Origin of the sequence: Janthinobacterium paucivorans (assembly GCF_051380805.1) — a bacterium.
Taxonomy (GTDB): Bacteria; Pseudomonadota; Gammaproteobacteria; order Burkholderiales; family Burkholderiaceae_D; genus Janthinobacterium; species Janthinobacterium lividum_D.
Map to the genome: position 1 here is coordinate 512,051 of NZ_JBNYXR010000001.1, position 111,376 is coordinate 623,426.

112 protein-coding genes and 5 tRNA genes (1 of these 117 only partly in view) are annotated in these 111,376 nt (G+C 61.0%); 98 read left to right on the forward strand and 19 right to left on the reverse strand.

Going from position 1 to position 111,376, the window contains the following annotated elements:
* Both ACQ4V8_RS02220 and ACQ4V8_RS02225 read left to right on the forward strand, forming a co-directional pair.
* On the forward strand, positions 1–1,578 hold a 1,578-nt coding region (locus ACQ4V8_RS02220), incomplete at its 5' end, for a glycosyl hydrolase family 18 protein (RefSeq protein ID WP_436570813.1).
* Between the two features lie 78 nt (positions 1,579–1,656).
* Positions 1,657–2,691 (forward strand): cupin-like domain-containing protein, encoded by a 1,035-nt coding sequence (locus tag ACQ4V8_RS02225; RefSeq protein WP_010399885.1) that lies wholly within the window; start codon positions 1,657–1,659, stop codon positions 2,689–2,691.
* A 106-nt stretch (positions 2,692–2,797) separates the two neighbouring features.
* On the opposite strand, the gene ACQ4V8_RS02230 is transcribed toward ACQ4V8_RS02225, so the two are convergent.
* Positions 2,798–3,484 carry a Bax inhibitor-1/YccA family protein gene (locus tag ACQ4V8_RS02230; RefSeq protein ID WP_010399884.1) on the reverse strand — a complete coding sequence of 229 codons (687 nt, stop codon included), beginning with the start codon at positions 3,482–3,484 and terminating at the stop codon, positions 2,798–2,800.
* 219 nt (positions 3,485–3,703) lie between these two features.
* Here ACQ4V8_RS02230 and ndk point away from each other — a divergent pair, with 219 nt between their 5' ends.
* The 17 genes from ndk to ACQ4V8_RS02315 all read left to right on the forward strand — a co-directional run bounded on the left by ndk (position 3,704) and on the right by ACQ4V8_RS02315 (position 21,199).
* Complete coding sequence (gene ndk / locus ACQ4V8_RS02235; RefSeq protein WP_436570868.1) at positions 3,704–4,120, forward strand: nucleoside-diphosphate kinase; 417 nt, start codon at positions 3,704–3,706, stop codon at positions 4,118–4,120.
* Between the two features lie 126 nt (positions 4,121–4,246).
* Positions 4,247–5,422: a dual-specificity RNA methyltransferase RlmN gene (rlmN, locus tag ACQ4V8_RS02240; protein ID WP_010399882.1), complete on the forward strand. Its 1,176-nt coding sequence runs from the start codon at positions 4,247–4,249 to the stop codon at positions 5,420–5,422.
* 11 nt (positions 5,423–5,433) lie between these two features.
* Positions 5,434–6,225, forward strand: coding sequence for a type IV pilus biogenesis/stability protein PilW (gene pilW, locus ACQ4V8_RS02245; protein WP_436570814.1), 792 nt, complete (start codon positions 5,434–5,436; stop codon positions 6,223–6,225).
* A gap of 13 nt (positions 6,226–6,238) precedes the next feature.
* Positions 6,239–7,186, forward strand: a complete 948-nt coding sequence (locus tag ACQ4V8_RS02250; RefSeq protein ID WP_070346497.1) for a RodZ domain-containing protein — start codon at positions 6,239–6,241, stop codon at positions 7,184–7,186.
* Between the two features lie 80 nt (positions 7,187–7,266).
* Positions 7,267–8,565, forward strand: a complete 1,299-nt coding sequence (gene ispG, locus ACQ4V8_RS02255; RefSeq protein ID WP_436570815.1) for a flavodoxin-dependent (E)-4-hydroxy-3-methylbut-2-enyl-diphosphate synthase — start codon at positions 7,267–7,269, stop codon at positions 8,563–8,565.
* Positions 8,566–8,618: 53 nt separating this feature from the next.
* Positions 8,619–9,980: a histidine--tRNA ligase gene (hisS, locus tag ACQ4V8_RS02260; protein WP_010399877.1), complete on the forward strand. Its 1,362-nt coding sequence runs from the start codon at positions 8,619–8,621 to the stop codon at positions 9,978–9,980.
* A 54-nt stretch (positions 9,981–10,034) separates the two neighbouring features.
* The gene (locus ACQ4V8_RS02265) at positions 10,035–10,703 is read left to right on the forward strand and encodes a YfgM family protein (RefSeq protein ID WP_010399876.1); all 669 of its coding nucleotides are present in this window, start codon (positions 10,035–10,037) and stop codon (positions 10,701–10,703) included.
* A gap of 85 nt (positions 10,704–10,788) precedes the next feature.
* Positions 10,789–11,934 (forward strand): outer membrane protein assembly factor BamB, encoded by a 1,146-nt coding sequence (gene bamB, locus ACQ4V8_RS02270; protein ID WP_196855874.1) that lies wholly within the window; start codon positions 10,789–10,791, stop codon positions 11,932–11,934.
* Between the two features lie 4 nt (positions 11,935–11,938).
* Positions 11,939–13,285, forward strand: a complete 1,347-nt coding sequence (der, locus tag ACQ4V8_RS02275) for a ribosome biogenesis GTPase Der (RefSeq protein ID WP_010399874.1) — start codon at positions 11,939–11,941, stop codon at positions 13,283–13,285.
* Positions 13,286–13,514: 229 nt separating this feature from the next.
* Complete coding sequence (gene hfq / locus ACQ4V8_RS02280) at positions 13,515–13,751, forward strand: RNA chaperone Hfq (protein WP_010399872.1); 237 nt, start codon at positions 13,515–13,517, stop codon at positions 13,749–13,751.
* A 114-nt stretch (positions 13,752–13,865) separates the two neighbouring features.
* Entirely contained in the window at positions 13,866–15,089 is a 1,224-nt protein-coding gene (gene hflX, locus ACQ4V8_RS02285) for a GTPase HflX (protein WP_010399871.1), read from the forward strand.
* A 2-nt stretch (positions 15,090–15,091) separates the two neighbouring features.
* Positions 15,092–16,375 carry an FtsH protease activity modulator HflK gene (gene hflK, locus ACQ4V8_RS02290; RefSeq protein WP_029496555.1) on the forward strand — a complete coding sequence of 428 codons (1,284 nt, stop codon included), beginning with the start codon at positions 15,092–15,094 and terminating at the stop codon, positions 16,373–16,375.
* Positions 16,375–17,262: a protease modulator HflC gene (gene hflC, locus ACQ4V8_RS02295; protein WP_010399869.1), complete on the forward strand. Its 888-nt coding sequence runs from the start codon at positions 16,375–16,377 to the stop codon at positions 17,260–17,262. Before hflK ends, hflC begins: the two co-directional genes overlap by 1 nt.
* Positions 17,263–17,533: 271 nt before the next feature.
* Positions 17,534–18,694: an ATP phosphoribosyltransferase regulatory subunit gene (locus ACQ4V8_RS02300; protein WP_010399868.1), complete on the forward strand. Its 1,161-nt coding sequence runs from the start codon at positions 17,534–17,536 to the stop codon at positions 18,692–18,694.
* A 3-nt stretch (positions 18,695–18,697) separates the two neighbouring features.
* Positions 18,698–20,011 carry an adenylosuccinate synthase gene (locus ACQ4V8_RS02305; RefSeq protein WP_029496554.1) on the forward strand — a complete coding sequence of 438 codons (1,314 nt, stop codon included), beginning with the start codon at positions 18,698–18,700 and terminating at the stop codon, positions 20,009–20,011.
* A gap of 66 nt (positions 20,012–20,077) precedes the next feature.
* Positions 20,078–20,623, forward strand: a complete 546-nt coding sequence (locus ACQ4V8_RS02310; RefSeq protein WP_010399866.1) for a phosphoribosyltransferase — start codon at positions 20,078–20,080, stop codon at positions 20,621–20,623.
* A 66-nt stretch (positions 20,624–20,689) separates the two neighbouring features.
* Positions 20,690–21,199, forward strand: a complete 510-nt coding sequence (locus ACQ4V8_RS02315; protein ID WP_436570816.1) for a GNAT family N-acetyltransferase — start codon at positions 20,690–20,692, stop codon at positions 21,197–21,199.
* 10 nt (positions 21,200–21,209) lie between these two features.
* On the opposite strand, the gene ACQ4V8_RS02320 is transcribed toward ACQ4V8_RS02315, so the two are convergent.
* Positions 21,210–21,347 carry a hypothetical protein gene (locus ACQ4V8_RS02320; RefSeq protein ID WP_208760731.1) on the reverse strand — a complete coding sequence of 46 codons (138 nt, stop codon included), beginning with the start codon at positions 21,345–21,347 and terminating at the stop codon, positions 21,210–21,212.
* A 143-nt stretch (positions 21,348–21,490) separates the two neighbouring features.
* Between ACQ4V8_RS02320 and ACQ4V8_RS02325 the strand changes: the two genes are divergently transcribed.
* Positions 21,491–22,117 carry a flavin reductase family protein gene (locus ACQ4V8_RS02325; protein ID WP_010399862.1) on the forward strand — a complete coding sequence of 209 codons (627 nt, stop codon included), beginning with the start codon at positions 21,491–21,493 and terminating at the stop codon, positions 22,115–22,117.
* Between the two features lie 11 nt (positions 22,118–22,128).
* Here ACQ4V8_RS02325 and ACQ4V8_RS02330 read toward each other — a convergent pair whose 3' ends face one another.
* Positions 22,129–22,941: a FadR/GntR family transcriptional regulator gene (locus ACQ4V8_RS02330; protein ID WP_010399861.1), complete on the reverse strand. Its 813-nt coding sequence runs from the start codon at positions 22,939–22,941 to the stop codon at positions 22,129–22,131.
* 187 nt (positions 22,942–23,128) lie between these two features.
* On the opposite strand from ACQ4V8_RS02330, the gene ACQ4V8_RS02335 reads away from it, so the two are divergent.
* Genes ACQ4V8_RS02335 through denD form a run of 6 tightly spaced genes read left to right on the forward strand, consistent with a single transcriptional unit; the run spans position 23,129 to position 29,153 of the window.
* A complete protein-coding gene (locus tag ACQ4V8_RS02335; protein ID WP_082261006.1) occupies positions 23,129–24,457 on the forward strand; it encodes an MFS transporter in 1,329 nt (442 codons plus the stop codon).
* 21 nt (positions 24,458–24,478) lie between these two features.
* Complete coding sequence (gene ltnD / locus ACQ4V8_RS02340) at positions 24,479–25,369, forward strand: L-threonate dehydrogenase (RefSeq protein ID WP_085940398.1); 891 nt, start codon at positions 24,479–24,481, stop codon at positions 25,367–25,369.
* 21 nt (positions 25,370–25,390) lie between these two features.
* Positions 25,391–26,692 (forward strand): 3-oxo-tetronate kinase, encoded by a 1,302-nt coding sequence (otnK, locus tag ACQ4V8_RS02345; protein WP_010399858.1) that lies wholly within the window; start codon positions 25,391–25,393, stop codon positions 26,690–26,692.
* A complete protein-coding gene (otnC, locus tag ACQ4V8_RS02350) occupies positions 26,689–27,354 on the forward strand; it encodes a 3-oxo-tetronate 4-phosphate decarboxylase (RefSeq protein ID WP_029496552.1) in 666 nt (221 codons plus the stop codon). The genes otnK and otnC overlap by 4 nt, the downstream gene beginning before the upstream one ends.
* A gap of 18 nt (positions 27,355–27,372) precedes the next feature.
* Positions 27,373–28,164, forward strand: a complete 792-nt coding sequence (gene otnI / locus ACQ4V8_RS02355) for a 2-oxo-tetronate isomerase (RefSeq protein ID WP_010399856.1) — start codon at positions 27,373–27,375, stop codon at positions 28,162–28,164.
* 11 nt (positions 28,165–28,175) lie between these two features.
* Entirely contained in the window at positions 28,176–29,153 is a 978-nt protein-coding gene (gene denD / locus ACQ4V8_RS02360) for a D-erythronate dehydrogenase (RefSeq protein WP_436570817.1), read from the forward strand.
* A 5-nt stretch (positions 29,154–29,158) separates the two neighbouring features.
* On the opposite strand, the gene ACQ4V8_RS02365 is transcribed toward denD, so the two are convergent.
* Positions 29,159–30,001 (reverse strand): DUF6597 domain-containing transcriptional factor, encoded by an 843-nt coding sequence (locus ACQ4V8_RS02365; RefSeq protein WP_010399853.1) that lies wholly within the window; start codon positions 29,999–30,001, stop codon positions 29,159–29,161.
* Positions 30,002–30,057: 56 nt separating this feature from the next.
* Between ACQ4V8_RS02365 and ACQ4V8_RS02370 the strand changes: the two genes are divergently transcribed.
* The 3 genes from ACQ4V8_RS02370 to ACQ4V8_RS02380 all read left to right on the forward strand — a co-directional run bounded on the left by ACQ4V8_RS02370 (position 30,058) and on the right by ACQ4V8_RS02380 (position 31,637).
* Positions 30,058–30,555: a DUF3224 domain-containing protein gene (locus ACQ4V8_RS02370; RefSeq protein WP_436570818.1), complete on the forward strand. Its 498-nt coding sequence runs from the start codon at positions 30,058–30,060 to the stop codon at positions 30,553–30,555.
* A 144-nt stretch (positions 30,556–30,699) separates the two neighbouring features.
* Complete coding sequence (locus ACQ4V8_RS02375) at positions 30,700–30,984, forward strand: autorepressor SdpR family transcription factor (RefSeq protein ID WP_010399851.1); 285 nt, start codon at positions 30,700–30,702, stop codon at positions 30,982–30,984.
* Positions 30,981–31,637 carry an SdpI family protein gene (locus ACQ4V8_RS02380; protein ID WP_436570819.1) on the forward strand — a complete coding sequence of 219 codons (657 nt, stop codon included), beginning with the start codon at positions 30,981–30,983 and terminating at the stop codon, positions 31,635–31,637. Before ACQ4V8_RS02375 ends, ACQ4V8_RS02380 begins: the two co-directional genes overlap by 4 nt.
* A gap of 308 nt (positions 31,638–31,945) precedes the next feature.
* On the opposite strand, the gene uvrB is transcribed toward ACQ4V8_RS02380, so the two are convergent.
* A complete protein-coding gene (gene uvrB / locus ACQ4V8_RS02385; protein WP_010399849.1) occupies positions 31,946–34,033 on the reverse strand; it encodes an excinuclease ABC subunit UvrB in 2,088 nt (695 codons plus the stop codon).
* Between the two features lie 111 nt (positions 34,034–34,144).
* On the opposite strand from uvrB, the gene ACQ4V8_RS02390 reads away from it, so the two are divergent.
* From ACQ4V8_RS02390 to ACQ4V8_RS02420, 7 genes are all read left to right on the forward strand, one after another.
* Positions 34,145–35,359 carry an amino acid aminotransferase gene (locus ACQ4V8_RS02390; RefSeq protein WP_193365537.1) on the forward strand — a complete coding sequence of 405 codons (1,215 nt, stop codon included), beginning with the start codon at positions 34,145–34,147 and terminating at the stop codon, positions 35,357–35,359.
* Between the two features lie 130 nt (positions 35,360–35,489).
* A tRNA-Asn gene (locus ACQ4V8_RS02395) sits at positions 35,490–35,565 on the forward strand.
* A gap of 134 nt (positions 35,566–35,699) precedes the next feature.
* Positions 35,700–35,775, forward strand: a tRNA-Asn gene (locus tag ACQ4V8_RS02400).
* 123 nt (positions 35,776–35,898) lie between these two features.
* Complete coding sequence (locus ACQ4V8_RS02405; protein ID WP_010399846.1) at positions 35,899–36,225, forward strand: Dabb family protein; 327 nt, start codon at positions 35,899–35,901, stop codon at positions 36,223–36,225.
* Positions 36,226–36,328: 103 nt separating this feature from the next.
* Positions 36,329–36,404: transfer RNA gene (locus tag ACQ4V8_RS02410), tRNA-Asn, on the forward strand.
* A 316-nt stretch (positions 36,405–36,720) separates the two neighbouring features.
* Positions 36,721–37,122, forward strand: coding sequence for a GtrA family protein (locus ACQ4V8_RS02415; protein ID WP_010399844.1), 402 nt, complete (start codon positions 36,721–36,723; stop codon positions 37,120–37,122).
* Positions 37,123–37,197: 75 nt separating this feature from the next.
* Positions 37,198–38,496 (forward strand): NCS2 family permease, encoded by a 1,299-nt coding sequence (locus ACQ4V8_RS02420; RefSeq protein ID WP_070346505.1) that lies wholly within the window; start codon positions 37,198–37,200, stop codon positions 38,494–38,496.
* An 85-nt stretch (positions 38,497–38,581) separates the two neighbouring features.
* Here the strand turns inward: ACQ4V8_RS02420 and ACQ4V8_RS02425 are convergent, their stop codons facing one another.
* Positions 38,582–39,289, reverse strand: coding sequence for a GntR family transcriptional regulator (locus tag ACQ4V8_RS02425; protein WP_043462374.1), 708 nt, complete (start codon positions 39,287–39,289; stop codon positions 38,582–38,584).
* A gap of 408 nt (positions 39,290–39,697) precedes the next feature.
* Here ACQ4V8_RS02425 and ACQ4V8_RS02430 point away from each other — a divergent pair.
* Positions 39,698–39,773: transfer RNA gene (locus tag ACQ4V8_RS02430), tRNA-Asn, on the forward strand.
* Between the two features lie 104 nt (positions 39,774–39,877).
* Here the strand turns inward: ACQ4V8_RS02430 and ACQ4V8_RS02435 are convergent.
* Positions 39,878–40,261, reverse strand: a complete 384-nt coding sequence (locus ACQ4V8_RS02435) for a hypothetical protein (RefSeq protein WP_261980935.1) — start codon at positions 40,259–40,261, stop codon at positions 39,878–39,880.
* Between the two features lie 338 nt (positions 40,262–40,599).
* Between ACQ4V8_RS02435 and ACQ4V8_RS02440 the strand changes: the two genes are divergently transcribed.
* Entirely contained in the window at positions 40,600–41,391 is a 792-nt protein-coding gene (locus ACQ4V8_RS02440) for an alpha/beta fold hydrolase (protein WP_010399839.1), read from the forward strand.
* Between the two features lie 265 nt (positions 41,392–41,656).
* Here the strand turns inward: ACQ4V8_RS02440 and ACQ4V8_RS02445 are convergent, their stop codons facing one another.
* Positions 41,657–42,373, reverse strand: a complete 717-nt coding sequence (locus ACQ4V8_RS02445) for a hypothetical protein (protein WP_436570820.1) — start codon at positions 42,371–42,373, stop codon at positions 41,657–41,659.
* 136 nt (positions 42,374–42,509) lie between these two features.
* Here ACQ4V8_RS02445 and ACQ4V8_RS02450 point away from each other — a divergent pair, with 136 nt between their 5' ends.
* The 4 genes from ACQ4V8_RS02450 (at position 42,510) to ACQ4V8_RS02465 (ending at position 49,174) form a co-directional block, all read left to right on the forward strand.
* The gene (locus ACQ4V8_RS02450) at positions 42,510–43,349 is read left to right on the forward strand and encodes a M15 family metallopeptidase (protein ID WP_436570821.1); all 840 of its coding nucleotides are present in this window, start codon (positions 42,510–42,512) and stop codon (positions 43,347–43,349) included.
* Positions 43,350–43,565: 216 nt separating this feature from the next.
* Positions 43,566–47,399, forward strand: coding sequence for a type VI secretion system membrane subunit TssM (tssM, locus tag ACQ4V8_RS02455; protein ID WP_436570822.1), 3,834 nt, complete (start codon positions 43,566–43,568; stop codon positions 47,397–47,399).
* A complete protein-coding gene (tagF, locus tag ACQ4V8_RS02460) occupies positions 47,396–48,376 on the forward strand; it encodes a type VI secretion system-associated protein TagF (protein WP_436570823.1) in 981 nt (326 codons plus the stop codon). Before tssM ends, tagF begins: the two co-directional genes overlap by 4 nt.
* A 9-nt stretch (positions 48,377–48,385) precedes the next feature.
* Positions 48,386–49,174 carry an OmpA family protein gene (locus ACQ4V8_RS02465; RefSeq protein ID WP_436570824.1) on the forward strand — a complete coding sequence of 263 codons (789 nt, stop codon included), beginning with the start codon at positions 48,386–48,388 and terminating at the stop codon, positions 49,172–49,174.
* Positions 49,175–49,188: 14 nt separating this feature from the next.
* On the opposite strand, the gene icmH is transcribed toward ACQ4V8_RS02465, so the two are convergent.
* From icmH to tssJ, 3 genes are read right to left on the reverse strand one after another with little or no spacing between them, the layout of a single operon-like run.
* Positions 49,189–49,977 (reverse strand): type IVB secretion system protein IcmH/DotU, encoded by a 789-nt coding sequence (icmH, locus tag ACQ4V8_RS02470; RefSeq protein ID WP_010399828.1) that lies wholly within the window; start codon positions 49,975–49,977, stop codon positions 49,189–49,191.
* Positions 49,974–51,344, reverse strand: coding sequence for a type VI secretion system baseplate subunit TssK (tssK, locus tag ACQ4V8_RS02475; RefSeq protein WP_010399827.1), 1,371 nt, complete (start codon positions 51,342–51,344; stop codon positions 49,974–49,976). Before tssK ends, icmH begins: the two co-directional genes overlap by 4 nt.
* Positions 51,345–51,391: 47 nt before the next feature.
* Positions 51,392–52,000 (reverse strand): type VI secretion system lipoprotein TssJ, encoded by a 609-nt coding sequence (tssJ, locus tag ACQ4V8_RS02480; RefSeq protein ID WP_010399826.1) that lies wholly within the window; start codon positions 51,998–52,000, stop codon positions 51,392–51,394.
* 213 nt (positions 52,001–52,213) lie between these two features.
* On the opposite strand from tssJ, the gene ACQ4V8_RS02485 reads away from it, so the two are divergent.
* The 12 genes from ACQ4V8_RS02485 to ACQ4V8_RS02540 all read left to right on the forward strand — a co-directional run bounded on the left by ACQ4V8_RS02485 (position 52,214) and on the right by ACQ4V8_RS02540 (position 65,413).
* The gene (locus ACQ4V8_RS02485) at positions 52,214–52,876 is read left to right on the forward strand and encodes a tetratricopeptide repeat protein (RefSeq protein ID WP_436570825.1); all 663 of its coding nucleotides are present in this window, start codon (positions 52,214–52,216) and stop codon (positions 52,874–52,876) included.
* Positions 52,877–52,913: 37 nt separating this feature from the next.
* Positions 52,914–53,423: a type VI secretion system contractile sheath small subunit gene (gene tssB, locus ACQ4V8_RS02490; RefSeq protein ID WP_436570826.1), complete on the forward strand. Its 510-nt coding sequence runs from the start codon at positions 52,914–52,916 to the stop codon at positions 53,421–53,423.
* A 1-nt stretch (position 53,424) separates the two neighbouring features.
* Complete coding sequence (gene tssC / locus ACQ4V8_RS02495) at positions 53,425–54,924, forward strand: type VI secretion system contractile sheath large subunit (protein ID WP_010399823.1); 1,500 nt, start codon at positions 53,425–53,427, stop codon at positions 54,922–54,924.
* Positions 54,925–54,955: 31 nt separating this feature from the next.
* Complete coding sequence (locus ACQ4V8_RS02500) at positions 54,956–55,447, forward strand: Hcp family type VI secretion system effector (protein ID WP_010399822.1); 492 nt, start codon at positions 54,956–54,958, stop codon at positions 55,445–55,447.
* A 66-nt stretch (positions 55,448–55,513) separates the two neighbouring features.
* Positions 55,514–55,990 carry a type VI secretion system baseplate subunit TssE gene (gene tssE, locus ACQ4V8_RS02505; protein WP_010399820.1) on the forward strand — a complete coding sequence of 159 codons (477 nt, stop codon included), beginning with the start codon at positions 55,514–55,516 and terminating at the stop codon, positions 55,988–55,990.
* Positions 55,987–58,626: a type VI secretion system ATPase TssH gene (gene tssH, locus ACQ4V8_RS02510; protein ID WP_436570827.1), complete on the forward strand. Its 2,640-nt coding sequence runs from the start codon at positions 55,987–55,989 to the stop codon at positions 58,624–58,626. Before tssE ends, tssH begins: the two co-directional genes overlap by 4 nt.
* 21 nt (positions 58,627–58,647) lie before the next feature.
* Entirely contained in the window at positions 58,648–59,676 is a 1,029-nt protein-coding gene (gene tssA, locus ACQ4V8_RS02515) for a type VI secretion system protein TssA (RefSeq protein WP_436570828.1), read from the forward strand.
* A gap of 33 nt (positions 59,677–59,709) precedes the next feature.
* The gene (locus tag ACQ4V8_RS02520) at positions 59,710–60,510 is read left to right on the forward strand and encodes a substrate-binding periplasmic protein (RefSeq protein ID WP_010399814.1); all 801 of its coding nucleotides are present in this window, start codon (positions 59,710–59,712) and stop codon (positions 60,508–60,510) included.
* A gap of 35 nt (positions 60,511–60,545) precedes the next feature.
* Entirely contained in the window at positions 60,546–61,058 is a 513-nt protein-coding gene (locus ACQ4V8_RS02525; protein ID WP_010399813.1) for a lipocalin family protein, read from the forward strand.
* A 262-nt stretch (positions 61,059–61,320) separates the two neighbouring features.
* Positions 61,321–63,084 (forward strand): methyl-accepting chemotaxis protein, encoded by a 1,764-nt coding sequence (locus tag ACQ4V8_RS02530; RefSeq protein ID WP_436570829.1) that lies wholly within the window; start codon positions 61,321–61,323, stop codon positions 63,082–63,084.
* A gap of 389 nt (positions 63,085–63,473) precedes the next feature.
* Positions 63,474–64,145 carry a tRNA-uridine aminocarboxypropyltransferase gene (locus ACQ4V8_RS02535; RefSeq protein WP_070346849.1) on the forward strand — a complete coding sequence of 224 codons (672 nt, stop codon included), beginning with the start codon at positions 63,474–63,476 and terminating at the stop codon, positions 64,143–64,145.
* Between the two features lie 80 nt (positions 64,146–64,225).
* Complete coding sequence (locus ACQ4V8_RS02540; RefSeq protein WP_436570830.1) at positions 64,226–65,413, forward strand: PA0069 family radical SAM protein; 1,188 nt, start codon at positions 64,226–64,228, stop codon at positions 65,411–65,413.
* Positions 65,414–65,588: 175 nt separating this feature from the next.
* Here ACQ4V8_RS02540 and ACQ4V8_RS02545 read toward each other — a convergent pair whose 3' ends face one another.
* Both ACQ4V8_RS02545 and ACQ4V8_RS02550 read right to left on the reverse strand, forming a co-directional pair.
* A complete protein-coding gene (locus tag ACQ4V8_RS02545; RefSeq protein WP_436570869.1) occupies positions 65,589–66,179 on the reverse strand; it encodes a gamma-glutamylcyclotransferase in 591 nt (196 codons plus the stop codon).
* A gap of 62 nt (positions 66,180–66,241) precedes the next feature.
* A complete protein-coding gene (locus ACQ4V8_RS02550; RefSeq protein WP_436570831.1) occupies positions 66,242–67,186 on the reverse strand; it encodes a LysR family transcriptional regulator in 945 nt (314 codons plus the stop codon).
* Between the two features lie 125 nt (positions 67,187–67,311).
* Between ACQ4V8_RS02550 and ACQ4V8_RS02555 the strand changes: the two genes are divergently transcribed.
* From ACQ4V8_RS02555 to ACQ4V8_RS02625, 15 genes are all read left to right on the forward strand, one after another.
* Positions 67,312–67,845 carry a VOC family protein gene (locus ACQ4V8_RS02555; protein ID WP_010399784.1) on the forward strand — a complete coding sequence of 178 codons (534 nt, stop codon included), beginning with the start codon at positions 67,312–67,314 and terminating at the stop codon, positions 67,843–67,845.
* Positions 67,846–67,906: 61 nt separating this feature from the next.
* Positions 67,907–68,941: a fumarylacetoacetate hydrolase family protein gene (locus ACQ4V8_RS02560; protein WP_010399783.1), complete on the forward strand. Its 1,035-nt coding sequence runs from the start codon at positions 67,907–67,909 to the stop codon at positions 68,939–68,941.
* Positions 68,942–68,955: 14 nt separating this feature from the next.
* The gene (gene maiA / locus ACQ4V8_RS02565; RefSeq protein WP_010399782.1) at positions 68,956–69,606 is read left to right on the forward strand and encodes a maleylacetoacetate isomerase; all 651 of its coding nucleotides are present in this window, start codon (positions 68,956–68,958) and stop codon (positions 69,604–69,606) included.
* A gap of 147 nt (positions 69,607–69,753) precedes the next feature.
* Entirely contained in the window at positions 69,754–70,533 is a 780-nt protein-coding gene (locus ACQ4V8_RS02570) for a uracil-DNA glycosylase family protein (protein WP_010399781.1), read from the forward strand.
* A 38-nt stretch (positions 70,534–70,571) separates the two neighbouring features.
* Positions 70,572–71,123, forward strand: a complete 552-nt coding sequence (ybiA, locus tag ACQ4V8_RS02575) for a riboflavin biosynthesis intermediates N-glycosidase (RefSeq protein WP_010399780.1) — start codon at positions 70,572–70,574, stop codon at positions 71,121–71,123.
* A 227-nt stretch (positions 71,124–71,350) separates the two neighbouring features.
* On the forward strand, positions 71,351–71,827 hold the full coding sequence (iscR, locus tag ACQ4V8_RS02580) for a Fe-S cluster assembly transcriptional regulator IscR (RefSeq protein ID WP_010399779.1): 477 nt from the start codon (positions 71,351–71,353) through the stop codon (positions 71,825–71,827).
* A gap of 42 nt (positions 71,828–71,869) precedes the next feature.
* Positions 71,870–73,126, forward strand: a complete 1,257-nt coding sequence (locus ACQ4V8_RS02585; RefSeq protein WP_010399777.1) for an IscS subfamily cysteine desulfurase — start codon at positions 71,870–71,872, stop codon at positions 73,124–73,126.
* Between the two features lie 170 nt (positions 73,127–73,296).
* Positions 73,297–73,686, forward strand: coding sequence for a Fe-S cluster assembly scaffold IscU (gene iscU / locus ACQ4V8_RS02590; RefSeq protein WP_010399775.1), 390 nt, complete (start codon positions 73,297–73,299; stop codon positions 73,684–73,686).
* Positions 73,687–73,737: 51 nt separating this feature from the next.
* Positions 73,738–74,058: an iron-sulfur cluster assembly protein IscA gene (gene iscA, locus ACQ4V8_RS02595; RefSeq protein ID WP_010399774.1), complete on the forward strand. Its 321-nt coding sequence runs from the start codon at positions 73,738–73,740 to the stop codon at positions 74,056–74,058.
* Positions 74,059–74,124: 66 nt separating this feature from the next.
* A complete protein-coding gene (gene hscB, locus ACQ4V8_RS02600; protein ID WP_010399773.1) occupies positions 74,125–74,640 on the forward strand; it encodes a Fe-S protein assembly co-chaperone HscB in 516 nt (171 codons plus the stop codon).
* Positions 74,641–74,749: 109 nt separating this feature from the next.
* A complete protein-coding gene (gene hscA / locus ACQ4V8_RS02605; RefSeq protein WP_436570832.1) occupies positions 74,750–76,630 on the forward strand; it encodes a Fe-S protein assembly chaperone HscA in 1,881 nt (626 codons plus the stop codon).
* Between the two features lie 71 nt (positions 76,631–76,701).
* On the forward strand, positions 76,702–77,043 hold the full coding sequence (fdx, locus tag ACQ4V8_RS02610; RefSeq protein ID WP_010399771.1) for an ISC system 2Fe-2S type ferredoxin: 342 nt from the start codon (positions 76,702–76,704) through the stop codon (positions 77,041–77,043).
* A 1-nt stretch (position 77,044) separates the two neighbouring features.
* The gene (iscX, locus tag ACQ4V8_RS02615; RefSeq protein WP_010399770.1) at positions 77,045–77,239 is read left to right on the forward strand and encodes a Fe-S cluster assembly protein IscX; all 195 of its coding nucleotides are present in this window, start codon (positions 77,045–77,047) and stop codon (positions 77,237–77,239) included.
* Positions 77,226–78,143, forward strand: coding sequence for a class I SAM-dependent methyltransferase (locus ACQ4V8_RS02620; RefSeq protein ID WP_010399768.1), 918 nt, complete (start codon positions 77,226–77,228; stop codon positions 78,141–78,143). The genes iscX and ACQ4V8_RS02620 overlap by 14 nt, the downstream gene beginning before the upstream one ends.
* 177 nt (positions 78,144–78,320) lie before the next feature.
* Positions 78,321–79,079: an rRNA pseudouridine synthase gene (locus tag ACQ4V8_RS02625; protein ID WP_436570833.1), complete on the forward strand. Its 759-nt coding sequence runs from the start codon at positions 78,321–78,323 to the stop codon at positions 79,077–79,079.
* Here the strand turns inward: ACQ4V8_RS02625 and ACQ4V8_RS02630 are convergent.
* The 5 genes from ACQ4V8_RS02630 to ACQ4V8_RS02650 form a co-directional block, all read right to left on the reverse strand.
* Positions 79,076–79,504 carry a group III truncated hemoglobin gene (locus tag ACQ4V8_RS02630; RefSeq protein ID WP_070346847.1) on the reverse strand — a complete coding sequence of 143 codons (429 nt, stop codon included), beginning with the start codon at positions 79,502–79,504 and terminating at the stop codon, positions 79,076–79,078. The two genes, ACQ4V8_RS02625 and ACQ4V8_RS02630, sit on opposite strands and share 4 nt — an antisense overlap.
* Before the next feature lie 62 nt (positions 79,505–79,566).
* Positions 79,567–80,103 carry an RDD family protein gene (locus ACQ4V8_RS02635; protein WP_010399762.1) on the reverse strand — a complete coding sequence of 179 codons (537 nt, stop codon included), beginning with the start codon at positions 80,101–80,103 and terminating at the stop codon, positions 79,567–79,569.
* Positions 80,093–80,848, reverse strand: coding sequence for a DUF3106 domain-containing protein (locus ACQ4V8_RS02640; RefSeq protein ID WP_010399760.1), 756 nt, complete (start codon positions 80,846–80,848; stop codon positions 80,093–80,095). Before ACQ4V8_RS02640 ends, ACQ4V8_RS02635 begins: the two co-directional genes overlap by 11 nt.
* A gap of 2 nt (positions 80,849–80,850) precedes the next feature.
* Positions 80,851–81,255, reverse strand: a complete 405-nt coding sequence (locus ACQ4V8_RS02645) for a DUF3619 family protein (RefSeq protein WP_010399758.1) — start codon at positions 81,253–81,255, stop codon at positions 80,851–80,853.
* Entirely contained in the window at positions 81,252–81,821 is a 570-nt protein-coding gene (locus ACQ4V8_RS02650) for an RNA polymerase sigma factor (RefSeq protein ID WP_010399757.1), read from the reverse strand. Before ACQ4V8_RS02650 ends, ACQ4V8_RS02645 begins: the two co-directional genes overlap by 4 nt.
* 495 nt (positions 81,822–82,316) lie before the next feature.
* On the opposite strand from ACQ4V8_RS02650, the gene ACQ4V8_RS02655 reads away from it, so the two are divergent.
* The 9 genes from ACQ4V8_RS02655 (at position 82,317) to ACQ4V8_RS02695 (ending at position 92,048) form a co-directional block, all read left to right on the forward strand.
* Positions 82,317–84,047: an acetolactate synthase 3 catalytic subunit gene (locus ACQ4V8_RS02655; protein WP_010399755.1), complete on the forward strand. Its 1,731-nt coding sequence runs from the start codon at positions 82,317–82,319 to the stop codon at positions 84,045–84,047.
* Positions 84,048–84,049: 2 nt separating this feature from the next.
* Positions 84,050–84,541: an acetolactate synthase small subunit gene (gene ilvN, locus ACQ4V8_RS02660; protein WP_010399754.1), complete on the forward strand. Its 492-nt coding sequence runs from the start codon at positions 84,050–84,052 to the stop codon at positions 84,539–84,541.
* Between the two features lie 75 nt (positions 84,542–84,616).
* Positions 84,617–85,633, forward strand: a complete 1,017-nt coding sequence (gene ilvC, locus ACQ4V8_RS02665) for a ketol-acid reductoisomerase (protein ID WP_010399753.1) — start codon at positions 84,617–84,619, stop codon at positions 85,631–85,633.
* Between the two features lie 60 nt (positions 85,634–85,693).
* On the forward strand, positions 85,694–86,140 hold the full coding sequence (locus tag ACQ4V8_RS02670; protein WP_128089286.1) for a hypothetical protein: 447 nt from the start codon (positions 85,694–85,696) through the stop codon (positions 86,138–86,140).
* A gap of 236 nt (positions 86,141–86,376) precedes the next feature.
* Entirely contained in the window at positions 86,377–87,603 is a 1,227-nt protein-coding gene (locus ACQ4V8_RS02675) for an MFS transporter (protein ID WP_010399751.1), read from the forward strand.
* Between the two features lie 229 nt (positions 87,604–87,832).
* Positions 87,833–88,588 carry an SIMPL domain-containing protein gene (locus tag ACQ4V8_RS02680; RefSeq protein WP_010399749.1) on the forward strand — a complete coding sequence of 252 codons (756 nt, stop codon included), beginning with the start codon at positions 87,833–87,835 and terminating at the stop codon, positions 88,586–88,588.
* Positions 88,589–88,691: 103 nt separating this feature from the next.
* Entirely contained in the window at positions 88,692–89,447 is a 756-nt protein-coding gene (locus tag ACQ4V8_RS02685; RefSeq protein ID WP_010399748.1) for an SIMPL domain-containing protein, read from the forward strand.
* A 156-nt stretch (positions 89,448–89,603) separates the two neighbouring features.
* Complete coding sequence (pssA, locus tag ACQ4V8_RS02690) at positions 89,604–90,455, forward strand: CDP-diacylglycerol--serine O-phosphatidyltransferase (RefSeq protein WP_029496543.1); 852 nt, start codon at positions 89,604–89,606, stop codon at positions 90,453–90,455.
* A 48-nt stretch (positions 90,456–90,503) separates the two neighbouring features.
* Positions 90,504–92,048 (forward strand): 2-isopropylmalate synthase, encoded by a 1,545-nt coding sequence (locus tag ACQ4V8_RS02695; RefSeq protein WP_010399745.1) that lies wholly within the window; start codon positions 90,504–90,506, stop codon positions 92,046–92,048.
* A gap of 115 nt (positions 92,049–92,163) precedes the next feature.
* On the opposite strand, the gene ACQ4V8_RS02700 is transcribed toward ACQ4V8_RS02695, so the two are convergent.
* Complete coding sequence (locus ACQ4V8_RS02700) at positions 92,164–92,661, reverse strand: hypothetical protein (protein ID WP_436570834.1); 498 nt, start codon at positions 92,659–92,661, stop codon at positions 92,164–92,166.
* A gap of 185 nt (positions 92,662–92,846) precedes the next feature.
* Between ACQ4V8_RS02700 and rpsO the strand changes: the two genes are divergently transcribed.
* From rpsO to ACQ4V8_RS02800, 20 genes are all read left to right on the forward strand, one after another.
* The gene (rpsO, locus tag ACQ4V8_RS02705; protein ID WP_010399743.1) at positions 92,847–93,116 is read left to right on the forward strand and encodes a 30S ribosomal protein S15; all 270 of its coding nucleotides are present in this window, start codon (positions 92,847–92,849) and stop codon (positions 93,114–93,116) included.
* Between the two features lie 219 nt (positions 93,117–93,335).
* Positions 93,336–95,453 (forward strand): polyribonucleotide nucleotidyltransferase, encoded by a 2,118-nt coding sequence (gene pnp, locus ACQ4V8_RS02710; protein WP_010399742.1) that lies wholly within the window; start codon positions 93,336–93,338, stop codon positions 95,451–95,453.
* Between the two features lie 418 nt (positions 95,454–95,871).
* Positions 95,872–97,836, forward strand: coding sequence for a methyl-accepting chemotaxis protein (locus ACQ4V8_RS02715; RefSeq protein ID WP_196855835.1), 1,965 nt, complete (start codon positions 95,872–95,874; stop codon positions 97,834–97,836).
* Positions 97,837–98,024: 188 nt separating this feature from the next.
* Entirely contained in the window at positions 98,025–98,234 is a 210-nt protein-coding gene (locus tag ACQ4V8_RS02720) for a hypothetical protein (protein ID WP_010399740.1), read from the forward strand.
* Positions 98,235–98,498: 264 nt separating this feature from the next.
* Complete coding sequence (locus tag ACQ4V8_RS02725; protein WP_010399739.1) at positions 98,499–99,260, forward strand: GIN domain-containing protein; 762 nt, start codon at positions 98,499–98,501, stop codon at positions 99,258–99,260.
* 77 nt (positions 99,261–99,337) lie between these two features.
* A complete protein-coding gene (locus ACQ4V8_RS02730; protein WP_010399738.1) occupies positions 99,338–99,946 on the forward strand; it encodes a tetratricopeptide repeat protein in 609 nt (202 codons plus the stop codon).
* Between the two features lie 94 nt (positions 99,947–100,040).
* A complete protein-coding gene (locus tag ACQ4V8_RS02735) occupies positions 100,041–101,021 on the forward strand; it encodes an NAD(P)H-quinone oxidoreductase (RefSeq protein WP_436570835.1) in 981 nt (326 codons plus the stop codon).
* Positions 101,022–101,093: 72 nt separating this feature from the next.
* On the forward strand, positions 101,094–101,843 hold the full coding sequence (gene tpiA / locus ACQ4V8_RS02740; protein WP_082261078.1) for a triose-phosphate isomerase: 750 nt from the start codon (positions 101,094–101,096) through the stop codon (positions 101,841–101,843).
* Between the two features lie 28 nt (positions 101,844–101,871).
* Complete coding sequence (gene secG / locus ACQ4V8_RS02745; RefSeq protein WP_010399735.1) at positions 101,872–102,273, forward strand: preprotein translocase subunit SecG; 402 nt, start codon at positions 101,872–101,874, stop codon at positions 102,271–102,273.
* Between the two features lie 224 nt (positions 102,274–102,497).
* A tRNA-Leu gene (locus ACQ4V8_RS02750) sits at positions 102,498–102,582 on the forward strand.
* 177 nt (positions 102,583–102,759) lie between these two features.
* Positions 102,760–103,119 carry an NADH-quinone oxidoreductase subunit A gene (locus tag ACQ4V8_RS02755; protein WP_010399734.1) on the forward strand — a complete coding sequence of 120 codons (360 nt, stop codon included), beginning with the start codon at positions 102,760–102,762 and terminating at the stop codon, positions 103,117–103,119.
* Between the two features lie 3 nt (positions 103,120–103,122).
* A complete protein-coding gene (locus ACQ4V8_RS02760; RefSeq protein ID WP_436570836.1) occupies positions 103,123–103,599 on the forward strand; it encodes a NuoB/complex I 20 kDa subunit family protein in 477 nt (158 codons plus the stop codon).
* 17 nt (positions 103,600–103,616) lie between these two features.
* The gene (locus ACQ4V8_RS02765; protein ID WP_010399732.1) at positions 103,617–104,210 is read left to right on the forward strand and encodes an NADH-quinone oxidoreductase subunit C; all 594 of its coding nucleotides are present in this window, start codon (positions 103,617–103,619) and stop codon (positions 104,208–104,210) included.
* Positions 104,210–105,463, forward strand: a complete 1,254-nt coding sequence (locus ACQ4V8_RS02770) for an NADH-quinone oxidoreductase subunit D (protein ID WP_010399731.1) — start codon at positions 104,210–104,212, stop codon at positions 105,461–105,463. Before ACQ4V8_RS02765 ends, ACQ4V8_RS02770 begins: the two co-directional genes overlap by 1 nt.
* Before the next feature lie 12 nt (positions 105,464–105,475).
* Positions 105,476–105,955, forward strand: coding sequence for an NADH-quinone oxidoreductase subunit NuoE (nuoE, locus tag ACQ4V8_RS02775; RefSeq protein ID WP_436570837.1), 480 nt, complete (start codon positions 105,476–105,478; stop codon positions 105,953–105,955).
* The gene (gene nuoF, locus ACQ4V8_RS02780) at positions 105,952–107,247 is read left to right on the forward strand and encodes an NADH-quinone oxidoreductase subunit NuoF (RefSeq protein WP_010399729.1); all 1,296 of its coding nucleotides are present in this window, start codon (positions 105,952–105,954) and stop codon (positions 107,245–107,247) included. Before nuoE ends, nuoF begins: the two co-directional genes overlap by 4 nt.
* 22 nt (positions 107,248–107,269) lie before the next feature.
* A complete protein-coding gene (nuoG, locus tag ACQ4V8_RS02785) occupies positions 107,270–109,603 on the forward strand; it encodes an NADH-quinone oxidoreductase subunit NuoG (RefSeq protein WP_436570838.1) in 2,334 nt (777 codons plus the stop codon).
* Entirely contained in the window at positions 109,603–110,685 is a 1,083-nt protein-coding gene (gene nuoH, locus ACQ4V8_RS02790) for an NADH-quinone oxidoreductase subunit NuoH (RefSeq protein ID WP_436570839.1), read from the forward strand. The genes nuoG and nuoH overlap by 1 nt, the downstream gene beginning before the upstream one ends.
* A gap of 14 nt (positions 110,686–110,699) precedes the next feature.
* Positions 110,700–111,188 carry an NADH-quinone oxidoreductase subunit NuoI gene (gene nuoI, locus ACQ4V8_RS02795; protein WP_010399726.1) on the forward strand — a complete coding sequence of 163 codons (489 nt, stop codon included), beginning with the start codon at positions 110,700–110,702 and terminating at the stop codon, positions 111,186–111,188.
* A gap of 66 nt (positions 111,189–111,254) precedes the next feature.
* Positions 111,255–111,376: the start of an NADH-quinone oxidoreductase subunit J gene (locus ACQ4V8_RS02800; RefSeq protein WP_196856308.1), read on the forward strand. The gene runs 511 nt beyond the window's last position; 122 of the gene's 633 nt are visible here — the first part of the coding sequence; the start codon lies at positions 111,255–111,257; its stop codon lies beyond the right edge, outside the window.

A 111,376-nucleotide genomic window follows, 5' to 3' on the forward strand; every position in this document is an offset into this window, starting at 1 on the left:
CCCACGCCAACACCATCACCCACGCCAACGCCAACGCCCACCGGCGGCACCTGCGCGCTGCCGTGGGCGGCTGGCACGGCTTACAGCGCGGGTGCCATCGTCAGCTATGCAGGTACGAATTACCGCGCCAACTACTGGACGCAGGGCAACAATCCGTCCACCAGCAGCGGCGCCGCCGGTACGGGCAAGCCATGGATCAGCCAAGAGATCTGCAGCGCCACGCCGACACCAACCCCGACGCCGACGCCGACGCCAACCCCGACCCCAACCCCAACCCCGACCCCAACCCCAACCCCAACCCCGACCCCAACCGGGCGCGAAGTGGGTTCCTACTTCGCGCAGTGGGGCGTGTATGGCCGTGACTATGAAGTGGCGAACGTGCATACGAGCGGCGTGGCCGACAAGCTGACCTTCATCAACTACGCTTTCGGCAATATCTATCCGAAAAACGGCGGTTATGAATGCGCCATGATCACCAAGACGGAGCCGGGCGCGACGAATCCGAATTCGCCGGACGCGGGCACGGGCGGCGATGCCGAGGCCGACTACATCCGCACGCCCAAGCGCACCGTCGATGGCCAGGCGATTCCCTGGGACGCTCCCTTGTCGGGCAACTTCCTGCAGCTGAAGAAACTCAAGGCGGCGCACCCGAACCTCAAGTTGTTCATTTCCTTGGGTGGCTGGAGCTGGTCGAAGAACTTCTCCGTCGGTTCCGCCACCGATGCGCTGCGCAAGCAGATGGTGCGTTCCTGCATCGATATCTACATCAAGGGCAATCTGCCGCTGCAGGGCGGGCGCGGTGGCGTGGGTGCGGCGGCCAATATCTTTGACGGCATCGACATCGATTGGGAATACCCGGTGGGCGGCGGCCAGCCGTATAACACGGTCAGCCCCAACGACAAGCGCAACTTTACCTTGCTGATGGCGGAATTTCGCAGCCAGCTCGATGCGCTCGGCGCCGCCAATGGCAAGCGCTACCTGTTGACCGCCGCTGTCGGTGCGGGCAAGGACAAGATCGACAACACCGAGCCGGCCCTGTACTCGCAGTATATGGACTGGATCAACCTGATGACTTACGACTTCCACGGCGGCTGGGAAACGAGCACCAACTTCAATGCCCAGCTGTTTGCCGATCCTGCCGATCCGTCGACCGGCATGGCGCGCGAATACGTGGGCGACAAGGCGGTGCAGTACATGATTGCTGCCGGTGTGCCGCGCGACAAATTGCTGCTCGGCATACCTTTCTATGGCCGTGGCTGGAAGGGCGTCGCACCGGGGCCGAACGGCGATGGCTTGTACCAGGCGGCCACCGGCATGGCGCCGGGCACGTACGAGTCGGGTATCGAGGACTACAAAATCCTCGTCGCCAAGAGCGGCACGCGTTACTACCACCCTGTGACCAAGCAGCTGTACCTGTACACGGGGGTGGGCGGCCAGTGGTGGAGCTATGATGATCCGACCGTCATCGGCACCAAGGTGAAATACGTGAAGGACCAGGGCTTGCGCGGCGCGTTCTCGTGGGAACTCGATGGCGATGCGAATGGCGTGCTGGCCACCGAGGTGTGGAAGGTGCGGTAATGCTGAGCTAGCCTAAGACGCGGCCGGATAGCCATGCTGTCCGGCCGTTTATTCTTATATACAGACAGGAGGCAGGCGATGGCGGCGGTATCGACATTGGGAGTGAACAAGCAGTCGGAGGAGCTGAGTCGCGAGTGGCGCAGCTGGATCGCGGAAAACCTTATGCTGGGCAGTCATCCATCGGCCCTGTTGCCGGTGCTGCAACAGGCCGGCATCGGGGAAGGCTTGGCGCGTCGCGAAGTGGCGCTGGCACTGCACAGCCCCTATCTGGCGGGCGCCGTGCGTTTGTCGAATCGGCTGGCCAAGCGCGACTGGGTGCTCGACATCCAGCGCAAGCTGAATCAGCTGCGCCCGACCGAGATTGCCCGCCGCGACAAGTTGTCCGCACAGGCATTTTTGGATGAATACTATGCCACCAACCAGCCCGTGATCATCACCGGCATGATGGACGACTGGCCCGCCATGGACAAATGGACTCCGGCCTATTTTCTCGAGCACTACGCGCAGCGCGAGGTGGAAGTGCAGTTCGGGCGTGAAGCGGACGCCCAGTACGAAATGAATAGCGTGGCGCACAAGCGCAAGATGGCGTTTGGCGAATACGTCAGCCTGGTCGAGGGCAGCGGCAGGAGTAATGATTTCTACATGACGGCCAACAATAATTCGCAGAACCGGCAAGCCTTGCGCGAGTTGTGGGACGATATCGGCCAGTTGCCTCAATACCTGAAGCGCGATGGCGAACCCGAGGGCTTTTTATGGTTCGGTCCTGCCGGCACGGTGACGCCATTCCACCACGACCTGACGAACAATTTCATGGCACAGGTAAAAGGGCGCAAGCGGTTGCGCATCATGGCTGCCTGCGAGGCGGCGCGCGTGTACAACCAGCGTCACTGCTTTACGCCCGTCGATGGGCGCGACATCGACCTGCAGCGCTATCCGCTGATGGCCGAGGTTCAGGTGCGCGAATGCGTGCTGGCGCCGGGCGAGATCCTGTTCTTGCCCGTCGGTTGCTGGCATTTTGTCGAAGCGCTCGATATTTCCCTCACCGTGGCGTTTACCAATTTCAAATGGAATAACGATTTTTACAGCGCGTATCCGGCCAAGCACGACTTTTGAGCGTGGTCCCGATGCTCGATGGGGAGATCGAGCGATGTTGCAGGCGTAAAAAAGCCGACCCGCAGGTCGGCTTTTTGCTGTGTCAATGCTGTGTCAATCTCAGTGCTTAGTCGCGGCTACCGCCGGCCAAGCCCAGCAGGGACAGCAGGCTGGTGAAGATGTTGTACACGTCCAGGTAGATGCGCAGGGTGGCCGAGATGTAATTGGTCTCGCCGCCGTTGATGATTTGCTGCACGTCATACAGGATGTAAGCCGAGAAGATGGCGATGGCGACCACGGAGATCACGATCGACAGTGCCGACAGGCCCAGGAAAATGTTCGCCACCGATGCCAGGATCAGCACGATCACGCCGGCGAACAACCATTTGCCCATGGCCGAGAAGTCGCGCTTCGATACCGTGGCGATGGTCGCCATGACGGCCAGGATAGTGGCCGTGCCGCCGAACGCCGTCATAATGAGCATGCCGCCGTTCGAGTAGCCGAGCGTGCGCGTCAGGATGGGCGTGAGCATCAAGCCCATGAAGAAGGTAAAGCCCAGCAGGACGGCGACGCCAAGGCCCGAGTTCTTGGTCTTTTCAATCGCGTACATGAAGCCGAATGCGACGGCCATGAAGATGATGAAGCCCATGCCGCCGGTCAGCATCGGCAAATGCATTTGTACGCCGATGAAGGCGCCCAGCACGGTCGGTATCATGGACAGTGCCAGCAGCCAGTAAGTGTTGCGCAAGACCTGGTGGCGGACTTGCTGCATGCTGCCCGACAGGTCAAAGGTGCGTTGCATGTTCTGATTCATAGTGCCTCCGTGTTGTCAATTCAAATTACTTCTTTGGCTAAGGATAGCATGGCGTCCGATTTTTGCAAAAAAACCAGCTTAAGATTGCATTAAACTCAGCCAGGGCGGAAGATGATGGCCCGCCTGTCTGGGTGATATGGGGTGGAGTATGGTAAAATCAAAGGTTGATTGAGTTATCAATTTATCGTTTTAACCCTACTTTTATTGGAGTTTTCACACATGGCAATCGAACGCACCCTGTCGATCATCAAACCAGACGCAGTTGCAAAAAACGTCATCGGTCAAATCTATACTCGTTTTGAAAACGCTGGCCTGAAAATCGTTGCAGCACGCATGGCCCAATTGTCGCGCGAACAAGCTGAAGGCTTCTACGCAGCGCACAAAGAGCGCGGCTTCTTCAAGGATCTGGTCGACTTCATGGTTTCCGGTCCAGTCATGATCCAAGCTCTGGAAGGCGAAAACGCCGTTCTGGCCCACCGTGACCTGATGGGCGCGACCGATCCGAAGAAAGCAGAAAAAGGCACGATCCGCGCCGATTTCGCCGATTCGATCGACGCTAACGCCGTGCACGGTTCCGACGCTGTCGAAGCTGGTCAAGTGGAAATCGCTTACTTCTTCCCAGAACTGAAGGCTTAATTGCCTTAGATAACGTTATTTCCTGGCGTTATCTGTGAAATAACTTATCACCCCCTGTTCCCGCTGCGCTGTGGTGCTGTTGGCTCCTGATGCGCGCGGGGACGGATTTTTAGAATAGACCTGATCATGCATACGACGACCCTCACCAACTTGCTGGATTTTGATCCCGCGCAACTCATCGCCTACTGCGCCGAGTTGGGAGAGAAACCGTTTCGTGCAAAACAATTGCAGCGCTGGATACATCAGTTCGGCGCTTCCGATTTCGACGCCATGACGGACTTGGCCAAGTCGCTGCGCGACAAGCTGGCCACGCGCGCCGAAGTGCGCGCCCCGGCCATCATTAGCGACCACACGTCGACGGACGGTACGCGCAAATGGCTGGTCGACGTGGGTAATGGCAATGCCGTGGAAACCGTGTTTATTCCGGAAGAAAATCGCGGCACCCTGTGCATCTCGACCCAGGCCGGCTGCGCCGTGAACTGCCGTTTCTGCTCGACGGGCAAGCAAGGCTTCAACCGCAACCTCAGTGTCGGCGAAATCATAGGCCAGCTGTGGATGGCGGAATTCGAATTGCGCCGCACCAAGGGTATCGAGCCGGGCCCGAAAGGCGAGCGCCAGATTACCAACGTGGTGATGATGGGCATGGGCGAGCCCCTGCTCAATTTTGAGCCGACCGTCACAGCCCTGAAATTGATGCTCGACGACAACGCCTACGGCCTGTCGCGCCGCCGCGTGACCCTCTCGACCTCGGGCGTGGTGCCGATGATGGACAAGCTGTCGCAGGAAGTGCCGGTGGCCTTGGCCGTCTCGCTGCACGCCTCGAATGATGTGCTGCGCGATGGCTTGATTCCACTCAATAAGAAATACCCGCTGAAGGAATTGATGGCAGCTTGCAAGCGCTACCTGGAATTTGCTCCGCGCGATTTCATCACCTTCGAGTACTGCATGCTCGACGGCGTCAATGACAGCGATGAGCACGCGCGCGAATTGCTGGCGCTGGTGCAAGACCGCGAGTTCGGCGTGAACTGCAAGTTCAACCTGATTCCCTTCAATCCCTTCCCCGAGTCGGGTCTGTTCCGTTCGAAAAACCCGCGCATCAAGGCGTTTGCCCAAGTGCTGATGGATGGCGGCATCATCACCACCGTGCGCAAGACGCGCGGCGACGATATCGATGCCGCTTGCGGCCAGTTGGCGGGCGAAGTGAAAGACCGTACGCGGGTCCAGGAGCGCATGGAAAAAATGACTGAGTATCAGCAGAAATTTGGCGCCAACTTTGGCAAGATCGTGGAGATCCGCTCCTGATGCGGGGAGGCATGGCTTATCCTGGCGTACTTGCCGTGGCTGTTGTCAGCCTGGGCGTGCTGCTGCTGGCCGGCTGTGCTTCCACCGCAGACACGGGGCAAGCCGCATCTGCATCTGCATCTACCTCGCAGCGCGCCGACTTGCGCTTGCAGTTGGCCAGCGCCTATTATGGGCAAGCGCAGTATGGGGTGGCTTTGGCCGAAGCGGAGCAGGCGGTGCAGCTGCTGCCGGGCAATGCCCAAGCGCTCGGCATGCGTGCGCTGGTTCTTGCTGCCCTGCACCAAGCTGATGCGGCTGAAAAAGATTTTCTTTACGCAATGCGCCTTGCGCCCCACAATCCCGAGTTGAGCAATAATTATGGCCAGTTTTTGTGCCAGACCGGGCGCGCGGCGCAGTCGTTGGCGTATTTCGATGCCGCATTGCGAGATGTCGCCTATGGCACGCCTGAGCTGGCGCTGCATAATGCGGCGACGTGCAGCTTGCGCATCAACGATTACCGGCGCGCCGCTGATTATTGGCGCAAGGCGGAGCGCATCGCACCTGCCGCGGCAATGACGTATGTCGGCCTGGTGCGCGTGTATTACCAACAGCAAGACTACCGACAAGCGGCGCATTATCTTGAGCGGCTCGGTAAAGTAGCGACAATGGAGAGCCAGACGGCCGATGTGCTGTGGCTCGGGATCAAGGTGCAGCATAAGCTCGGGGATGCGGGTGCGGAAGCTGGCCTGGCGGCGCATTTGCGCCACCACCATTCCGGCTCCCCCGAATATGCTGCTTATCAAAATGGGGCGTTTGATGAGTGAGACAGGGATACCAATGAATTCAGAGCGGGCAGAAACGCCTCAGCAGCAGCCCCAGGGCAATCTCGCGCTGGCAGGCGCACAGTTGAAAGCGCAGCGCGAAGCGCTGGGCTGGCCTGTGGAGCAGGTGGCCGACCAGCTCAAACTGGCGCCACGCCAAGTGATCGCGCTGGAAGCGGGCGACATGGCAGCCTTGCCGAACGTGGCCGTGGTGCGCGGTTTCGTGCGCGCCTACGCCAAGGTGGTGCGTCTCGACGCAGCGCCGCTGGTCGCGATGATCGAAGTCCATCCGGCGCCGGTGCAAGAGTCCGCCACGCCCGTGCGGCGTGAAATTTCCGCCACGTTTTCCGAATCGCGCTTCCCGTCTATGACGCAGCGCTCGTCGAGCCAGGCGTCCCTCTGGATCGCCGGCGCCGTGGCCGTGGTCGTCGCCGCCGCCTTTGGTGCCTACAAGTTTGGCTATGTGCCGACCAACGTGCTGCCCTCGCATGCCGGGAAAGAAGTCGCGCAGGCGGACGTGGTCCCTGTGGAAACGACCTTGATCAAGCCGGGCCAGGACTTGACACCGGTGCAAGCGCCATCGGTACCGCTGATTTCCGTGCCGCCACCGCCGGGCAACGATACGCAGACGGGCGCCCCCGCCGCCAGCGTCGCTTCGGCGCCTGTACCGGCATCTGCTGTTGTGATGCCTGCGGCGCTGCCTGCCGATGCTGGCGCTGCCGTGGGCGCGAATGCGCTGGTGTTGAAGGTGGAGCAGGATTCCTGGGTCGAGATCCGCCGCCCTGGCAGTACGCCGCTGATTGCGCGCATGGTCAAGGCTGGCAGCACGGAAACGTTCGATATCACCGGCCCGGCCACCCTGGTAGTGGGTAAGCCAGGTGTTGTGCAGGCAACGTTGCGCGGCGCCAAGCTCGATTTGCCGACCGTGGCCGGTGGCACCATTTCGCGCGTGAGCATTAAGTAATGCTTAAAAAACATCGGCCAAGTGTTGATATTAGTCGTTCAAGCAAGTAGTTTAAATAAGCAAACTCACAAGATAATATTATGGCTACCTCGAAAACAGCGATCGGCTCCGGTCCTTCTGTCCGGCGCGACAGCCGCAAGGTGTTGATCGCACACGGCCAGCGTCAGATCTGGGTGGGCGGCGATGCCCCCGTGGTGGTGCAGTCGATGACGAACACGGATACGGCCGATGCCATCGGCACGGCGATACAGATCAAGGAACTGGCGCGTGCCGGCTCGGAGCTGGTGCGCCTGACGGTGGACCGTCCGGAAGCGGCTGCCGCCGTGCCGTACATTCGCGAGCAGCTCGACAAGATGGGCGTCGACGTGCCGTTGGTGGGCGACTTCCATTACAACGGCCACACCCTGTTGAACGATTACCCCGATTGTGCGCGCGCGCTGTCGAAGTATCGCATCAATCCGGGCAACGTGGGCAAGGGCGCCAAGCGCGATACGCAATTTGCGCAAATGATTGAAGCGGCGTGCAAGTACGACAAGCCGGTGCGTATCGGCGTGAACTGGGGCAGCCTGGATCAAGCCTTGCTGGCGCGCATCATGGATGAAAACGCGGGCCGCAGCGAGCCTTGGCCGGCGCAAGCGGTCATGTATGAAGCACTGATAACGTCGGCGATTGAAAACGCCGTGCGTGCCGAGGAGCTGGGCCTGGGACGCGACAAGATTATTTTGTCGTGTAAAGTGTCCGGCGTACAAGATTTGATCGCCGTGTATCGCGAACTGTCGCAGCGCTGCGACTATCCGCTGCACTTGGGCCTGACAGAAGCGGGCATGGGCAGCAAGGGTATCGTCGCCTCGACGGCGGCCTTGTCCGTGCTGCTGCAAGAGGGCATCGGCGACACCATCCGTATTTCGCTCACGCCAGAGCCTGGCGGCGACCGCACGCGCGAAGTGATCGTCGGCCAGGAAATTTTGCAAACCATGGGCTTGCGCAAGTTCGCGCCCATGGTCATCGCCTGCCCGGGCTGTGGCCGCACGACGTCGACCACGTTCCAGGAATTGGCCGACAACATCCAGACGTATCTGCGCGAGCAGATGCCGGAATGGAAAAAGTTGTATCCGGGCGTGGAAGCGATGAACGTGGCCGTCATGGGCTGCATAGTCAACGGTCCCGGCGAATCGAAGCATGCAAACATCGGCATCAGCTTGCCCGGCACCGGAGAATCACCGGCCGCGCCGGTCTTTGTCGATGGCGAAAAAGTCGTCACCCTGCGCGGCGAACGCATCGTCGAAGAATTCCAGGACATCGTCCTCAATTATGTTAAAACCCATTACGGCGTAGCTGGGGTTTCGAGCGACATGTCGCTCGCCAGCGTAGCGGTCTAGGCTTGCAAGCCTGGACTCCTTACGCGAAAAAATGAAAAGCAAAGAAGAACACCATGTCCGAAAATAAAAAAGCAGAGAAAATTACAGGCGTGAAAGGCATGAATGATGTGCTGCCCGCCGATGCCCCGTTGTGGGAATTGTTTGAAAATACGGCGCAATCCGTGCTGCAAAGCTATGGCTTCCAGCAGATCCGCACGCCGATCGTGGAAGAAACGAAGTTGTTCGCGCGCGCCATCGGCGCCGTGACCGACATCGTGGAAAAGGAAATGTACTCGTTCACCGATTCGATGAACGGCGACAACCTGACCCTGCGTCCGGAAGGCACGGCTGGCGTGGTGCGCGCCGTGGTCGAGCACAACCTCGTCTACGAAGGCCCGAAACGCCTGTGGTACAAGGGTCAGATGTTCCGTCACGAGCGCCCGCAAAAAGGTCGTTACCGCCAGTTCCACCAGTTCGGCGTGGAAGCCATCGGTTTCACGGGCCCGGATATCGATGCCGAGATCATCATGATGTCGCGCCGCCTGTGGGATGACCTGGGTCTGGAAGGCATTCGCCTGGAACTGAACTCGATCGGCGACGCCGCCGAGCGCCTGCGCCACCGCGCCGACCTGATCGCCTATCTGGAAAGCCATAGCGAACTGCTCGACGAAGAAGCCAAGCGCCGCCTGCACAGCAATCCGCTGCGCATTTTGGACACCAAAAATCCTGCCATGCAGGATCTGGTCAATGGCGCGCCTCAGCTTTTGGATTACCTGGGCGAGGAATCGCTGGCGCACTTCCATGGCGTGCAGAAGATCTTGAACCACAACAATATCCCCTTCACCATCAATCCTCGCCTGGTGCGCGGCCTCGATTACTACAACCGCACGGTGTTCGAGTGGGTCAGCGACAAGCTGGGCGCGCAAGGCACGGTGTGCGCCGGTGGCCGCTATGACGGCATGGTGGAAATGTTCGGTGGCAAATCGACGCCAGCCGTCGGCTTTGGCATGGGCGTCGAGCGCCTGGTGCTGCTGATGAAGGATGCGGCGGAACCGGAAGCGCCGGCGCAGTGCGACGTGTATCTGGTGCACCAGGGCGAGCAGGCAGGCTTGCAAGCGTTCGTACTGGCCGAGCGGATTCGCGATGCGGGCCTCGACGTTGTGCTACATTGCGCAGCGAGCAATGGCGGCGGCAGCTTCAAGACGCAAATGAAAAAGGCCGATGCCAGCGGTGCGGCGTTTGCGGTGATCATGGGCGACGATGAAATCGCCAACAATGTTGCCACGGTAAAAGCCATGCGCGAAGCCGATGCGGGCGCGCAGCAAAACACGGTGCCGTTCGACGATGTCGTCGATTACGTGGTCGACCAGATCATCGGCGACCACGATTGCGGCCACGATCACGGCCCTGACGGCCATGTGCATCACCACCATTAATTTGAAGCAAGACCGTACTATCCTCGATCAACTACTCATTAAAACTGACGACCCATGGCATACGATCACGAAGAACAAGAACAACTGGCAACCCTCAAAGCCTGGTGGCAGCGCAATGGCAATCTGACCTCCTGGGTCCTGATCGTGGCGCTTGCTGGCTACAGCGGCTGGGCTGGCTGGCAGTACTACCAGCGCACGCAGGCTGCGCAAGCCGGTCAGTTGTACGACGAGCTGCAAAATGCCATCGCCGCCAAGGACACCGCCAAGGTGATGCGCGCGGCCAGCGACATGCAATCGCGTTTCAGCGGCACGGCGTATGCGCAGATGAGCGCGCTGGGCGCGGCCAAGGTGGCGTTCGACGCGAATGACCTGAAAACGGCCAAGACCCAGTTGCAATGGGTTGCCGAGCATGGCACGGAAGAGTACAAGGCCATCGCCAAGCTGCGCTTGGCCGGTGTCTTGCTGGACGACAAAGCCTACGATGAAGCGCTGAAAGTGCTGGCCACGGCCAGCGTGGTGCAATTTGCCGGCGCCGTGGCGGACCGCAAGGGCGATATCCTGGTGGCGCAAAACAAGCTCGACGATGCACGTACGGCCTACCTTGCCGCGCTGGCCGCGACGGACAAGAACAATCCAGGGCGTCAATTGATCCAGGTGAAACTGGAGGCGATAGGCGGCACGGTACCGGAAGACAAGGCCAAGGCTGACAAGGCTGGCGCCTGACAGGAACACTGATGGCACGGCCATGCGGCGTTTTGCGCCGCCTGCCTCGCCCTTACAAGTACAAGAAAAAGGTTGGATAACACTTATGCGTGTCACTGAAAAGCTGGTAGCTGCAAGTCTGTTGGCCCTGATGGCCGGTTGCTCGTCCTGGAATCCGTTTGCCTCGAAAGACCCGAAAGTCGAACCGGCCAAACTGGTGGAGATAACATCGAGCATCGCCGTGCGCGACGCCTGGAAGTATTCGATCGGCAAGGCTGGCGTGTACGCCTTCCGGCCCGCACTGGCCGGTAACAGCCTGTACGTGGTCAATGCCGATGGCGCGCTGGCGCGCCTGGATGCGGCCAGCGGGCGTGAAACGTGGCGCATCAAGGTCGGCAGCGACATCACCTCCAGCGCCGGCAGCGACGGCGCACTGGTGGTCGTGGGCGCGGCCAAGGGCGCCGTGCTGGCGTTTGATGCCGATGGCAAGCAACTGTGGACGGCGCAGGCGTCGAGTGAAGTGCTGACCGCGCCTGTGGTCGGGCAGGGTGTGGTGGTGGTGCGCAGCGTGGACAACCGCATCGTCGGCTTTGATGCCAAGACGGGCGAGCGCAAGTGGACGGTGCAGCGCGCCACGCCGGCACTGACCTTGCGCAATGCACCGGGCATGGTGTTGGGCGGCGCGAATGTCTACGTGGCTCAGCCAGGCGGCAAGCTGCTGGCACTGACGGTTGCCACCGGTGTGGTACGCTGGGAGACTGTGGTCAGCGAACCGCGCGGCGCTACCGAACTGGAGCGCGTCTCCGACATCGCCGGCACGCCGGTGGTGTTCGAGGGCGAAGTGTGCGCTGTCACTTACCAGGGCAAGGCAGGCTGCTTCGATGCTGCCACGGGCGTGCCGCGCTGGAGTAAGCCGATCTCGTCCGATGTGGGCGTGGCCGTCGATCAGCGTTTCGTGTTTGCTGCCGACGCCCAGGGCGCCGTCGTGGCGTTCGGCCGCGACGGCGGCCAGAGCGCCTGGAAGAATGAGGCGCTGGCGCGCCGCCGCCTGTCGACGCCGGCCTCTTTTGGCCGCAGCGTCGCCGTCGGTGACTATCAAGGTTATATCCACTTCCTGTCACGGGAAGATGGCGCATTAATAGGTCGTGTCAGCAGCGATGGTAGTCCGATTGTTTCGGCTCCCGTCGTCGCCGGTTCGAATTTGATTTTTCAAACCCAATCAGGGACAGTGATCGCTCTCGCGGTCGAGTAATACAATGAAGCCGGTAATTGCACTAGTAGGTCGACCCAATGTTGGGAAATCGACTTTATTCAATCGTCTGACCCGCTCGCGCGATGCGCTGGTGGCGGATTTGCCTGGGTTGACGCGCGATCGTCACTATGGCGAAGGCCGTGTCGGCGAACGTCCCTTCCTGGTCATCGATACGGGTGGTTTCGAACCCGTCGCCAAGGAAGGCATCATGCACCAGATGGCACTGCAGACCAAGCAGGCCGTGGCCGAGGCCGACGTGGTCGTGTTCATCGTGGACGGCCGTCAAGGCCTGACCCCGCATGACAAGACTATCGTCGACTTCCTGCGCAAGAGCGGACGGCCAGTCTTGCTGGTGGTCAACAAAAGCGAAGGCATGCGCTATACGGCCGTGGTGTCCGAATTCTATGAATTGGGCATGGGCGATCCGTATGCGATCTCGTCGGCGCACGGCGACGGCGTCAACGACTTGGTCGAAGTGATGCTGGACCTGGCGTTCGCGCAGCGTCCGGACGAGCCTGAAGAGCTGGAAAAGACCGACCGCGGCATCAAGATTGCCCTCGTCGGCCGACCGAACGTGGGCAAGTCGACTCTCATCAACACCCTGCTCGGTGAAGAGCGCGTGATCGCCTTCGACATGCCGGGCACGACGCGCGATTCGATCGAGATTCCGTTCGAGCGTGATGGTCAGCAATATACGCTGATCGACACGGCCGGTATCCGTCGTCGCGGCAAGGTATTTGAAGCGATCGAGAAATTCTCGGTGGTGAAAACCCTGCAGTCGATTTCCGAAGCCAACGTCGTGGTCCTGATGCTCGATGCGCAGCAGGATATTTCAGAGCAAGACGCGCATATCGCCGGCTTTATTCTGGAATCGGGCCGCGCGCTGGTGGTGGCCGTGAATAAATGGGATGGCTTGCAATCGCATGAACGCGACGAGATCAAGATCGATATCGATCGCAAGCTCGACTTCCTGTCGTTCGCGCAGATGCATTTCATTTCGGCACTGAAGGGCACCAACATCGCTCCATTGATGAAGTCGCTCAACGCCGCGTACGCGGCCGCCATGTGCGACCTGTCGACGCCGAAGCTGACGCGCGCCCTGATCGAGGCCGTGGAGAAGCAGGAGCCGCGGCGCAAGGGTTCGATTCGTCCGAAGCTGCGCTATGCCCACCAGGGTGGCATGAATCCGCCTGTGATCGTGATTCACGGTAACGCGCTCGATGCCGTTGGCGATCCGTACAAACGCTATTTGGAAAAACATTTCCGCGATACGTTTGCCCTGGTTGGTACGCCGCTGCGCATCGAACTGCGCACGGGCAAAAACCCGTTTGCGCGCACGCCGAGCAAGTAAGCAGTTAGCCACTGAATTAAGTGCGGATTAAGGCGCCGCTGAGATAATGCGGCGCCGATAGTCAATGCGACGGCTATCTGCACGACATGCTAAAGTGTCATGCGCGATGCGCGACAGCGATCGTGAAAACAGGTTACAGTAGCTATGACGCATCTTTCTATGTTTGAGTACTTGAAATCAAGCTAGTCGCCTCCAATTCTTACACAACAACATAAACAACGGAGCTGTTATGAGCAACAAAGGGCAACTGTTACAAGACCCATTCCTCAATGCATTACGCAAAGAGCATGTTCCTGTCTCGATCTACTTGGTCAATGGCATTAAATTGCAGGGCCATATCGAATCCTTCGATCAATATGTCGTATTGCTGCGCAATACGGTGACACAGATGGTGTACAAGCATGCCATCTCGACAGTGGTGCCGGCCCGTGCCGTCAACCTCAATATTGAACCTGAAGCGGAGTAAAGCGTTGAGCTTGATGGCCCAGCGCCTTTTGCCTACCATCGACCCCGTCCGCGCCAGCGGCGCTGATGCGTTTGCATCGGCGTCGGCGTCCGCCGCAACCCATCTGATGCCATCATGCGCGCCGTATTAGTCGGGGTTGACTTCGGTCACAGCGACTTCGCTGCCAGCATGGAGGAACTCATGCTGTTGTCGCGTTCGGCTGGTGCGGACCCGATTTCCACCATCACGGCCAAGCGCTCCAGTCCCGATTCGGCGTATTTTGTCGGCAGCGGCAAGGCCGATGAAATTGGCGACATCGTAGTCAACGATGGTCTGGAAATCGTCATCTTCAATCACGCCCTGTCACCTGCCCAGCAGCGCAATCTGGAAAAGCGCCTGAATGTGCGCGTGCTCGACCGTACCAGCCTGATTCTCGATATCTTTGCGCAACGCGCCAAGAGCCACGAAGGCAAGCTGCAAGTCGAGTTGGCGCAGTTGCAGCATCTGGCTACACGCCTGATTCGCGGCTGGACCCACCTTGAGCGGCAAAAGGGCGGTATCGGCTTGCGCGGTCCCGGCGAGACGCAGCTCGAGACCGATCGCCGGCTGATCGGCGACCGCGTCAAGGCCTTGCGCGCGCGTCTGGAAAAGCTGCACAAGCAGCGCGAAACGCAGCGCCGTGCGCGCGGCCGCAATCACACATTCTCGGTCTCCCTGGTCGGCTATACCAATGCCGGCAAGTCGACCCTGTTCAATGCCGTGACCAAGGCCGGCGTGTATGTCGCCGACCAGTTGTTCGCCACCCTCGACACCACCTCGCGCCGGGTTTATCTGGGCCAGGAGGTGGGTAATGTGGTGATCTCCGACACGGTGGGTTTCGTGCGCGAATTGCCGCATCAACTGGTGGCCGCTTTCCGCGCCACGCTTGAAGAAACCATCCATGCCGATCTGCTGCTGCATGTCGTCGACGCTGCGTCGCCGGTACGCATGGAGCAGATCGAGCAGGTCAACCTGGTCTTGAAAGAGATTGGTGCCGATCATATTCCGCAAATCCTCGTGTGGAACAAGATCGATGCGGCAGGGCTGGAGCCTTCGGTGGAGCGCGACGAATATGCTACGATCAGTCGCGTCTTCGTCAGTGCGCAAAAGGGCAGCGGTCTCGACTTGCTGCGCGATGCGATTGTCGAGATGGCCAGGAAGGCGCCCCGTTCGGCGCACCTTTATCGTAACGATGAAGCACAGCAGGAAGATCAGTTGGACGGTCAGTACGACCAGCACGATGGCGCCGCCCCGGACCAGGACGAAGAACCTGGTGAGGACGATAGCAATTCCACCCACTCCCAAGTCGGAACACGATAGTTATGCTTGTCTCTCTACTCAAAAAAACAGGCTTGAAGTTGTCCCTGAATGATCCCCGCTGGGGCAATCGCAAGGACGACGGCAAGAAAGCCCAAGAAGGCAAAAAGCCCGGCGAAGGTCCGCCGGACCTCGATCAGTTGTGGCGCGATTTCAATCAGCGCCTGAACGCCTTTTTCGGACAGAAGAACCGTCCCGACAACGGCGGCAATAACAACGGTGGCGGCAGCGGCCCACGCCCCGACATGAAGGGCGCCGGCATTACCGCCGGCGTGGTCGGCGTGATCGCCGTCTTCATCTGGCTCGCCAGCGGCGCCTTCATCGTGCAAGAGGGCCAGAGCGGCATCGTGCTGACATTTGGCCAATACACGCGCACGGCGCCGGCCGGTCTCAACTGGCGCTGGCCGTATCCGTTCCAGACCGATGAAACCGTTAATGTGTCGCAGGTGCGTACCGTGGAAGTCGGTTATCGCACGTCGCTGCGCAACAAGCAGGCCAGCGAGTCGCTGATGCTGACGGACGATGAAAATATCATCGACATCCAGTTCGCGGTGCAATACACGCTGAAAGATCCCGTGGAATGGCTGTTCAGCCTGCGCGACCAGGAAGACACATTGCGCCAGGTCGCCGAGACGACGATACGCGAAGTGGTCGGCCGCAGCAAGATGGACTTCGTGCTGTATGAAGGCCGCGAAAAAGTGGCCTTTGACACGCAGAAATTGATGCAGCAGATTCTGGATGATTACAAGGTTGGTGTGTTGATTAACAACGTGACGATGCAGGCCGTGCAGCCGCCAGAGCAGGTGCAAGCCGCTTTCGACGATGCTGTCAAGGCAGGCCAGGACCGTGAGCGCCAGAAGAATGAAGGCCAGGCCTACGCCAATGACGTCATTCCAAAAGCACGCGGCGCAGCATTTCGCCTGCTGCAGGAAGCCGAGGCTTATCGGGCCATGGTGACCGAGAACTCGGAAGGTAATGCGTCGCGCTTCAAGCAGGTGCTGGTCGAGTACCAGAAGGCACCAGCCGTTACGCGTGACCGCATGTACCTGGAAACCATGCAGCAGGTCTTCAGCAGTGCCAGCAAGGTGATGGTTGACGCGAAAACGGGCAGTAATCTGCTGTATCTGCCGCTCGACAAGTTGATCGCCCAGACGGCTGCCACCGACGCTGCCGCCCGTGCTGCAGGGACACCCGCAGCCAACACTGTTTTGCCACAGGAAGCCATGCCAACAGTAGAAGTCAATCAGCGCCGCGACAGCCGCTCTTCGCGTGAACGGGAGAGCCGCTAATGAACCGTATCGTTGCCGCCCTGATCGCGGGCTTTATCGCGATCATGCTCTTGTCCTCGACCGTGTTTGTCGTCGATCAGCGTAAATACGCCATCGTCTTCGCCCTCGGTGAAGTCAAGGACGAGATCAGTGAGCCAGGCTTGTACTTCAAGCTGCCACCGCCGTTCCAGAACGTCATCTACCTGGACAAGCGGATCCTGACGCTCGATACGCCGGAACCGGAACGCTTCATCACGGCCGAGAAGAAGAACATCCTCGTCGACGCGTATGTGAAGTGGCGCATCGTCAATCCGAAGAAATATTTCCGCAGCTTCGGCGGCGATGAAAGCCGCGCCCGCAACCGCATGTCGCAAATCGTCAAGGCCGCCCTGAACGATGAAATCACCAAGCGTACCGTGCGCGAAGTGATCTCGGGCGAACGCGGCAAGGTGATGCAGGCGATCAAGGCCAAGGTGGCGGCCGAAGCCGAGGCCATCGGCGTGGGCATCGTCGATGTACGCCTGAAACGCGTCGATTACGTCGAGCAGATCAACAACTCCGTGTACGAACGCATGAAGTCCGAGCGCGTGCGCGTGGCCAATGAGCTGCGTTCGACCGGTTCGGCCGACTCCGAGAAAATCCGCGCCGACGCCGACAAGCAGCGCACGGTGATCTTGGCCGAAGCGTATCGTGAAGCCGAAAAGATCCGCGGCGAAGGCGATGCGAAGGCGTCGCAGATCTATGCGGAAGCGTTTGGCAAGAATCCGGAGTTCTACAAGTTTTACCGTAGCCTGGAAGCTTATCGCGCCACCTTCAAGGACAAGGGCGATGTGATGGTAGTCGATCCGAGTTCGGAATTCTTCAAGTACTTCAAGGGCGGCGGCGCAGCCGCTGCTGGCAAAAAGTAAGGCAGTATCCAGACTGCATCTGGCCGCAAGGGCGGGTGGCAGCAGGAGCGGGGCCGGCATCGCTGCCGGCCCCGTTTTTTGTGGTGCGCCAGCTTGTTGCGGTAAGGCGTAAAATGCGGTGTTTTTAGGGCTGTGCGGCAGTGAGTCGGACAACTTATCCCTAAAGGCCCGTGTTTTCGCGTAAAATATCAGGTTCGGCCTATTGCCTGGCGCGCTTGCCGCTGCCTCGCACTATGCATTTTTTCAACTTTCTTCCGTATCTCGCTCCCTCATGCCGAATTGGCTTTTGCCCGAAAATATTGCCGATGTTCTGCCGTCGGAAGCGCGTAAGATCGAAGAGCTGCGCCGCCGCATGCTGGATAATTTCCGTCTGTACGGATATGAACTGGTCATGCCGCCGCTGCTTGAGTATCTCGAATCGCTGATGACCGGCGCTGGCAAGGATACCGACCTGCGCACCTTTAAACTGGTCGACCAGTTGTCGGGCCGCATGCTCGGCCTGCGTGCCGACATGACGACGCAAGTGGCGCGCATCGACGCGCACCTGCTCAACCGTGCCACCGTGACCCGGTTGTGCTATGCCGGCAGCGTGCTCCACACCCGTCCGTCGGGTCTGCACGCCACCCGCGAACCGCTGCAGATCGGCGCCGAAATCTATGGCCATGCCGGCCTGGAAGCGGACGCCGAGATCCAGGAATTGGCGCTCGCTTCGCTGGCATTGGCCGGTTTTGATGCTGTGCGCCTGGATTTGTCGCATGTCGGCCTGTTGCGCGCTATCATTGCGCAAGACGGCGCTGCCGTGCGCGACGAGGCTGCGCTGTACACCTTGCTGCGCGCGAAAGATGCGCCGGGCTTGCGTGCGCTGACCGCCGCCTACGATCCTGTTACGCGCGATGCGCTGCTGGCCTTGCCCAATCTGTACGGCGACATCGACGTGCTGGCGCGTGCGCGCGAAGTGCTGCCGCCGCTGCCAGGCGTGCTGAAGGCGCTGGCCGAACTGGCCGCGCTGGCCGGATCTGCCCTGGGCCGCGCCGAAGTGGCGATCGACTTGGCCGACCTGCGCGGCTATCAATATGAAAGCGGCGCGATGTTTGCGCTGTATGTACCTGGCTTGCCGAACGCGGTTGCGCGCGGCGGCCGTTATGACCACGTCGGCGAAGCGTTCGGCCGGGCTCGTCCCGCGACCGGCTTCTCGCTCGATTTGCGCGAACTGGCGCGCCTGTTGCCGACCGCGGAACGGAAGCATTCGATCCGTGCGCCATGGGGCAGCGCGCCAGAATTGAAGGAAAAAATCGCCGAGTTGCGCAAGGCGGGCGAGGTCGTGATCCAGAGTATGCCGGGTCACAGTAATGAACAAGACGAGTTCGAGTGCGATCGCGTGCTGGTACTTGCCGATAATGGTAGTAGCTGGATTCTTAAAAACTTAGGTTGAGTGATGTCAAAGAAAATTATGGCAAAGAACGTCGTTGTCATCGGCACCCAATGGGGCGATGAAGGTAAAGGCAAGATCGTCGATTGGTTGACCGATCACGCCCAGGGTGTGGTGCGCTTTCAGGGCGGCCACAATGCAGGCCACACGCTGGTCATCGGCGGCGTCAAGACCGCGTTGCAACTGATCCCTTCGGGCATCATGCGCGCCGGCGTCGCTTGCTACATCGGTAACGGTGTCGTCGTCTCGGTACCGGACGTGCTGCGCGAAATCGACAAGCTCGAAGCTGTCGGCGTCGAAGTCGCTTCGCGTCTGAAAATCTCCGAAGCCTCGCCAGTCATCCTGCCTTACCACTCGGCACTCGACGCGGCCCGCGAAGCGGCACGCGGCGCGGCCAAGATCGGCACGACCGGCAAGGGCATCGGCCCTGCCTACGAAGACAAGGTGGCACGCCGCGCGATCCGTATCGCCGACTTGCTCAACGAGACGCGCTTCGCTGAAAAGCTGGCGGAAAATCTCGATTACCATAACTTCGTGCTGGAAAACTACCTGAAGGCGCCGAAAGTCGACTATCAGAAGACCCTCGACGACGCGCTGGCCTACGTACCGCGCCTGCGTCCGATGGTCGCCGACGTGTCGAGCGCGCTGTACGCAGCGCACAAGGCCGGCGCCAACCTGCTGTTCGAAGGCGCGCAGGGTTCCCTGCTCGACGTCGACCACGGCACCTATCCGTTCGTTACTTCGTCGAACTGCGTGGCAGGCAATGCCTCCGCCGGTTCGGGCGTCGGTCCTGGCATGCTGCACTACATCTTGGGCATCACCAAGGCTTACACGACGCGTGTCGGCTCCGGCCCGTTCCCGTCGGAATTGCCAACGGATGCGGGCGTTGGCTTGCACCTGGCCCAAGTCGGTCATGAATTCGGTACCGTGACGGGCCGTGCCCGCCGTTGCGGCTGGTTCGACGCCGCCTTGCTGCGCCGCTCCGTGCAGATCAACGGCGTGTCGGGCATGTGCCTGACCAAGCTTGATGTGTTGGATGGCCTGGAAACGTTGCAGCTGTGCACCGGCTACAAGCTCGACGGCAAGATCGTCGACATCTTCCCGGTCGGCGCCGAAGACGCAGCGCGTTGCGAGCCGATCTACGAAGAAATGCCAGGCTGGACGGAAAGCACTGTCGGCGCGAAATCGCTGGCGGCCTTGCCGGCGACGGCGCGCGCTTACATCAAGCGCATCGAAGAACTGGTCGGCGTGCCAGTGGACATGGTTTCGACTGGTCCCGATCGTGAAGAAACGATCGTGCTGCGCCATCCATTCGAGTAAGCTGCTGGACACAATCCGCCGCAAGGCGGATTTTTTTAATCACGCTAATAATAAGAGTTCACTATCATGACTACCCCACAATCGAACGATCAACATCTCTGGGTCAACTGGGAAGAGTATCACCGCCTGATCGAGCGCCTGGCGCTCAAGGTCTATGAATCGGGCTGGAAATTTGACCAGGTGCTTTGCCTGGCGCGCGGCGGTGTGCGTCCTGGTGACGTGTTTTCGCGCATTTTTGATTTGCCGCTGGCGATCCTGTCGACCAGCTCCTACCGCGAAGACGCTGGCACCGTGCGCGGCGACCTCGATATCGCCAAGTACATGACCATGACCAAGGGCCCGCTGGCTGGCCGCATCTTGCTGGTCGACGACCTGGCCGATTCGGGCGTCACGCTGGACAAAGTCACGCGTCACCTGAAGGATAACTTCCCTGACGTGACGGAAGTCAAATCGGCCGTAATCTGGCTCAAAGGCTGTTCCGTCGTGCGTCCTGACTATTTCCTCGAAGAGCTGCCGCATAATCCATGGATACATCAGCCGTTCGAAGACTACGACGGCCTGCGTCCGCACCAGCTGGCGGCGTGGATCAAGAAGGGCGAAGCAGGCAAGTAATTGCGTGCGCGCTTGCAAAAAAAAGACGATCGTGTATCGTCTTTTTTTTTCGTCCAGGGAAATGCGATGACCATACTGACGACGGCGCGCCTGCGCCTGGAGCCGATCAACGAGAGCCATTACGAGCGCATGCGCACGCTCAACACCGATCCCGAGGTCATGACCTATCTGAACGCGGGTCAGCCGGAGACAGAGGAGACGACGCGCGCGGCCATCGTCCGCACCATGGGTCGCTGGGCCGAATGGGGTTATTCATGGTGGGCGTTGATCCGCCTCGACGATGGTGCGCTGGTGGGCATGGCCTGCCTGCAGCATCTAGGCGGCGAGAGAGGCAGTCGGCTTGAAATCGGCTGGCGCCTGGCGCGCACCAGCTGGGGCCAGGGTTACGCCAGCGAGGCCGCCGCCGCCATCGTCGCGCATGCGTTCGACGTCGTTGGTGCACCTGAAGTGGTGGCCGTGGCGCACCCGGACAACGCCGCCTCGATCAAGGTCATGACGCGCCTGGGCATGCAATACGTGGGCATGCAACGCCATTACGACATCGATAGCGTGGTGTACCGGCTGGCGCGCCCATGACGGCAGGGTGTTAGCCCTTGATCTTGAGCAAGGACGATGAGCAGGGCAGCGGCCATCTTTTGCTGCCAGCTGTTGCTGCCAGCTGCTGCGCCAGGTCGATGCGCATCTGTTTCAGGCTTTCCGTGCCGACGGTGGCAGCAGTATGCAAATTTGCAACGGCGCGGTAAACAGCTTTCGGTGAGAGCGCAGCTTTCGCTCCTAGAGGGTAGTGAAAAACGCGCCTGGGCGATTATTTTGTTAAGCTGGCACTCCAGGCGCGCTTCTGTGAGCGCCACGATGACAGGAACACGCATGGCCGACGATATGCATTTTTATGAACCTGCGCAGGGCCACGGCCTGCCGCACGATCCCTTCAACGCCATCGTGGGGCCGCGTCCTATCGGTTGGATCGCCACGCGCAGCGGCGAAGGCGTGCTCAACCTGGCGCCCTACAGTTTTTTCAACGCCTTCAATTACACACCGCCGCTGATCGGTTTTTCCAGCATCGGCCGCAAGGACACCTTGCGCAATATCGAACAGACGGGCGAATTTGTCTGGAATCTGGCGACCCGTCCGCTGGCCGAGGCCATGAACGTCAGTTGCGCAGCGGCGCCGGCCGAAGTCGACGAGTTCGCGTTGGCAGGCTTGAACCCGCTTGCTTCGCGCGTCGTCAAGGTGCCGCGCGTGGCCGAAAGCCCGGTAGCGTTCGAATGCCGCTGCACGCAGATCATCGAGCTGCAAGGATTGAACGGCGATGGCGTCGGTAGCTGGCTGGTGCTGGGGGAAGTGGTGGGCGTGCATATCGCGCGCCATCTGCTCAAGGCCGGTGTGTACGACACGGCGGCCGCAGCGCCGATATTGCGCGGCGGCGGGCCGGCTGACTATTTTGAGATCGGCCCGGAGAGCTTGTTCCAGATGCGTCGGCCAAGCTATCCCTGAACGGCAGCAGGCTATTTCTGCATGATGGGATCGCGTCCCAGGGTGCGCGCCAGCGCGCCGCCGTCGCCGCGCCAGAATTCGCGGTCGGCCAGGCGCACACGCTCGGCGGCGTGCTGCATGTGTTCCATGGCCGCCTGGCGCGCACCTTGCGGGTCGCCGTCGGCAATCGCTTGCACGATCTTTTCATGTTCGCGGCGCACCTCGATGGAAAAGTCCGCGCGCCGCGCTTCGTTGGCGCGCGTTACTTTGACGGCAGAGCGGATCGGGTCGGCAAACATGGCCACGAATTTGGGCCAATAAGGGTTGCCGGTCGCTTCGGCGATGCACAGGTGCAGGCGCACGTCTTCTTCCACGCCATCGACGCCGGCCGCCACCGCTTCCTCGATGCGCCGTAGCGCGTGTTCGATATCGGCCAGTTGGCCCGGCGTGCGCCGCACGGCTGCCAGTGCGGCGATTTCCGCTTCCAGTCCCTGGCGTACTTCGATCAGGTTTAACAGCGATTGCACGGATTGCTGCGTCAGCTCGTCGCCCAGTTCGCCGGTCTTCGCGCCATCTTGGGCGCACACGAACGTACCGCTGCCCTTGCGCGTGGCGACGATGCCGTCTGCCTGCAGCAGGGCGATGGCTTCGCGCAGCACCGTGCGGCTGACGCCGAAGTGCGTCGCCATGGCTTGCTCCGAGGGCAGGCGCGTGCCGCTGGCCAAGCCATCGTTGTAGATTTGCTGGTGTAGCCTTGCTGCCACCCTCGCGCCCAGGGTGCCGGTGGTGAAACTGCCCGCAGCGGGCTCCGGCGCGGGAAGGGTAAAGCTATACGTGCGGTCCATCGGGTGCATCCTTGCGCTAACGATTTTGTGGGGCTTGCTTGCCCACCATTATATGGAATATACAGCTTGACACACACAAAACACACACATAATATACACCCATACAAATTCTAGACAAGTTGCCAGCCACCATCGGTGGACCATAAAAACCCGGCACGGTCGATTCCTCAGTGATCAGGAGACTAGCATGGAAGTATCGCAAGCATTGCCAGGGCAGCCGGCAGGCGCGCCCGCAAGCCAGAAACGCATCGACGACGCCGTCTACCGCAAGGTGACCTGGCGCATCATTCCCTTCCTCATGCTGTGCTACATCGTCGCTTACCTCGACCGCGTTAACGTGGGCTTCGCCAAGCTGCAAATGCTGGCCGACCTGCAGTTTTCCGAAACCGTGTATGGCCTGGGCGCGGGTGTGTTTTTCCTTGGCTACTTCCTGTTCGAAGTTCCCAGCAACGTCATGCTGCACAAGATCGGCGCGCGCGTGTGGATCGCGCGCATCATGATCACCTGGGCCGTCATCTCTGGCGCCTTCATGTTCGTCACCACGCCGACACAGTTCTACGTCATGCGCTTCTTGCTCGGCATCGCTGAGGCGGGCTTCTTTCCCGGCATCATTCTGTATTTGACCTACTGGTATCCGTCCGAGCGCCGCGCGCGCATGGTGTGCACCTTCATGGCCGCCATTCCCGTGGCCGGCTTGATCGGCGGCCCGCTGTCGGGCTGGATCATGGAAGCCTTCGCCGGCTGGCACGGCTATGCGGGCTGGCAGTGGATGTTCGTGCTCGAAGCGATTCCCGCCGCACTGATGGGCGTGGCCGTGCTGCTGTACCTGGACAACAGCATCCGCGCCGCGAAGTGGCTGACGGAAGAGGAAAAAGTCATCCTTGAGCAGCGCATCGCCACGGAAGCGCAAGGCAAGGTAGCGCACCCGTCGATCCGCGCCATGTTCTCGGACCCGCGTATCTGGGTCATGGCCCTGATTTACTTCTGCTGCGTGATGGGCCAGTATTCGCTGACCTTCTGGCTGCCCAGCCTGATCAAGGCGGCCGGCGTGACGGGCGTGCTCAATATCGGCTTGTTTACGGCGATTCCGTATTCGGTGGCCGTGGCGTCGATGATACTGCTGGGCCGCAGCTCGGATAAATACCGCGAACGGCGCTGGCACATGGCCATCCCGCTGGTGGTGGGCGCCGCTGCCATCGTCTGCAGCGCGCTCGCTGGCGCCAACAATACGGGCTGGGCCATCTTCTTCCTGGCGATCGCCGCCGGTGGCATCCTGGCTGCCTCGCCCATGTTCTGGAGCTTGCCGACGGCCTTCCTCGGTGGCGTTTCAGCCGCTGCCGGCATCGCCGCCATCAATTCAGTGGGTAATCTGGCCGGTTTCGCAGCGCCCTACATGATCGGTTCGATCAAGGACTTGACGCAGTCGACCGATATCGCCATCTACCTGCTGGCCGGCATCCTCGTGTTTGGCGCCTTCATCATCATGCGGGTGCCGGCCAAGCTCGTCAATAAATAAGTGGAGCAAATAATGACTGCAATAATCGAAAAAGTGGGTGTGATCGGCCTGGGCGCCATGGGCATGGGCATCGCGCAATCGCTGCTGCGCGCCGGTTTTGCAGTGCAAGTTTGCGACGTGCGCCCTGAGGCCGTGCAAAAGCTGGTGGATTTGGGCGCCCATGCTGCCGCCTCGCCGGCTGCACTCGCGGCGCAGGTGCAGGCACTGCTGATCGTCGTCGTCAATGCGCAGCAGACCGAGAACGTGCTGTTTGGCGAGCACGGTGCGGCCATTGCCCTGGCGCCGGGCAGCGTGGTGATCGCTTGCGCTACCGTGGCGCCGGAATTTGCCGAAGCGCTCGGCGCGCGTCTGGCGGCGATGGGGCTGCGCTTCATCGATGCGCCCATTTCCGGTGGTGCGGCAAAGGCAGCCTCGGGCGAAATGTCGGTGATGGCGGCTGGCGCGCCGGACGCGTTTGACGCATGCAGCGGTGTTTTCGATGCCATTTGCGCCAAGCTGTATCGCCTGGGTGAGCAGCCGGGGCAGGGCTCGAAGGTGAAGATGATCAACCAGCTGCTGGCCGGCGTGCACATCGCCGCCGCCGCCGAAGCGATGGCGCTGGGCCTGCGTGCCGGCTGCGATCCGGACGCCCTGTACGAAGTCATTTCGAACAGCGCCGGCAGTTCCTGGATGTTCCAGAACCGCGTGCCGCATATCCTCAAGGGCGACTACACGCCGCTATCGGCCGTGAACATCTTCGTGAAAGACCTGGGCATCGTGCTCGATTTCGCAAAAAAAAGCGTCTTCCCATTACCGTTGTCGGCTACCGCGCACCAGATGTTCATGCAGGCGTCGGCCGCCGGTTTTGGCGGCGAGGACGATTGCGCCGTCATCAAGCTTTTCCCTGGAATTACATTGCCAGCGAAAGCTTAACTGAATCAAGAAGGAACAATCATGACTGTACTACTGGGTTGTATCGCCGATGACTTCACGGGTGGCACCGACCTGGCCGGCATGCTGGTCAAGGCCGGCATGCGCACGGTGCAGTTGATTGGCGTGCCGCAAGGGCCACCACCTGACGATGTCGATGCGGTCGTCATCGCCCTCAAGTCGCGCACGAATGCGCCTGAAGAAGCGGTGGCCGAATCGCTGGCCGCGCTGGCCTGGCTGCAGCAGGCGGGCTGCCGCCAGTTTTACTTCAAGTACTGCTCCACGTTCGACTCCACGCCGCGCGGCAATATCGGTCCCGTGGCCGAGGCCTTGATGCGGGCGCTTGACACGGACTTCACGATTGCCTGCCCGGCGTTCCCGGCGAATGGCCGCACCATCTACAAGGGCAATCTGTTCGTCGGTGAGGTGCCGCTGGCCGAGTCGAGCATGCGCGACCATCCCTTGACGCCGATGACCGATTCGAACCTGGTGCGCGTGCTGCAGCAGCAGGTGGCATCAAAAGTGGGCTTGGCCAACTTCTCCGTCGTGGAGAAGGGCGCCGCCGCCATTGCCCAGCGCTTTACGGAATTGCGCGGCCAGGGCTGCCACTTTGCCGTCGTCGATGCCGTCTCGAACCGCGACCTGGAAGCCATCGGCGCGGCCTGCGCCGACTTGAAACTGATTACGGGCGGCTCCGGCATCGCGCTGGGACTGCCGCAAAATTTCCGCCAGCGGGGTCAGTTGTCGCCGTCGCCTGCGGGCCAGGCCGGGCGCTTGCCGCCGGCCTGCGGTTTTCGCGCCGTGATTTCGGGCAGCTGCTCGGTGGCCACGCAGCAGCAGGTGGCACACTTGCGCGAGCGCGCACCGTCATTCCACATCGATCCCTTGCAGTTGGCGGCAGGTGGCGAGGTAGCCGCTGGCGTGGTGGAACAGGCTTTGGCGTGGGCTGGCGCGCACCTGGCGCAAGGCCCTGTCCTGGTCTATGCCACGGCCACGCCGGACGCCGTGCGCGCCGTGCAGGCACAGCTCGGTGTCGAGCGCGCCGGCGCCCTCGTCGAGGAAACCCTGGCCGCCATTGCGCAAGGGCTGGTGCGCCTCGGCGTGGGCCAGTTGATCGTCGCTGGTGGTGAAACCTCGGGCGCCGTCGTCAAGGCCTTGGGCGTGGCGGGCTTGCGCATCGGCCCCGAGATCGACCCTGGCGTGCCCTGGACGCAAGCCTTGCCTGCGCCGTGCGGCGATGACAGGGCGCCTTTGCTGCTGGCCCTCAAGTCCGGCAATTTTGGCACGGTCGATTTCTTCAGCAAAGCCTGGCAGGTGCTGGCATGAGTGTCGCTGCGATTCATACTTCTGCAGAAGAAATGCGCCAGCGCGAGCAGATCGTCGATTTTGGCAAGTCGCTGTTCGAGCGGGGCTTGACGGCGGGCAGCAGCGGCAACCTGAGCGTGCGTCTGTCCGATGGCTGGCTGCTCACGCCGACGAACGCCAGCCTGGGGCGGCTCGATCCCGCTCAACTGTCAAAGCTGGACTGGGACGGCAAGTTGCTGAGCGGCGCGCCGCCCTCGAAGGAGGCATTTTTGCACCGCGCCATGTACCAGGAGCGCGCCGGCGCGGGCGCCATCGTGCATTTGCATTCGACCCATTCGGCGGCCGTGTCGTGCATGTGTGGCCTGAATCATGACGATTGCATCCCGCCGCTCACGCCCTACTTTGTGATGAAAGTGGGGCGTTTGCCGCTGCTACCTTACCACCGTCCGGGTGACCCGGCGCTGGCGGGCGCGATTGGCGCCATGGCCCGCAAGCATTCGGCCGTGCTGTTGGCCAACCACGGTCCTGTGGTCTCGGGTAGCAGCCTGGAAGCGGCCGTGTATGCGGCCGAGGAACTGGAAGAGACGGCCAAGCTATTCCTGCTGCTGCGCGACGTGCCCACGCGCCCGCTCGACGCGCAACAGATCGCGGACCTGAAACACACCTTCAAACTCGACATATAAGAAATCCAGGAGATACGCATGCCCCGTTTTGCCGCCAATCTGACCATGATGTTCAACGAAGTGCCTTTCCCGCAGCGCTTCGCCGCCGCCGCGCAAGCGGGTTTCCAGGCCGTCGAATTCCTGTTTCCTTACGATTACGCGCCGCAGGAAGTGGCCGGCTGGTTGCGCCAGCATGGTTTGCAGAACGTGCTGTTCAACCTGCCTCCGGGCGACTGGGCGGCCGGTGAGCGTGGCATTGCCTCGCTGCCGGGCCGCGAAGCGGAGTTTCGCGCCGGCGTGGCGCGTGGCATCGAGTATGCGCTGGCGCTGGGCACGCCACGCGTGCACATGATGGCCGGCCTGCTGCCCGTCGGTGCCGACCTCGCGCTGCACCGCGCCACCTATTTGGCCAATTTGAAGTACGCGGCCAAGGCCGTGGGCGAGCATGGCATTGAACTCTTGATCGAGCCCATCAACGGGCGCGACATGCCTGGCTATTTCCTCGTCAGGCAGGCGCAGGGCCATGCACTGCGCCTGGAGTCGGGCGCGCCCAACGTCAAGGTGCAGATGGATTTTTACCACGCGCAGATTGTCGAGGGCGATATCGCCATGACGTTCCAGAACAATGTCGATGGTATCGGCCACGTGCAGATCGCCAGCGTTCCGGCACGCCATGAGCCGGACGATGGCGAAGTCAATTACGCGTATTTATTCAGGCTGCTCGATGAGCTGGGCTACGAAGGCTGGATTGGCTGCGAGTACCGTCCGCGCGGGCGCACCGAAGATGGCCTGGGCTGGCTCGCGCCCTACTTGAATAATTCGAACAGATAAGGAGATATCACATGAGAGTATTGATCACCGGCGGTGCCGGTTTCCTGGGGCAGCGCCTGGCGCGCCAGTTGCTGGCCCAGGGCCAGCTGACGGACAGTCAGGGCCAATTGCAAACGATCAGCGAGCTGGTGCTGGTCGATGTGGTGGCCGCGCATGATTTCAATGACGCCCGCGTGAAAGTCGTCACGGGAGATATCGCCGACGGCGCCCTGATGCGCGCCACCATCGACACGCAGACCAGCTCGATCTTCCACCTGGCGGCCATCGTCAGCGGCCAGGCCGAAGCCGATTTCGAGCTGGGCATGCGCATCAACCTTGATGCCTCGCGTTTGCTGCTCGATATCTGCCGCGAACTGGGGCACAAACCGAAGGTCGTGTTTACCAGCTCCGTGGCCGTGTATGGCGGCCAGCTGCCCGAGGTGGTGCAAGATACGACGGCCCTGAATCCCCAGTCGTCATATGGCGCGCAAAAGGCCATCGGCGAATTGCTGCTCAACGACTATAGCCGCCGCGGCTTTGTCGATGGCCGCGTGCTGCGCCTGCCAACCATCAGCGTGCGTCCGGGCAAGCCGAACAAGGCAGCATCGTCGTTCGCCAGCGGCATCATCCGTGAACCGTTGAACGGCGACGCTTGCGTCTGCCCCGTGGCCACCGATCTGCGTCTGTGGCTGCTGTCGCCGCGCGGCGCCATCGCCTCCCTGATCGCCGGGCACGAATTGGCGGGCGCATCCTTCGGCGCCAGCCGCACGGTGAACTTGCCGGGGCTGTCGGTCAGCGTGGGCGCAATGATCGCCGCGCTGGAGCAAGTCGCTGGCGCTGATGTCGTGGCCCGCATCAGCTACGCGCCCGATCCCGCCATCGAGCGCATCGTCAAGAGCTGGCCCGGCGCCTGGGATACGGCCCGCGCCGAAGCGCTGGGTTTGACGGCGGACGCCGATTTCGCCAGCATCATCGGCGCCTATATGGACGACGTCAAGGCGGCCAGCTAGGCCAGCTAGGCAGGCTTGGGCAGCTGCGAACGGCGATAGTCGAGCGGCGTGCTGCCCACCAGCTGTGCAAAACTGCGGCTGAAATGGGCTTGGTCAAAAAAACCCAGTGCATGCGCCAGGCTGGCCAGGTCGGGTGCATCGGGCTGCGCCAGGCGCCAGATCGCCTCTTGCAGGCGGTAGCGCTGGATGACCCATTTCGGCGGCACGCCTACGTAGTCGGCGAACAGGCGCTGCAGCCTGCGTTCGCCAATGGCCATTTTTTCACACAGTTGCGCCACACTCGCCGGACCGTTGTGGGCCGCTGCCGCGGCAGTCAGGCGGGCGGCCAGCAGTGCAGCAGCATCGACTTGCGGCAGTTTTGCCAGCAGCAGTTCCTGTGCCTGCGCCACCATCGCCAGATCGTCGGACTTGCCTAGTACCCGCGCCTCGGCTTGCGCTGCCGGCATGCCCAGCAGCGCATCGGCTGCGATGGTCGTGTCGGTGAAGCTTGACAGTGGCTGCGTGATGAACGGGCGCAGGCCGCCCGGCGCGAAACGCACGCCCAATACCTTACCCGCACCGATCAAAGGCCTGTCAAAGGCGCCGCGCACCACGCCATGAATGGCGCTGTGCCCTGCATCGAAAACCAGGTGGGCGTTCGGATATGGCAGCACGCGTTGCGTCTCCGGTGCGCAGCCCCGCCTGTCCCATTCGACCACCCAGCAATACTCGACGAACGGCGCCAGTGCGGCAGGCGGCGGATAGGTCGCCAGGCGTATCCGGCGCGCCGCCGCCTGTGGATCGACGATGCCTTTCGGTGCCTGCGCCCGCACATCGAGCAGATTGGCCGCGCTGTCGGCTTTATCCAATATTTTTCTCCGGCACGGCCTTAAGCTGGCCCTCTCGCATTGACCGGAAGGCAATCATGAAATCACGCAGTTGGTCGGGCCTGATGCTGGCCGCATATTGTCTATCATCGGTGGCGCCAGCCGGCGCCGCCTCGTCTACAGAGAAAGATCATCGCATGCACGCGCACGCCACGGGAAACTTTAGCATCAGCATGACGCCGGCGACGACGCCGCAACGCGCGGGGCGCACGAGCTTGGGAAGGGTGCTGCTTGACAAGGTGTATGCGGGCGACCTGGTCGCCACTGCCACGGGGCAGATGCTCAACGCCGTGAGCGATACCGAAGGCGCGGCAGGCTATGTCGCCATGGAAGCCATCACGGGTGTCCTGCAGGGCAAAGAGGGCAGCTTCGTGGTACAGCATTTCGGCACCATGGCCGACGGCAGGCAGGAGCTGAGTATCGTCATCGTGCCGTATTCCGGCAGCGGGCAACTGACGGGCATCAGCGGCACCCTGGCCATGCGCATTGAAAACGGCCAGCGTGTCTACGACATCGACTATTCGCTGCCAGAGTAGGGCGCTGCCGGACTGGGTCCGAGAGCAGGGCCGGGAATCGTGCCCCGGCCGTCTTATGCCCGGCGCTGCTGCTGAAAATCGCTTGACCCATGCCGCAGTTGCTTCTATATTTAGATAACTATCTAATTAGACATTTATCTTAATATGAATGCCGCCAACAGTGCCTTCAAGGCGATTGCCGACCCTGCAAGGCGCGAAATCCTGCGGCTGCTGCGGGCCGGCGAAATGACGGCCGGCGACCTGGCCGCCCGTTTTGACATGAGCAAGCCGACCATGTCGCACCATTTTTCGGTGCTGGCCGATGCCGACCTGATCACGCGCCGGCGCGAAGGCCAGACCATCTGGTATGGCCTCAACACCACCGTACTGCAAGATGTGCTGGCGTGGATGCTGGACCTGACCGATACCGACCACAAGGAGAGAAAATGATGAAAGCGCGCTTTATCGCCCTGAGCCTGTTGATGATCGCGGCCGTCTGTGCGGCCACTGTGTACGCCTGGCCGCAGTTGCCCGATGTGGTGGCGATACACTGGAATTACCGGGGCGAGGTGGACGACTACGCGCCGCGCGCGGTGCTGTGGCTGCTGGGGCCGGGCCTGATGGCCTTCATCCTGCTGCTGGCTTTGCTGCTGCCATCGCTGTCGCCGCAGCGCTTCGAAGTGCAGCCGTTCGCCCCCACCTTTTATTACAACTTCGTCGTCGTGCTGGGCCTGCTCGCGTACGTGCATGGCCTGGTGTTGGCCAGCGCCATGGGCATGGCGGTGCCGATATCGAGCGCGGTGCCGGCCGGGCTGTTGCTGATGCTGGTACTGATGGGCAATCCGATGGGCAAGGTGCGCCGCAATTTCTTTTTCGGTATCCGTACGCCGTGGACGCTGGCCAGCGAGCGCGTCTGGTATGCCACGCACCGGCTGGCGGCGCGGCTGATGGTCGGTAGCGGTCTGCTGGGGCTCGGTGCACTCGCACTGGGCGCCCCGGGCTGGCTGTTGCTGGTGCTGGCGCTGGCCTGGGTGCCGCTGGTCATCCTGTACTCATTGCTGCACTACAAGCGGCTCGACAAAGACCAACTGGACATTCACTGAAGGGAAAGAACAATGTGGCGATGCACGCTGGGAATGTTGTTCTTGATGCTGGGCTTGTCGGCACGCGCCGCAGTCAGTGACGATCAGTAGGCGACGCTAGCGGTCACTGGCGGCGTATTGCAGGGCCCTGCTGGCGCTGTACCGGCCTTCCGTGCAGCCGTACCTGATTTCGTCACTGAAGTATTCGTCGCGCGCTGCGCGCTGCGGTAGCCGTGCTGTGCATGCCGCAGCTGACCGTGCAGGGGACGACTGATCTGCAGGTGTCGGATTCGACGCGAAGCGCCGTTATCCGACACCATTGCTGGCGCTTACTTGCCCAGTATCGACGCCACGTTGTCGGTACCCGGCGCGCCGAACAGTTGCTGCTTGAGGATGTGCAACTGGTCGCGCACTTGCGCCGCTTTTTCGAACTCCAGGTTCTTGGCGTGGTCGAGCATGAGTTTTTCCAGGCGCTTGATTTCCTTGCTCACCTGTTTCTCGCTCATGGCTTCGAACTTTGCCGCTTCCTGCGCCACTTGCAGGGTTTCGCGCGCTTCCTGCGGGCTGTAGACGCCGTCGATCATTTCGCGGATCGATTTTTTGACGCCGATCGGGATGATGTTGTTCGCCGTGTTGAAGGCGATCTGCTTGGCGCGGCGGCGTTCCGTCTCGTCGATGGCGCGGCGCATGGAGTCGGTGATGCGGTCGCCGTACAAAATGGCCGTACCGTTCAGGTTACGCGCGGCGCGCCCGATGGTCTGGATCAGGCTGCGCTCGGAGCGCAAGAAGCCTTCCTTGTCCGCGTCGAGGATGGCGACCAGCGACACTTCCGGCAAGTCCAGGCCTTCGCGCAGCAGGTTGATCCCCACCAGCACGTCGAAGGTGCCCAGGCGCAGGTCGCGCAGGATTTCCACGCGCTCCACCGTTTCGATATCGCTGTGCAGGTAGCGCACCTTGATGCCATGGTCGCTCAGGTATTCCGTCAATTGCTCCGACATGCGCTTGGTCAGGGTGGTGACCAGCACGCGTTCGTCCTTCTTGATGCGCTCGACGATTTCCGACATCAGGTCGTCCACCTGGCTGCTGGCCGGACGCACGATGATCTGCGGGTCGACCAGGCCCGTGGGGCGCACCACTTGTTCGACTACCTGGTCCGAATGGTTCTTTTCGTAGTCGCCCGGGGTCGCCGAGACGAACACCGTCTGGCGCATCTTTTGCTCGAACTCCTCGAATTTCAAGGGCCGGTTATCGAGCGCCGACGGCAGGCGGAAGCCATAGTCGACCAGGTTGGTCTTGCGCGAGCGGTCGCCGTTGTACATGGCGCTCAGCTGGCCCGTCAGTACGTGCGACTCGTCGAGGAACATCAGGGCGTCGGCTGGCAGATAGTCGACCAGGGTCGGTGGCGGTTCGCCCGGCAGCGCGCCGGACAGGTGGCGCGAATAGTTTTCGATGCCCTTGGTGAAGCCGATTTCGGCCATCATTTCCAGGTCGAAGCGCGTGCGCTGTTCCAGCCGTTGCTCTTCGATCAGCTTATTTTCCTTGCGGAAGAACTCCAGGCGTTCGCGCAGCTCGTCCTTGATGGTTTCCACGGCGCGCAACACGGTAGAGCGCGGCGTCACATAGTGCGAACCCGGGTACACGGTAAAGCGCGGGATTTTTTGCCGCACGCGGCCCGTCAAGGGGTCGAACAGCTGGATCGATTCGATTTCGTCGCCGAACATTTCCAGGCGCACCGCCAGTTCCGCATGCTCGGCGGGGAAAATGTCGATGGTATCGCCGCGCACGCGGAAGGTGCCGCGGCCGAAATCGACCTCGTTGCGTGTGTACTGCATCTGAATCAGGCGCGCGATGACGTCGCGCTGGCTGACTTTGTCTTTTACGCGCAACGTCAGAATCATCTGGTGGTATTCGTTGGGGTTACCGATACCGTAGATGGCCGAGACGGTGGCGACGATGATGACGTCGCGCCGTTCCATCAGCGATTTGGTGCACGATAAACGCATTTGCTCGATATGCTCGTTGATCGAGGAGTCCTTCTCGATGAACAGGTCGCGCTGTGGCACGTACGCTTCGGGCTGGTAGTAATCGTAGTAGCTGACGAAGTATTCGACCGCATTTTGCGGGAAAAAGTCGCGAAACTCACTGTACAGCTGCGCCGCCAGCGTCTTGTTGGGCGCGAAGACGATGGCCGGCCTGCCCATGCGCGCGATGACGTTGGCCATGGTGTAAGTCTTGCCCGAACCGGTCACGCCCAGCAGCGTCTGGAAGGCCAGGCCATCGGCGATTCCCTCGGACAATTGGGTGATTGCCGCCGGCTGATCGCCGGCCGGGGAGAAGGGCTGGTGCAGCTTGAAGGGGGATTCCGGGAAAGAGATAATTGCGCTTTCCGCCTCGCTGGCGGTAGATAATTCGGGCATGTGAATCAGACCTTTGTTAGAATAGTGCTCTGCTGGCGGCCCTGGCGTTGTATTTGGGGCGCTGTCTACAACTCCGCTGTGAACCTGCTTCCAATCGAATCCAATCTTATCATGACGAACCCAACTGTTTCTGCCAGTCTGTTTAGCGCCATCGAGATGGCCCCACGCGACCCGATCCTGGGCATCACCGAAGCATTTAACGCGGACCAGAATCCCGCCAAAATCAATCTGGGCGTCGGCGTGTATTATGACGACAACGGTAAAGTGCCTCTGTTAGCTTGCGTACGCAAGGCAGAAGCCATCCTGATCGAACAGGCTTCGCCACGCACCTACCTGCCGATCGAAGGCCTGGCTGCCTACGACAAGGCGGTGCAGGAGCTTGTATTTGGTGCCGATAGCGCCGTTATTCAAGAGCGCCGCGCCATTACCGTGCAAGCCATCGGCGGCACGGGCGCACTGAAGATCGGTGCCGACTTCCTGCAGCGCTTCGCGCCGGGTGCCCAGGTCTACATCAGCGACCCAAGCTGGGAAAATCACCGCGCCCTGTTCGAGAGCGCCGGTTTCGTCGTGAATAACTACACGTACTATGATGCAGCGACCCATGGCGTCAATTTCGACGGCATGCTGGCCAGCCTGAACGCCATGCCAGCCGGCTCCATCGTCTTGCTGCACGCCTGCTGCCATAACCCGACCGGCGCCGACCTGAGCGTCGCCCAGTGGGAGCAGATCATCAGCGTGGTCACCTCGCGCGCCCTGGTGCCGTTCCTGGACATGGCTTACCAGGGCTTTGCCAGCGGCATCGCCGAAGATGGTGCCGTGGTGCGCCGCTTCGCCGACGCGGGCGGCCCGCTGCTGGTGTCGAACTCGTTCTCGAAATCGTTCTCGCTGTACGGCGAGCGCGTCGGCGCGCTGAGCGTCGTCGCTGCCAGTGCCGAGGAAGCAGCCCGTCTGCTGTCGCAATTGAAGCGCGTCGTGCGCACCAACTACTCGAACCCGCCTACGCATGGCGGCAAGGTCGTTGCCACCGTCCTGGCCACGCCAGAACTGCGCCAACTGTGGGAAGAGGAACTGGCCGGCATGCGCGTGCGCATCCGTGAAATGCGCAACGCCTTCGTGGAAAAGCTGAAGGTCAAGGCGCCAGCGCACGACTTCGAATTCGTGCGCGAGCAAATCGGCATGTTCTCATACTCGGGCCTGAGCAAAGAGCAAGTGGCGTCCTTGCGCGCGCAATCGATCTACGCCGTCGACACGGGCCGCATCTGCGTGGCAGCATTGAATTCGCGCAATATCGACATCGTCATTGACGCAATCGCCAAAGTGCTTTAAGATCTTGCTTCTTCGGCGCTGCATGTAATGTTGCGCTGATGGCAGTGGAAAGTCGGCAACAGCCGCATTGCTCGAGGTGCAGTATCAATCTTGCAAATGCGGAAAAGTCGACATATAATATTGCCTCTTTTCCCTGATAGCTCAGTTGGTAGAGCGACGGACTGTTAATCCGCAGGTCCCTGGTTCGAGTCCAGGTCGGGGAGCCAGAATTCGGAAGGCCACGTTGAAAAACGTGGCCTTTTTTGTTTTCCGCCGCAAGGGCGAGTCCGCTGGAAAACGAAGAATTTCCCTATGGGAATCTGGACAGGTGCATACTTGCCCTATATAATATGGCCTCTTTTCCCTGATAGCTCAGTTGGTAGAGCGACGGACTGTTAATCCGCAGGTCCCTGGTTCGAGTCCAGGTCGGGGAGCCAGAATTCGGAAGGCCATGTTGAAAAACATGGCCTTTTTTGTTGTTCAGCGCAGACAGCAGCGCTTGTCTGTGCATGATCGCGTTTTGCGCTATCCTGAATGCATCATCTCAGGAGCTCCCAATCATGACTTGTACTTCCGCCTTGCGCCACATCGTTCTGTGCGACTTCCTCGACGCGATTACTCCCGCCAAGCATGCCGAACTCGTTGATGCGTTTTCGCAGCTCCAGCACAGCATTCCCGGCGTGCGGCAATTTGAATGGGGGGCGAATGTCAGCCCGGAAGGCCTCGATGATGGCTTTACCGATTGCTTTACCCTGACCTTTGATGACGCCGGCGCGCGCGACGTGTATTTGTCCCATGCTGCCCATCTCGCCTTTGTTCAGCAGCTCAAGCCATGGCTGGGGCGGGTGCTGGTCGTTGACTACTATCCGCAAGCGCATCCGGGCTGATTGCGGCTGAGCGTCGCCGGATACCTTGAGACAGGGAAAATACACATTTTTCACGCGGTAATCTGGACATCGCAAAATTTACCCTATAAAATGCGGCCTCTTTTCCCTGATAGCTCAGTTGGTAGAGCGACGGACTGTTAATCCGCAGGTCCCTGGTTCGAGTCCAGGTCGGGGAGCCAGAACATGTAGTAGCAAAAAGCCCAGCCTTTACCGGTTGGGCTTTTTGCGTTTCAGGGCCTGCGTGTAGCGTCCATATCGCCCGCTGGATGTGCCATGGGGACCGCCAGGCACCCAGCAATAAGCTCGAAGGGCAATGCGTAGGTCAGCGGCAAGCGCAGCGCTTGAGGGGCAAAGCGGGGGATCCGCGGCGGAGAATATGAACGTTGGGCGCAACTTGCAGTAAAATGCAGGCTGAAAAATGGTTACGAGCAATCGTAGCCATTTTTTATTCTGGCCCGAGCCTGTTTATTCTTTCGTCTCATTTGAAAATTGACCATGTCCCATTCCCTGTATCAGCAATTTTTGCGTTTCGCCGCCGTCGGCGCTTCCGGTACGGCCGTGCAATACAGCGTGCTGTGGGGCGGCGTGGAATGGGCTGGCATCAGCGCCGCCGCCGCTTCCGGCATCGGCTACATCATGGGTTCTGTCGTCAACTACCTGCTCAATTACTTCTTCACGTTTAAAAGCGAGAAGGGGCATGGCGAGGCGGCCAGCAAGTATTTCACCTTGCTGGGCATAGGCTGGTGCATCAATACTGGCCTGATGTGGTTGCTGGTGCACCAGTTGGGCTGGTATTACTGGCTGGCGCAGGTGCTGGCGACGGGAATCGGGCTGGTCTGGAATTTTGCGGGTAGCCGCTGGTGGGCCTTCAAGCCGGCCAGCGCGCCGAGCAAGTAATGAGCTGTTGCAAGAAAAAAAGATGCGCATAGTCCAAGACCAGGCGCGCGGTTTTACCAAAACAAGGGGTTAATTATGCAGTTCCTGGAACGCTATTTCAAATTGAAGGACAACGGGACCAATGTGCGCACTGAGCTGTTGGCCGGCCTGACCACATTCCTGACGATGGCTTACATCATCTTCGTCAACCCATCCATCCTTGGCGACGCGGGCATGCCGAAGGACGCCGTCTTCGTTGCGACCTGTCTGGCGGCCGCCATCGGCACCCTGATCATGGGCCTGTACGCGAACTATCCGATCGCGCTGGCGCCGGGCATGGGCTTGAATGCATATTTCTCGTACACGGTGGTCAAGGGCATGGGCATGAGCTGGGAAGTGGCGCTGGGTGCCGTCTTCATTTCCGGCTGCCTGTTCATCCTGGTCAGCCTGTTCAAGGTGCGCGAGTTGATCATCAACAGCATCCCGCCCGCGCTGCGCACGGCCATTACTGTCGGTATCGGCCTGTTCCTGGCGATCATTTCCTTGAAAAGCGCGGGCGTGGTGGTGTCCAACCCGGCCACCATCATCGCCCTCGGTGACTTGCACCAGGCGGCGCCTATCTTGGCCATCCTCGGTTTCTTCATCATCGTCGCGCTGGACCGGCTGAAAGTGCCGGGCGCCATCCTGATCGGCATCCTCGCCATTACCATCGCCAGCTTTTTCGTTGGCGGCAATCAGTTCAACGGCATCGTCTCGGTGCCGCCCGCCATTGAGCCGACCCTGTTCAAGCTCGACATCATGGGCGCGCTGTCGATCGGCATCGTCAACGTGGTGCTGGTATTTTTCCTGGTCGAATTGTTCGATGCGACAGGCACCCTGATGGGTGTGGCCAACCGCGCCGGCTTGCTGAAAGACGGCAAGATGGAGCGCATGAACAAGGCCTTGCTGGCTGACAGCACGGCGATTGCTGCCGGCGCCTGCCTGGGCACGTCCAGTACCACGGCCTTCGTGGAAAGCGCGGCCGGCGTGCAAGCGGGTGGCCGCACGGGCTTGACCGCCGTGGCCGTCGCGCTGCTGTTCCTGGGCAGCCTGTTCTTTGCGCCGTTGGCGCACACGGTCCCGCCTTATGCGACGGCGCCAGCGCTGTTGTACGTGGCCTGCTTGATGCTGCGCGAACTGACCTATATCGACTGGGACGACAGCACGGAAAGCATCCCGGCCGCCATCACCGCGCTGATGATGCCATTCACGTATTCGGTCGCCAGCGGCGTCGCGTTCGGCTTCATCACCTACGCCGTATTGAAACTGTTGACGGGCAAGGGCAAGCAAGTGTCGGTCGTCGCCTACATCATTGCCGCCATTTTCCTGTTCAAGTTTATTTATCTGAGCGAATAAGCCGCTTGCTGGCAAGCAGTTGCCGCCGCATCAGACAGGTCGCCTTCGCATCCGCAGGGGCGGCCTTTTTTGATGCTGGCGTTGTTCACATCAGCAGCGCCGCCACCAGGTTTTTTTTGTCGTCACTGGCGCTGCCGTCGAAGCGCAAGGCCGCTTCCACATGCGTCAAGTGCTCGACCATCAGGCGCGCCGCCAGGTCCGCGTCGCCGCTGCGCGCGGCCTCGAGAAAGCGGCCGTGTTCGTCGTACGAGCAGGCGGCAGCGTGGCCGCATTGGTACAACATGGTGATTAGCGAACTGCGGCCCACCAGTTCGCGCACGATGTCGCGCAGCACGGCGTTGCCGGCGATGTCGGCCAGCAAGACGTGGAAGTCACCCAGCAGTTGCGAGCGCATCGGCGTCGCCTTCGCCAGCGCAAGGCGCTCCGCTTTCAGGTGCCGTTCCAGCAGCCGGTAGTCGGCAGGCTTGGCCCGGGCGACGAATTCGCGCGCCAGGGCCGCCTCGACGATGCGCCGCGCAGCAAAGATGTCGCGTGCTTCCGCTTCGCTTGGTTGGCTGACGAAGGCGCCCTTGTCGGGCACCATGCGTATCAGTTTGTCTTTCGACAGGATCAGCAGAGCGGCGCGGATCTTGGTGCGGCTGACGCCATACAGTCGACACAGCGCCTCTTCGCGCAGTCGCGTGCCAGGCGGTAATTGGCGCGCCACGATGGCTGCCGCCATATGCTCGGCAATTGTCGCCGAACTGTCGCCGCTGCTGTGCTTGTCAACCAGGGGTGCGCTTGATTCTGTCATGTCGGGCGAGAGCAGTAAACCACGGGCAAGGTGAACCTTGCAAGCGCATGTCCGCTCGGCGACGTGATTGACGCCCCGTTGCCGGCATGCCGTTGAGCGCCTTGCATATAGGCAAGGCATGCCTATTCTACTATCTTGCGTGGCGCTGCGCAGACGGACGCGGCCGCTACCTGTGGGCTCGCCCTGTCTGGCGTCAGCGCCTCGTCCTGCCGATGCGCGTCTGCCATCAGCTGCGTCATTACTTAGTTGCGCAGCAAGTCCTTGCTCGTCATCTTGATCAATATCCTATCCTCCGCTTGGACACATGCCAGCGGACATCTGTACTTGGCGCAGAGGGAACATCGCTACTTTGCGCTGACAGCGAGCACTGGACATGAGAAATATTGACGTATATAATTCGGCCTCAATTCCCTGATAGCTCAGTTGGTAGAGCGACGGACTGTTAATCCGCAGGTCCCTGGTTCGAGTCCAGGTCGGGGAGCCAGAACAAGCAGCAAGCAGAAAAAGGGCCACGTGGCAACACGCGGCCCTTTTTGCTATGCGCGTGCTTTCCCGCTGGTGGCCGGCGCACGCTGGGTGCTGCGTGGATCAGGGATCGACAAACACGTCGAAACGCACTTTGAGCGGGCTGCCCCAGGCTATATCGACCCAGGCACGGAAGCCGCCGTTGTACGGGGCGATGTTGTACACGGCCATGCGCGCCGCGCCAATGAAGCGATCCTGGGCATTCGCGCCATATTCGCTGATGTTAATTAATACGCGCGAATTGGCTTTCACGTTGGCATTGGCGAAGTTGACCGAAGGATGCACGCCATTGGCGCTCCACGTGTAATAGGTGGTGAAGGCCGCTGAGCTTAGGTTTAAGTTCTGTGCGGCAGCGCCCTTGGCGCTTTTTCCTTCCTGTTCCATCGGCAAATCGGTGGTTTCCGGGGCCAGGTTGCTACCGGTGCGATGTTCTACTTTCATTTCCATGATGTACTCCTGATCGATAGTTTGGACGCCGCGCCTGACGTCGCGCGGCAAGACGCCCGATCTGTTGTCGTGACGGCCAGTGTCACGTCCAGGCTGATAGGGTAAACGCCTGCTCCATGCTGTTGGAGTAAGTCATTCTAGGTAAACGCGCGGTCAAAAAGCGCGCAAGGCCAGCGGAAAAACGGCGCACGCTTGTGCTGGCGCAAACAGTTTGCAGGCACGCCACAAGATCGTTTCCAGTCGGCTATTTTTATGCGCATGCCACGCATGTTGCGCAGGACAATGGCACAATAGGACCAGCCGACCTGTCGATGCAAAATCCGTTGCGAGCCTAGCCCATGCCGATATTGAACCTGAGTGCCGAAACTGATATCTATTATGAATTGATCGAAGGCGACCCCGCCAAGCCCTGCCTGGTATTCCTGCACGAGGGGCTAGGCTGTTGTGCGATGTGGAAAGATTTCCCCGCGCAGTTGTGCCAGGCGACGGGCTGCCGTGGCTTGCTGTATGACCGCTGCGGCTACGGGCAGTCGTCGCCGCTGGCGGCGCGCCGCCAGATTCATTATTTGCACGACTACGCGCTGTGCGAGCTGCCGCAGGTCCTCGCTGCACTGCTGCCGGGGCAGGACCATTTTCTCATCGGCCACTCCGATGGCGGCAGCATCGCCCTCATTTATGCGGCGCAGCAGCCGCAGCGCTTGCGCGGCATTATTACCGAGGCGGCGCACGTGTTTGTCGAGGGCATCACGCTCGATGGCATCCGCGTGGCGGATGCGGCGTTCAGCGAGGGCAAGCTGCGCGCGCTGGCGGCATACCATGGCGACAAGACGAAGACCGTCTTCAAGGCCTGGTCGGATACCTGGCTCAGCTATGGGTTTCAGTTCTGGAACATCGAATACCTGCTGCCTTCCGTCGAATGCCCGGCGCTAGTGGTGCAGGGCAGCGAGGATCAGTACGCTAGCGCGGCCCAGGTCGACACGATCGTGGCGCAGGCGCTCAACGCCGTGCCCGCCATGGTCGAGCAATGCGGTCATACGCCGCACCAGGAGCAGCCGCAGGCCTTGCTGGCGCTGATGGAAGGCTTTTTACAAGGCCGCATGGATGCTGCCGCTCACCCGGGCATCCTGTGACAGCCTCGATCACCGCTGTTGCATAGCCGCGACTAGCCCGTCTGCATCGAATGCTATGCGTGCGTGCCGGGCATGCAACTGTCAGCGTTGGGCGCCTGCCGCCACGCCTTGAAGTTTGGCGCGCGCAAGTCAATCTGCAGCAGGCCGGTAAGCCATTGCTGCCCAAGGCGGCCTTGCCGACGTCGGGCGCGCTCTTGTGCGCCATCACCGTCGTGCTGCCCGGTGTGTGCATCGCCCGCCTGAGCTCGCATAGGGCGCGCCAGCCTCAATGGCAGGCGGGATCGCTGTCCCAGCGGCCTGAACAGATGCGCGAACGGCACAGCATGCCTTCGATCAGGCCCAACTGCTTGCAGCGCTGTAACAGTTCCATCGTTTCCTGTTCCTGTTCCTGTTCCCGTTCCTGTGCCTGCGTCTGCCCCTGCTTGCGCAGCACCACGTCGCGCGTGGGCGTCACCGTGGCTTCTTGCCGGTGCGCATGGGCGACCATCGCGGCCAGCAGGGCGACATCGCTGTCGCCGGGCGCGGCGGCAGGCCTTGCCCCCGGCCCGCGCGCGGCCTTGCGTGGCGCACTTGCGCTCGTGCTTGCTGCGGTGGCGGCGAGTGCAGGCAAGGGCGGGCCCGCCGTATTGACGATGGTCGCTGCGTGCGCCGCTGATGCAGGGACAACTGCTGCCGCTGGCGGCGGCAGTGCGGGCGCTGCCATGCTCATAGCCGTGGCGGGCGTGGGCGGCAGGGGCAGAGACGTGCTGCGCGTGTCATCAGCGAGCATGGCCGTGATCAGCAGCACCAGACACAGCGCCCCAGCGCTCCAGTGCCGCCAGCCAGGTCGCCAGCGCAGCGCTGGCATGGACAGGGGCCCGCTGACGCCGTGTTCGAGCTGCGACAAGATGCCCTTGCCTTCGAGGTGCACGCCAGTCGTGCCGGCCTTGCTGCGCAAGTCAGGCACGCGCGCCTGGCCATCACCGGTTTTTAGTAAAGACAAAATATCACCTCCGCAGTGTATCAAACGCGACTGACCTTGATGTATACCGCGCTCGTGCTGGCGACGCACGCCTACGATTTAGCGATACCGCCGAGCACGCTGCCCGGCCCCGACTATCCTTGTCACGGAGCGCCCCATGTTCGTCGCCCTGATCCTGATGTATTTCCTGCTTGCCTGTTTTGCTTGCTGGCTGCTGCTGTTTCCTGGCGGCCGCGCCATCGTGTTGCACACGCTCGTCAACCTGGGCTGGCGCATGCAACGGCGCGCGCAGCACCTGAGGGGCGGCAGCAGTGCGCAATGGCAGCGTATGCAGCGGTACGCGGGCTCGGGCATGGCGCGCGCCTGGCAGCTGCTGTTGCAGCATCGTTGGCTGAGCCTGGCAGGCAGCGCGCTGGTCATCGTGCCGCCCTTGCTGGCGTGGTTGTCCAGCGACCGCATCGCCCTGCGCGGCTATGCCGACCGGCAGCACGTCATCAATGACCAGGTCAGCGACTTGCTCAAAGGCGAACAGCTGGTGCCGCCTTTGAGCCTGCCACCGCTGCTGTTTTCCACGGCGGAAGTGACGCAGCTGCGCCCGCTGCTGGGCGGCGCCAGCCGCAACTGGCAATTGCTCGACCACGATTATGCGCAGCGCCTGCTGCTGGTCTTCAAGATCATGAAGGAAGTGCATGGCTATGACATGGTCTTGCTGGAAGGCTACCGCAGCCCGGCGCGCCAGGAGCAACTGGCGGCGGCCGGCCCGAACGTGACCAACGCCAGGGCGTTTCAAAGTTATCACCAGTATGGCCTGGCTGCCGATTGCGCATTCATGCATGAAGGAAAGCTCATCATTTCTGAAAAAAATGCCTGGGCCATGCGCGGCTACCGTCTCTATGGCGTGACGGCCGAATCGGTGGGTCTGCGCTGGGGCGGGCGCTGGACCATGATGGATTTTGGCCACACGGAATTGCCGCAACCGCGCGTGCTGGGCAAGTAAGCCGCGCCAGCCATTCTAGCGCCGCGCTGCGCCATCATTTCCACAGCTGCAAGCTTGCTTGCGCAGCGTCAATGGTACGCCTACGCCTGTCATGCGCTGGCGCCTGGTACTTGTCTTGTGTCAACAAAGGCGCGCCGTGTTGCTGTCAGGATAGGCCGAATCCGTCTTGTTACACGGCGGCGTCAATCTGCTTTGCGACCTCATCCTGGACTCATCATGCTGCGACGAATCTGCCACTTCCTCACCGACAGCCGCAATCTGACCATCGTTGGCTTCGTGGCGCTGGCCGTGTCGTTGTACCTGGGGGCCGAGCTGCTGGAAGTGGCGCTGATCTGGGCGCTGGCCTTGCTGCTGCTGGCCTTATTCACTTGGCTGGGCGTATGGCTGTGGCGCCGCCGCCGCGCGCGCCGCCATGCTCAGGCGCTGGGGCAAGCCATCCTCAACGAGGCCGAGATCGCCACCGCACAGGCCGCTTCGGCTTCGACGGCCAACAGCAGCGAGCAAGGTGAACTCGACGCCCTACGCAAGGGCATGCTGGCTGCCATCGAGACCATCAAGACATCCAAACTGGGTCTCAAATCGGGCGCCGCCGCCCTCTACGAATTACCCTGGTACATGATCATCGGCAACCCGGCCGCCGGCAAAAGCAGCGCCATCTTGCGTTCGGGCCTGCAGTTCCCTTTCGCTGACGGCAAGATTGTGCAAGGCGTGGGCGGCACGCGCAACTGCGACTGGTTTTTCACCACGGACGGCATCGTGCTCGATACGGCAGGACGCTACTGCGTCGTTGACGAGCATCGCGGCGAGTGGTTCGGCTTTCTCGACCTGTTGAAAAAATACCGGCGCAAGGCACCCATCAACGGCATCCTCATCGCCGTCAGTATCGACGAATTGAAAGGCGACCCCGATGTCGGCATGCAACTGGCGCGCAGCCTGCGCAAGCGGGTGCAGGATGTCATCGAACGCCTGGAAGTGTTTGCGCCCCTGTACATCGTGTTTAGCAAGGCCGACCTGATCGCCGGCTTTACAGAGTTTTTTGCCGATGCCGAACGCAGCGAGCGTGAGCGCGTATGGGGCGCCACCATGGCTTACCAGCGCAAGCTGTCCACGGCCGACTTGCTGACGTTTTTCGACCAGAGTTTCGATGAATTGCACGATGGCTTGACGGAGCTGAGCCTGGCCAATATGGCGCACCGGCAACGCCAGACGATGGCACCCGGGGTATTTACGTTTCCGCTGGAGTTTGCCGCCATCAAGCCGGCTTTGCGTGCCTTCATTGCCACCCTGTTCGAGGAAAACCCATTCCAGTTCCAGCCCGTGTTCCGCGGCTTTTATTTCACTAGCGCGCTGCAGGAGGGCGTACCCGTGAGTGCCTCTTCGCAGCAGGTGGCGCGCCGCTTCGACCTCAGCTTCGCGCCGGACCCGGCCCCGGCCGCAGTGCCAGCAGGCGCGCACCAGTATGGCTATTTCCTGCTCGATTTGTTCCGCAAGGTGATTTTTGCCGACCAGCACTTGGTGGCCAACTATGCCAACCGCGCCAAGCTGCGCTTCAAATATGCGCTGTTCTTCGCCGCCACGGTGTCGCTGGGCGCCTGCCTGGGCGGCTGGAGCTGGTCCTATCTGGGCAACCGGCAACTGGTGGCCAATGTCGAGGCCGACCTGAACAAGGTGGTGCGGCTGCAGGAACGGCGCCTGGACTTGCAGTCGCGCCTGGAAGCGCTGGAAATCTTGCAGGACCGCATCGAGCAGCTGGAAGCGTACCGCACGCAACGGCCGTGGTCATTGCGCCTGGGCCTGTACCAGGGGGAGTTACTTGAGCGCAAGCTGCGCGAGGAATATTTCGCCGGCGCGCGCCATGTCATGCTGGCCCCCGTGGCGGGCGCGCTGGAAGCCTTGCTGTTCGAGATGAACGCCAGCGCCGAGCAACTGCAGCCCACGGTGCGCACGCCGCAGACGCCAGGCGCGGCATCACCTGCCGCGCCACGCAGCGTGCAGTACCAGGCGGCCAGCGCGACGAATGTGGAAGATGCCTACAATGCGCTGAAAACCTATCTGATGCTGGCCGATAAGACGCATGCCGAGAGTAGCCACCTGAATGACCAGCTGACGCGCTTTTGGCGCGGCTGGCTGGAAGGCAATCGGGGCGCCATGCCGCGCGAGCAGATGATACGCAGCGCCGAGCGGCTGCTGACGTTCTACCTAGCGCAGATCGGCGACCCGTCCTGGCCCCGCATCGAGCAAAAGCTGGCGCTGGTCGATCAGGCACGCGAAAACCTGCGCCGCGTGGTGCGCGGCATGCCGGCGCGCGAGCGCGTGTATGCCGACATTCGCGCGCGCGCTTCGACGCGCTTTCCCGGCATGACGGTGGCGCGCATCGTCGGTGAACAGGATCAAACGCTGCTGGCGGGCAGTTACGCCGTCTCCGGCGCCTTTACGCGCCAGGCATGGGAAAAGTTCGTCGAGGCCGCGTTTCGCGACGCCGCCAACCGCGAGCTGCAAAGCGCCGACTGGGTGCTGAAAAGCGCCTCCACCGACGACCTGACTCTGGAAGGCAGCCCGGAGCAGATCGAGAAAAACCTGGTCGCCATGTACAAGGCCGACTACGCGCGCGAGTGGCAAAAATTCGTGCAAGGTGTCGCCGTCGCCGACCTGAAAGGTTTTGACGGTGCCGTGCAAGCCATGAACCGCCTGGGCGACCCGCAAGCGTCGCCGATTGCCAAGCTGCTCACGACTATTTACGACGAAACCTCGTGGGACAACCCGGCGCTGCAACATACGCAATTGCGCAAGGCTGAAAGGGGCATGATCGCCTGGTTCAAGGAAACCGTGTTGCGCCGCGCGCCATCGCAGCTGACGGCCAATCCAGGCCTCAATGCGCAGCTCGACCCGGCCCGACTGGATAAGCCCATGGGCCCCGTGGGACGCGAATTCGCCGGCGTGGGCAAGCTGGTGGCGGCCAGGGACAACAATGCGACGCTGATGCGCGCGTATCTGGAGGCGCTGTCGAAACTGCGCAGCCGTTTGAACTTGCTGAAGAACCAGGGCGATGCAGGACCGGGCGCGCGCCAGTTCATGCAGCAAACGCTCGAGGGTAGCGGTTCCGAACTGGCCGACGCCCTGAAGCTGGTCGACGAGCAGCTGCTCACGGGGATGAGCGACGCGCAAAAGCAGGCCATCCGTCCCATCCTCGTGCGCCCGCTGATACAGACCTTTGCCGTCATCGTTGCGCCGGCCGAACTCGATATCAACAAGACCTGGGCGGCGCAGGTGTATGAACCGTTCCAGAAATCGCTGGCCAACAAATATCCGTTTGCGCCAGCGGCGCGCATCGAGGCGAGCAACCTGGAAATTGGCCAGTTCTTTGGCCCGGAAGGCTTGGTGGCAAAGTTCGTCACCACCGCCATGGGCCCCCTGGTGGTGCGGCGCGGCGACGTGCTGGCGCCGCGCACCTGGGCCGACATGGGTATCAGCCTGTCGCCGCAGGTGGTGGCGCGTTTTCCCGGCTGGATTGCGCCGCTGGGCGCCGGCGGCGTGGCGTCCGCCTCGACGGCCGCGCAAACCGTGTTCCAGATCCAGCCGTCGCCCGCACCGGGGACTCTGGAATATACGCTGGAGATCGACGGCCAGCAGCTGCGCTACCGCAATACGCCGGCGCAGTGGACGAACATGGTGCATCCAGGCCCGCAAGGCGCGGCCGGCATGCAGGGCGCGCGCATCACCGCCGTCACCTTCGACGGTCGCACGCTGGAACTATTCAACGAGCCCGGGCAGTTCGGCTTGAAGCGCATGATCGATGCGGCGAGCAAAAAGCGCAAGGACGGCGGCGTGTTCGAACTGCGCTGGGTACGCGGCGAGGTAGCGGTGGCGGTCGACTTGAAAATCACCAGCAGCGCCGAGACGACGGGCGCGGGTGGAACTGCGGCGGTGCAGGAGCAGGGCTTGCGCGGCATGCAGCTGCCCGAGACCATCGTCGGCCCGCCGGGCGCGCCTGTCGTGGCTAACGCAGCGGTGCCGGTCATCGCGGCTGCAGCGTCCGGGGTGGCGCCATGATGCACACGGCACAGCAGGTGCGCCTCGGCTACTTTGGCAAGATCCCCGCGCGCAGCGACTTTATCAAGGCTTGCGACAATCATGCGCTGGTGCAGTTGCTCGACGACTGGCTGGCGCAGGTCATGCATGCCTTGACGGTGGAGCCGCGCTGGAAGCTCAATTACGACGTCTTGCCGCCGCTGCGCTTCGCCTTCGTCGGCACGCGCAGCCGGCGCGCCATCGCCGGGCGCCTGGAAGCGAGCAATGATCAATCGCAGCGGCGCTTCCCATTCATGGCCATGGGCGCGCTGGAAGTGGATGATGCCGAGGCCTTTGTCGCCTGCAGCCCGCTGGTGCTGGCACCGCTGTGGCAGCGGGTGGAGCAGCTCTCGCAAGGCATCGTGGCCAGCGTCGAGCCAGGGCCTGCGCTGCTGGCGCTGGCCGGCAACGTGGTCGAAGTCGAGCCGGCCGCGCCGTGCCACGCGGCGCGGCTGGCCGCCTTTTTGCAAGCGCAGACGGTACATGACCTGCAAGCGATGCTGGCCTCGCCCGCCTTCCCGGTGACGGTGCGCGAATTGCTGTTGGGCCTGGGCCTGCTGCTGCAACCGGTGCGCCAGAGCGGCTTGCCGCGCCTGGAGAAAAGCCTGGTGCTGCCACTGCCGCACGAGGCGCAGCTGCGCGACCTGGTGGCCAGCTTCTGGCTGCATATGGTCGCGCCGTTCCTGCGCCAGGCCGATTTCGAACTGGCGCTGTTTTTCTCGTACATCGATGAAGCGCCCGTGCTGGTGATCGGCTTTTGCGGCGCCGACCCGCACGGCTTGCGCGCGCTGATCGATCCGCAGGCCGGCAGTGAACGTCTGATCGTGCTCGACCAGCTCGACTGGGTTGAGCAGCAGCTGGGAGACGCTGCGGCCTTGCGCCAGTTTTCCGCCTGCCTGCAGCAGGAGCAGCTGTCGCTGCACTCGGCCTGCGCCATATTTGCCGCTACCTTTGCCTGAAGGATTGTCATGAAGCCACCCGTTCTCTTGCTACTGCTGCTGGCCGCTGCCGTTCCCTGGCGCACCTTGGCGCAGGCGCAAGCACCCCAGATACCGATGCCGGGGCAAATCCTCGTCACCGGCACGTTGGCTGACGAGGCGGGCAAGGCGGCCGTGCTGGCCCGCCTGCGCGAACTGTATGGCGCCGAGCGCGTGGTCGACCAGATCGCCATCGGCAACGTCGCCGTGCCCGCCAACTGGAACGCCTACGTGCAGAAGCTGATCGCGCCGAACCTGAAGCTCATTTCGCGCGGGCAGATCAGCATTGCAGGCAACAATGTCAGCGTGCGCGGCGAAGTGGCGAACGAGGTGCAGCGCCAGCAGATCGCCAGCGATATCGCCACCAGCCTCAATCCCACCTATATCGTCAACAATGGCTTGCGCGTCAGGCCGGCCGAGGCCGAGCAGGGCTTGCTCGACGCCACGCTCGACAAGCGCATCGTCGAATTCGATAGCGGCAAGGCCTCTATTACGCCGGCCGGCCTGGTCATCCTCGACCAGATGGCGGCCGTCATGCTCAAGCTGCGGGGCCGCAAGGTGGAGGTGATCGGCCACACGGACGACATTGGCCTGCGCGCCAGCAATGTGGCCCTCAGCGAGGCACGCGCCGAGGCCGTGCGCGCCTATCTGGCCAGCAAGGGCGTCGTGGCCGATACGGTGCTGGTCTCTGGCCAGGGACCAGACCGTCCCGTCGCCAGCAACGCCACGGCCGCTGGCCGGGCCAGAAACCGGCGCATCGAGTTCAGGATCGCGCAATGATCAGCGCATAATAATCAAGGCAGTGTGATGGTCAGGTGCGCCGGGCTTGGCGCCAGCTTGACCAGGTCTGCATACGCGGCCAGGGTGGTTTGCGTGCCGCGCGTCAAATGCGTTTTCAAACCCAGGTAGGCGCAGATGGCCAGCAGGGCGAAAAAGCTCGACAGTGCCCATAGCGGCATGTCGCTACCGCGTTTATTGACCACCTGATCGGGGCGTTCCGCGCGCGGTGCGAAGCCACGGCTCTTGCCCTTGATGTGGGCAATTTCGTCACCCAGGCGCGCCGTCAGGTAGCTGAGTTTTTCGCCGCCGTCGATTGCATACTTGCCCTGGAATCCCAGCAACAGGCACATGTGGAACACTTGCAGCGCCTGCACCCGCATGGCGCCCTTGCCGCGCAAGGCGTCGAGGCGGTCGAAGAAGTGTTCGCCGGCCAGCTGGTCGCCAAAGATCAGCAACTGCAGCGGGCGCCGCTCCCATTGCTTGCGCAAGGCGAAAGGTGAGGCCAGGATGATTTCGTCGACCGCCGCGCAGAATGCATACTTGGCCGCTTCGATATCGTCGCCATCGGCGCGGATCTTTTTTGCTTCGTGCGCGAAGTCGTCGAGGAAGGCCGTGATGCGCTCCATGAAGTTCTGCTCGTCGCCGGGGGCTGAACCGTGTTTGAGCATGAACAGCATGTAAAAGCCTTCGTGCATCAGGTCCAGCAGGGCGCTGCCTGCATGCCGGCCGGCCGTGCCAGCCGCTGCGCAGCCGCGTGGTCCCAGCAGGGAGGGCGCCGCGCGCCGTTCGATGAGCTGGCTCATGCCGTCACCGCGATCAATTCCAGCTGCAGGTCGCGTATGCCGGCCGGCACGTAGACGCAAATTGACTGCGCCTTGAGCATGTGCTGGTACAGCGCGCCGCGGTTTTCAATCGCAAAATAATAGGTGTCGGGGCGCACGGGGATAGCGGCCGGCACTTGCGGCGCATGCGACAGTTTCAGGCCGGGCATGGCCGTCAGTACGCATTTTTCCACGTCGTCGGGCGCGCCCACCTTGACGCGCAGCGGCACCACGTCCACCAGTTCGATGGCGGGCATGGCGGCGCGTATGGCCAGGTACAAGGTGGTGTGCTGGTCGATTTTGCCCGAATCGAGCTTGCCCAGGTAATACGAGGGCTGGTCCTCGATCAGGGCGATGGAAAAATATTTCGACGAGATGACGGTGTCGAGCAGTTCACGGATGATGGTGTCGATGGCGTCGAAGCAGGCGCCCGGCTGCGCGTGATCGTAGGCGGGCAGGCTGGCCAGGGTGTAGTGTTTGGAGTAGCTGAGCAGGCCACCGGCCAGGCCCAGCAGCGCTTCGTACAGGCGCTCCGGATGCAAGGCCGGATGGCGTACATAGTGCATCAGCGCTGCCGCTGCCGTGCTGACCGTGTGCAGCAGCCAGAACGAGGACACGTCGCCCGAGCGAAATTCGATCACGTTGCGGCTCGGTTCGCGATGATGGCCGTGCAGCGCGCTGACCTTTGCCTGCAGAGCGTCGAGCAGATGTTCCAGCACGTACTGAAGCTGCGGCGCGCCGGCGATCGCCAGGCTGGGTGCCATGAACCCTGGCACCGGCTCGAAGCCGCCCGACACCGTGCGCCGCAGGGCGATCAGCGGCAGGCAGTCGTAGCAGCCGCGTGCCTCGCTATCGGGAATCAGGCGCACGGTTTTCTTCAGGTACGCCACGTCGGCGACGGCGGACTGCGTAAATAGGTCCGGCGTGGCATGCATGGCATGCGCAAAGCGCGTGGCTGCAGGTGTACCTGCTGCCGATGTCTGCGCCGTGTAATTCATGCCCTCGCGGTTGAGAATGGGCAGGGCCGCGTAGTACGTCACTTCCTGCACCGCTGGCGGCAGCGACTCCAGGTCTATCGGCGCGGGCAGGGGATCGCTGCCGGGGACGCCGTCCCCCAGCGCCTCGAACACTTCGCCGTCGCGGAAGATCGCCGATAGCGCTTGCAGGCGCAAGGTGCCCGTCTTCAGTGCCGCCAGGTCCCACTGCATCTGCGCCACGCCCCACAGATAGGGGTGCAGCGCACGGGCCGTGTGATGCAGGCGTGCTTCGTGATATTCATCCTGGCGCTGGAAATGCTGCGGCCGCAGGAACAGGCCTTCGCCCCACAAGACTTTCGCTGCCATGCCCATCTCGCTTCTCCTTGAATGTGTGGTGCGCCGCTGCTGCCGCCACTGCGCTACTGGCAGCGCACGGCCGCCAGCGGCGCCATGCCGCTGTCCATGCCGACCATGCCAGTGACGCTCAGCGCACACGCGTGCAAGCCGACGGTGATGCCCCCGCGTTCCGCGTCGGCGGCGGCAAAGGTGGCGCGCCAGCGCTGTGCCGCAGGCGCGCGGAACAGGGCCACCACGCCAATGAAATACGCTTCCTTGCTGACTTTTTCCTGCACTTCATAGCGCTGGCCCGGCACCAGCAGCACTTCCTTCACCTCCATCAAGTCGGTGCCCAGCGCGGCCTTTTCGCGCTGCGCGTCGAGGAAGCTGTCGTATGGCGTCTGCTCGAAGGCGGCGCTCTGGCGCAGCTTGTAGATGCGCGCCACCAGCGCCAGCGGCCGGCCCGCAGCGTCGGTGTTGAGGCGCTGCGCCGCGTGCAGGCGGATGCTGACATTGCGCGGTGGTTTTTGCGCGTCCGGCAGTTCGGGTGGCGGCTTGGCCACCCCGGCCATTTGCAGCGCCGCGTTGGCCAGCGTGCCGATGGCGCCGCCTGCGCAACCGGCCTGCAGCAAGGCCAGCAGCAGTAGTGGGGTGGTGCGCGCCAGGCGGCGGAGCGGGGCGTCAGGTGGCATGGGTTTGCTTTGCAAAAAATGAATGGTGGAAATACGCGTGCTGCAGCCATTTAAACGCATGCACCGGCGGCCTGCTTGCGTTGCCGCAAAGTCCGTCTGCGATCAAGATAATTACTGTGCCAGATCAGGATTCATGGCGCGGTTCGCCGCTGTAGCGCGGAACTTCTTCTTTGCTGATTAATCTCAATCTGGCAAAAAAATTGGCGATCAATAATGGCCTCCACCAAGGCGCCACCCATCTTTTCCAGCGGTAGCGTCCTCCACCTGAAGGAATGCCCGATGAAGCCAGCGACCATGTTGCCCCGTATTGCTTGCCTTGCCAGCGCCTTGCTGCTGGCCGCCTGCGCCACGCTAGACCAGTCGGCGTCCAAAAAATCTGCCACGCCGACCCTGGCGCAAGTAATGAGCGACGCCGATGCGGCCGCCCGCGCTGGCCAGTACGAGCGTGCCATGACCCTGCTTCAGGGCGGCGGCAGCAGCTACCCGGCCGACAAGGCCCCGTGGCTGCAAATGGCGCAGATGAAGTTCGACCGCGGTCAGTATGGCGACGCCATCGGCCATGCGCTCGAAGCGCTGGACCGCGACCCGGACGACAAGGTCGCCAATAGCATCGTCGCTGTCAGCGGCCTGCGCCTGTCCGGCAAGGCCTTGGCCGACCTGTCGCGGCAAAACAATCTGAATGGCTCGCTGCGCTCGGAAGCGCAGGACCTGGCCAAGCTGCTGCGCGCGAGCATCGGTGAAGACGTGCTGGTGCCGCCGGCCAGACGCCCGCCGGCCGCTGGCAAGCGCGCTGCCACATCCGGCTCCGGCACGCCGGCGGTGAAAGGTGCGGTGCAGCCAGCCGGCGCTGCTGACCCGTTCAGCGGCCTGAAGTAAGCCACCAGCCCCACCATCCCCTTGCAAAGGAAGCGATATGCCCAAGTCCGACAGCGTGCAAAAACGCCTGCAAAAGATACGCGCCCCGCGCGTGCAAATGACCTACGACGTCGAGATTGGCGACGCCATTGAAAACAAGGAGCTGCCCTTCGTCGTCGGCGTGCTGGGCGACTTTGGTGCTAACCCGGAGAGTGAGAAAAAACGCTTGAAGGACCGCAAGTTCGTCGCCATCGATCGCGACAACTTCGACGAAGTGCTGGCCGGTGTAGCGCCGGTGGCCCGTTTCGCGGTGCCGAACCGCATCAACGGGGCGGACGGTACGTTTGCCGTCGATCTGCACTTTCGTTCGATGGATGACTTCCGCCCGGAATCGGTGGTGCAGCAGGTCGCCCCCTTGCGCAAGCTGCTCGAGGCGCGCACCAAGCTGGCCGACCTGCGCAACAAGCTGGCCGGCAACGACAAGCTGGAAGACTTGCTGACGGAAGTGCTGAACAACACGGACAGCCTGGCCACCTTGAAACCGCAGTTCCCAAAGCAGGAGTATTGAGATGAGCGCCCATGCAGAAGCCCCAGAAGCGCTCGCTGTTTCCGCAGCCGATGCCCCGGCCGCGACGGACTTGCTGGACCAGATCGTCGAGCACAGCCGCGTCGCCAAGTCTGGCGCCGAACATGCGCGCGCGCGCGACCTGATCTCGGAACTGGTGGCACAGGTGCTCGATGGCACGCTGCTGATGTCGACCAGCCTGTCGGCCACCCTGGACGCGCGCGTAGCGGAAATCGACCGCCTGATCTCGGCCCAGCTGAGCGAAATCATGCATGCGGCGCCGTTTCAGCAGCTCGAACAAAGCTGGACCGGGCTACGCTACCTGGTCGGCAACTCCGATACGGGCACGCGTCTGCAGATCCGCATGTTTAACGCCACCAAGCGCGAACTGGTGAAGGATTTCCAGGCGGCGCTGGAGTTCGACCAGAGCAGCATGTTCAAGAAGGTCTACGAAGAGGAATTTGGTACCTTTGGCGGCGCGCCGTTCGCTGCGCTGCTGGGCGATTTCGCCATTTCTCGCCAGCCGGAAGACATGTATTTCATCGAGCAGATGTCGCATATCGCCGCCGCTGCGCATGCACCGTTTATCGCCTCGGCCGCGCCGGAACTGTTTGGCCTGGAGAGCTACGCTGACCTGGGCAAGCCGCGCGACCTGGCCAAGGTGTTCGACACCATCGAGTACCTCAAATGGAAAGCCTTCCGCGAATCCGAGGACGCGCGCTACGTGGGCCTGACTTTGCCCCGCTTCTTGGGCCGGCTGCCGTTCAATCCTGTCGATGGCACCACGGTCGAAGGTTTTAACTTTGTCGAGGAAGTCGACGGCAGCGACCATCACAAATATCTATGGTGTAACGCCGCGTATGCCTTCGGCTGCAAGCTGACGCGCGCCTTTGCCGATTACGGCTGGTGCGCCGCCATCCGTGGCGTGGAGGGCGGCGGCCTGGTGGACGACCTGCCCACCCACACCTTCAAGACGGACGAGGGCGATGTGGCCCTGAAATGCCCGGCCGAAGTAGCGATTACCGATCGCCGCGAAAAGGAATTGTCGGACCTGGGCTTCATCTCGCTGGTGCATTGCAAGAACACCGCGTATGCCGCCTTCTTCGGCGCACAGTCAGCGCAGAAAAGCCGCAAGTACAACAGCGACGCGGCCAATGCGAACGCGGTGCTGTCGTCGCAGTTGCAGTACATCTTTGCCGTCTCGCGCATTGCCCATTACATGAAGGCCATGATGCGTGACAAGATCGGCAGCTTTGCCGCCGCCTCCAACGTTGAAGACTTCCTGAATCGCTGGCTGATGCAGTACGTGCTGCTCGACGATAACGCCAGCCAGGAGCAGAAGGCGCAGTTTCCCTTGCGCGAAGCTTCCGTGCAGGTGCATGAAGTGCCGGGGCGGCCCGGCGTGTACCGGGCCGTGTCGTTCCTGCGGCCGCATTTCCAGCTCGATGAATTATCTGTTTCGCTCCGACTGGTCGCGGAGTTGCCGAAGTCGACCAATTCCTGAGTCACCCATCTTTCAACCAGAGGAGCACACCATGGCAATCGATGTATATCTGCAGATAGACGGCATCAAGGGCGAGTCCACCGATGACAAGCACAAGGATTGGATCGAGTGCAAATCGGTCAGCTGGAGCGTCGAACAGCCGAAGTCCGCTACCGCCTCGACGGGCGGTGGCCACACGGCTGAACGCTGCGAACACAAGGATATCGTCATTTCCAAGCTGGCCGATCTGGCCTCGCCGGTCCTGTTGCAGACCTGCTCGGCCGGCAAGACTATTCCCAAGGCGCGCTTCGAATTCATGCGCGCCGACGGCCAGGGCGAGCGCGTCAAATACTTTGAGATCGAAATCGAGAATGTATTGATCGGTGCCGTGATGCCGAACGTTGAAGAGGGTGACATCCTGGGTGAACACGTCGGCTTCAAGTTCTCGAAAGTGAAGTGGAAATACACGCAGCAAAAAGTGACGGGGGGCGCTGGCGGCAATACCTCAGGCGGCTGGGACCTGGCCGCGAACCGCGTGGCTTGATTCAGATTGCGCGGCGCGTGGCGACCAGCTTCGCCTGCGCGCTGCGCCGACTTTTCAGGAGAGCGCATGGACAGCTATGTACCTGGCCTGTTCGACCGCCTGATGGGCGACGCCGGTGCGACGGCCGGCGGCGTGGCTGCGCGCCTGTCACTCGAGCAATTGAAGGATGCTGTGGCGCGTGACCTGGAAGAGCTGCTCAACACGCGCCTAGCCTTGCCGCCCGGCGCGCTCGACGCCTATCCGGAATGCGCGGCCTCCATCGTCAACTATGGCTTGATCGATTTCGCCGGCATGTGCTTGTCGAGCAGCGATGACCGTACCCGCATCTGCGCCGCGCTGAAGGCCGCCATCGAACGCCACGAACCGCGCCTGCGCAATGTGCGCGCGCGTCTGGAGCGCGAAGCGGGCAGCATCAACCGCGTGAGCTTCGTCATCAGTGGCACCTTGGCCGTGATGTCGGGTGGCGAGACGGTCAATTTCGACGCCGTGCTGCAGCCATCGTCGCTGCGCTATTCGATCAACCGCAAGGGAGCCGCCGCATGAGCAATAATCTGAAAACCCTGATCGCCAAACTGAATGATACGGCGCGCACTGCCGCCACCCGCGCCGCCGGCATCTGCGTGGAACTGGGGCAGTACGAAGTCGATATAGAACACCTTTTCCTGGCGCTGCTGGAGCAGGAACGCAGTGATTTCGTCACCATTGCGCGCCGCAGTGACATCAGCCTGACGGCGCTCGAGGCGGACCTGCGGCGCGAGATCGGCGGCTTTCGCACTGGCAGCGCGCGCACGCCAGTATTTTCGCCCCATTTGTCCTTATTGTTCGAGCATGCCTGGCTGGTCGCCTCACTCGATACGGCGCAGCCGGGCCCCATCCGCAGCCGCCATCTGTTGCTGGCGCTGTTGACGCAAGCGGAACTGTCGCAGCTCGCGTATCGGGGCTCGAAGTTGTTCGCCCGCTTCAGCGTGGAGCAATTGAAGCACCATCCGGATAAGCTGACGGCTGGCTCGGGGGAGGAAACTGCGACAGTGTCGCAGCTTTCCGAAACGACTGTCGACCCACTGGCTGTCCTTGCCAGCAAGACCCCGGCGCTGGACCAGTTCACCACCGACCTGACGCAGCTGGCGCGCGACGCCAAGCTCGATCCCGTGATCGGTCGCGAGGCAGAGATACGCCAGGCCGTCGACATCCTGCTGCGCCGGCGCCAGAACAATCCGATTTTGACCGGCGAGGCTGGCGTGGGCAAGACAGCCGTGGTGGAAGGCTTAGCTTTGCGCATCGCCGCCGGTGACGTGCCCGAGGTGCTGCAGGGTGCGCATATCCACGTACTCGACATAGGCTTGCTACAGGCCGGCGCCAGCGTAAAGGGTGAGTTTGAAAACCGTCTGAAAAACGTCATCGACGAGGTGACGAAAAGTCCGCACCCGGTCATTCTCTTCATCGACGAGGCGCACAGTATGATCGGCGCCGGTGGCCAGGCGGGGCAGAATGACGCGGCCAATTTGCTGAAACCGGCGCTGGCGCGCGGCGCTCTGCGTACCATTGCCGCTACCACCTGGAGTGAGTACAAAAAGTATTTTGAAAAGGATGCGGCGCTGGCGCGGCGCTTCCAGGTGGTGAAGGTGGAAGAGCCTGGCGAAGACATCGCCTGCGCCATGCTGCGCGCCATGGCGCCGCTGATGGAGCGCCATTTCGGCATCCGCGTGCGCGAGTCCGCCATCGTCGAGGCGGTGCGCCTGTCGCAGCGTTACATCAGCGGACGTCAGTTGCCCGACAAGGCTATCAGTGTGCTCGATACGGCGTGTGCCAAGGTGGCGCTGGGCCAGCGCGCCACGCCGGCGCAGCTGGAAAATGTGCACCGGCGCCAAGAGCGCATCGGCGCGGAAATCGCCGCCCTGAGCCGCGAGGAAAGCGACGGCGAAGCACCCGATAAAGCCGCTGCCGCGCGACTGGCGCAACTGCGGCGCGAGCATGAAGAAGGGCAGGTGGTGATGAGTGCCCTGGCGCAGCGCTGGGAGCGCGAAAAAGCGCTGGTGGCGCAGATCGTCGACTTGCGCGCGCAGCTGCGCGGCGAGCGCCCGGGCGAGGCCGGCGCCGCACGCCTGCTGGCGCTGAAGGAAGAGCTGGCGGTGTTGCAGGGCGATTCTGCGCTGTCGCCGCTGGAAGTCGATGCGCAGGTAGTGGCCGGCATCGTTGCCGGCTGGACCGGCATCCCGCTGGGGAAAATGCTCAAGGACGAGATCCGCACGGTGCTGACCCTCGATGGAGCGTTGCGCGAACGCGTGCTGGGGCAGGAGCATGTCATCACGGCCGTGGCACAGCGCGTGCGCACGGCGCGCGCCAGCCTGGATGAACCGAACAAGCCGCAAGCCGTGTTTTTGTTCACGGGGCCATCCGGTACGGGCAAGACGGAAACGGCGCTGGCGCTGGCCGACCTGCTGTATGGCGGCGAGCGCAAGCTCATTACCATCAATATGAGCGAATACCAGGAGGCGCACAGCGTGGCCGGCCTGAAAGGCTCGCCGCCTGGCTATGTCGGCTACGGCGAGGGCGGTGTGCTGACGGAAGCCGTGCGGCGCCAGCCCTACAGCGTGGTGCTGCTCGACGAAGCAGAAAAGGCCCATCCCGACGTGCTGGAGCTGTTCTTCCAGGTCTTCGACAAGGGCGTGCTCGAAGACGCAGAAGGACGTGAAGTCGATTTTCGCAACACCATCATCATCGCCACCTCGAACCTCGGTTCCGCTGCCATGATGGCCGCCTGCCTGAACCGGGCCGCACAAGACCTGCCCGCGCCGGCCGCGCTGGAAGAGCTGGTGCGCCCGCAACTGGTGGCCCATTTCAAGCCGGCCTTGCTGGGGCGCCTGCAAGTGCTGCCGTTCTATCCCTTGAATGACACGGTGCTGGCCGAGATCATTACCCTGAAACTGGCGCATATCGGCGCGCGTATCGCGCGCAACCACCAGGCGCAGTTCAGCCATGACGCGGGCTTGGTTGATGCGGTACTGGCGCGCTGCACCGAGGTTGACTCGGGCGCGCGCAATGTCGACCAGATCCTCAACGGCAGCCTGTTGCCGGCGATTGCCGAAGCGCTACTGACGCGCATGGCAGAAGGCGAGCCGATAGCCTCGATACGCGTCAGCGCCAGCAAGCAGGGGCAGTTCAAGTACGCCTTCAAATAACGTTATCCGCCGGAGAGCGCCATGTTCAACCTGGAACAGTTGCTGCACCCCGTCAGCGCCGTCAGCCCATGCGGCGAAGACATCACTTTCAGCCAGGAGCTCGACGCCATCGCGCGCGCGCGCCAGCAAGACGATCCCAGCCTGGACCAGGGCGAGTGGGTGACGGCGCTGAAGGAGGCCGACTGGCCTTTCGTGGCGACGCGCTGCGAACAGTTGATCGCTGCGCGCAGCAAGGATTTGCGCGTCGCCGTGTGGCTGGCCGAGGCGCATGCGAAAACACGCCACTTCCGCGGCCTGGGCGACGGCTACGCGCTGTTGGCCAATCTGTGCGAGCGCTATTGGGACGGCCTGTACCCGCCGGCCGAAGAGGGCGACCAGGAACAGCGCATCGGCAATGTCTTCTGGCTGCTGGCGCGCACACCGCAGCTGCTGCGCGAGATTCCGCTCACCGGGGGGGCCGACGGCTCGTTTTCAATGCAAGATTTCGATGCGGCGCGTCAGCGCGCGGCTGCCAGCTTGGCGCAGGGCGGCACGGCACAAGGCTGGGGCGATACGCGCCACGACGAAAGTTCGACCCTGGCGCAGATGGAGGCGGCGCGACAAAAGAATACGCGTGCATTTTCTGATCGCTTGCTCGCTGATGCACAATACTGCATGCAGTCGCTGCTGGCGTTCGAACGCAGCGTCGATACGCGTTTCGGCGCCGATGGCCCGAGCTTTCGCGCCGCGCGCGAAGCGCTGGAAAACGTCATTCATTTTATCGCGCCGTTGTCACCAGGCGTGGACTTCGCTGTCGCGCCGCCTGCCGCTGGCCAGGGCGCCAGCAGCGCAAGCGCCCTCGTGCAGCGCCAGCAGGCGCTGGCCCAGTTGCGCCAGGTAGCCGATTTTTTTCGCCGCACGGAGCCGCACAGCCCTGTCGCCTACCTGGCCGACAAGGCCGCCAGTTGGGGCGAGCTGCCGCTGCACCTGTGGCTGCGTGCCGTCGTGAAGGACTCCGGCACCCTGGCGCAGCTCGACGAGATGCTGGGGACGAACAGTGCGAACGAATGATCGCTGTGGGCGCTTCCATGCTAATCTTCGGGCATGCTCAGAAAGCTCATTTTTCCTGCCGCGCTATGCCTGTTGATCGCTGCCAGCACGCAGGCAGCGGCTGCGCCGCCGCTAGTGATCTATGCCGACGACCATTATCCACCCTACTCCTATGTCGAGAATGGCCAGCTGAAAGGCATTTACACGGAGATTATGCGCGAGGCCTTGCAATCGATGCCGCAGTATGCGGTGCAGCTGCGTCCCGTGCCGTGGAAGCGGGGGCTGATGCTGCTGCAGACGGGCGAGGCCTTCGCCCTGTATCCGCCATATGCGTCGCGCAGCGAACGGCCGTACGTGCGCTATTCCGTGCCACTGCTGATGGAGCAGCTGGTGGTATTGTGCAGCCAGGACGTGCTGGCCCGGCGCGCACTGCGGCAGTGGCCCGGTGATTACGGCGGCCTGAGCATCGGCATGAATGCGGGATTTTTGCTGGGCGATGAGACGCTGAAGGCGGCCGTGGTTGCCCAAAAGATCGTGCTCGCCCCTGCCAAGGGCACGCGTACGAATCTGCTCAAGCTGATGCTTGGGCGTATCGATTGCTATGTCAGCGACCGTCTTTCGGCGCAGTGGGAATTGCAGCGCATTCGGCGCGAGGGCTTGGCGGGTGCGCCGATGCAAGCGATCCATGAAACGGCGCAGCTGGCCGGCCAGCAGGGCCACCTAGGTTTTACGGTGCGCCGACCGGACGCCTACCCCTATCGCGATGACTTTATCGAGCAATTCAATGCCGTCATCGTGCGCATGCAAAATAGTGGCGCGATACGCCGCATCGTTGAGCGCGCATTGCTACCCTGATACTGCTGCCCTGATTTCACCATCTGGAGAAGACCATGAAAAAACTGCTGTTCCTGTGTGCGCTGGTGCTGGCCGGTTGTGTCGGCCGGCCCGATAATATTGTGCCTGTCAGCAATTTTGACACGACCCGCTATTTGGGTAAATGGTATGAGATCGCGCGCCTTGATCATTCCTTCGAACGGGGCCTGAGCCATGTGAGCGCCGACTACAGCCTGCGTCCGGATGGCGGGCTGAAAGTGCTCAACCGCGGCTACAAGGAGGCGGACGCGAAGTGGAAGGAAGCCGAAGGCAAGGCGTATTTTGTTGACAAGAAAGACGAGGGTTACCTGAAAGTGTCGTTTTTCGGCCCCTTTTATGGTGCTTACATCGTTTTCGACCTCGACCAGAAAGATTACAGCTATTCCATGATCAGCGGCCCCGACAAGTCGTACTTGTGGTTGCTGTCGCGCACGCCCACCATGGATCCCGCCTTGCAGCAGCGCTTGATCGAGAAAGCCCGCGGCTTGGGATTCGATACGTCAAAATTGATCTATGTGAAGCAAAACTGAATTTGCTTGCCTGCCGTCCGTTCGTGGCGGCATAGCGCCTCCAAACTGTTGCTTTAATGCATGTTTTTTCTTGCAATACCATCCTGATTCACTCACAATCTGCGCCAAACTGGTGCGCTGCGGCGCGCTGCCATTTTGGCGACCTCGGTAGTGTTGCGTCGCCGCTCGTGATTGCCGCACGGCACCTACCTGCTATCTTGTTGTATAGCAGTAGGCCGGTTTCGTGGCGTCTGTACATTTTTTTTCAGATTGGAATCACGTAATGAAAAACCTCAAAATCGGCGTGCGTCTCGGTGGCGCTTTTGCCGCCGTCTTGCTGCTGTTGACGAGCCTGACTGTGGTGGGCATCGTTCAGTTGCAAAGTGCCAGCAAGGAAACCGATACGCTGGTCGGCGTCGACGTGCGCAATGAGCGCCTGATCGCCGAGTGGACCAAAGTGATCGAAGTGAACGCGGCGCGCACGGCTGCCGCCTGGAAAGTCAGCGATCCCGAACACCAGAAGCAGTTTGAACAGGAAATGGCGGTTTCGTCCGCCCGTGCCACGGAGATCCAGAATGCTATCGGCAACAGTGAGCTGAACGCCGAAGAGCAGGCTGCGTACCAGGAGGTGTTGAGCACGCGCAAGGCCTACACGGATGTGCGCAAGGAAGTGTTCAAGGCCAAGAATGCGGGCGAGCTGGAATTGGGCAAGCGCCTGTATGAGGGAGACATGGTCGTCAAGCGCGACATTTACCTGGCGTCGCTGAAAAAGCTGGAAGTGCTGGAAGCCAAATTGCTCGATGACGCGGCTGCGCATATTCGTTTGCGCTACGAACACGGCCGTTTGCTGCTGATCTCGCTGGGCGCGGTCGCCATTTTGCTCGGTATCGCCTGCGCATACTGGATCACGCGTTCGATCACGCGTCCCATTACGCGCGCCGTCGCGGTGGCGGAAGCCGTTTCTGCGGGCGACCTGACCAGCCATATCGTGGTGGAAAGCCACGACGAGACGGGACAATTGATGCAGGCACTCAAAAAAATGAACGATAAACTGGTCAGTATCGTCGGTCAGGTGCGCGATGGCACAGAATCGATCAGCACGGCGTCGAGCGAAATCGCCGCTGGTAATCTGGACTTGTCGTCGCGCACGGAGGAGCAGGCCAGTTCGCTGCAACAGACGGCGTCTTCGATGGAGGAGCTGACATCGACCGTGAAACTCAATGCCGACAACGCCCGCAGCGCCAATCAACTGGCGATCAACGCCTCGCAGATCGCCAGCAAGGGTGGCGTGGTAGTGTCGGAAGTGGTCAGCACCATGGGCTCGATCAATGATTCCTCGCGCAAGATTGTTGACATCATTAGCGTCATCGACGCCATCGCCTTCCAGACGAATATTCTGGCCTTGAACGCGGCCGTGGAAGCTGCCAGGGCTGGCGAGCAAGGTCGCGGTTTTGCCGTGGTGGCGTCCGAGGTGCGCAACCTGGCGCAGCGCTCGAGTGCGGCGGCGAGGGAAATCAAGGGCTTGATCGACGATTCCGTGCAAAAGGTCGAAGCCGGTTCGCAACTGGTGGACAAGGCAGGCCGTACCATGGACGAAATCGTGCAAAGCATCAGCCACGTGACGCAGATCATGAACCAGATCACCGATGCCAGCGATGAGCAGCGCGCCGGTATCGAACAAGTCAACCAGGCCATCTGTCAGATGGACCAGGTGACGCAGCAAAATGCAGCCTTGGTGGAAGAGGCGGCGGCGGCGGCCGAAGCCATGCAGGAACAGGCGGTCAAGCTGGCTGATGTGGTGGCTGTGTTCAAGCTCGATGTCACGCAGCAATATGTGTCGGCCAGCGGGTCTCCCCGTCTTGCCGCCGGCCAGCCCGCCGTACGGCGCAGCGCGAGCGCTGCCGTGCGCAGCTCTACTGCCATCGGCCATTCCGCTAGCGCTCAATCCGCCAGTGCCCCCATCAAGGCAGTGAAACGGGACACGGTACCTACGAGCAAGCCGCGCGCACCTGTCGCTTCCGGCGCCGATGAGTGGGAAGAGTTCTAAACAGCCTCTCTCAATGGCCGCGCTAAGTGGTAATGCCGTTCAGTTAAGGATTTTGGCGTGATTGATGAGCGCCAGTAAATTCGCTAACCCCAGAGGCAAAGAGCTGGGGTCGGTCACTCCGTGATCGGAATGTGCTCCATTGAAGCACATTCCCCCGCCGGGTCCGACCCCTGTCCTGGTTCTTGGGCTAAAAATAGCATCACTAATACACTAACTGAACGGCATTACGCGCTAAGTGGCAGTTTTAAGTGGCAGTTTTAAGCAGCAGTTTCAAGCCTGCCGAGCAGTTTTCAGCAGTTGTTTTAAGTGGTCGTTCGCTCGGCCATTTCCACTGGCATGGCGCGGGCGCTACAATCGCGGCTTGAACAATCCCGCACACGCGCTCCGCCATGACTACCCGACGCACCTCCAGCCAGACCTCTGCAACGCCCTGCCACGCCGAATCGGCCAAACGCGAGCGCTGCCCGGTTTGCCTGCGTGCCGCCGCCAGCTGCATCTGCCGCTGGATCGCCCCCGTTTCCCACGCGGTGGACGTGCTGATCTTGCAGCATCCGCTGGAAGTCCACAACGCCAAAGGCAGTGCCCGCTTGCTGCACCTGAGCCTGTCCAACAGCCGTCTGCTGACGGGCGAGCAGTTTGCCCCCGAGACACTCGCCGCATTGCTGGCCGACAAGCATAATGTGCTGCTGTATCCGGATACGCCAGGCGATCGTTCCTTGGGCATCGCGCCGCCGCCTGCGCTCGAGATCGTCACCTTGCTTGATACGGCCCGCTTGCAACTGGTAGTGCTCGACGCCACCTGGCGCAAGAGCCGCAAGATGCTGTATCTGAATGCCCAGTTGCAACAGCTGCCGCGCTTGCCCCTGCGCGATACGCCTGCTTCCCATTATCTGATCCGCAAGGCGCATGCGCCAGACCAGCTGTCGACCCTGGAAGCGACATGCTATGCCTTGATGCAGTTGGAGCAGGACGCCCCCCGTTTTGTTCCCTTGATTTCTGCATTTGACGGCTTTGTCGCACAGCAGTTGAGTTATGTCATGGGGCATGCTGAAAAAGCGTGAAACGGTAGCACGCCAGCCCTTGATCTTGACCGCATCGCGGCATAGTATGCTGTATGTATATACAGTTAATGGGGCCGTTCATGAAAGCAATCATTCCTCTGCATGATGACAGCTTTTCCGGGCAAGCCATGTTGCCGCCGCCATCGCTGAAAGAGCACAAGGGGCGCGCTGCCGTGTCGAACCTGCAAGGGCGCTACGAGGCGCACGCGCGCGCCGGTTTCGATGACGGCTGGAGCGTGGGCGGCCTCGATGAACCGGACGCAGAGGCAGCGCCCCGCTGGAAGACGCAGGTCAGCGAGGAGCAGGCGCGCACCATCCTCACGCGTAATGTGTCACCCGATTTACCCTTTAATGTGTCGCTGAACCCGTACCGGGGCTGCGAACACGGCTGCATTTACTGCTTTGCCCGTCCCACGCACAGCTATCTGGGCCTGTCCCCGGGCCTGGACTTCGAAAGCCGCATCTACGCCAAGGTGAATGCGCCGGAACTATTGCAGCGCGAATTGGCCAAAGCGTCGTATGTGCCCGAACCGATAGCCCTGGGCGTCAATACGGATGCGTATCAGCCGTGCGAGCGCGAACGGCAACTGACGCGGCGCGTGCTGCAAGTGTTGCACGAGTGTGAGCATCCGGTGGCGCTGATCACGAAAGCGTCATTGATCGAGCGCGATATCGACATTTTGGCACCCATGGCAGCCAAGCGCCTGGCAGCCGTGGCTGTCACGCTCACCACGCTTGATCCCGCCATTGCGCGCACGCTGGAGCCGCGCGCGGCCGCTCCGGCGCGGCGGCTGCGCACCATCCGCAGCCTGACGGAGGCGGGCATTCCCGTGGGCGTGAGCATCGCGCCCATCATTCCTTTCGTGACGGAGCCAGAAATCGAGCAGCTGCTCGAAGCGGTGCGTGACGCGGGCGCCATCCATGCCCACTACGTGGTGCTGCGCCTGCCGTGGGAAGTGAGCCCCCTGTTCCAGCAATGGCTGGAAGTGCACTTCCCGGAACGGGCCCAGCGCGTCATGAATCGGGTGCGCGAGATGCGCGGCGGCAAGGATTACGACAGCGCGTTCGGCACACGCATGCGCGGCGAAGGCGTGTGGGCTGATCTTATCCGACAGCGCTTCGAGAAAGCCGTGCACCGGCTGGGGCTGCACGGCAAGGGCGGCCGCTTCAAACAGCTCGATTGCACGCAGTTCCGTCGCCCGCTGTTGGTGCCACCGTTGGCGGCGAGGCAGAAAGGGGGCAATGCGGGACAGCTCGATTTGTTTTAAGTTCAAGCATCGTCAGCGCTGATGCTGATGCTGATGCAGCAGGGTGGCACTGACGCACTGGAATGCGGGGGAGCTATCGCCCGTAGCAGGGGGAGCGCAGCCTGTCGCCGGGAATGGCGCGCCGTCGCCGGATAACCCTGAGACGCGCCCTGGACTCAGGCTGTCTCAGGCTGCCTCAGGCGCCGGAGGGCGCTGTGGCGTGGTCCTGTAGCTGTGCCAGATGTTGCTCGATGGCAAAGACGTGCGGATCACTCTTGCCCAGTTCGCGCAGGGCCAAGGCCAGGTGTAGCAGATACTCGCTGTTCGGGCCACTGGGGCCGTTTGATCGGGCGATCTGGCGTGCGATGTCGAGTTCCGATGCTGCCCCGAGGAAGGCGGCGTTTTCTTCATTCGCGATGTACACCAGGCCATCGGCCTTGCTGCCATCGTCGAAGCTGATCTCGCTGGCCAGGCGCAAATAACCATTCTTTTCGCGGTGGTCGAGGTGGGCGAAAACTTCGGGCGTGATCAGATAGGCCATGCCGTCGCAGATGGCGCCTGCCTGCGGCACGATGGTGGCGACCCTGCCCGGGGCCATCGGTGTGCCCCGATGATCGTGCGAGCCTTGCCAGAAGCGCCGCGTCCAGCCGGCGATGCTGGCGGGGCGCCGTTCAAGATAGGCAAAGTCGGCTTTGTAGATCAGCGAGCCATAGCCAAACAGCCAGACTTGCTCGCGCCCGTCGAATCTGTGCATGCGCTGGTTGATGGCGATGGTGGCGGCGTCGATAGGCGACAGGTGGTACTGGTCAGGCTGGGTCATGGTGCTGGCGCAAAAGGGGCGATACGCCATTATAAGGTGCCGCACGCCGGCAGCGCGTTGCGGGCCGCGCCCACGTTCCACTCGTGCGTCTCGACGAACTGGAATAAAAAGGCCATGAAGCTTTCGGCCGCCGGCGACAGCGAACGTCCCGTCTTCGTGTAGACGAAAAAGCGCCGCGTCAGTTCCGGCTCGTGCAGGGCACGCATCTGCAACTGGTATAGCTTGACCATCGGTTCTGCATACGGCAGGCACACCGTGATGCCGAGGTTGGCGCTGACCATGGCCAGCGCCGTCGTCATGAACGTGACTTCATTGTAGGCATTGAGCGACAGGTCGCGAAAGCTGCCGTGCATGTCGCGCAGCAAGCGTTCCGTGAACTGGCCCTGCAGCGAGATGAATGGGTAGTCGCCCACGTCGGCCCAGGTGACGCGCTCTTTTTGCTGCAGGGGATGGCGTTCGGGGAAGACCAGCACGAAGGACATTTCGAACAGCACTTGCGCGACGATTTCCGCTGTTGGATCGCGTTCGGGGCCGATGCCGAAATCGACCTCGCCGCTGAAGACGCGCGCCGATACGTTTTCCACGGGGCAATCTACCAGGCGCAACTGCACTTCCGGGTGTGCCTGGCGGTAGGCGGCGATCACTTCAGGCAGCAGGGTACATGCCATCATCTGTGGCGCAGCGATGCGCACCAGGCCTGTTTTCAGTGCCTTGCGCTGGGCGATGCCGGCCATGGCGCCATCGAGATCCTCGATCATCTTTTCAAACAGCGGATATAGTTCGCGGCCGATTTCGGATAGCTGTGTTTTGCGTGTACTGCGCTCGACCACGCGCACGCCGAGCACGTTTTCCAGTTCTTTGATCAAGCCGCTCAGCGCTGATTGCGTCACATGCAGGTATTCGGCGGCCAGAGTAAAACTGCCGGTCTTGGCCAGGGCCACGAAGGCGCGCATCTGTCGCAGGCTGGGACTCATAAGATAATCCGATAAATCAATGGTTAAAAATTGTTTGTATGATAGCTGTAACTCGATTCTAATGGTGAAAAGCGGAGCAACACGCCAGCCATCGCGCCCAAGGCGCCATCCATTGGAGATAGAGCATGAAGATTAAGCAAATCCACCACGTCGCCTACCGCTGCATCGACGCGAAGAAAACCGTCGAGTGGTACGTCAAGCATTTGAACATGAATTTCGTTCTCGCCATCGCCGAAGACCTGGTGCCGTCAACCAAGGCGCCGGACCCGTACATGCATGTCTTCCTCGACGCGGGCCAGGGCAATGTGCTGGCCTTCTTTGAGCTGCCGACGCAGCCGCCGATGGACCGCGATCGCAATACCCCGGCTTGGGTGCAGCATCTGGCACTGGAAGTGGCCAGCATGGACGAACTGCTCGCTGCCAAGGAGCGCCTGGTCGCTGCCGGCATCGAGGTGCTGGGCCCCGTCAATCACGCTATCTTTCAGTCGATATATTTCTTCGACCCGAACGGCCACCGCCTGGAACTGGCGGCCAACGTGGGCACGCCCGAGATGATGGAAAAACTGGACGCCGTCAAATGGGCAATGCTGGAAGAATGGTCGCAGACACGCCGCGCACCGAAGCACGCCGCCTGGATGCACGCGCCGGCTGAAGCGTGAGCGCAGCACGTCGAGCACGCCGCCTGACACCATCTGAACACTAAGCAAAACAAGGAACACCATGAAATTCGCAACTCTGAAAAACGGCAGCCGCGACGGCGCCCTGATCCTCGTTAGCCGCGATCTGCGCCAGTACCAGCGCGTGGCCGCCATCGCCCCCACCTTGCAGGCTGCGCTCGACAACTGGGACGCCGTCGTGCCGAAACTGGAACAGGCATACGCCGACCTGAATGCCGGCCACGCACCGGACGCGCAGCCGTTTGATGCCTGTCAGTGCCACTCGCCGCTGCCGCGCGCCTACCAGTGGGCCGATGGGTCCGCCTACATCAACCACGTCGAACTGGTGCGCAAGGCGCGCAATGCGGAAGTGCCAGCCTCGTTCTATACGGACCCGCTGATGTACCAGGGCGGCTCGGACAGCTTTATCGGTCCGCGCGACCCGATCTTCGCCCTGTCGGAAGAGTGGGGCATCGACCTGGAAGCGGAAGTGGCGGTCATCACCGGTGACGTGGCCATGGGCGCCAGCCTAGCCGAAGCCGCGAAATCGATACGCCTGGTGATGCTGGTCAATGATGTTTCGCTGCGCAACCTGATCCCGGGCGAGCTGGCCAAGGGCTTCGGTTTCTTCCAGTCGAAGGCGGCCAGCGCGTTTTCGCCCGTCGCCGTCACGCCGGACGAACTCGGCGCCGACTGGGCGGACAGCAAGCTGCACCTGCCGCTGCTGGTGGACCTGAACGACCAGCCCTTCGGCAAACCGAATGCGGGCGAAGACATGACCTTCAATTTTGCGCAACTCGTCGCCCATGCGGCCAGGACGCGCGAATTGGGCGCTGGCAGCATCATCGGTTCCGGTACCGTGTCGAACAAGCAGGGCAACCTGTTCGGCTCCAGCATCGAGAACGGCGGGGTGGGTTACTGCTGCCTGGCCGAAGTGCGCATGTATGAAACCATCGAACACGGCGCGCCGAAGACGGCGTACCTGAAGTTCGGCGATACGCTGCGCATCGAGATGCGCGACGCCGCAGGCGCCAGCATTTTCGGCAGCATCGAGCAGACCGTGGCCCGGTATGCCGGCAACAGCGCCGGCCACGCCTGAGGGGAGGGCGCGCCATGAAGCTGTACACCTATTTCCGCAGTTCGGCCGCCTACCGCGTGCGTATTGCCTTAAACATAAAGGGCATCGATTACGCCAGCATCCCCGTGCATCTGCTGCAGGGCGGCGGGCAGCAGCTGCTGCCAGCCTACCGCGCCGTCAACCCGTCGGCGCTGGTGCCGGCGCTCGATGACGATGGCGCCATCCTGACGCAGTCGCTGGCCATCCTTGAATATCTCGACGAGACGCGCCCTGGCGTGCCGCTGCTGCCGGTGGATGCGCTGGGACGCGCGCGCGTGCGCGCGCTGGCGCTGGCGATCGCCTGCGACGCCCATCCGCTGACGAATCTGCGCGTCTTGACATACCTGAAAAACACGCTTGGCCTGTCGGACGAGATCAAGCAGCAGTGGTACCGGCACTGGATGGCCGAGGGGCTGGCGGCCGTGGAAGCGCTGCTGGCGCAGAGCGATCCTGGCGCCGTGGGCCTGTTCTGCCACGGCGACGGCCCGACGCTGGCCGACTGCTGCCTGGTGCCGCAAGTGTTCAACGCGCAGCGTTTCGCCATCGACCTGACGCCTTACCCGCGCATTGCGCGCATCCATGCGCATTGCGCCAGCTTGCCTGCGTTTGCTGCTGCCCATCCAGCGCAGCAGCCTGACGCCGAATAGGAAGGATCTGCGTCAAACAGGTAAAAGCCCCGGCCAGCATGCAGGCCGGGGCTTTCTTATGCGCAATGGGTTTTGGCTAGTGATGCTTCGGCGATGCCAGCTTGCCGGTGCGCTACAATTTGCGTTTGCCCAAATCTTTCACGCCCAATGACCGTTACCACCATTCCTGCCAGCATCACCGATGCCCTGTCCCTGGCGCATGCTTCCTGGCATCCCATCCTGCTGCGCGGCTTGCATGCGGTGATGGCGGCCGACAGCGCCTATTTGCCGGCGCTGGCCGTCGATGATTACCTGCCGACGCAGGGCCGGCTGTTCGCCGCCTTTGCCTTGCCGCTGTCGCAGGTGCGCTACGTGTTGGTGGGCGAGGGGCCGTATCCGCGCGCCGCCAGCGCCACCGGCGTATGCTTCATGGATGGCGCCGTCGGCAGCCTGTGGTCTGCGACGGGCCTGTCGAAGCCCGTCAACCGCGCCACGTCCTTGCGCAACTTCATGAAGATGCTGCTGGTGGCAGACGGCCAGTTGCAGGCCGGTGACACGTCTGGCGCGGCCATGGCGCCTGTGGCGGTGGCGGCGCAGTTGCCGGGCTGTGGCGTCATCCAGACCTTGCCTGAATTGCAGCACAAGATGATGGGGCAGGGTTTCTTGCTGCTCAATGCGGCGTTGGTGTTCCGTGCCCATGTGCCGCCCGTACAGGATGCACGCGGCTGGCTGCCCTTCCTGCAAGTGGTGCTGGCGGCGCTGGCGCAGCAGGGCGGCGCGCCCATGCCGCAATTGGTGCTGTGGGGCAAGATTGCCGAGCTCGTCAAGCGCCTGCCGGTGGCGGCGCTGCTGCCCCAGGTGACGGCAGAACATCCGTATAATCTGTCTTTTATCGGCAATCGTGACATGCAGGCCTTGTTTGGCCCGATGCAACTATTGCGTGCTTGAGATTGAATTGACGCCGCTCTGGCGGAAGTGCAGGGAATATGCAAATCAGTAACGTGGAAGAATTGAAGGCGTGGATAGCGGCCGGTGGCGTGCCCGACTATCTGTATTTCTGGGGGCACACACCGGCGCAGCCGCAGGTGCCCGACAAAAGTTGCTTCAGCCAGTGGTTTCCGTCGCCGTTCAGCTTAGCTGGCGTGACCTATGCGACGGCCGAGCATTACATGATGGCGCAAAAAGCGGCCCTGTTTGGCGATACGGCGGTGCAGGCGCGCATCGTGGCGGCCGAGCGGCCGTCGGAAGTGAAGAAGCTGGGGCGCGAAGTGAGCAATTTCGACGCCAAGGCGTGGGAAGCGGCGCGCGCCGGCATCGTCTTCGATGGCAACTTTGCCAAATTTTCGCAAAAGGCCGCGCTGCGCAAGTTTTTGCTTGGTACGGGCGAGCGCGTCATCGTCGAAGCCAGTCCCGTCGATCGCATCTGGGGCGTGGGCCTGGCGTCGGACAATCCACGCATCGCTGACCCCGCGCGCTGGGACGGCTTGAACCTGCTGGGCTTTGAACTGATGAAAGTGCGCTCCGCCTTGAGGGGCTGATAAAGGGTGCTGAGAGCGCCTGTGATTTCCTCGCGCTTGCTTTCCTGAAGCCGCCGCGCCTGGCGCGGCCGATCATGCCCCTGCCAGCCCTGTGGTCATCGAGGGCGCTCTGACAAACCCCGCCGAATTTTGCTATACTTGACTAAATCATTCAACTACTCAGACCTTGAAGAGTTGATGAGCCGCAAGATTCTAAACCAGTTATTGAACAGTTGAGCCGAGGATGTATGCGTCTGACTACAAAAGGCCGTTTTGCCGTGACAGCGATGATTGATCTTGCCCTGCGCCAGGGCAAGGGGCCGGTCACTTTGTCTGGCATCAGTCAGCGCCAGTCGATTTCCCTGTCCTACCTGGAGCAGCTGTTCGGCAAGCTGCGCCGGCATGAAATCGTCGAGTCGATTCGCGGCCCGGGTGGCGGCTACAGCCTGGCGCGGCGGGCCGACAAGGTGACGGTGGCCGACATCATTATCGCCGTCGACGAACCGCTCGACGCCACACAGTGTGGTGGCAAGGAACATTGCCACGGTGCCGACTCGGCCTCGGGTGCGCGCTGCATGACGCATGAATTGTGGTCCACACTCAACGAAAAAATGGTCGATTATCTGGATTCTGTGTCTCTGCAGGACCTGGTCGACCAGCAGAGACAAAAGATTGCCGATCAAAGCGTGTTGGTAATACACCGTAACCACGCCGCCATTGGTTGACCATTATAAAATACTAAGTTGCTGATTGCATTGGAGTTATTGATGAACGCCCCTGAAAAAAACGTAGGCCAAGTGCACTTTGAAACCGCACCGCATTTTCCGATCTACATGGATTACTCGTCGACGACGCCGATTGATCCACGCGTCGCCGACAAGATGATTCCCTACCTGCGCGAGCAGTTCGGCAATCCAGCATCGCGCAGCCACATGTATGGCTGGACGGCTGAAAAAGCCGTAGAAGAGGCACGCGGCCACGTGGCTGCCCTGGTGAACGCCGATCCGCGTGAAATCATCTGGACTTCCGGCGCGACAGAAAGCAACAACCTGGCCATCAAGGGCGCGGCGCAGTTCTACAAGACCAAGGGCAAGCACATCATCACCGTCAAGACCGAGCATAAATCGGTGCTCGACGCGGTGCGCGAACTGGAACGCATCGGTTTCGAAGCAACGTATCTGGAGCCGCAGGACAACGGTCTCATTACCGTTGAACAGCTCGCTGCGGCCGTGCGCCCGGACACCACCATGGTGTCGGTGATGCTGGTGAACAACGAGATCGGCGTGATCCAGCCGATCGACGAGATCGGTGCGTTCTGCCGCTCGAAAGGCATCATCTTCCATTGCGACGCTTCGCAAGCGACGGGCAAGGTCGCCATCGACCTGCAAAAGAGCAAAGTCGATCTGATGACCTTCACGGCGCACAAAACCTACGGCCCGAAGGGCATGGGCGCCCTGTACGTGTGCCGCAAGCCGCGCGTGCGCCTGGAAGCGCAGATGCACGGCGGCGGCCATGAGCGCGGCCTGCGCTCGGGCACCTTGCCTACGCACCAGATCGTCGGCATGGGCGAAGCGTTCCGCATCGCCAAGGAAGAAATGGACAGTGAAGTTAGCCGCATCAAGGCCTTGCGCGACCGCCTGGCCAAGGGCTTGCAAGAGATCGAAGAAGTCTACATCAACGGCGACATGGAGCAGCGCGTGCCGCACAACCTGAACGTCAGCTTCAACTACGTCGAAGGCGAGTCGCTGATCATGGCGATCAAGGATATCGCCGTGTCGTCCGGTTCGGCCTGCACCTCGGCCAGCCTGGAACCGTCTTACGTGCTGCGCGCCCTGGGCCGCAGCGACGAACTGGCGCACAGCTCGATCCGCTTTACCATCGGCCGCTTCTCGACCGAGGCCGATATCGACTTCGCCGTGAACTTGCTGAAAACGAAAGTACACAAACTGCGTGAGCTGTCGCCCCTGTGGGACATGTTCAAGGATGGGATCGACATCAATTCGATCCAATGGGCGGCACACTAAAAGTACCTGACTAAGCTGCTGCGCGTCGCGATGTACGGCCTGCGATGCCTGCTGTGCTCAAGCACAGTTGCGCTTCTCGGCCACAAGCCACTTCGGCTCGCGACGGTTTTCAGGCACTTATTAATCCCGGTCCCTCAAGGGGCCGGCAAGAATATTAAAGGAGCATCAAAATGGCTTACTCGGACAAAGTACTCGATCACTACGAAAACCCACGCAACGTGGGCGCTTTCGACAAGGGTGATGACACCATCGGCACTGGCATGGTGGGCGCGCCCGCCTGCGGCGACGTGATGAAACTGCAGATCAAGGTCGGCGCCGATGGCCTGATCGAAGACGCGAAATTCAAGACCTATGGCTGCGGTTCGGCCATCGCGTCGAGCTCGCTGGTGACCGAATGGGTCAAGGGCAAGACGCTGGACCAGGCGCTGGCCATCAAGAATACGCAGATCGCTGAAGAACTGGCCCTGCCGCCAGTCAAGATCCACTGCTCCATCCTGGCCGAAGACGCCATCAAGGCAGCTGTTCTGGACTACCAGACCCGCCATCCAGTAGCCGCTTAAACGTTGGCAGCCCGCCCCAGCCGCAAGGCCGGGGTCGTTGCGGAGAATTACATGATCACACTGACCGAAAAAGCGGCGAAACATATCAACCGTTATATCGAACGGCGCGGCAAGGGCATGGGCCTGCGCTTTGGCGTGCGCACCACGGGCTGCTCGGGCCTCGCTTACAAGCTCGAATATGTCGATGAAGTAGCGGCCGAAGACAGCGTCTTCGAATCGCATGGCGTGAAGGTCTTCGTCGACCCGAAAAGCCTGCCTTACATCGATGGCACGGAACTCGATTTCGCGCGCGAAGGCTTGAACGAAGGCTTCAAGTTCCACAATCCGAATGAAAAAGACGCCTGCGGCTGCGGCGAGTCCTTCAGGATTTAAACAGCTGGCAAGACCCCGGTCGGTGCGCTGTACCTATCGATTGCGGTACAGCGACCACCGACAATTATGCAAAATCACTTCGAACTATTCCAGTTGCCGGCGCACTTCGGGCTCGACATGAGTGCGCTCGACGCGGCCTACCGCGACGTGCAGGGCAAGGTCCATCCGGACCGCTTCATCAACGCCAGCAGCGCTGAAAAGCGCGTGGCGATGCAATGGGCCACGCGCGCCAATGAAGCCTACCAGACCCTGAAGAGCCCGCAAAAGCGCGCGCAATACCTGTGCGAACTCCATGGTGTCGATTTACAGACGGAATCGAACACGGCCATGCCGCTCAGCTTCCTGATGCAGCAGATGGAGTGGCGCGAGGAACTGGGCGAGGCCCGGGCCGGCAAGGATGCCGACGCGCTCGACGTCTTGGACCGCCAGCTGCGTGGCGAGCGCAAGGCCCTGCTGGAGCAGGTGGCGGCCCAGCTTGACGCATACGACTATGCGAATGCCGCGCAAAGCGTGCGCGCCCTGATGTTCCTCGATAAATTCGGCGAGGAAGTGCGTTTTGCATACGAAGCCATGGAAGCCTGAATGGCCATCGCTTGACCCACGGACCAAGCGCCAGCCTGGCGCGCGTCTTATATAATGCACGACAGGCATCAGCTGCATCACGCAAAAAATTAATCGAGGCACGAATACAATGGCACTTCTGCAAATTTCCGAACCAGGCATGTCGACCGCGCCGCACCAGCACCGCCTGGCCGTCGGCATCGATCTGGGTACCACCAATTCCCTGGTCGCCACCGTGCGCAACAGCATTCCCGAGGTGCTCAACGATGAAGACGGACGGTCCTTGTTGCCTTCCGTCGTGCGCTACTTGCCGAACGGCCATGCGAACATCGGCTACAAGGCCTTGTCCGCGCAAACCACCGATCCGAAGAACACCATCGTTTCCGTGAAGCGCTTCATGGGCCGTGGTCTGGCCGATATCGCCTACGCGGAAAACCTGCCCTATGATTTCCAGGACACGCCTGGCATGGTGCAGCTGAAAACCGTGGCCGGCGTGAAAAGCCCCGTGGAAGTGTCGGCGCAAATCCTTGCCACCCTGCGTCAGCGCGCGGAAGACTCGCTGGGCGATGACCTGGTGGGCGCGGTGATTACCGTGCCAGCGTATTTCGACGATGCGCAGCGCCAGGCGACGAAAGATGCGGCGCAGTTGGCCGGCATCAATGTCTTGCGCCTCTTGAGCGAGCCGACGGCCGCCGCCATTGCGTATGGACTCGACAACGCCTCCGAAGGCGTGTACGCCGTGTATGACCTCGGTGGCGGTACCTTCGACATCTCGATCCTGAAACTGAGCAAGGGCGTCTTTGAAGTCTTGTCCACGGGCGGCGACTCGGCCCTGGGTGGCGACGATTTCGACCGCCGCCTGTTTTGCTGGATCAGCGAGCACGCCAAGCTGGCGCCCCTGTCGGACGAGGACACGGCGATCCTGATGGTGAAAGCGCGCGAAATCAAGGAAACGCTGTCGACCAAAGCCGAAACGATGATCGATGCGGCCCTCAATTCGGGTGAAGAGATCCACCTGCGCATCACGGCCACGGAGTTTGCCGCCATGACGCAGCACCTGGTGGGCAAGACCATGAACGCCGTCAAGAAAGCCTTGCGCGACGCGAGTGTGGATGCGGACGACGTCGATGGCGTGGTCATGGTCGGCGGCGCGACGCGCATGCCGCACGTGCAGCGCGCAGTGAGCGAATTTTTTCACACGACGCCGCACGCCAATATCGACCCGGACAAAGTGGTGGCGCTGGGCGCTGCCATCCAGGCGAACTTGCTGGCGGGTAACCGCGCCGCCGGCGACGACTGGCTGCTGCTGGACGTGATCCCGCTCTCCTTGGGTATCGAAACCATGGGCGGCCTGGTAGAAAAGATCATCCCGCGCAATTCGACGATCCCGTGTGCGCGCGCGCAGGAATTTACGACCTTTAAAGATGGCCAGACAGCGCTGGCCGTGCACGTGCTGCAGGGCGAGCGCGAACTGGTGAGCGACTGCCGTTCGCTGGCGCGCTTTGAATTGCGCGGCATTCCGCCGATGGTGGCGGGCGCCGCGCGCATCCGCATCACCTACCAGGTCGATGCCGATGGCTTGCTGTCGGTCTCGGCGCGCGAATTGCGCTCGGGCGTGGAAGCGTCGATCAGCGTCAAGCCCGCCTATGGCCTGGGCGACGACGATATCGCCCGCATGCTGCAAGATTCCTACACCTCGGCCGACGGCGACATGCTGGCGCGCGCGTTGCGCGAAGAGCAGGTAGAAGCGGAACGCATTTTGCTGGCGACGCAGTCGGCCCTGGACGAAGACGGCGGCTTGCTCGATGATGCGGAACGCGCGCTGGTAGATGGCTTGATGCACAAGGTGCGCGACGCCATTGCGCAATCGCAAGACGGCGCCATCGACCATCAAGCCTTGAAGCTGGCGATCGAAGCGCTGGCCGACGGCACCGAGGATTTCGCCTCGCGCCGCATGGATCGCAGCGTGCGCACTGCCCTGAAGGGCAAATCGCTGGACCAGGTCGTTTAGCACTAATTGACATGCGCGCCGTGTGCACTTGCTGCGGCCGCGCTCCGAATCATTGAAATTGTAGAGGTAATATGCCCCAAATCGTCATTCTGCCGCACGCCAAGCTTTGCCCCGACGGCGCCGTCATCGAAGCTCCTGCCGGCAAGTCCATCTGCGACATCCTGCTGGAAAACGACATCGACATCGAGCACGCCTGCGAAAAATCGTGCGCCTGCACTACCTGCCATGTGCTGGTGCGTGAAGGCATCGCCTCCTTGAACGAAGCGACGGAACTGGAAGAAGATATGCTCGACAAGGCTTGGGGCCTGGAACCCCAATCGCGCCTGTCGTGCCAGTCCATCGTCGCCGAGACCGATCTCGTCGTCGAAATTCCGAAATACACGATCAACCAGGTCAGCGAAGGCAGTCACTAACATGAAATGGTCCGATATTCATGCGATCGCCGAAGCGCTGTACGAGGCGCATCCGGACGTCGATCCCCTGAGCGTGCGTTTCACCGACTTGCATAACTGGGTGGTGGCACTGGATGGCTTCGACGATGACCATACGCGCGGCGGCGAAAAAGTGCTCGAAGCGCTGCAGATGGCGTGGATCGATGAAGCGCGCTAAGGGCGCGGCAGCCGCCGCCACCGCCGCCGCCGTGCCGAAAGACATCATCACGGCCGCCAGCAACATGCCCGAGATCAAGGATGGCCAGTCGGTCGCCTTGTTGCAGGAATTGCATATCCTGACGCGCGACGGCAAGATGAACCAGGACAGTCGCCGCAAGCTCAAGCAGGTGTACCACCTGACGCAGTTCATCGAGCCGCTGCTGCGCGAAGTGCAGCTCGACCACCCCGGCGTCTCCTTGGTCGACCATGGCGCCGGCAAGTCCTACCTGGGCTTCATCCTGTACGACCTGTTCTTCAAAAACGGCAACGACGGTTCGCACATCTACGGCATCGAGACGCGCGAAGAACTGGTGCAGCGCTCGCAAGAGCTGGCGAAGAAATTCAAGTTCCCCGGCATGTCGTTTTTACCGCTGTCCGTGGCCGAATCGACGCAATCAAACTTGCTGCCGCAACAGATCGACATCGTCACGGCCTTGCATGCGTGCAACACGGCTACCGATGACGCGATCCACTTCGCCCTGAAGAAGAAGGCGAAATTCATGGTGCTGGTACCGTGTTGCCAGGCCGAAGTGGCTTCCGTCCTGAAGAAGAACAAAGGCAAGAGCCTGGGCAAGAGTGCCTTGACGGAATTGTGGCGCCACCCGCTGCACACGCGCGAGTTCGGCAGCCAGATCACCAACGTGCTGCGCTGTCTGCAATTGGAAGCGCACGGCTACCAGGTCAGCGTGACGGAACTGGTGGGCTGGGAACACTCGATGAAGAATGAACTGATCATCGCCAGCTATAAAAACTTGCCGCGCCAGCGTCCGACCGAGCGCCTGCAGGAAGTACTGCAGACGCTGGGCCTGGAAGAGATGGGGCACCGTTTCTTTGCCGAGGAGTTGGCCAAGGCGCAGGCCTGATTGTTCGATTACGCGTTCCGCTAATCCAACTTACCGGATGAGCCACGTAGGTCGGATTGGCGCGGCAGCGCGTAATCCGACAAGCACCGGGCAATCAGCAACAACGTCAACAAGAGAGGAGGAGCGGGTCGGTTACAATACCGGCTCTCTCCTCCTTTTGCTTTTTGCGCATCCCCCATGACCACATCACACGAAATGCCCACCGTCCGCCTGGCCAAGCGCCTGTCTGAAGACGTGCCCTGTTCGCGCCGCGAGGCCGAGCTGTATATCGAGGGCGGCTGGGTCACGGTCGATGGCGTACCGGTGGAAGAATCGGGCGCGCGCGTGGCAGACAATCAAGTGGTGGTGCTGCTGCCGAATGCGACCCTGGAAGAAATGCCACCGGTGACGATCTTGCTGCACAAGCCGGCCGGCATCAATGGTGGCGTCGGTGGCGAAGGCAAGCCGGCGCTGGCCTGTTTGCGTCTGGAACAGTTGTTCACGCCAGAAAACGTGCTGCCCAGCGCCGTCACGCGCTTTCTCAAGCGCCACCTGATCGGCCTGAGCATCACCAATCCGCTCGACACCATGGCATCGGGCTTGCTGGTATTTACGCAAGATTTCCGCGTCGCCCGCAAGCTGGTTGACGAGGCGAAAACGGTAGAGCAGGAATTCATCGTGGAAGTCGCCGGCAACATCATGGAAAACGGCCTGGCGCTGCTCAATCACGGCTTGCCGTTCAATGGCAAGCCTTTGCCGCCGATCAAGGTCAGCTGGCAGAACGAGACGCGCTTGCGCTTCGCCCTGAAAAACGTGCAGCCGGGCCAGATCGCCCATATGTGCAAGATGGTGGGACTGGACGTGGTCGCCATGAAGCGCTTGCGCATCGGGCGTATCCCGATGGGCGCCATGCCCGTGGGGCAATGGCGTTACTTGCAGGGTTACGAAAGATTTTAAAGCTGCGGCGCCACGATGGTGTGGCTTTCCGCAAAGCTTTTCCATAGCCGTTCGGCAATATTCAAGGCGATGGTGTCGGCCTTCTCTTGCAGGGCCGGCTGGCCCATGCTCTCGGTTGTCGCGAAGAATAGTGTCAGCCAGCGGCGGAACATGCACGGAGTCAGGTTTTTCATTTGCGCGTGCTGGGCCAGCGGCTTGCCGTGATAGCGCATGGTGCCGCGCAGCAAGCCTGACCAGAAATCGACCAATGTTGCCAGATGGACATTCCAATCCTTGACCTCGGCGGCAAAGATGGGGCCCAGCATGGCGTCGTCGCGCACGGCTGCATAAAAGGTGTGGACGAGATGCTTGACGTCGTCTTCGCTGCACACTTCCACGCGGTCGATGGCGAGGTGTGTGTGGGGGAGGGGGGAGGTATGATTCATGCTCGGCATGATCGCAGAGCCCCCGTGGCGCTTCAATGATGCAGGTCAAGCCGCATGAAAACTCAGGCGGCGACTTTTTTCGACTTCTTTGCGGGGGCCGGTAATTGCACCATCTGCGTGCCTGCCAGCTTGTCGTGCAGAAATTGCCCATTGCCCGTCAGCAATGCCGTGGCAGACCAGGCCAGGATGCCCACGCCGATGGCGCCCAGGGCCGTCCAGTGCTGCAAATCGCATACATACGATACTAGCAGGGCCGGCAGCAGCCACATCCATGACAGCAGGTAGCGGTAGGTGGCGACGCGCAGCGGGACGTGGGCGTGGCCCGCCATCACCAATTGCAAACGCCACGTCTTCATGGCCAGGGTTTGCCCTTCGCGGCTCCATTGATGGATGAAATACGCACCCATGACAAGGAAGGCCAGGCACTGGCGCAGGTGTTCAGTCAACGGCGTATGTGCGCCCTGCACGGCCAGTTCAAACAGCAGGAAGGGCAAGAACAGCACGGCCAGGGCCAGCAGCGACTCGTAGACCATGGAAATGAGGCGGCGCTTGATCGTGGGGTGGGACGTGATGCTGGTGGCGGGCGTGCTATTTGGCATTGGTCGGCAATGGGGCGGGCGTGGCAGGGGGTGTGACGGGCGCCGAGGCTGCAGCTGTGGCAGACTCGGCTACCGGCACGGCGGCTGCCGCAGGCGGCAGGACGGGTGCGACGACGACGGGCGCTGGCGGCGTGAGGGGCGCCAGCGGCGCGGCCGGTTTGCTGGTGTTGGAATTAATCGCCGGCACTTTTTCCAGCGGCTTCTTCGGCACCAGTTCCGTCGCCAGCTTTTTCTTTTGATCTTCCGGCAATTGCTGGTATTGCTCCCACTGCGCGGTTTTTTGACCAGGATCAATCTTTTTCGTGCGCGCATAGTTTTCGCGCACCAGGCGGCGCTGTTCCGGCGTCAGCTTGACCCATACCCGCATGCGTTCGTGCACGCGGGTTTGCTCGTCGGCGGACATGGAGGCAAAACGCTTGGCAATGTCGAGCCATTTCTGCTTGCGCAAGGCTTCCAGTTTGTTCCATTCGCCCGCCAGCGGCTGCAGCGCTTCCTGTTGCGCGATTGACAGCTTGTTCCAGGAAGGGTTCTCGCTGCCCTTGGGCGGCGTGCCGCCTTTGCCCGACGTGCTGGGCGCGCCGGGCTTCGCTGCCGGGGCCGGCGCAAGCACGGGCGCCGCCGTGGTGGCAGGGGCGGCGGGCAGGCGATGTTGCTGCACAGCTAACCATGCGGCGCCAGCCAGGGCGCAGGCGCCCAGGCCGATGCCGCCGGCCAGCCAGCTTTTGCGTGCGCTCAAGCGTGCCATGCTTATTGCTCGCGTTTCGTCAGGTAGGCGTTGAAGCCGTGGTCCATATACGCTGAGAGCGGCAATTCGTCCGACAGCACGGCGGCGTCGATTTCTGCCAGTTCGGCAATATGCTGTTCTTGCTCAAACTGGTAGATCCCGACCAGGCCGCCGACCAGCAGCAGCAGGGGGAGGATGACGCTCATGCGGCCCAGCCACGATAGTGGCTCGACCAACAGGTGGCTGGCGATGCCGGCGAAGACGTCCTTGCGCACGGCGACGGCGGCAGGCGCGTCAGCCTTCTTGCGCGCCAGGGCCAGCTTGCGTGCTGCTGCCAGGCGATCGGTGGCCGAGGCGGGCAGGTCGTCGAGTTTTTCGTTCAGTGCGTGGCGCACTTTGTAAGCGAAATTGAGATCGTCGGTGTTCATAATTGTATTCCCTTGGCTTTCAGCGATTCGGCGAGCGTGTGGGTAGCTCTAGAGCAATGTGTTTTCACGCTACCTTCGGAGCAACCCATCGCTTCCGCTGTTTCAGCCACATCCATATCCTGCCAGTAACGCATGAGGAAGGCTTCGCGTTGACGTGGCGGCAGTTTTTGTACTTCAATATCAATCAAATCAAGGATTTGCGCGCGTTCGACCTGGTCGGCCGACGATTCGGCGGCACTCGAGCCTTGTTCTGATTCATAAGTGTCAAGTATATCAAAATCTTCATGCTCGTCGCCCGAGGACTTCATGCCGGAAAACAGGCTGACCCAGGTGTTGCGTACTTTTTCTCGGCGGAAATAATCAAGGATGGTGTTTTGCAAGATGCGCTGAAATAGCATCGGCAGCTCGGCGGCCGGCTTGTCGCCGTATTTCTCGGCCAGCTTGATCATGGCATCTTGCACGATGTCGAGTGCCGATTCTTCCTTGCGGACCGCGTAGGCGGCCTGCTTGAAAGCGCGCCGCTCGACATTTTCTAGAAAGTCGGATAATTCTTTGTCTGTTGCCATGCGGTGTGGGGATCTTAGCGGCTGCGGGTGCGGTGGGCGAATTGGTGTGGGTATGCTTTTTGCAACCCCCGTGCATGCTAGCAAAAAATGTGCGTTACCGCAGGGTTTTTGCACGTCGCGTCAGCAAAAATGCAGCGGCACTGACATTTTCCTTGACCATCATGGTGCAACGCGATACCGTATGGGACGCTTTGAACACCCCAAAGCCCTATGGTCAAGTCGCGACCGGCACACAAGGCCATCCGCGACAAGACGCGCTTTCATTTGTAGGCAGTTTGTTCTAACCCGCGCCACAAGCGCGAGCGGTTCGCACAGGCGCCACAGAAGCTCCGGCCAAACGAGTTGCGTTAAGCGTTGTTTTGTAAGGTATCTATGGGTGCCCAAAGAGATGGCGTGACCGCATGAAAAGGGAAGCAGGAGCACTGTCGCGTTAGGCGTACTTCGTCAGGAAAGAACATCCGATCAATCTCCAATGGACCTTGAAAGGAATGTTTCATGAATACCGAAGCACCAGCAGGACCGATCACCGGCGCAGAAATTGTCGTGCGCTGTCTGGCTGAAGAGGGCGTCGAGCACGTCTTTGGATACCCGGGCGGAGCCGTACTGTACATCTACGACGCCATCTTCCAGCAAAATAAATTTCAGCATATTCTGGTACGCCACGAGCAGGCCGCGATTCACGCCGCCGATGCCTATTCGCGCAGCTCGAACAAAGTCGGTGTCGCCCTCGTCACGTCCGGTCCGGGCGTCACGAATGCCGTCACAGGCCTGTCGACCGCCTATATGGACTCGATTCCCATGGTCGTGATCTCCGGCCAGGTGCCGAGCTACGCCATCGGCCAGGATGCGTTCCAGGAATGCGACACGGTCGGCATCACGCGTCCCGTGGTCAAGCACAACTTCCTCGTCAAGGATGTCAAGGACTTGGCGGAAACGATCAAGAAAGCCTTTTTCATCGCCCGCACCGGGCGTCCGGGACCCGTGCTGGTCGATATCCCCAAGGATATCAGCATGCATAAATGCCATTTCGAGTATCCGAAGGAAGTCGAAATGCGTTCTTACCGTCCCGTCGACAAGGGTCACTCGGGCCAGATCCGCAAGGCCGTGCAGCTGTTGCTGCAAGCCGAACGCCCGATGATCTATGCGGGTGGCGGCGTGATCCTGGCGAATGCTTCTCCCGAGCTTAACAAGCTGGTCGATCGCCTGGGTTTCCCGTGCACCAACACCTTGATGGGTCTGGGCGGCTACCGCGCATCGAGCGATCAGTATGTCGGCATGCTCGGCATGCACGGCACCTACGAAGCGAACATGGCGATGCAGAACTGTGACGTCCTGATCGCCATCGGCGCCCGCTTCGATGACCGCGTGATTGGCAACCCGAAACATTTCGCCTCGAATCCGCGCAAGATCATCCACGTGGACATCGATCCATCGTCGATTTCCAAGCGCGTCAAGGTCGATATCCCCATCGTCGGCAACGTCAAGGATGTGCTGATCGAATTCCTGGCACAGCTCGACGCGGCCGAAGCCAAGCCGAACGTCAATGCACTGAGTAACTGGTGGAAGCAGATCACCGAATGGCGTGGCCGCGAATGCTTGAAATACCCGAGCTCCGACCTGGTCATCAAGCCACAATCAGTGGTGGAAAAAGTTTTCCAGATCACCAAGGGGGACGCCTTCATTACCTCCGACGTGGGCCAGCACCAGATGTGGGCGGCGCAATATTATGGCTTCGACAAGCCGCGTCGCTGGATCAATTCCGGTGGCTTGGGCACCATGGGTGTCGGCTTGCCGTACGCCATGGGCGTGCAGATGGCCAATCCGGACGCCACCGTCGCCTGCATTACCGGCGAAGGCTCGATCCAGATGTGCATCCAGGAACTGGCCACGTGCAAGCAGTACCACCTGACGCCGAAGATCATCATGCTCAACAACCGTTTCCTCGGCATGGTGCGCCAGTGGCAGGAAATCGACTACGGTTCGCGCTATTCCGAGTCCTACATGGATTCGCTGCCCGACTTCGAAAGGCTGGCTGAAGCCTATGGTCACGTGGGCATGAAAATTGAAAAACCGGGCGACGTTGACGGCGCCCTGAAGGAAGCGTTTGGCATGAAAGACAGGCTGGTATTCATGAACTTCATTACTGACCAGTCCGAAAACGTATGGCCGATGGTGAAAGCCGGCAAGGGCCTGTCCGAAATGATGCTTGGCTCGGAGGATCTGTAATCATGCGCCATATTATTTCTGTTTTGCTGGAAAATGAAGCGGGCGCCCTGTCGCGCGTGGTGGGCCTGTTCTCGGCGCGCGGCTACAACATCGAAACCTTGACGGTGGCGCCGACGGAAGACTCGACCTTGTCGCGCATGACCATCGTCACCAGCGGCTCGGACGACATCATCGAGCAGATCACCAAGCACTTGAACCGCCTGATCGAGGTAGTCAAGGTGGTCGACCTGACCGAAGGCCAGCATATCGAACGCGAGTTGATGCTGATCAAGGTGCGTGCCGTGGGCAAGGAGCGCGAGGAAATGAAGCGCACCGCCGATATCTTCCGTGGCCGCATCATTGATGTCACCGAAAAGACATACACGATCGAACTGACTGGCAACAAGGTCAAATTGGACGCGTTCATCGATTCGATCGACCGCGCCGCCATCCTGGAAACCGTCCGCACCGGTGGTTCCGGCATTGGCCGCGGCGAACGCATCCTCAAAGTCTAAAAGTACATAGCAGCACTACGCGGCCCTGGCGCCGCTTTTAAAATAACAACGCATCATCAAATGATAGGAAATACCATGAAAGTTTTTTACGACAAAGACGCTGACATCTCCTTGATCAAAGGCAAGAACGTCGCCATCATCGGCTACGGTTCGCAAGGCCACGCGCACGCACAAAACCTCAACGATTCGGGCGTCAACGTCACCGTCGGCCTGCGCAAGGGCGGCGCTTCGTGGACCAAGGTTGAGCAAGCTGGCTTGAAAGTGGCGGAAGTCAACGACGCCGTGAAAGCGGCCGACGTCATCATGATCTTGCTGCCAGATGAAAACATCGCCCAGGTCTACAACGAAAACATTGCGCCGTTCGCCAAGCAAGGCGCCGTCCTGGCCTTCGCCCACGGCTTCAACGTGCATTACGGTCAAGTCGTGCCACGCGCCGACCTCGATGTCATCATGGTCGCGCCGAAAGCCCCGGGCCACACTGTGCGCGCTACCTACACCCAGGGTGGCGGCGTGCCCCACCTGATCGCCGTGTACCAGGATAAATCGGGCATCGCGCGCGACATCGCCCTGTCCTACGCCTCGGCCAACGGCGGCGGCCGTGCCGGTATCATCGAAACGAATTTCCGTGAAGAAACCGAAACCGATTTGTTCGGCGAGCAAGCAGTGCTGTGCGGCGGCGCCGTGGAACTGATCAAGGCGGGCTTTGAAACCCTGACGGAAGCGGGCTACGCGCCTGAAATGGCGTACTTCGAGTGCTTGCACGAATTGAAGCTGATCGTCGACCTGATCTATGAAGGCGGCATCGCCAACATGAATTACTCGATCTCGAACAACGCCGAATACGGCGAATACGTGACCGGTCCTAAAGTCGTGACCTCGGCTACCAAGGATGCGATGCGTCAATGCCTGAAAGACATTCAAACGGGCGAGTATGCGAAGAGCTTCATCCTGGAAAACAAGGCCGGCGCACCGACCTTGATCTCGCGCCGCCGCCTGACGTCCGAGCACCCGATCGAAGAAGTGGGCGCGAAACTGCGCGCCATGATGCCTTGGATCGCCAAGAACAAGATGGTCGACCAGTCGAAGAACTAAGCAGTCATCATTGTTCCGATAAAGCCGGCGCAAGCCGGCTTTTTTGCGTTTGAGTCCATCATGGCGGCATCTGCGGGTATTGACATATTTTTTGTTATTATTGCCTCCCATAATGTTTTTAAGGTCAGTAGCGTGAATGTCGTCAATGTCTTGCGTCGCCGTCCCATTTCCCTTGGTGTCATTACCTTCCTTATGTTGTGGGCTTGCGTGCTTGCGGCGCTTGAATTGCTGGCGCAGGGTGCGTTAGCGACAGCGCTGCACTACACGACGCTGTGCGGCATGATCGTCAATCTGGTGGCAGCGGTTGCCATGCTCAAGCGATGCAACTGGGGCCGGTTGCTGTATGTGGGCTGGAATCTGGCCGCTGGCGGCATCGGTTTGGCCACCGCAGCGGACAAAGTGGCGTTGCTGCCAGGCTTGGCGGCGTTTGCCGTTCTTGCATTCTTTCTGTTTCGTCCCAACGTCAATACCTATTTCCGTAGCTTAAATGCGGCGAACGATGCCTGAGTCCGCATGCCGGCCATGGCTGTCGGCGCGGTACATGCGAGTCAGGTCCGGCAGCTAAGCTGGGCTTTCTCTCGTGCACACGTTTTTCACTTCCCTCCTATATAATTCCAAGCTTCCTTTGCAGTTTCCTCTGGACTGCATCTGTTTCGGTATCTGCCGACCGCAACGCGCACCATCGCTATCGTACTGTGCCAGGCGCTCGTTTCTTAGCCGCTTGCGCAAGCTGAAGGACCCTCATGACTGACCGTATCACCGCTACGGCGCCCTCGCAGGCTGCTGTTGATTCTTCCATTCCTATCCTGGCCTTGCTGGCCCTGGCCATGACGGCGTTTCTTGCCCTCCTGTCGGAAACCTTGCCAGCGGGCTTGTTGCCGCAGATCGCCCAGAGCCTCGGTATTTCCGAAGTCATGACGGGCCAGCTCGTCACCGTGTACGCCATCGGCTCCATCCTGACGGCCATACCCTTGACGGCGCTCACCAGCACTTGGCGCCGACGCAATGTATTGTTGCTGGCCATCATAGGTTTCTTGATTTTCAATACGGCGACAGCCCTCTCGCCCAACTACATGGTCGCCCTGATCTCGCGCTTCGTGACGGGCATGGCTGCCGGGCTGGCCTGGGGCTTGATGGCCGGCTATGCGCGCCGCATGGTGCGTGTCGAGCAGCAGGGCAGGGCGATGGCGATTGCCATGATCGGCACGCCACTGGCCCTGTCGCTGGGCGTGCCGCTGGGTACCTTGATGGGCGGTGTGCTGGGCTGGCGCAGCATCTTTGGCATCATGTCCGGCCTGGCCGTGGTGCTGGTCGCGTGGGTCTTGCTGGCCGTGCCCGATTATCCGGGTCAAAAGAATGGCGAACGCCTGTCGATACGCCAGGTGTTCATGACGCCAGGCGTGCGGCCGATCTTGGCGGTGATCGTCGCCTGGATGCTGGCGCACAATATTTTATATACGTATATCGCACCCTTCCTGGCGCCCTCGGGCTTGCGCCCCCGCGTCGACCTGGTGCTGCTCGTGTATGGCGTGGGCTCGCTGGCCGGCATCTGGTTGGTCAGCCGGCTCATAGACCGCTGGCTGCGCCCGCTTGTGCTGGGCTGCATCGCCGCTTTTGCCCTGCTGGTGGTGTTACTGGGCCTGGCGATGGATGCGCCGGCCGTCATCTATGGCAGCATGGCCATCTGGGGCGTCACCTTCGGCGGCGCCGGGACTTTGCTGCAGACCGCGTCGGCCGATGCCGCTGGCGAGGGCATGGATGTGGCACAGGCGATGGTGGCAACCATCTGGAACGTGGCCATCGCGGGCGGCGGCCTGGCCGGCGGTATGTTGCTTGATGGCTATGGTGTCGCCTCGTTCCCGTGGGCCATGCTGGCCTTGCTACTGGCGGCGCTGGCCATCGCCTGGCGCGCACACCGCTACAGTTTCAAGCCGGGCCGGCGCAGTGGCGGCGCGGTGGCCGGTCATTGAGCACAACGTTGTTTTGAATAACAGCGTATTGAAATGTGAGCAGATGTGACTGGCAGGCGCGTTTTGTGACGATTTGTTAATTTGCGCCACAGGAATGCGTGAGGCGTTAGAATCTACACAGTTTGACAAGTTTTTCAAGCGAATGCGGCGTGCAGCTGAGCACAGTGCACTGCCGCATTCCTTCTTGTCAGTCACTCAGTCAGTCATCCATTAACCACCGAGGAGTTCCATGAGCGTGATGAAAATCGTCCTTGTTGCCGCCGCAGCCAGCGCTGCCCTGAGCGCACAAGCACAATCCCTGCCCACCAGCGGCACCCTGGTAGTGGTCCCCGCATTTGGCGAAGTCAAGCATGCCAATGACCAGGTCGTTGCCACCCTGGCCATCGAAGAGCAGGATAAGGACAAGGCTGCCGCCGCGTCGCGCGTCAACCAGAAGATGAACAAGGGTATTGCCATCGTCAAGCAGGCCGACGCGTCGGCGGCGCTGAAATCGTATGGCTACTACACCTATCCCGTGTACCCGGAAGAGCGTCCATTGCCAGCCGGCGCTGTCGCCAAACCCCGCCAGCCAACGGCTTGGCGAGTCGGCCAGTATCTGGAAATGACGACGGCCAATCTGGCGACCTTGCCGAAAACCATCTCGGCGGCGCAAGGCGTGTTGACCTTGAATGGCTTGAATTTCGGCTTGAAGCCGGAAACCATCCGCCTGCTCGATGACCAGCGCATCGCCGCTACCTATAAAAACCTCAATGAGCGCGTGGCCGCCATCGCCAAGGCCATGGGCCGCAACGTTTCCGATGCCGTACTCGATACGGTTGACTTTGAAGGTTCTGGCAACTACGCCAATGAAAGCCGTGCTGCCGCCGCACCGATGATGATGCGCGGCGCCAAGATGGCCGAAGACAGCGTCGTTGCCGAACCGAGCTTCGAGCCGGGCGAAACCACGCTCGACATGCGTGTCGTTGGCAAGGTCAAGTTCAAGTAAGCGCGCCAGCGTGGAGAGGTTTTTGCATTAGCCTGTTTTAAAGCGCGCATGGGGCTGTTGGCCCCATGCGCGTTTTCACCCCATCATTTTTCAGGAGAACTCCATGAGCTTCATGAAAGCGATGCTGGCCGCCGCTGCTTGCTGCCTTGCCCTGAGCGCGCACGCCCAGACCTTGGTCACCACGGGCAGCCTCGTGGTGGTGCCCGCGAACGGCGAAGTGGTGCATGCGAACGACCAGGCGAGCATCACCCTGGCCATCGAAGAGCGGGACCAGGACAAGGCCGCCGCTGCCTCGCGCGTGAATCAAAAGATGAACGATGGCGCGGCCCTCGTCAAGAAGGCCGATCCGCAAGCCGTACTGAAAACCCAGGGCTACTACACGTATGCCGTGTATCCGGAGGCGGCGCCCTTGCCGCCCGGCAGCGTCGCCAAGCCGCGCGTACCCGCGGGCTGGAGAGTGGGCCAGTACCTGCAGGTGACGACCACCAATTTGGCAGCCTTGCCGAAAACGGTTGCCGCAGCGCAGGGCGTGCTAAGCCTGAACCGTTTGCATTTTGGCTTGGCACCGGCCACCATCGGCAAGCTCGACGAGCAGCGCATCGCCGCCGCCTACAAGAACCTCAATGAGCGCGTGGCCGCCATCGCTGCCGCCATGGGCCGCAATGTCAGTGAGGCAGTGATCGACAGCATCGATTTCGAAGGCTCCGGCCACTATGCGCAGCGCCCCAATCTGGCCGCTGCACGCGCCATGCGTGCCGACGCCGGCGCTCATGCCGGCAAGCAGGTGGCCGAGCCGAGCTTCGAGGCCGGCGAAACAACGCTGAACATGGGTCTGGTGGCGAAGATACGCTTCAAATAGAGCTTGAATCGGGGTCAATATTGTCAGCTTGACGCCGCCGCGCTTTTCTTTGGCGGCGGCTCCTCTATAATGGCAACATCGGCAGGCGCATGCCGCAAGACGAATGCGCCTGCCATCTGGCACAGAATCCCCGCAGTACACAAGATATGGAACAACATGGCAAACTTCCCCCGTCGTAGAGGCAAGAACGGCACTCCCGCAGTCTCCAAAGCTTCCCGCTTCAGCAAATTCGTGCGCCAGCCGGTGAGCGACGGCACTGGCAAGAAAACCTTGCGCCGCCGCGGCATTTATCTGTTGCCCAATGCCTTCACGACGGCAGCCTTGTTTTGCGGCTTCTACGCCATCGTCATGGCCATGAACCAGAAATTTGAACATGCGGCCTGGGCCATCTTCATCGCCATGGTCCTTGACGGCCTCGACGGTCGCATCGCGCGCCTGACCAATACGCAGAGCGAATTTGGCGCCCAGTACGACAGCCTGTCCGACATGGTGTCCTTTGGCGCCGCGCCGGCGCTGGTGATCTATGAATGGTCGCTGCGCGGCATGGGTAAGCTGGGCTGGCTGGCCGCCTTCGTGTATTGCGCCGGTGCAGCCCTGCGCCTGGCGCGCTTTAATACCAACATCGCCGTAGTCGACAAGCGCTTCTTCCAGGGCTTGCCCAGCCCGGCGGCTGCGGCCATGGTGGCGGGCTTCATCTTGCTGATGAACGACTTGGAGTTTGCTGGCAACCAGCTGGCCTGGGTATCGTGGGCGATCGCCCTGTTCTCTGGCCTGACTATGGTCACGAATGTGCCGTTCTACAGTTTTAAGGATGTCAATTTCCGCAAGTCCGTGCCCTTTATCGTAGTATTTTTGCTGGCACTGTTCTTTGCGCTTATTTCCATCGACCCGCCGAAAGTGCTGTTCCCGATTTTCATCGCCTATGGCCTGTCCGGTTACGCCGTGTTTTTCTGGCGCATGGCGAAGGGCAAGCCCGTCAGCATCATCCAGACCGAGCCAGAGCATTGATGCGCTGAGTCGGTAGCGTCGCCAGTCTTCAGTCAGCCAGGAGCAGCCATGAGCACCAGCAATCGACTCATCATTTTTGACACCACCTTGCGCGACGGCGAGCAATCGCCGGGCGCTTCCATGACGCGCGAAGAAAAGTTGCGCATCGCCAAGCAGCTCGAGCGCATGAAGGTCGACGTGATCGAAGCGGGCTTCGCCGCTGCTTCGCAGGGCGATTTTGAGTCGATACGGGCGATTGCCGGCGCCGTGCGCGAGTCCACCATCTGCTCGCTGTCGCGCGCCAATGAGCGCGACATCGCCCGCGCCGCCGAAGCGCTGGCACCAGCCGAGCGCAAGCGCATACACACCTTTATCGCCACTTCGCCGCTGCACATGCAGATGAAGCTGCGCATGACGCCCGAAGAAGTCTTGCTGCAGGCGCGCAATGCCGTGCGCTACGCGCGCCAGTTCACCGATGACATTGAATTTAGCCCCGAAGACGGCAGCCGCTCCGACGAGGATTTTTTGTGCCGCGTGCTCGAAGCGGTGATCGCCGAGGGCGCCACCACCATCAATTTCCCCGACACGGTCGGTTACGCCGTGCCTGAAATCTTCGGCAATACCATCAAGCGCTTGCGCGAACGCATACCGAATTCCGATCAAGCCATCTGGTCTGTTCATTGTCATAACGACCTCGGCCTGGCTGTGGCCAATTCGCTGGCCGGCGTCATGATAGGCGGCGCGCGGCAGATCGAATGCACGATCAATGGCCTCGGTGAGCGCGCCGGCAACACGGCGCTGGAAGAAGTGGTGATGGCGCTGCGCACGCGGGCCGATTATTACAATTTGACGGTAGGCATAGATACGACGCAGATCGTGGCAGCCTCGAAAATGGTGTCGCAGATTACAGGTTTTGCCGTCCAGCCGAACAAGGCGGTGGTGGGGGCGAATGCCTTTGCGCACGCGTCCGGCATCCACCAGGATGGCATATTAAAAGCGCGCGAGACGTATGAAATCATGCGCGCCGAAGACGTGGGCTGGACCGCCAACAAGATCGTGCTGGGAAAACTGTCGGGCCGCAATGCCTTCAAGCAGCGGCTGCACGAACTGGGCATCGCGCTCGAATCCGAGGCCGAAGTGAACGCGGCCTTCCTGCGCTTCAAGGAGTTGGCCGACCGCAAATCCGAGATTTTCGACGAAGATATCATGGCCCTCGTCAGCGAAGAGCAGCAGTCGCAAGGCAGTGAGCACTACCGTTTCATTGCGCTGACACAGCAATCGACGACAGGCTCCGTGCCCCATGCGCGCGTGGAGTTTCTCGTCGGTGGCAAACAATTGCGTTGTGAAGGACAGGGCGACGGTCCCGTCGATGCCGCCGTCAATGCCATCGAAAGCGCCGCTGCCAGTGGGGCGGAGCTGGTCTTGTTCTCCGTCAATGCGATCAGCACGGGCACGCAGTCGCAGGGCGAAGTGACGATGCGCCTGTCGCGTGACGGGCGCATCGTCAACGGCGTGGGCTTTGATTCGGATATCGTCGTCGCCTCGGCCAAGGCCTACCTGGCGGCACTGAACAAGCTGCATGCGAAGGATGAGCGTATCGACCCGCAGCCGTAGGTCGGGGTCAGACCCGTCGGGGGAATGCGGCCCAATGGGGCGCATTTCGATTCCGCAAGAACTGACCCCATAATTTGCATTTGGGATAGGCGCTAGTGTTGATGCAAGACGCTCGTCACCATAAAAACCGCCGTTCTTCCTTGTCCGGATCGGGGCCGTTCAGCGTCATGCGCACGATGCCGTCGCGGTCGAAGTGCACGTGCATCATGGAATCCCACACGCCCGATTCCTTGTAGCGGTAAGACCAGACGACTAATTTCGGGATCGATAGATAGGATTTTTCCGTTGGGCGGCCCAGCAGGTGCAGCACGTCTTGCTGCTTCGATACGCCTACCTTGACGCGGGCAAAGCCGGGCGTGTCGAGCACTTGCTCGTAGGAAATGAGCTTGTCGTCGGGGCCAAAGCGGGCCATATAGGTGTACTGGCCGTAGGGCCCCGTGGCATATTCGAGTTCCAGCCCACTGTGCAACTGGTAAATGCTGCTCGGTCTGCCCAGGCGCGCTTCCACGGCGGCGCGCGGTTCGCCCACTTGCGGCGGCGGGGCGCCCAGGCTGGCGCAGCCCGCCAGCAGGGCAAGCAGTAGCGGTGTTGTAAATTTGAATATGGTTTTCAAGTTTGTGCTCCTCAAATGCAGGAAAATCTGATCATGCGCCGAGAAAAGCCCGCACTGCAGGATACAGGCGGGCTTTTTTCCGATATACTTGCGCGTCTGGTTGTAAGCATAGACCAGTATTTTAATAATCGTAGTTCACGGTGGATAGGGTTCAGACTCTGTGCACCGCATGTGAAAGGTTTATCATGACAGTAGAAAACATCAACAAAGCCGCTATCATCGCGGACAACGCACGTGGTCAAAACGACACCGGCTCCCCTGAAGTGCAAGTTGCACTGCTGACAGCTCGCATCAACGAACTGAACGGCCACTTCAAAGCCCACTCGAAAGATCACCACTCCCGCCGCGGCCTGATCATGATGGTCAACCGTCGTAAGAGCCTGTTGTCCTACCTGAAGGCTAAAGACGCTACCCGTTATCGCGACCTGATCGCTAAACTTGGTCTGCGCAAGTAATTTTTGCCGTACAAGGTTTATACAGAAATGCCTGCGCCAGTTCGCTGACGCGGGCATTTTTTCATTTGAATTCCGGATTTATGTCGGTAAGTGCAGTACTGTGTATCGATATCATGCTGTAAAAGTAAGGTAGTAAAGGCGGCAACTTTTTTTCGCCGCCTGTGGTGAGGTGAACGACAGCCCCTGAAAATCTGTCGGCAATTAGAAAAGGGATACCCCATGTTTAACAAAGTTACGAAAACCTTCCAGTACGGTCAACACCAAGTGACCCTGGAAACCGGCGAAATCGCGCGTCAGGCATCCGGCGCAGTGCTGGTGTCGATCGAAGATACCGTCGTTCTGGCAACGGTGGTGGCACGCAAAGATGCCAAGCCAGGCCAGGATTTCTTCCCTTTGACGGTTGATTATGTTGAGAAAACCTATGCTGCCGGTAAAATCCCGGGCGGTTTTTTCAAGCGCGAAGGCCGTCCTTCCGAAAAAGAAACACTGACATCGCGTCTGATCGATCGTCCTATCCGTCCCTTGTTCCCGGAAGGCTACCTGAATGAAGTGCAAGTCATCATTCACGTGCTGTCGGTCAACCCGGAAATCGATCCAGATATCGCCGCCATGATAGGCGCATCGGCTGCTCTGTGCGTATCGGGCGTGCCTTTCAACGGCCCTATCGGCGCTGCGCGCGTCGGTTACGCGAATGGCCAGTACATCCTGAACCCAACCGTTCAGCAACTGAAAACGTCGGAAATGGACCTGGTTGTCGCCGGTACCGAAACGGCCGTGCTGATGGTCGAATCGGAAGCGAAACAGCTGTCCGAAGAAATCATGCTGGGCGCCGTGGTCTTCGGCCACGACCAGATGAAAGTCGTCATCGACGCGATTCACGACCTGGTGCGTGACGGCGGCAAGCCGGAAGTGGAATGGGCGCCAGCGCCGAAAAACGAAGCACTGATCGCCCGCGTCGCGCATTTTGCCAACGCCAAGATCAATGATGCGTATCAAACCAAGGACAAGCAAGAGCGTACGGCCAAGCTGAAAGCGGCGACGTCGGAAGTGATCGCCGACCTGTCGGCGGAAGCGGCTGCTGCCGGTGGCGCGTCCATCGACAGCGCCGAAGTGAACAACATCCTGTTCGACATCGAAGCGAAAATCGTGCGTACGCAAATCCTCGACGGCGAGCCACGCATCGACGGCCGCGACACGCGCACCGTGCGTCCGATCTCGATTCGCACCAGCGTGCTGCCACGCACCCACGGTTCGGCCCTGTTCACGCGCGGCGAAACGCAAGCGCTGGTCGTCGCTACCCTGGGCACCGCCCGCGACAGCCAGAAAATCGATGCACTGATGGGCGAGTTCACCGATTCGTTCATGCTCCATTACAACATGCCTCCATTCGCCACCGGCGAAACGGGCCGCGTCGGTACGCCTAAGCGCCGCGAAATCGGTCACGGCCGCCTGGCCAAGCGCGCGCTGATCGCCGCCCTGCCAGCAGCGGAAGAGTTCAGCTACTCGGTACGCCTGGTGTCGGAAATCACGGAATCGAACGGTTCCTCGTCGATGGCATCGGTCTGCGGCGGCTGCCTGGCACTGATGGACGCCGGTGTCCCGATGAAAGAACACGTGGCCGGTATCGCCATGGGCTTGATCAAGGAAGGCGGCAAGTTTGCCGTGCTGTCCGATATCCTGGGCGACGAAGATCACTTGGGCGACATGGACTTCAAGGTAGCCGGTACCCGCAACGGTATCACGGCGCTGCAGATGGACATCAAGATCATGGGCATCACCAAGGAAATCATGCAAGTGGCACTGGCGCAAGCCAAGGAAGGCCGCGAGCACATCCTGGGCGAAATGCAAAAAGCCATGCCGCACGTCAAAACCGAACTGTCCGATTTCGCACCGCGTTTGATCACCATCAAGATCAACCCGGAAAAAATCCGTGACGTGATCGGCAAGGGCGGCGCCGTGATTCGCGCGCTGACCGAAGAGACGGGCACCCAGATCGACATCAGCGACGAAGGCGTGGTCACCATCGCTTCCGTGGACGCTGCTGCCGGCCAGGAAGCCAAGCGCCGCATCGAAGAGCTGACCGCTTCCGTTGAAGTGGGCAAGACCTACGAAGGGACCGTGCTGAAACTGCTGGACTTCGGCGCCATCGTGCAAGTCATGCCAGGCAAGGACGGCTTGCTGCACATCTCGCAGATCGCCAATGAGCGTGTCAACGCCGTGGCCGACTACCTGAAAGAAGGTCAGCTGGTACGCGTCAAAGTGCTGGAAACGGACGACCGTGGCCGTTTGAAGCTGTCGATGAAAGCTGCTGAAGGCAACGAAGCGCCAGCCGCTTAAGTTCGTTTCAGTTCGCCAGACCGCGGCTTTGGCCGCAGTCTCAAAAGCCGCCAGCGCGCAAGCCCTGGCGGTTTTTTGCGTTTTGTTGGTGCGCCATCGAAGATGTGTGCACGACTCGTGCATCGATCTTGATACCAGCCGCAAGGCCCCGTTTTCTTACTTGCAGATGCAGCAGGCGCCCACGATGCGCGCTGGCCGTCGCCTTGCTGCATGTTGTCGCGTCCGGTGTTCTGGTGCCGCTGGACAATGCGCCCACGCCGGCAGCGCTGCCTGGCGCAAGCTGCGCGGTCAGATGCAGTCTATATCCGATATCAATTGTTGTTTATGAGTAATCGACTGTCGGTATTGCTTGACGATAAAATCGTATTCCCCGAGGATGGAAATGCTTTCCCGATTCCCCTTTTCTATTGGATGCCCCATGTTGTCCTCCCTTAAGGTACGGTTGATCGCCATCGCCGTTTCCATCGTCGTGCTGGCCATGCTGGCCGTTGCCATCGCCAATTTCTATACCACGCGCTCAAGCACCTTGGCCGCGCTCGACACGCAGATGCTGCAGCTGTCGCACAGCCATGCGGCGGCCATCGCCGAATGGTTGCGCTCCAAGCAAGCCACCGTGGCTTCGCTCAAGCAGGCCGCCACGGCGGCCGATCCGCTGCCGGCCTTGAAGGCGGCCGAGCAGGCGGGCACGTTTGACATGGCGTATATCGGCTATGCCGATAAACACGCGGTCTTTTCACAGGAGCGCAAGCGCGCCGCCGACTACGATCCCACGGCGCGGCCCTGGTACAAGAAGGCATCCGAATCGGGCGGTCCCATCATCACGGCGCCGTATATCGGCGCCAGCACGGGCAAGCTGGTGGTGACGTTTGCCGAGCCGCTGGGCGGCAAGGGGAGCGTGACGGGGGTGATGGCGGCTGACGTGATGATGGATGCCGTGCTGCAAAATGTGGCCTCGATCAAGCCAACCGCGTCCAGCTACGGCTTCCTCGTCGATGGCGGCGGCAAGATCATCGCCCACCCGGACGGCAAGCTGATCTTGAAGCCCTTGGCCGAGCTGGCGCCGGGCCTGAGCGCGCAGGTGCTGGGCGATATTGAAAAGAGCGGCGATGGCGGCGTCATCCGCATTGGCGAGCGCGATGGCATCTTGCACGTGAGCAAGGTGCCGGGCAGCGACTGGCTGCTCGCTACCGTGCTCGACCGCGCAGAAGCGACGCAAGCGCTCAGTTCCATGCTGCGCTCCTCGGTCTTGACGGCCTTGCTGGTGCTGGCCCTGGCCGCCGCCGTATTGAGCGCGCTGGTGGCGCGCGCCCTGCGCCGCCTGGTCCTGGTGCGCGATGCGATGGAAGCGATCGCCACCGGCGACGGCGACCTGACCAGCCGCCTCGATGCGCAAGGCGCCGATGAACTGGCGCAGATCGCCAAGGCCTTCAATTTATTCGTTGAAAAGATCTCCACTGTGCTGCTGCAGATCCGCAACATCAGCGCCATGGTGCGCAGCGAGTCGGCCGATATCGCCGCCGGCAACGCCGACCTGTCTTCGCGCACGGAAGCGCAGGCCGGTGCGCTGGAAGAAACAGCCAGTTCGATGGATGAGTTGACATCGACGGTCAGGCAGAATGCGGAAAACGCGCACACCGCCAACGAGCTGGCCGTGTCCGCTTCGGAAGTGGCGGCCAAGGGCGGCCACGTGATGCTGCAGGTGGTCGGTACCATGTCCGGCATCCAGGAAAGTTCGCGCAAGATCGTCGATATTATCGGCGTGATCGACAGTATTGCTTTCCAGACCAATATCCTGGCGCTGAACGCTGCCGTCGAGGCGGCGCGGGCGGGCGAGCAGGGCAGGGGCTTTGCCGTGGTGGCGTCAGAAGTGCGCAACTTGGCGCAGCGCTCCAGCCAGGCGGCCAGGGAAATCAAGGAATTGATCGGCGATTCGGTGGAGAAGGTGGACGCTGGCGGCCGCCTTGTCGATGAAGCGGGCCAGACCATGGATCAGGTGGTCGCTTCGGTACAGCAATTGACGACCATCATGAGTGAGATCACGGTGGCCAGCCGCGAGCAGAGTGCCGGCATTGGCGAGATCAATACGGCAGTGACCCACATGGATACCATGACGCAGCAAAACGCCGCGCTGGTCGAACAGGCGGCCGCGGCAGCAGAAAGCCTGCAGGAGCAGGCGGTGGACCTGGCGCAGGCCGTCGGCATGTTCCGCCTGGGCGATGCGGGTGTTGCTGCGGCATCCGCGCCCGTGAAGCGCCCCAAGGCCAGGCCGGCAGCGTCGGCTCCGCGCGCGCCGGCCCGTGCTCTGTCGCCGGTCAAGCCGATGTCGCCGGCCAAGCCGCTCAAGGCGGCCAAGTCCGGCGCCGACGAGTGGGAAGAGTTTTAAGCGCGCCGCAGTTGTGATGCAGATCGGCGACGTGGATAGGCAATGTTGATGCGCCACTTTCATCCGCGTTTTTGTCAGGCCAGCCTGCCAAAAGTGCAGTTCGTCGCAATCGGCGTGTAGGCCGGGGGCGGTATGGCTATAGTGACACCATACCGCAAGCCCACTGCCAGACACCCGAGGAGAACATCATGAACGTCGCTAAAAACATGGAAATCATTGCCGTTGCCGCCGCCATCGTGCTCAGCATCAGCTGCTACGCCATCGCCCCGGCCGCTCCCGCCCTGCAAGTGGCAAGCTCGACGGCCAGCGTGCCCGCAGTGCATGGCAAGGCCAGCATGCCGGTGGTCTTGGTCAAGGCCAAGCGTCTGAGCGCCGCAGAAAAATCACGTTTCGCATAAGGCCGCGAGCAACCTCTGTTGCACGTTGCACGTTGCACGTTGCTCGTTGCAGGTCGCGCTCACCGATGCGCTCTGTGCCTGCCGCAATTCTGCTTGCCTGCCCTGGTGCGATGCCGGGCCCCGCTGCTGTGGGCGACGATACTATGCGGCGTCAAAATCATTGTCAGCAATTTTTGGCGCTGCTACAGTGCTGCTGCGCGAGCAAGGCGGGCGCCCCTGGCTGGCGGCCAGACAGATAAAAACAAGATACCGAGGATGCACTAGATGAAAAAGACATTGCAATTGGCACTGCTGTTCCTGGCCACACTGGGCCTGGTCCGCGGCGCGGTCGCCGAGACGCGTTTGCTGGAAATGCGCAACATCGACGCCCGCGTGGTGCGCGTCAAGCTCGATGGCGTGATGGAAGTGCGCATACGCCAAGGTAACGTGCCTTCGCTGAGCATCACGGCCGACAAGCGCTACATCGCCGATGTCAGCACGGTGCAAAGTGGCGATACCCTGCACATCGAGACGGCAGTGCGTGGCTTCAAGATATCGCCCGCAGCGATACGCGCCGAACTGGTCCTGCCGAACTTGCGCGAACTGAGCTCGGAAGGCTTTGGCAGCACCGACATCAGCGGTTTCAAGGGCGAGGAGCTAACGCTGTCGCTGGAAGGGGCGGGCAGCATCAAGCTGGTGGGCGACTACCGCAAGCTCGATGCCAGCCTGGGCGGCGTGGGCAGCATGCAGCTCTGGGTTGGTAATAATGAGCGGGCCGAGCTGGATTTGCAGGGTGCGGGCTCGGTGGTGTTGGGTGGGCGCGGGCGCCTCCTGAAGGCCAGCCTGGGCGGACTGGGTAGTCTGAATGCGCAGCAGTTCGAAGCGGACGCCGTCAACCTCGAATTGAGCGGCCTCGGCAATGCCACGGTGCATGCCCATACGCATGCCAAGCTGAGCTTGAGCGGACTCGGTTCGGTGGTGGTGTACGGCAAGCCAGCCAACCGCGATGTCAGCGTCGATGGCTTGGGTAAAGTCAGCTGGAAATAAAAGCATCCTGCCGCAGGTGTTATAGGTAGGAAAAATTCGCAGGAAAAGAATAAGTAGTCAGACCACATCCCATTCCGATGAAAAAACTGATCATTACATTACTCATGCTGTTGACGATACAGCTACCCGCGCGGGCCGGCTTCGTCGAAGGCGCCAGCGCCTACAACAACAAGAATTACGCGCTGGCCCACAAGGAAATAGTACCCCTTGCGAAGATTGGCAATGCCGACGCGCAGCATTTGCTGGGTTTGATGTATTACATGGGGCGCGGCTTGCCGCAGGATTACAGGCAAGCCATGTTTTGGCACCGCAAGGCGGCCGAGCAGGGCAAGGCCGATGCCCAGTATGTGGTGGGCGCCATGTATTACACGGGTAACGCCGTACTGCAAGACCATAATCAGGCCGTCAGCTGGTTCCGCAAGGCGGCCGAACAAAATCATGCGCAGGCGCAGCAGGTGCTGGGACTGATGTATCGCTACCACATCGGTGGCGTGCAGCAGGACAACGTCATCGCCTACATGTTGTGGAACTTGGCAGCGGCAAATGGCAACGCCAATGCGGCCGACCAGCGCGCCGCCGTGTTGCGCAAGATGACGCATGAGCAAGTCGAGGAAGGTCAGGCCCTGTCGGCGCAGTGGAAGCCGGGCACGCCCTTGCCGCGCCAGTCGAAGACGGGTGCCGGCTGACGCGCAGCCTGCCGCAAGTGGTGGCCGCAAGAGGTGGCTGCAACGGTTGGTGGCTTGGCGTACAATCGGCGTTTTTCCTTGAGAGAGTCGCCCCATGCGCGCAGTTGCCATCAGCCAGCCAGGTCCCGCCGACGTTTTGCAGATCACGCAACGTCCCATGCCGCAATTTAAAGCGGGCGAGCTGCTCATTAAGGTGCACGCGGCCGGCATTAACCGTCCCGACGTGTTGCAGCGCCTGGGGAAATATGCGCCGCCGGCCGGCGCATCCGACTTGCCGGGCCTGGAAGTGGCCGGTGAAGTCGTCGATGGCGATTTTGCCAATACCGGATGGCAGAAGGGCGACCTGGTCTGCGCCCTGGTGCAGGGTGGCGGCTATGCCGAATACTGTGCCGCCCCAAGCGGGCAATGCCTGCCCTTGCCGCACGGCTTGACGGCGCTCGAAGGCGCGTCCCTGCCGGAAAACTTCTTTACCGTCTGGAGCAATGTCTTCGACCGCTGTGCGCTGGCCGAGGGTGAAACCTTGCTGGTGCAGGGCGGCACGTCCGGCATCGGCGTGGCGGCAATTCAATTGGCGGCCGCGCTCGGTCACCGCGTGTTCGCCACGGCCGGCAGCGATGAAAAGGCGCGCGCCTGCGAGGCGCTGGGCGCCGAACGGGGCATCAATTACCGCACGGAAGATTTCGTTGCCATCGTCAAGCAACTGACGGCAGGCCGTGGTGTGGATGTCATCCTCGACATGGTGGGAGGCGATTACTTGCCGCGCGAAATCGATTGTCTTGCCGACGATGGTCGCATCGGCCTGATTGCCGTGCAGGGCGGCAGCAAGGCTACCGTCGACCTGGGGCAAGTGCTGCGCCGCCGCCTCAGTATCAGCGGTTCGACCTTGCGCCCCCGTTCCGTGGCCTTCAAGGCTGCCATCGCGAAGCACCTGCGCACGACTGTCTGGCCGCTGATCGAGGCGGGCAAGATCAAACCGGTGATCTATCAAACTTTCCCACTCGAAAAAGCCGGCGAAGCGCATGCCTTGATGGAATCGAGCACGCACGTGGGCAAGATCATGCTGCAAGTTGCCTGAAACGTGGCACTGCCTGTTTGACCGGCCTCGGTGCCGGAGTTAGAATGACGGGTTATTAGAATTTAGGCTACTATGCGTCGCAAACTCGTCGTCGGAAATTGGAAAATGAACGGCAGTCGCACCTCGAACGCGGTGTTATTGTCTGAAATAGTTGCTGGTCTGGCTGCCTCTGGCGCCGCCAGCGCCGTCTGCGTGCCTGCGCCGTATCTGGCGCAGTGCCAGGCGCAATTGGCAGGCTCGGCGCTTGGCTGGGGCGCGCAGGATGTATCTGCGCATGCCAGTGGTGCATACACGGGAGAAATCTCGGCCGCCATGCTGCAAGATTTTGCTTGCGGTTATGTGGTGATCGGGCATTCCGAGCGTCGTGCCTACCATGGCGAGAGCGATGCGCAGGTGGCGGCCAAGACGCTAGCCGCGCTGGCGGCAGGCATCACGCCTATCGTTTGCATAGGCGAGACCCTGGCGCAGCGCGAAGCGGGCCAGACCGACGCCGTCGTGGCGCAGCAATTGGGCGCCGTGCTGGCGGCCATTTCCGTCGCCGACGTGGCGAAACTGGTGCTGGCGTATGAGCCGGTGTGGGCCATTGGTACTGGCAAGACGGCCACGCCGCAAATGGCGCAGGACGTGCATCAGGTGTTGCGCGGCCAGTTGGCGGTAAAGAATGCGGTAGCGGCGGCCGGCGTGCAGATCTTGTACGGCGGCAGCATGAAGCCGGAGAACGCGAAAGAATTGATGGCAATGCCGGATATTGATGGCGGTCTGATCGGTGGGGCAGCATTGAAGGCGGCGGATTTCCTGGCAATTATTCACGCCGTTGATTGAATTAATTTAAACTAAGAATGGAATTGCAATGAACATGATGTTCAATCTGGTAGTGGTAGTACAGGTTATTTCCGCATTGTCGATTATCGCGCTGGTGTTGCTGCAGCACGGCAAGGGTGCCGACATGGGTGCTGCCTTCGGTTCGGGCGCCTCGGGCAGCCTGTTCGGTGCGACGGGTTCATCGAACTTTATGTCGAAATCGACCGGTGTCGCTGCCGCGATTTTCTTCGGCGCCACGCTGGCCCTGTCGCTGATGGCCAATCAGCGCGCCACCACGGTCGGTGGCGGCGTGATGGATAAAGTCGTCAAGCCAGTGCCAGTCACCGGCGCCGGTGCCATCCCGACGACGCTGCCTGCAGCGCCGGCGGCCAGCGCTCCAGCAGCGGCAGCCCCGGTTGCCAGCACGCCGGCAGGCGCGATTCCGAAGTAATTGGATAGTAACTGCGTAGTAACTGCGTAGTTGCTACGTAGTATCTCGATACCTCGTCGAGAGTAATTCTCATTACGGGCAGATAATTGCTCAATGTTTTAGCAGCGCGGCAGGAAAAAGTCGTGACGCGCTGGAAGATGTAAAAATTTATCGTTTTTATCTGTGTTTTAATGCATTTGTGCATTAACTTTAGCGGCAAAGCAGAGTAGAATACGGGCCTTACCGCCGACGTGGTGAAATTGGTAGACACGCTATCTTGAGGGGGTAGTGGCGCAAGCTGTACGAGTTCGAGTCTCGTCGTCGGCACCAGAAATCAGAAGCCAGCAACGGCGCACGAGCCATGGCTCGTACAAAGTTGCTGGCTTTTTTTACGAGGATGTGTCGTTCGATCCTGGTCTTAGCTTTGATTGGGGTCGTGCGTTAGAATACGCTGCAGTGATCGCAGCGTCCTCATTTAACCGATCGTTCAATATAAGCTTATCAATCGTGAACCTCGAAAACTACTTCCCCGTCCTGCTGTTCATTATTATCGGCCTTGGTGTCGGTATCGCGCCCCAGCTCCTGGGACGCCTGTTAGGTCCTAACAAACCTGACGCAGCAAAACTCTCCCCGTACGAATGTGGCTTTGAAGCATTCGAAGACGCGCGCATGAAATTCGATGTGCGCTACTACCTGGTCGCAATCCTGTTTATTTTGTTCGATCTGGAAACAGCATTCTTTTTCCCATGGGGCGTTGCAATGCGCGACCTGGGTTGGGCCGGTTTCGTCACGATGATGGTGTTCATCGCTGAATTCGTGGTCGGATTTTGGTACATTTGGAAGAAAGGTGCCCTTGATTGGGAATAAGCCATGGCTATTGAAGGCGTATTAAGCGAAGGTTTCATCACCACCTCGGCAGACAAGCTGATCAACTGGGCGCGCACCGGGTCTATGTTCCCGATGACGTTTGGTTTGGCCTGCTGTGCGGTCGAAATGATGCATGTGGGCGCAGCCCGCTACGATATGGACCGTTTCGGCGTCGTGTTTCGTCCGTCGCCGCGTCAGTCTGACGTCATGATCGTTGCCGGCACCCTGTGCAACAAGATGGCGCCGGCCTTGCGCAAGGTCTACGACCAGATGGCAGAGCCACGCTGGGTCATCTCGATGGGTTCCTGCGCCAATGGCGGCGGGTACTACCATTACTCCTACTCTGTGGTGCGTGGTTGCGACCGCATCGTGCCCGTCGACGTGTATGTGCCTGGCTGTCCTCCGACCGCTGAAGCCTTGCTGTACGGTATCATGCAGTTGCAGAACAAGATCAAGCGTATCAGCACGATCGCACGCTAACCGGGGCGCTCCAGATTATGACAACACATTTAGAAGTATTGCAAATCGCCCTCGGCACTGCCCTGGGCGATCGCGTTAGCACAACTGTTGCGCTGGGCGAAGTCACCTTGGTCGTCAAGGCCGAAGACTACTTGGCCGTGATGCAGACCTTGCGCGACGATCCGAGCCTGCATTTCGAGCAATTGCTCGATTTGTGCGGCGTCGACTACTCGACCTATGGCGATGGTAGCTGGGACGGCCTGCGTTTTGCGGCCGTTTCGCACTTGCTGTCGGTCAAGCACAACTGGCGCGTGCGCGTGCGCGTGTTCGCGCCCGACGACGACATGCCGCTGCTGCCGTCCGTGGTGAATATTTGGCGTGCCGTCAACTGGTATGAGCGCGAAGCGTTCGACTTGTTGGGTATCCTCTTCGAAGGCCACAACGACTTGCGCCGCCTGCTGACCGATTATGGTTTCATCGGCCACCCGTTCCGCAAGGATTTCCCCGTCTCCGGCTATGTCGAGATGCGCTACGATCCGGAACAAAAGCGCGTGATTTACCAGCCCGTGACGATCGAGCCGCGGGAAAACGTGCCGCGCGTGATCCGCGAAGAACATTACGGGATGAAATAATGGCTGAGATTAAGAACTACACCCTGAACTTTGGGCCACAGCATCCGGCCGCGCACGGCGTGCTGCGCCTGGTGCTGGAGATGGATGGCGAAGTCATCCAGCGCGCCGACCCGCATATCGGCCTGCTGCACCGCGCCACCGAAAAGCTGGCCGAGCAAAAGACCTATCTGCAATCCGTGCCTTACATGGACCGTCTCGACTATGTGTCGATGATGTGCAATGAGCACGCGTACGTGATGGCAATCGAAAAGATGCTGGGCCTGGAAGTGCCGCTGCGCGCGCAATACATCCGCGTCATGTTCGACGAGATGACGCGCATCCTGAATCACCTGATGTGGCTCGGTACCCACGCGCTGGACGTTGGCGCCATGGGGCCGTTCCTATATTGCTTCCGCGACCGCGAAGACTTGTTTGACGCCTACGAGGCAGTGTCGGGCGCGCGCATGCACGCCGCTTACTACCGTCCTGGTGGCGTGTACCGCGACTTGCCGGACGCGATGCCGCAGCACAAGGCCTCGATCATCCGCAACGCCAAGGCCATTTCCAAGCTCAACGAAAACCGCCAGGGTTCCCTGCTGGACTTCATTGAAGATTTCGCGCGCCGTTTCCCCAATTCCGTGGACGAGTACGAAACCTTGTTGACCGACAATCGTATCTGGAAGCAGCGCACCGTCGGCATCGGCGTGGTCTCGCCCGAAGATGCGCTGGCCATGGGCTTCACGGGCGCCATGCTGCGCGGTTCTGGCGTGCAGTGGGATTTGCGCAAGAAACAGCCGTACGAAGTGTACGACTTGATGGATTTCGACATTCCTATCGGTACCAACGGCGATTGCTACGACCGCTACCTGGTCCGCGTGGAAGAGTTGCGCCAGTCGAACCGTATCATCAAGCAATGCGTGGAGTGGCTGCGCAACAATGAAGGTCCTGTCATGACCAGCAACCGCAAGGTGGCGCCTCCGGGCCGCGTCGACATGAAGACCAACATGGAGTCCTTGATTCACCACTTCAAGCTGTTTACCGAAGGTTTCCACGTGCCGCCAGGCGAGGCTTACAGCGCCGTGGAACACCCGAAGGGCGAGTTCGGTGTCTACCTGGTGTCCGATGGCGCCAACAAGCCGTACCGCATGAAACTGCGCGCGCCAGACTACGCTCACTTGCAGTCGCTCGACGAGATGGCGCGTGGGCACATGCTTGCCGACGCCGTGACCATCATCGGGACGCAAGATATCGTGTTCGGCAGTATTGACCGCTAAGAGGCAAAAAGTATGTTGTTATCAGAGCAATGCTATAAAAAAATTGACCGCGAGTTGGCCAAGTACCCGGCTGACCAGCGTCAGTCGGCTGTCATGGCCGCGCTGGCCCATGCCCAGGATGAACTGGGCTGGTTGGCGCCGGAAACCATGAAGGAACTGGCCGAATACATCCGCATGCCGGTCATTGCCGTGCAGGAGGTAGCCACGTTCTACAATATGTACAACGTGAAACCCGTGGGCAAGCACAAGATCACCGTGTGCACCAACCTGCCATGCGCCCTGTCGGGCGGCGTGCGCGCTGCAGAGTACCTGAAGCAGAAATTGGGTATCGATTTCCGCGAAACCACCGCTGATGGCCAGTTCACCCTGGTTGAGGGCGAGTGCATGGGCGCTTGCGGCGATGCGCCTGTCTTGCTGGTCAGTAATAAAACCATGTGCAGCTGGATGTCGAACGAAAAAATCGACGCCATGCTGGAGGAACTCAAGAAATGACGTCACTCCACAATCGCCATATCGATCCATTGATCCTCAAGGATCTGGATGGTAAAAACTGGCATTTGCAAGATTATGTGAACCGCGGCGGTTATTCGGCCCTGCGGCGTATCCTGGAAGAGAAAATCACGCCGGAACAGATCATCGCCGACCTCAAGGCTTCGTCCTTGCGCGGCCGTGGCGGCGCAGGTTTTCCTACCGGCTTGAAGTGGAGCTTCATGCCGCGCCAGTTCCCGGGCCAAAAATACCTCGTCTGCAATACAGATGAAGGCGAACCCGGTACTTTCAAGGACCGCGACATCATTCGTTACAATCCCCATGCGCTGATCGAAGGCATGGCCATTGGCGCTTATGCGATGGGCATCACCGTCGGCTACAACTATATTCACGGTGAAATCTTCCAGGAATACCTGCGTTTCGAAGAAGCGCTGGAAGAGGCGCGTGCCGCCGGTTTCCTGGGCGACAAGATCATGGGTAGCGAGTTCTCGTTCCAGTTGCATGCGCACCATGGTTATGGCGCCTACATCTGCGGCGAAGAAACGGCCTTGCTGGAGTCCCTGGAAGGCAAGAAAGGCCAGCCGCGCTTCAAGCCGCCTTTCCCTGCCTCGTTTGGTTTGTACGGCAAGCCGACGACGATCAACAACACGGAAACCTTCGCCGCCGTGCCATTCGTGCTGAACATCGGCCCAGAGAAATATCTGGCGATGGGCAAGCCCAATAACGGTGGTTCAAAGATCTTCTCGATCTCGGGCGACGTGGAAAAACCGGGCAACTACGAAGTGCCGCTCGGCACCCCGTTCGCCACACTGCTGGAACTGGCAGGTGGCATGCGCGGTGGCAAAAAGATCAAGGCCGTGATCCCTGGCGGCTCGTCCGCGCCGGTGATCCGCGGCGACATCATGATGCAGACCGACCTGGACTACGACTCGATCGCCAAAGCCGGCTCGATGTTGGGTTCGGGTGCCGTCATCGTGATGGATGAAACACGCTGCATGGTGAAGGCGCTGGAACGCCTGTCCTACTTCTACTTTGAAGAATCGTGCGGCCAGTGTACGCCTTGCCGTGAAGGCACAGGCTGGATGTACCGCATGGTGCATCGCATCGAGCAAGGGCAGGGTCGTCCAGACGACCTCGATATGCTCAACTCGATCGCCGACAACATCCAGGGCCGCACCATTTGCGCGCTGGGCGATGCGGCTGCCATGCCGGTACGGGCCTTCATTAAGAATTTCCGTGAAGAATTTGAATATCATATCGAGCACAAGCATTGCTTAGTGCCCGCATATATCTAAGCTGCGTCAGGTAACGATCACCATGGTTGAAATCGAAATAGACGGCAAAAAAGTCGAAGTCCCTGCTGGTAGCATGGTGATGGACGCCGCCAACAAATTGGGAACCTACATTCCGCACTTCTGCTATCACAAGAAATTGTCGATTGCAGCGAACTGCCGCATGTGCCTGGTCGAAGTGGAAAAGGCGCCCAAGCCTTTGCCCGCTTGTGCGACCCCGGTCAGTGCCGGCATGATCGTGCGCTCCGCCAGCGATAAAGCTGTGCAGGCGCAAAAGTCGGTCATGGAATTCTTGCTCATTAACCACCCGCTCGATTGCCCTATCTGCGATCAGGGCGGCGAATGCCAGTTGCAAGACTTGGCTGTGGGCTACGGCAAGAGCGAATCGCGCTACAAGGAAGACAAGCGCGTGGTGCAGCCCAAGGAAGCCGGTCCGCTGGTGTCCATGCAGGAAATGTCGCGCTGCATCCAGTGCACCCGCTGCGTACGCTTTGGCCAAGAAGTGGCCGGCGTGATGGAGTTGGGCATGATCGGCCGCGGCGAACACTCGGAAATCGTCTCGTTTGTCGGCCAGACGGTCGACTCCGAACTGTCGGGCAATATGATCGACCTGTGCCCGGTCGGCGCACTGACCTCGAAGCCGTTCCGCTACAGCGCCCGTACATGGGAACTGTCGCGCCGCAAATCGGTCAGCCCGCACGACGGCCTGGGTAGCAACCTGATCGTGCAAGTGAAAGCTGGCAAGGTCAAGCGCGTATTGCCACTCGAAAACGAAGCCGTCAACGAGTGCTGGATCTCGGACAAGGACCGTTTCTCGTACGATGCGCTCGACAGTGCCGAACGCCTGACTTCGCCGATGCTGAAACAAGGCAATGAGTGGAAAGAAGTCGATTGGCAAACGGCGTTGGAATACGTGGCGCACGGTTTGAAAAATATCAAGCACGAGCATGGCGCTGACGCCATCGCCGCGCTGGCCACTGCGCATTCGACGGTAGAAGAGCTGGTCCTGCTGCAAAAAGTCGCGCACGGCCTCGGTAGCGAGAACGTCGACTTCCGCCTGCGCCAGACCGATTTCGCGCTCGACGCCAGTGTGAAACCATGGTTGGGCATGCCGATCAGCGAATTTGGCCAGATCAAGCGCGCCTTCGTCATCGGTTCGTTCCTGCGCAAGGATCATCCCTTGCTGGCCACGCGTTTGCGCGCCTCGGTCAAGGGCGGCGGCAAGCTGTCGATCCTGCACGCTTGCGACGATGATCAGCTGATCACCATCGCCAACAAGATGATTGTCGCGCCTAGCGATTGGCTGGCGGCCTTGTCGGAAATCGTCGTCGCTGTTGCCAAAGCGAAAGATATCGCCGCGCCTAACGGTTTTGAAGCGGTCATCGCCTCGGACGTGGCGGTCGCCATCGCCGCCAGCCTGATGGCTGGCGACCATGGCGCCGTGCTGCTGGGTAATGCGGCAACGCAACACCCGCAAGCGTCGCAACTGCATGCTGCCGCGCAATGGATCGCCGAACAGACGGGCGCCAAGCTCGGTTACCTGACGGAAGCTGCCAACACGGTAGGTGCGCATCTGGTCGCCAAGGCGCAAGCCAAGGCACAAGCTGCCTTTACCGTGCCGAAGAAAGCTTACGTGCTGCTGCACGCCGAGCCGGAATTGGATAGCGCCAATCCACAAGCGGCCCGCGCCGCCCTCGATAGCGCCGAGATGGTCGTGGCGATGTCGGCCTTCAAGCATGGCATGGATTACGCCGATGTCTTGCTGCCGATCGCGCCGTTTGCCGAAACCTCGGGGACGTTTGTGAACTGCGAAGGCCGTGCGCAAAGTTTCAATGGCAGCGTCAAACCGCTGGCCGAAACGCGTCCAGCCTGGAAAGTGCTGCGCGTCCTGGGCAACATCCTGGGCCTGGCCGGTTTCGACTACGACACCTCCGAAGCGATCCGCGACGAAGCGTTTGGCGCCGGCGTGACCGATTTGTCGGCACAGCTGAACAATGTGGCCAAGAACGCGCCGGAAGCGGCGACGTACGCACCGGCTTCACCAAAGCTGCAACGCATCGCCGACGTGCCGATCTACTTCGCCGACGCGCTGGTACGCCGCTCCGAACCGTTGCAACGCACGGTCGATGGCGCTGCGCCACAAGCCCATTTATCGGCCGAACTGGCTGGCAAGCTGGGCATCAAGGCGGGCGACAAGGTCAAAGTGGCGCAAGGCTCCGGCAGCGCCATCCTGGTGGCGGCACTCCATGCCGGCCTGCCAGCCAATGTGGTCAAAGTGTCGGCGGCGCATGCCTCGACGGCCAGCCTGGGCGGCATGTTCGGTGACATCACAGTTGAAACAGCAGAGGGGAAAATCTGATGGCTCTGCCTGAATTTGTAAACGTCATCAACAGCAGCGGCCAGGATTTGCTGGGCGGCTCCTGGCCGTTCCTCTGGACGCTGATCAAGATCTTGTGCGTGCTGTTGCCGCTGATGGGTCTGGTTGCTTACCTGACCTTGTGGGAACGCAAGCTGATCGGCTGGATCCAGATCCGCGTCGGCCCGAACCGCGTGGGTCCATTGGGCTTGCTGCAGCCGATCGCCGATGCGCTGAAACTCTTGTTCAAAGAGATCATCATCCCATCCAAGGCCGCCAAGGGCTTGTTTGTGATCGGCCCGATCATGACCATCATGCCGGCCTTGGCCGCCTGGTCGGTCGTGCCGTTCGGCCCGCAAGCCGTACTGGCCAACGTCAACGCAGGCTTGCTGATGCTGCTGGCGATTACCTCGATGGAAGTCTATGGCATCATCATCGCCGGCTGGGCTTCGAACTCGAAGTATTCGTTCATGGGCGCCATGCGTGCTTCGGCACAGATGATTTCGTATGAAATTCCGATGGGCTTCGTGATGGTCATCGTGTTGATGGTTTCAGGCAGCCTGAACTTCATCGATATCGTTGGCGGCCAGCAAATCGGCTTCTTCGCCGACAAGGGCGTCAACTTCCTGTCGTGGAACTGGTTGCCGCTGCTGCCGATGTTCGTCATTTATCTGGTGTCGGGCCTGGCTGAAGCCAACCGTCACCCGTTTGACGTCGTCGAAGGCGAGTCGGAAATCGTCGCCGGCCACATGGTCGAGTACTCGGGTATGGCCTACGCCATGTTCATGCTGGCCGAATACGCCAACATGATACTGATCGCTGCACTGGCTTCGATCATGTTCCTCGGTGGTTGGTCCGCACCATTTGCTTTCCTTGAGTTCTGGGGTGGTTTCGGCGGTTTCTTCTGGTTGTTCGCCAAGACCTTCTTCATCGTCTCGGTGTTCATCTGGGTGCGCGGTACTTTCCCACGCTATCGTTATGACCAGATCATGCGCCTCGGCTGGAAAGTGTTTATCCCGTTGACGCTGGTCTACCTGGTCTTCATCGCTGCCTGGATGCAGACATCCTGGAATATTTGGAAGTAAGAGAGTGCATACGAATGGATAAGGTAAAAGATTTCTTCAGCAGCCTCTTGTTAGGTGAGCTGATCAAGGGCATGGCGTTGACAGGCAAGTACATGTTTTCGCGCAAGATCACGGTGCAATTCCCGGAAGAGAAGACACCGATCTCGCCGCGTTTCCGTGGCTTGCACGCGCTGCGCCGCTACCCGAACGGCGAGGAACGCTGCATCGCCTGCAAACTGTGCGAAGCAGTTTGCCCGGCGATGGCCATCACGATCGAATCGGAACAGCGTGACGACGGTTCGCGCCGCACGACGCGTTACGATATCGACTTGACCAAGTGCATCTTCTGCGGTTTCTGCGAAGAGTCCTGCCCGGTCGATTCGATCGTCGAGACGCAAATCCTGGAATATCACGGCGAAAAACGCGGGGATTTGTATTACACGAAAGAGATGTTGCTGGCCGTCGGTGATCGTTATGAAAATGACATCGCTGCTGCGCGCGCCGCCGACGCACCTTATCGCTGATGGATGCGCCGTAGCTGATAAGCTGCGGCGCGCCCCTCGTTCATCTGTACGTCTATTGGGTTTTTTATGGACTTTAAAACAATTTTGTTTTACGCCTTCGCGCTGATCTTGATTCTGGCAGCGACGCGCGTTATCACGGCACGCAATCCGGTCCACGCAGTACTGTTCCTGGTGCTGTCCTTTTTCTC

Excerpts from the sequence above, each read along its gene's own strand:
- ACQ4V8_RS02225 (WP_010399885.1), top strand. The coding sequence starts at position 1,657 with ATGGCGGCGGTATCGACATTGGGAGTGAACAAGCAGTCGGAGGAGCTG.
- ACQ4V8_RS02230 (WP_010399884.1), bottom strand. The coding sequence starts at position 3,484 with ATGAATCAGAACATGCAACGCACCTTTGACCTGTCGGGCAGCATGCAG.
- ndk (WP_436570868.1), top strand. The coding sequence starts at position 3,704 with ATGGCAATCGAACGCACCCTGTCGATCATCAAACCAGACGCAGTTGCA.
- rlmN (WP_010399882.1), top strand. The coding sequence starts at position 4,247 with ATGCATACGACGACCCTCACCAACTTGCTGGATTTTGATCCCGCGCAA.
- pilW (WP_436570814.1), top strand. The coding sequence starts at position 5,434 with ATGGCTTATCCTGGCGTACTTGCCGTGGCTGTTGTCAGCCTGGGCGTG.
- ACQ4V8_RS02250 (WP_070346497.1), top strand. The coding sequence starts at position 6,239 with ATGAATTCAGAGCGGGCAGAAACGCCTCAGCAGCAGCCCCAGGGCAAT.
- ispG (WP_436570815.1), top strand. The coding sequence starts at position 7,267 with ATGGCTACCTCGAAAACAGCGATCGGCTCCGGTCCTTCTGTCCGGCGC.
- hisS (WP_010399877.1), top strand. The coding sequence starts at position 8,619 with ATGTCCGAAAATAAAAAAGCAGAGAAAATTACAGGCGTGAAAGGCATG.
- ACQ4V8_RS02265 (WP_010399876.1), top strand. The coding sequence starts at position 10,035 with ATGGCATACGATCACGAAGAACAAGAACAACTGGCAACCCTCAAAGCC.
- bamB (WP_196855874.1), top strand. The coding sequence starts at position 10,789 with ATGCGTGTCACTGAAAAGCTGGTAGCTGCAAGTCTGTTGGCCCTGATG.
- der (WP_010399874.1), top strand. The coding sequence starts at position 11,939 with ATGAAGCCGGTAATTGCACTAGTAGGTCGACCCAATGTTGGGAAATCG.
- hfq (WP_010399872.1), top strand. The coding sequence starts at position 13,515 with ATGAGCAACAAAGGGCAACTGTTACAAGACCCATTCCTCAATGCATTA.
- hflX (WP_010399871.1), top strand. The coding sequence starts at position 13,866 with ATGCGCGCCGTATTAGTCGGGGTTGACTTCGGTCACAGCGACTTCGCT.
- hflK (WP_029496555.1), top strand. The coding sequence starts at position 15,092 with ATGCTTGTCTCTCTACTCAAAAAAACAGGCTTGAAGTTGTCCCTGAAT.
- hflC (WP_010399869.1), top strand. The coding sequence starts at position 16,375 with ATGAACCGTATCGTTGCCGCCCTGATCGCGGGCTTTATCGCGATCATG.
- ACQ4V8_RS02300 (WP_010399868.1), top strand. The coding sequence starts at position 17,534 with ATGCCGAATTGGCTTTTGCCCGAAAATATTGCCGATGTTCTGCCGTCG.
- ACQ4V8_RS02305 (WP_029496554.1), top strand. The coding sequence starts at position 18,698 with ATGTCAAAGAAAATTATGGCAAAGAACGTCGTTGTCATCGGCACCCAA.
- ACQ4V8_RS02310 (WP_010399866.1), top strand. The coding sequence starts at position 20,078 with ATGACTACCCCACAATCGAACGATCAACATCTCTGGGTCAACTGGGAA.
- ACQ4V8_RS02315 (WP_436570816.1), top strand. The coding sequence starts at position 20,690 with ATGACCATACTGACGACGGCGCGCCTGCGCCTGGAGCCGATCAACGAG.
- ACQ4V8_RS02325 (WP_010399862.1), top strand. The coding sequence starts at position 21,491 with ATGGCCGACGATATGCATTTTTATGAACCTGCGCAGGGCCACGGCCTG.
- ACQ4V8_RS02330 (WP_010399861.1), bottom strand. The coding sequence starts at position 22,941 with ATGGACCGCACGTATAGCTTTACCCTTCCCGCGCCGGAGCCCGCTGCG.
- ACQ4V8_RS02335 (WP_082261006.1), top strand. The coding sequence starts at position 23,129 with ATGGAAGTATCGCAAGCATTGCCAGGGCAGCCGGCAGGCGCGCCCGCA.
- otnK (WP_010399858.1), top strand. The coding sequence starts at position 25,391 with ATGACTGTACTACTGGGTTGTATCGCCGATGACTTCACGGGTGGCACC.
- otnC (WP_029496552.1), top strand. The coding sequence starts at position 26,689 with ATGAGTGTCGCTGCGATTCATACTTCTGCAGAAGAAATGCGCCAGCGC.
- otnI (WP_010399856.1), top strand. The coding sequence starts at position 27,373 with ATGCCCCGTTTTGCCGCCAATCTGACCATGATGTTCAACGAAGTGCCT.
- denD (WP_436570817.1), top strand. The coding sequence starts at position 28,176 with ATGAGAGTATTGATCACCGGCGGTGCCGGTTTCCTGGGGCAGCGCCTG.
- ACQ4V8_RS02370 (WP_436570818.1), top strand. The coding sequence starts at position 30,058 with ATGAAATCACGCAGTTGGTCGGGCCTGATGCTGGCCGCATATTGTCTA.
- ACQ4V8_RS02375 (WP_010399851.1), top strand. The coding sequence starts at position 30,700 with ATGAATGCCGCCAACAGTGCCTTCAAGGCGATTGCCGACCCTGCAAGG.
- ACQ4V8_RS02380 (WP_436570819.1), top strand. The coding sequence starts at position 30,981 with ATGATGAAAGCGCGCTTTATCGCCCTGAGCCTGTTGATGATCGCGGCC.
- uvrB (WP_010399849.1), bottom strand. The coding sequence starts at position 34,033 with ATGCCCGAATTATCTACCGCCAGCGAGGCGGAAAGCGCAATTATCTCT.
- ACQ4V8_RS02390 (WP_193365537.1), top strand. The coding sequence starts at position 34,145 with ATGACGAACCCAACTGTTTCTGCCAGTCTGTTTAGCGCCATCGAGATG.
- ACQ4V8_RS02405 (WP_010399846.1), top strand. The coding sequence starts at position 35,899 with ATGACTTGTACTTCCGCCTTGCGCCACATCGTTCTGTGCGACTTCCTC.
- ACQ4V8_RS02415 (WP_010399844.1), top strand. The coding sequence starts at position 36,721 with ATGTCCCATTCCCTGTATCAGCAATTTTTGCGTTTCGCCGCCGTCGGC.
- ACQ4V8_RS02420 (WP_070346505.1), top strand. The coding sequence starts at position 37,198 with ATGCAGTTCCTGGAACGCTATTTCAAATTGAAGGACAACGGGACCAAT.
- ACQ4V8_RS02425 (WP_043462374.1), bottom strand. The coding sequence starts at position 39,289 with ATGACAGAATCAAGCGCACCCCTGGTTGACAAGCACAGCAGCGGCGAC.
- ACQ4V8_RS02435 (WP_261980935.1), bottom strand. The coding sequence starts at position 40,261 with ATGGAAATGAAAGTAGAACATCGCACCGGTAGCAACCTGGCCCCGGAA.
- ACQ4V8_RS02440 (WP_010399839.1), top strand. The coding sequence starts at position 40,600 with ATGCCGATATTGAACCTGAGTGCCGAAACTGATATCTATTATGAATTG.
- ACQ4V8_RS02450 (WP_436570821.1), top strand. The coding sequence starts at position 42,510 with ATGTTCGTCGCCCTGATCCTGATGTATTTCCTGCTTGCCTGTTTTGCT.
- tssM (WP_436570822.1), top strand. The coding sequence starts at position 43,566 with ATGCTGCGACGAATCTGCCACTTCCTCACCGACAGCCGCAATCTGACC.
- tagF (WP_436570823.1), top strand. The coding sequence starts at position 47,396 with ATGATGCACACGGCACAGCAGGTGCGCCTCGGCTACTTTGGCAAGATC.
- ACQ4V8_RS02465 (WP_436570824.1), top strand. The coding sequence starts at position 48,386 with ATGAAGCCACCCGTTCTCTTGCTACTGCTGCTGGCCGCTGCCGTTCCC.
- icmH (WP_010399828.1), bottom strand. The coding sequence starts at position 49,977 with ATGAGCCAGCTCATCGAACGGCGCGCGGCGCCCTCCCTGCTGGGACCA.
- tssK (WP_010399827.1), bottom strand. The coding sequence starts at position 51,344 with ATGGGCATGGCAGCGAAAGTCTTGTGGGGCGAAGGCCTGTTCCTGCGG.
- tssJ (WP_010399826.1), bottom strand. The coding sequence starts at position 52,000 with ATGCCACCTGACGCCCCGCTCCGCCGCCTGGCGCGCACCACCCCACTA.
- ACQ4V8_RS02485 (WP_436570825.1), top strand. The coding sequence starts at position 52,214 with ATGGCCTCCACCAAGGCGCCACCCATCTTTTCCAGCGGTAGCGTCCTC.
- tssB (WP_436570826.1), top strand. The coding sequence starts at position 52,914 with ATGCCCAAGTCCGACAGCGTGCAAAAACGCCTGCAAAAGATACGCGCC.
- tssC (WP_010399823.1), top strand. The coding sequence starts at position 53,425 with ATGAGCGCCCATGCAGAAGCCCCAGAAGCGCTCGCTGTTTCCGCAGCC.
- ACQ4V8_RS02500 (WP_010399822.1), top strand. The coding sequence starts at position 54,956 with ATGGCAATCGATGTATATCTGCAGATAGACGGCATCAAGGGCGAGTCC.
- tssE (WP_010399820.1), top strand. The coding sequence starts at position 55,514 with ATGGACAGCTATGTACCTGGCCTGTTCGACCGCCTGATGGGCGACGCC.
- tssH (WP_436570827.1), top strand. The coding sequence starts at position 55,987 with ATGAGCAATAATCTGAAAACCCTGATCGCCAAACTGAATGATACGGCG.
- tssA (WP_436570828.1), top strand. The coding sequence starts at position 58,648 with ATGTTCAACCTGGAACAGTTGCTGCACCCCGTCAGCGCCGTCAGCCCA.
- ACQ4V8_RS02520 (WP_010399814.1), top strand. The coding sequence starts at position 59,710 with ATGCTCAGAAAGCTCATTTTTCCTGCCGCGCTATGCCTGTTGATCGCT.
- ACQ4V8_RS02525 (WP_010399813.1), top strand. The coding sequence starts at position 60,546 with ATGAAAAAACTGCTGTTCCTGTGTGCGCTGGTGCTGGCCGGTTGTGTC.
- ACQ4V8_RS02530 (WP_436570829.1), top strand. The coding sequence starts at position 61,321 with ATGAAAAACCTCAAAATCGGCGTGCGTCTCGGTGGCGCTTTTGCCGCC.
- ACQ4V8_RS02535 (WP_070346849.1), top strand. The coding sequence starts at position 63,474 with ATGACTACCCGACGCACCTCCAGCCAGACCTCTGCAACGCCCTGCCAC.
- ACQ4V8_RS02540 (WP_436570830.1), top strand. The coding sequence starts at position 64,226 with ATGAAAGCAATCATTCCTCTGCATGATGACAGCTTTTCCGGGCAAGCC.
- ACQ4V8_RS02550 (WP_436570831.1), bottom strand. The coding sequence starts at position 67,186 with ATGAGTCCCAGCCTGCGACAGATGCGCGCCTTCGTGGCCCTGGCCAAG.
- ACQ4V8_RS02555 (WP_010399784.1), top strand. The coding sequence starts at position 67,312 with ATGAAGATTAAGCAAATCCACCACGTCGCCTACCGCTGCATCGACGCG.
- ACQ4V8_RS02560 (WP_010399783.1), top strand. The coding sequence starts at position 67,907 with ATGAAATTCGCAACTCTGAAAAACGGCAGCCGCGACGGCGCCCTGATC.
- maiA (WP_010399782.1), top strand. The coding sequence starts at position 68,956 with ATGAAGCTGTACACCTATTTCCGCAGTTCGGCCGCCTACCGCGTGCGT.
- ACQ4V8_RS02570 (WP_010399781.1), top strand. The coding sequence starts at position 69,754 with ATGACCGTTACCACCATTCCTGCCAGCATCACCGATGCCCTGTCCCTG.
- ybiA (WP_010399780.1), top strand. The coding sequence starts at position 70,572 with ATGCAAATCAGTAACGTGGAAGAATTGAAGGCGTGGATAGCGGCCGGT.
- iscR (WP_010399779.1), top strand. The coding sequence starts at position 71,351 with ATGCGTCTGACTACAAAAGGCCGTTTTGCCGTGACAGCGATGATTGAT.
- ACQ4V8_RS02585 (WP_010399777.1), top strand. The coding sequence starts at position 71,870 with ATGAACGCCCCTGAAAAAAACGTAGGCCAAGTGCACTTTGAAACCGCA.
- iscU (WP_010399775.1), top strand. The coding sequence starts at position 73,297 with ATGGCTTACTCGGACAAAGTACTCGATCACTACGAAAACCCACGCAAC.
- iscA (WP_010399774.1), top strand. The coding sequence starts at position 73,738 with ATGATCACACTGACCGAAAAAGCGGCGAAACATATCAACCGTTATATC.
- hscB (WP_010399773.1), top strand. The coding sequence starts at position 74,125 with ATGCAAAATCACTTCGAACTATTCCAGTTGCCGGCGCACTTCGGGCTC.
- hscA (WP_436570832.1), top strand. The coding sequence starts at position 74,750 with ATGGCACTTCTGCAAATTTCCGAACCAGGCATGTCGACCGCGCCGCAC.
- fdx (WP_010399771.1), top strand. The coding sequence starts at position 76,702 with ATGCCCCAAATCGTCATTCTGCCGCACGCCAAGCTTTGCCCCGACGGC.
- iscX (WP_010399770.1), top strand. The coding sequence starts at position 77,045 with ATGAAATGGTCCGATATTCATGCGATCGCCGAAGCGCTGTACGAGGCG.
- ACQ4V8_RS02620 (WP_010399768.1), top strand. The coding sequence starts at position 77,226 with ATGAAGCGCGCTAAGGGCGCGGCAGCCGCCGCCACCGCCGCCGCCGTG.
- ACQ4V8_RS02625 (WP_436570833.1), top strand. The coding sequence starts at position 78,321 with ATGACCACATCACACGAAATGCCCACCGTCCGCCTGGCCAAGCGCCTG.
- ACQ4V8_RS02630 (WP_070346847.1), bottom strand. The coding sequence starts at position 79,504 with ATGAATCATACCTCCCCCCTCCCCCACACACACCTCGCCATCGACCGC.
- ACQ4V8_RS02635 (WP_010399762.1), bottom strand. The coding sequence starts at position 80,103 with ATGCCAAATAGCACGCCCGCCACCAGCATCACGTCCCACCCCACGATC.
- ACQ4V8_RS02640 (WP_010399760.1), bottom strand. The coding sequence starts at position 80,848 with ATGGCACGCTTGAGCGCACGCAAAAGCTGGCTGGCCGGCGGCATCGGC.
- ACQ4V8_RS02645 (WP_010399758.1), bottom strand. The coding sequence starts at position 81,255 with ATGAACACCGACGATCTCAATTTCGCTTACAAAGTGCGCCACGCACTG.
- ACQ4V8_RS02650 (WP_010399757.1), bottom strand. The coding sequence starts at position 81,821 with ATGGCAACAGACAAAGAATTATCCGACTTTCTAGAAAATGTCGAGCGG.
- ACQ4V8_RS02655 (WP_010399755.1), top strand. The coding sequence starts at position 82,317 with ATGAATACCGAAGCACCAGCAGGACCGATCACCGGCGCAGAAATTGTC.
- ilvN (WP_010399754.1), top strand. The coding sequence starts at position 84,050 with ATGCGCCATATTATTTCTGTTTTGCTGGAAAATGAAGCGGGCGCCCTG.
- ilvC (WP_010399753.1), top strand. The coding sequence starts at position 84,617 with ATGAAAGTTTTTTACGACAAAGACGCTGACATCTCCTTGATCAAAGGC.
- ACQ4V8_RS02670 (WP_128089286.1), top strand. The coding sequence starts at position 85,694 with ATGGCGGCATCTGCGGGTATTGACATATTTTTTGTTATTATTGCCTCC.
- ACQ4V8_RS02675 (WP_010399751.1), top strand. The coding sequence starts at position 86,377 with ATGACTGACCGTATCACCGCTACGGCGCCCTCGCAGGCTGCTGTTGAT.
- ACQ4V8_RS02680 (WP_010399749.1), top strand. The coding sequence starts at position 87,833 with ATGAGCGTGATGAAAATCGTCCTTGTTGCCGCCGCAGCCAGCGCTGCC.
- ACQ4V8_RS02685 (WP_010399748.1), top strand. The coding sequence starts at position 88,692 with ATGAGCTTCATGAAAGCGATGCTGGCCGCCGCTGCTTGCTGCCTTGCC.
- pssA (WP_029496543.1), top strand. The coding sequence starts at position 89,604 with ATGGCAAACTTCCCCCGTCGTAGAGGCAAGAACGGCACTCCCGCAGTC.
- ACQ4V8_RS02695 (WP_010399745.1), top strand. The coding sequence starts at position 90,504 with ATGAGCACCAGCAATCGACTCATCATTTTTGACACCACCTTGCGCGAC.
- rpsO (WP_010399743.1), top strand. The coding sequence starts at position 92,847 with ATGACAGTAGAAAACATCAACAAAGCCGCTATCATCGCGGACAACGCA.
- pnp (WP_010399742.1), top strand. The coding sequence starts at position 93,336 with ATGTTTAACAAAGTTACGAAAACCTTCCAGTACGGTCAACACCAAGTG.
- ACQ4V8_RS02715 (WP_196855835.1), top strand. The coding sequence starts at position 95,872 with ATGTTGTCCTCCCTTAAGGTACGGTTGATCGCCATCGCCGTTTCCATC.
- ACQ4V8_RS02720 (WP_010399740.1), top strand. The coding sequence starts at position 98,025 with ATGAACGTCGCTAAAAACATGGAAATCATTGCCGTTGCCGCCGCCATC.
- ACQ4V8_RS02725 (WP_010399739.1), top strand. The coding sequence starts at position 98,499 with ATGAAAAAGACATTGCAATTGGCACTGCTGTTCCTGGCCACACTGGGC.
- ACQ4V8_RS02730 (WP_010399738.1), top strand. The coding sequence starts at position 99,338 with ATGAAAAAACTGATCATTACATTACTCATGCTGTTGACGATACAGCTA.
- ACQ4V8_RS02735 (WP_436570835.1), top strand. The coding sequence starts at position 100,041 with ATGCGCGCAGTTGCCATCAGCCAGCCAGGTCCCGCCGACGTTTTGCAG.
- tpiA (WP_082261078.1), top strand. The coding sequence starts at position 101,094 with ATGCGTCGCAAACTCGTCGTCGGAAATTGGAAAATGAACGGCAGTCGC.
- secG (WP_010399735.1), top strand. The coding sequence starts at position 101,872 with ATGAACATGATGTTCAATCTGGTAGTGGTAGTACAGGTTATTTCCGCA.
- ACQ4V8_RS02760 (WP_436570836.1), top strand. The coding sequence starts at position 103,123 with ATGGCTATTGAAGGCGTATTAAGCGAAGGTTTCATCACCACCTCGGCA.
- ACQ4V8_RS02765 (WP_010399732.1), top strand. The coding sequence starts at position 103,617 with ATGACAACACATTTAGAAGTATTGCAAATCGCCCTCGGCACTGCCCTG.
- ACQ4V8_RS02770 (WP_010399731.1), top strand. The coding sequence starts at position 104,210 with ATGGCTGAGATTAAGAACTACACCCTGAACTTTGGGCCACAGCATCCG.
- nuoE (WP_436570837.1), top strand. The coding sequence starts at position 105,476 with ATGTTGTTATCAGAGCAATGCTATAAAAAAATTGACCGCGAGTTGGCC.
- nuoF (WP_010399729.1), top strand. The coding sequence starts at position 105,952 with ATGACGTCACTCCACAATCGCCATATCGATCCATTGATCCTCAAGGAT.
- nuoG (WP_436570838.1), top strand. The coding sequence starts at position 107,270 with ATGGTTGAAATCGAAATAGACGGCAAAAAAGTCGAAGTCCCTGCTGGT.
- nuoH (WP_436570839.1), top strand. The coding sequence starts at position 109,603 with ATGGCTCTGCCTGAATTTGTAAACGTCATCAACAGCAGCGGCCAGGAT.
- nuoI (WP_010399726.1), top strand. The coding sequence starts at position 110,700 with ATGGATAAGGTAAAAGATTTCTTCAGCAGCCTCTTGTTAGGTGAGCTG.